Here is a 115343-nt window from a genome sequence, read left to right as displayed (position 1 = left end):
TGCGCGATGCTAAGGCACAGGCAGCTGAAATCATTGAGCAAGCCAAGAAGCGCGGTAATCAGATTGTTGAAGAGGCTGTTGAAAAAGCCCGTATCGACGCTGACCGTGTGAAGGTTCAGGCTCAGGCCGAGATCGAGCAGGAACTGAACGGTGTCAAAGATGCGCTGCGTGCCCAACTGGGTGCTCTGGCCGTCGGCGGTGCTGAGAAGATCCTGGGTGCCACAATCGATCAAAACGCGCACGCGGAGCTGGTAAACAAACTGGCTGCTGAAATTTAAGCGAGGGCGATCATGGCAGAATTGACCACGTTGGCCCGACCTTACGCTAAGGCAGCCTTCGAGCACGCCCAGGCCCACCAGCAGCTGGCCTCTTGGTCAGCCATGCTCGGCCTGGCTGCAGCAGTGTCGCAAGACGACACCATGCAGCGCGTGCTCAAGGCCCCGCGACTGACGAGCGCAGACAAGGCCGCCACGTTTATTGACGTGTGCGGCGACAAGTTTGATGTGAAAGTGCAGAACTTCATCCACGTCGTTGCCGAAAACGACCGTCTCCCGCTGTTGCCGGAGATTGCCGCTCTTTTCGACCTGTACAAGGCCGAGCAAGAGAAGTCGGTAGACGTTGAAGTGACCAGTGCTTTTGCATTGAACCAAGAACAGCAAGACAAACTCGCCAAGGTTCTCAGTGCACGACTCGACCGGGAAGTGCGCCTGCAAGTTGCGGAAGACCCATCCCTCATTGGGGGTGTTGTCATTCGCGCCGGCGACCTGGTTATCGATGGCTCGATTCGCGGCAAACTCGCGAATCTTGCCGAAGCATTGAAATCTTGAGTTTGAAGGGGCAGCAGAGCAATGCAGCAACTCAATCCTTCCGAAATAAGTGAAATTATCAAGGGCCGCATCGACAAGCTCGATGTGACCTCCCAAGCCCGTAACGAAGGCACTGTCGTCAGCGTATCTGACGGCATCGTGCGGATTCACGGTCTGGCCGACGTAATGTACGGCGAGATGATCGAGTTTCCGGGCGGCGTCTACGGTATGGCCCTCAACCTGGAGCAAGACTCCGTAGGTGCCGTTGTATTGGGCGCGTACACCAGTCTGGCTGAAGGCATGAGCGCCAAGTGCACAGGCCGCATCCTGGAAGTTCCGGTTGGTAAGGAACTGCTGGGTCGCGTAGTCGACGCACTGGGTAACCCTGTTGACGGTAAAGGTCCACTGGGCAACACCGAGACCGACGCGGTCGAGAAAGTTGCTCCAGGCGTGATCTGGCGTAAGTCGGTAGACCAGCCTGTACAGACTGGCTACAAGGCTGTCGATGCCATGATCCCAGTCGGCCGTGGCCAGCGTGAGCTGATCATCGGTGACCGTCAGATCGGTAAAACCGCTCTGGCGATCGACGCGATCATCAACCAGAAGAACAGCGGCATTTTCTGCGTCTACGTAGCCATTGGTCAGAAGCAATCGACCATCGCCAACGTGGTTCGCAAGCTGGAAGAAAACGGCGCCCTGGCCAACACGATCATCGTGGCTGCCAGTGCTTCGGAATCTCCTGCGCTGCAATTCCTGGCACCGTACTCCGGTTGCACCATGGGTGAATTCTTCCGCGACCGCGGTGAAGACGCGCTGATCGTTTATGACGATCTGTCCAAGCAAGCAGTGGCTTACCGCCAGATTTCCCTGCTGCTGCGCCGTCCACCAGGCCGTGAAGCGTACCCAGGCGACGTGTTCTATCTCCACTCCCGTCTGCTGGAGCGCGCATCCCGCGTATCCGAAGAGTACGTAGAGAAGTTCACCAACGGCGCAGTAACCGGCAAAACCGGTTCCCTGACCGCACTGCCGATCATCGAAACCCAGGCTGGCGACGTTTCCGCGTTCGTTCCGACCAACGTGATTTCCATCACCGACGGTCAGATCTTCCTGGAATCGGCCATGTTCAACTCGGGCATCCGCCCTGCAGTGAACGCCGGTGTTTCGGTATCCCGTGTGGGTGGTGCCGCTCAGACCAAGATCATCAAGAAGCTCTCCGGTGGTATCCGTACCGCTCTGGCTCAGTACCGTGAACTGGCGGCATTCGCCCAGTTCGCTTCTGACCTGGACGAAGCGACCCGTAAGCAACTTGAGCATGGTCAGCGCGTTACCGAGCTGATGAAGCAGAAGCAATACGCCCCAATGTCGATCGCTGACATGGCGTTGTCGCTGTATGCCGCTGAGCGTGGGTTCCTGACCGACGTTGAAATCGCCAAGGTCGGCAGCTTTGAACAAGCGCTGATTGCTTACTTCAACCGCGATCACGCCGAATTGATGGCGAAGATCAACGTGAAGGGTGACTTCAATGACGATATCGATGCTGGCATGAAAGCCGGTATCGAGAAGTTCAAGGCCACCCAAACCTGGTAAGCCGCAGCGGGAGCCGCAAGGCTCCCGCTTGCTAACCTGATAGGTGTTACATGGCAGGCGCAAAAGAGATTCGCAGTAAGATTGCGAGCATCAAAAGCACGCAAAAAATTACCAGCGCCATGGAAAAAGTGGCGGTCAGCAAAATGCGCAAGGCACAAATGCGCATGGCTGCTAGCCGTCCTTATGCGGAACGTATCCGCCAGGTAATTGGGCATCTGGCCAACGCCAACCCGGAATACCGCCACCCGTTCATGATCGACCGCGACGTTAAGCGTGTGGGTTATGTGGTAGTGAGCAGTGACCGTGGTTTGTGCGGTGGTTTGAATACCAACCTGTTCAAGGCCCTGGTCAAGGACATGGCGGTAAACCGCGAAAAGGGCGTCGAGATCGATCTGTGTGTTGTTGGTAGCAAGGGTGCGGCCTTTTTCCGTAACTTCGGCGGTAACGTCGTTGCAGCTATCAGCCACCTGGGTGAAGAGCCGTCGATCAATGATTTGATCGGCAGTGTGAAGGTGATGCTGGATGCGTACCTGGAAGGCCGGATTGACCGCCTCTCCGTGGTATCCAACAAGTTCATCAACACCATGACCCAGCAGCCGACCGTGGAGCAATTGATTCCACTGGTGGCGACTCCGGATCAGGAACTCAAGCACCACTGGGACTACCTCTACGAACCAGACGCCAAAGAGCTGCTTGACGGCTTGATGGTGCGCTACGTGGAGTCGCAGGTTTACCAGGCGGTGGTCGAGAACAACGCAGCTGAACAAGCGGCGCGGATGATCGCGATGAAAAACGCTACCGATAACGCCGGTGATCTGATCAGCGATTTGCAGCTGATCTACAACAAGGCGCGTCAGGCTGCGATCACCCAAGAGATCTCGGAAATCGTCGGCGGCGCTGCCGCGGTTTAACGGTTCAAATATTCAGAGGATCCAGCTATGAGTAGCGGACGTATCGTTCAAATCATCGGCGCCGTTATCGACGTGGAATTTCCACGCGACAGCGTACCGAGCATCTACAACGCGCTGAAAGTACAAGGCGCGGAAACCACCCTGGAAGTTCAGCAGCAGCTGGGCGACGGCGTGGTTCGTACCATTGCGATGGGTTCCACCGAAGGCTTGAAGCGCGGTCTGGACGTTGTCGACACTGGCGCTGCCATCTCCGTACCGGTCGGTAAAGCGACCCTGGGCCGGATCATGGACGTACTGGGCAACCCGATTGACGAAGCTGGCCCGATCGACACCGAAGAGCGCTGGGGCATTCACCGTCCAGCTCCTTCGTTCGCCGAGCAAGCTGGCGGCAACGATCTGCTGGAAACCGGCATCAAGGTTATCGACCTGGTTTGCCCGTTCGCCAAAGGCGGTAAAGTCGGTCTGTTCGGTGGTGCCGGTGTAGGCAAGACCGTAAACATGATGGAACTGATCCGTAACATCGCCATCGAGCACAGCGGTTATTCCGTGTTCGCCGGTGTGGGTGAGCGTACTCGTGAGGGTAACGACTTCTACCACGAGATGAAGGACTCCAACGTTCTGGACAAAGTGGCACTGGTTTACGGTCAGATGAACGAGCCGCCGGGTAACCGTCTGCGCGTAGCACTGACTGGCCTGACCATGGCCGAGAAGTTCCGTGACGAAGGTAACGACGTTCTGCTGTTCGTCGACAACATCTACCGTTACACCTTGGCCGGTACTGAAGTATCCGCACTGCTGGGCCGTATGCCTTCCGCAGTAGGTTACCAGCCGACCCTGGCTGAAGAGATGGGCGTTCTGCAAGAACGTATCACTTCGACCAAAGAAGGTTCGATCACCTCGATCCAAGCGGTATACGTACCTGCGGATGACTTGACTGACCCATCGCCTGCTACCACCTTCGCCCACTTGGACGCCACCGTCGTTCTGTCCCGTGACATCGCTTCCCTGGGTATCTACCCAGCGGTCGATCCACTCGACTCGACTTCGCGCCAGCTGGACCCGAACGTGATCGGCCAGGAGCACTACGACACCGCTCGCGGCGTTCAGTACGTGCTGCAGCGTTACAAAGAACTGAAGGACATCATTGCGATCCTGGGTATGGACGAGCTGTCGGAAACCGACAAGCAGTTGGTATCCCGCGCTCGTAAGATCCAGCGCTTCTTGTCGCAGCCGTTCTTCGTGGCTGAAGTCTTCACCGGTGCTTCGGGTAAATACGTTTCCCTGAAAGACACCATTGCTGGCTTCAAAGGCATCCTCAACGGTGACTACGACCACCTGCCAGAACAAGCGTTCTACATGGTCGGCGGCATCGAAGAAGCGATCGAGAAAGCCAAGAAACTGTAATCCCGGCGCCCGGCAACGGGCGCTCATCAGGTTGAGGCAATCAGATGGCTATGACAGTCCATTGCGATATCGTCAGCGCGGAAGGGGAAATCTTCTCCGGTCTGGTAGAAATGGTGATTGCACACGGCGAACTCGGTGACCTGGGTATTGCCATGGGCCACGCGCCGTTGATCACCAGCTTGAAGCCAGGTCCGATCACTCTGACCAAGCAAGGCGGGGACAAAGAGGTGTTTTACATCTCTGGTGGTTTCCTCGAGGTTCAGCCGAACATGGTCAAGGTACTTGCCGACACCGTGCAACGTGCTGGCGACCTGGATGAAGCCTCCGCTCAGGAAGCCGTCAAGGCTGCCGAGAAGGCCCTGAACGAAAAGGGCGCGGACTTCGACTACAGCGCTGCTGCTGTACGTCTGGCCGAGGCTGCAGCTCAGCTGCGCACGCTCCAGCAGTTGCGCAAGAAGTAAGCGGCCACGCCGCCATGCTTCAAGCGCGATTGATTAAAAAGGGTAGCCTCGGCTACCCTTTTTCTTTTTTAGCAAAACACTTCTCTGGTCTAAAGCCGGACCGCCCAGGATTGGTAGCCATTCATGTCTCTTGAAATCGTCATTCTCGCCGCAGGCCAGGGCACCCGCATGCGTTCGGCCCTGCCCAAGGTGCTGCACCCGGTCGCGGGCAACTCCATGCTCGGCCATGTTATCCACAGCGCCCGGCAACTCGACCCACAGCGTATTCACGTGGTCATCGGCCATGGCGCCGATGTGGTACGTGAACGCCTGGCGGCAGATGACCTGAATTTCGTTTTGCAGGACAAACAGCTCGGCACCGGCCATGCCACCGCGCAAGCCGTGCCGTTCATCAGCGCCGACACCGTGCTGATCCTCTACGGCGACGTGCCGCTGATCGAAGTGGAAACCCTGCAGCGCCTGCTCAAGCACGTAGTGCCCGGCCAGATGGGCCTGCTCACCGTTGAGCTGGATGACCCCACCGGCTATGGCCGCATCGTGCGCAATGCCGATGGCAAGGTGGCGGCTATCGTCGAGCACAAAGACGCCAGCGAAGCCCAGCGTGCAATCACTGAAGGCAACACCGGGATTCTCGCGGTGCCGGCCAACAAGCTCGCCGACTGGATGAGCCGCCTGTCCAACAACAACGCCCAGGGCGAGTACTACCTCACCGACGTGATCGAGATGGCGGTGAGCGATGGCCTGCTGGTCGCCACCGAGCAGCCCCACGACCCGATGGAAGTGCAGGGCGCCAACGACCGCAAGCAACTCGCCGAGCTTGAACGCCACTACCAACTGCGCGAAGGCCGCCGCCTGATGGCCCAAGGTGTGACCCTGCGTGACCCGGCCCGCTTCGATGTGCGCGGTGAAGTCACCGTGGGCCGTGACGTGCTGATCGACATCAACGTGATCCTCGAAGGCCGCGTGATCATTGAAGACGACGTGGTGATTGGCCCCAACTGCGTAATCAAGGACAGCACCCTGCGCAAAGGCGTGGTGGTGAAAGCCAACAGCCATATCGACGGCGCGGTGATGGGCGAGGGCAGCGATGCCGGCCCGTTTGCGCGGTTGCGTCCGGGCAGTGTGCTCGGCGCCAGGGCCCATGTGGGTAACTTCGTCGAGCTGAAAAACGCGCAAATGGGTGAGGGCGCAAAAGCCGGTCACCTGACTTACCTGGGCGATGCAGTCATTGGCGCGCGCACCAACATCGGTGCCGGCACTATTACCTGCAACTACGATGGCGCGAACAAGCACCAGACTGTGTTGGGCGAAGACGTGTTTATCGGCTCCAACAATTCATTGGTTGCCCCGGTAAAAGTAGGCAATGGCGCCACCACCGCCGCGGGTTCGACTATCAATCAGGATGTGGATAACTTGCAGCTCGGCGTGGCCCGCGCCCGCCAACGCAACATCGACGGTTGGAAACGCCCGGTCAAAATCAAAAAGACCTGAGTTATCCACAACCCCAATAGCTACACCATTCCAATGTGGGAGCGGGCTTGCTCGCGAAGACGGAGTGTCAGTCACTGAATGTGGATCTGATGCACCGCCTTCGCGAGCAAGCCCGCTCCCACATTAGGTCTATGTTGTTTTCAAAAAAGTGCACCCACTGCTTGACGATCTTCCCCCAATAGGTTTTGATTGCCTTCGTTATCTTTCGAAACGAAACTTACCATCACCATGTCGAAACGAAATACACCCCAACGACGCCACAACATCCTGACCTTGCTCAATGAACAGGGCGAAGTCAGCGTGGACGAATTGGCCAAGCGTTTCGAAACTTCGGAAGTGACCATCCGCAAGGACTTGGCCGCGCTGGAAAGCAATGGCCTGCTGCTGCGCCGCTACGGTGGCGCCATCACCATGCCCCAAGAGCTGGTGGGCGACGCCGCGCAACCCATCTCGGCCTACAAGCGTGCCATCGCGCGTGCTGCCGTGATGCGCCTGCGTGAACACGCGCGCATCATCATCGACAGCGGCAGCACCACCGCCGCCATGATCCCCGAGCTGGGCCACCAGCCCGGCCTGGTGGTGATGACCAACTCCTTGCACGTGGCCAGCGCCTTGAGCGAGCTGGAACACGAACCGGTGCTGCTCATGACCGGTGGTACCTGGGACCCGCATTCGGATTCATTCCAGGGCCAGGTCGCCGAGCAAGTGCTGCGTTCCTACGACTTTGATCAGCTGTTCATCGGCGCCGACGGCATCGATCTGCAGCGCGGCACCACCACCTTCAACGAACTGCTGGGCCTGAGCCGCGTGATGGCCGAGGTCGCCCGTGAAGTGGTGGTGATGGTCGAATCCGACAAGATCGGCCGCAAGATTCCCAACCTGGAACTGCCCTGGAGCAGCGTCCATACCCTTATTACCGATGATCGCCTGCCGCTTGAGGCCCGCGACCAGATCCAAGCCCGCGGCATTACGCTGATATGCGCGGCAATCATCTAGGAGAAAAACCATGTGTGGAATTGTAGGCGCAGTCGCTGAACGCAACGTCACCGCCATCCTGCTTGAAGGCCTCAAGCGCCTGGAATACCGTGGCTACGACAGCGCCGGTGTGGCGGTCTTCACCAATGCCGGCAAGCTGGAGCGCATGCGCCGCCCGGGCAAGGTCAGCGAGCTGGAGCAAGCGTTGCTCGGTGAGCCGCTGGTCGGCCGCCTCGGCATCGCCCACACCCGTTGGGCCACCCACGGTGCGCCATGCGAGCGCAACGCGCACCCGCACTTCTCCGGTGACTTGGCAGTGGTGCACAACGGCATCATCGAAAACCACGAAGTGCTGCGCGAACAGCTCAAAGGCCTGGGCTACGTGTTCACCTCGGACACCGACACCGAAGTCATCGCCCACCTGCTGAACCACAAGCTCAAGGACCTCGGCGACCTGACCGTCGCCCTCAAGGCCACCGTCAAGGAACTGCACGGCGCCTACGGCCTGGCCGTGGTCAGCGCCAGCCAACCCGACCGCGTGGTTGCCGCACGCAGTGGCAGCCCATTGGTGATCGGCTTGGGCCTGGGGGAAAACTTCCTCGCCTCCGACCAACTGGCGCTGCGCCAGGTCACCGACCGCTTCATGTACCTGGAAGAAGGCGATATCGCCGACATCCGTCGGGAAAGCGTGGCGATCTGGGACGTTAACGGCAATTCCGTGGAACGCGAAGCCGTGCAATACCGCGACGGTGCCGAAGCCGCCGACAAAGGCGAATTCCGCCACTTCATGCTCAAGGAAATCCACGAGCAGCCATCCGTGGTGCAACGCACTCTGGAAGGCCGCCTCAGCCAGAGCCAAGTGCTGGTTAACGCCTTCGGCCCACAAGCCGCCGAGCTGTTCGCCAAAGTACGCAACGTGCAAATCGTTGCCTGCGGCACCAGCTACCACGCCGGCATGGTTGCCCGTTATTGGCTGGAAGAACTGGCCGGCATCCCGTGCCAGGTCGAAGTCGCCAGCGAATTCCGCTACCGCAAGGTGGTGGTGCAACCCGACACCCTGTTCGTGACCATCTCCCAGTCCGGCGAAACCGCCGACACCCTGGCTGCGCTGCGCAACGCCAAAGAGCTGGGCTTCCTCGCCAGCCTGGCCATCTGCAACGTCAGCATCAGCTCGCTGGTGCGCGAATCCGACCTGACCCTGCTGACCCAGGCCGGTCGTGAAATTGGCGTGGCCTCCACCAAAGCCTTCACCACCCAGCTGGTCGGCCTGTTGCTGCTGACCCTGTCCCTGGGCCAAGTGCGCGGCACCCTCGCCGAAGGCGTCGAAGCCACGCTGGTAGAAGAATTGCGCCGCCTGCCAACCCGCCTCGGCGAAGCCCTGGCCATGGACAGCACCGTGGAAAAAGTCGCCGAACTGTTCGCCGACAAAAACCACACTCTGTTCCTCGGTCGTGGCGCGCAATACCCGGTGGCGATGGAAGGCTCGCTGAAACTCAAGGAAATCTCATACATCCACGCCGAAGCCTACCCAGCCGGTGAGCTGAAACACGGCCCACTGGCCCTGGTGGATGACGACATGCCCGTGGTCACCGTCGCGCCGAACAACGAACTGCTGGAAAAGCTCAAATCCAACCTGCAGGAAGTCCGCGCCCGTGGCGGCCAACTGATCGTATTCGCCGACGAAAAAGCCGGCATGACCAACGGCGAAGGCACCCACGTCATCAACATGCCGCACATCCACGACACCTTGTCGCCGATCCTCTACACCATCCCGTTGCAGCTGCTGTCGTATTACGTGGCCGTGCTGAAAGGGACAGACGTGGACCAGCCGCGTAACCTGGCGAAGTCGGTGACGGTGGAGTAATAGGTTTGGACTCGTAAGGCATCACTAAAAAACCCTCGGCAATCGAGGGTTTTTTATGGGCGAAGAACATATAGAAAACCGCCGAAGCAACCGGTCATCGGCGTTTATCGTTTTTGTGCGCCAATACCGCATTCACCTGTCAGGTTCCCCCTAGAATGCCTCCCTGTGGATAACTCAGCCAGGGAATGCCTTCACCATGAACATAGAACTGCTAATCGCCGGCGTCGTCGTGCTGATCATTGTCGTGGGTCTGGTCGGCTGGATGGTTGGCGTCTACAACGGCCTGGTCATGCGCCGTAACGATGTGGATAAAGCCTTCGCCAACATCGACGTATTGCTCAAGCAACGGGCCGACCAGATTCCCGACCTGATGCGCGTGGTGCAGACCGCCATGAACCATGAGAACGCGCTGTTTACCCGGCTCAGTGACGCGCGCACTCAATACCTGAATGCCAGCAGCCTCAACGACAAGGTCGACGCGTCCAACCAGCTCAATGCGGCGCTGAAATCGGTGATTGCGGTGGCGGAGAGTTACCCGGCGTTGATCTCGGGGCCGAATATGGTCGAGTTGCAGCAGGCGATCTCGGCGGTGGAAGAGCGCATTGCCGACCGGCGTGAATTTTTCAACGAATCGGTCAACCTCTACAACATCGCTATCGCGGTGTTCCCCGACCTGTTCTTTGCGCGGATGCTCGGCTATCAGCGCATTCCCTTGCTGGCCATCAGCGCCGAAGAAACCCGCTATGAAGGCGTGAAGCTCGAGGTGCCGGGGGCATGAAAACCACCCAGGCCGGCGTCGTCGCGAAGAAACCCAAGTGGAAAACAGCGCTGGCGCTGGTGTTGCTCGCGGGCTTCATCAGCTTGATTGCTTACGCGCCGAACATCTTTATCGCGCTGTTTTTCCCTGTAGGCATTTTGGTTGGCTTGCTGCTCAGCTTCGGTCCCAACTTCTATAAAACCGAACAGCGGCTGGCCACCAGCCAGATTCGTTCGCTGGCGATGGGCCTGGTGGAAGTACGCGGCAAGGTGATTGCCGACAAGACCCTGTTGTCGCCGGTGAATGGCAAGCCGTGCGTGGGCTATGTCTGGGTTGTCGAGGACGGCAAGAAAGACGACGACGGGCACTGGAGCTGGAGCCGAGTGTCTGGCGAGGCGCGCTGCAATGACTTCCGTCTGCAGGACGCCACGGGCGAAATCAGCGTGATCGCCGAAGGCATTGATCTTTTCGGCAACAAAGCTCCTGACGAATACGAGCTGTTCGGCAGCTCCAGGCGCCAAGGCGAAATTCTGCTGGTGCAGGACCTGGACGTGATGCTGATTGGCGATGACTGTGAGCGCGACGGCACACCCGCGATTGCCCAGGGCAAACAGCGCAACGCGGTGTTCGGCCTGGCGCTGACCCAGGATGTAGAAAACACTCGCGTGCTGGCGCCGCTGTGGCGCGCCGGTGGTTTCTATGCCGCCGTGGTCGGGATGATAGGCGTAGGCATCATGGCCATGACGCCTGCGCATTTCGCCCAATTGCATCTACCCGGCCCCGACACCTATCAGCAAATGGAGCCACTGGGCCCCGTGTATCGGCTGCTGGCGTGGCTGTACCGCGAAGGCGGTTTCCCGATTCCCTTCATGGCGGCGTTTGGCTTTTTCCTGACGATTATCGTGGTGATGATGGCGACCCGGCTGGTGCTGCCCAAAGGCATGCGCCTGGCGGTGGGGCGAGTGCTGGGCGCGTGGATGGGACTGGGCATGGTCATCGGCGGCGTGGTGACGTTGCTGTTGTTCGTGGCTCAGGTGGATACCTTGAAGCTGTTTCTGGTGTGGATGCTGATCCTGCTTGGCACGTTAGTGTTTTCGATCTTCGAGCAACGCACGCTGGGTGCGGCCTTCAAGCATTTTTCCAAGGATGCCGGCAAAGCCAGCCTCGGCGACGAAGACGCCTGATCAGAGAGTCGCGCAGATCAAATGTGGGAGCGGGCTTGCCCGCGAAAGCGGTGGGTCAGTCAACATCACTGTTTGCTGGGCCAACGTCTTCGCGGGAAAGCCCGCTCCCACAGGGGGGATCTGCGCTTACCCAGCCAAGTACCCTGTGATCACGGCACAAACTCCACCTTCAACCCCCGGCTCGCACTGCGCCCCTGATCATCACTGACCCGCAACCGGTATTCCCCCGACTTGCCCGGTCGCCAATTCAGCGTGGTTTGCGGCGGGCCTTGGCCGATCAAGGTCTGGTCGGCGAACCAATACAGCGTCGCCGCATCACTGGCCGCGTTGGCATTCAGCGGGATACTTTCCTGCGGCTGCGACAGGCGCAATTGATAGCTCACCTGGGTCAACGGCGAGCGAATTTGCGGCGCCTCGCTCTGGTCGCTGATGCGGTTGGGCTGGCAGTTTTTCATCACGTTGGGCGGCGTGCGCCGGGGCAGGCCAGCTGCGCGATAAAGGCGCTGCACATCACTGGGCCAGAACTCGAACACTTCTTCACGGGTGTATTGCGGGTCAAACGGCGGGCACGCGGCTTTGCCGGTGCGAGTGTCTATCAACACCGGGCGGTGCAGGTTGGACACACGAATCGGCGACACACCGGGCACGTACCAGGTCTTGCGGGTTTGCGGGCACCAGCGGTTGGGCAACTCGCCGGAAGCGGCGCACACGTCGATGCGCACCAGCCCGGCAGGCGGCTTGTCCGGTTTTATCACCACAGTGGGCAGCGCCAGCGGCAGGGCGTCGGTGATGCGAAAGAACAGCGGTGCGGCGGTCTTGGCGCCGATAAACGCAGGGTTGGGTCGGCCATCGAAGTTGCCTACCCACACCACCAGCACGTACGGGCCGACCAGACCAGCACTCCACGCATCGTGAAACCCCCACGAGGTGCCGGTTTTCCACGCGGTGCGCCAATGGCGGCCCGGCAAGCCATCCGGCCGTGGGTTGCGGCGCAGCATATCGCGCACCATAAACGTGGCTTGCGGCGTGAGCAGTTGCGGGCCGGTGGTTTGCGGCTGTTCCTGCAAATACCGTAACGGCCGCAGGTGCCCATCACCGGCCAGCATCACATACAGCCGCGCCAGTTCTTCGGGCGTCATCTCGCCACCGCCCAGGGCCAAGGCCAGGCCGTAATGGCTCTCGCCGCGCAAGCCCTGGATGCCGGCGCGTTGCAGCAAGCCGTACAGCGACGGCGACTTCACCTGGCTGGCCAGCCACACCGCCGGGATGTTGCGACTACGGATCAAGGCATCCCGCGCCGTCAGTGGCCCGATAAAACTGCCGTCGAAATTTTCCGGTTGGAAGTAGCCGAAGTTACTCGGCAAATCCTTGAGGATGCTCATCGGGTGGATCACACCCTGATCCAGCGCCAGACCATACAGAAACGGCTTGAGAGTCGACCCCGGCGAGCGCCGCGCCGTTACGCCGTTGACCTGCCCGTGAATGCTTGTGGATAAGTAATCCGCCGAGCCCACCAACGCCTTGACGCTCTGGTCGCGGCTGTCGATCAGGATCGCCGTGGCGTTTTCCACACCGGTGCTGCGCCGCTCGGCGATAAAGCCGGTGATCAGGCGTTCGAGCAGTTGCTGCAAGGGCAGGTTGAGCGTGCTGTTCAACTCGTTGCCGGGCTGGGACGCCAGCAGTTGTTCACTCAAGTGCGGCGCCAGGAAGGGGATCTGCTGGCGGTTGCGCGCTTCCAGTGGCAAGTCGAGCAAACTGTCGTTTCGCGGGTCCTGTGGATAAGTCTCGCGCCAGTCGGCCATCAAGCGCAGCCGCGCATTTTGCAGCGAGGGCCCGAAGCGCGCGCGTCGCCCCGGCTGCTGGGGAATCACCGCCAGCGCCAGCGCTTCAGACAACGACAACTGCGCCGCCGACTTGCCAAAGTAAATCCGGCTGGCCGCCTCGGCGCCTTCGATATTGCCGCCCATGGGCGCCAGGTTCAGGTAGGCCTCAAGGATGTCGTGCTTGCTGTAACGCGCTTCCAGCCACAGCGCCAAGGCCATCTGCTGCAACTTGCCTGGCACCTGGCGAGTGTTCAAATTCCACAAGCGCCGCGCCAGTTGCATGCTCAAGGTCGAACCGCCCTGGCGCTGGCCGCCGCTGTAGGTGGCCATGGCCGCGCGCAGCAGCGCCGGGGGATTGATCCCCGGGTGCCAGTAGAAATTGCGGTCTTCCTTAAGCAGCAAGGCTTCGACCAATGACGGCGACATGCGCGCAAGCGGCAGCCATAAACGGTATTGGCCGTCATCCGCCAGGGTCATGCGCAGCAGCGCACCGTCGTCGGCCAACACCACCCGCGATGAGGTCACGGCCTGTTCCAGAGGGGCATGCGGCCACAGCCGCAGCCCCGCCGCCAACACCACTGCCGCTGCCAGCAGCGGCGTCAGGCGTTTAAGGCTTGGTAATTTCAAGCTGGCCTACTTTGCCGCGCCCTTGCAGGGTGGTTTCGTACATACCTTCGGCGTAGGCCGGCGGCGTGTTGAAGGTGCCGGCGTTGGTGGCGCGCACGCGGTAGACAAAAGTGCCTACATCGCGCAATGCGGTGCCGTACAACACCACACGATCATCACGCACATCCACGTAGTCCGGCTGCCAGTTACTCAGCTCGGTCTCGCCGATCGGCGCCTGCCAGGCATCCGCTTCATCCCCGTCGGCGGTTTCCACGTACTCCGAATCGTCGCCTTCACTTTCATCGGCGCTGGCGGCTTCCGGCTCCGGCGGCAAGTTATACACAGGCTCGACGCCACCGGGCAGGAGGTCGACCACGGCCACTTGCTGCACTTGGTCGCGGTCGGTGGCGCGCAGACGCAGGCGCACCAGGAACTCATCGCCCACCGCCACTTTGCTCACCGGCTCGCCTTTGAGGTCGAGGTATTCGTGGATGATTTCCAGGCCATTGTTGATCGGCTTGAGCTTGGCGCCCTTGTCGAAACCGGCTTCGCTGAGCATGTAGAACGCGGCCGGGCCGTCGGTTTTTTCCAGCACCAGCTTTTGCGTGGCGCCCGGCACGGCGGCGCGCGGCGGCTGACCGGCCATCTCCAGCAATTGCTGCTGCTTGTCGCCCAGCCACGCGGTGGCCTTGAGGGTCATGTCGCTTTGTGCGCGCTGGCCATAGTTGTCCAGGGCGCGCAGCAGCAGCGCGGCCGACAGCGAGTTGTAGCGTTGCTCGTTAAGACGCTTGCCGAGCTTATCCAGCAAGGCGGTCGGCACATCGTCCAGCAACTCGGGGAAGTGGCGCGCCAGCAGGTGCAAGTGTTCGGCGTCGTGCACCAGCGGGTCGTAATACAGGCCGTCGCTGTCCCACTTATCCACAAGGGAGCGCCACGGGATTTTGCGGAACAGCGTATCGGCTTGGCGGTCCTGTTTGAGCAGCTTGTAGCTGGCGGCCAGGTAAGCGGCGCCCAGGTCGTTCTGCCAGGTGTCTTTGAAGTAGCTCTCGTAGCGCTCGCGAATGTCGCTCAAGGCACCACTCACCAGAATTCCCTGACGGCTCAGCAGGTAACTGGCGTAGGCACGGTTGCGCAATTCCGACAGGCCTTCGCTCGGGCCGTTGGCCAGGTCTGTCAGATACGCATTGGCGCGCACCAGCACATCTTCCGGCACCGGCAGCCCGCGTTCCTTGGCTTCGATCAGGAAGTCGGTGGCATACAGGCTGGCGTACGGCGCCACGTCCGGGTTGGCGGCCCACAGACCGAAACCACCGGCCTGGTTCTGACGCTGGCGCAACATGCGCACCGCGCTGCTGAAGGCTTGCTCGGCTTCGGGTGCAGTGCCGCCCCAGATCAACGCCGGCATGGCCTTGGACACCAATTGCTCGGTGCACGCATAGCCGTAGTCATCCAGGTAATGCTTGAGGCCGTTGGCCCATACCAGCGGCGAGGCCGCCACGCCCAATTGCACGTCGCGCAGTTGGCTGAACAGCTCGCGGGTCGGCTTAAGCTCTTTGCTGGCGCTGTCGAAACGGCCCAGGCTCAAGGCCACACGGTGCTCACTCAATGGGCGGATCGAGGTGGTTTCCGCCACTTGAATGCGCTTGCCGTCCGGCAGCACGGCGATAAAACGCAGGTCCGCCGAGCCCAGGGTTTCGCCAACCTTGATCTTGAATTCGGCGGTGCCTTCTTTGCGCGGTTGCAGTGACAAGGTGCTGCCTTTGTCGCCCTGCACGTTGAGACCGTCGCTTGTTTGCAGCTCAAACTTCACGTCCGCCGCCGCATCGAGGTTGCTGAACACCCCGGCGCTCACATTGAACACATCCCCCGGCGCGACAAAGGCCGGCACGTTCGGCGTGATCACAATCGGCCCACGCACGTCGGTGTTGGCCTCGCTCACACCGACGCTGTCGGCATCCACCGCCACAGCAAACAGGTGCAGTTTGCCGTTGAAGCTGTCCGGCACCTGGTAATGCAGCACGGTTTCACCGGCCGGCAAATCCACCAAGCCAGACCACCAGGCCACGGGCGGCTGATGTTTACGCTTGAACGGGTTGAGGTGGTTGGCCAGGGCGCCTTCCGTATCGCCACCGGGCGCTGCCCCACTGAGCAGGCGGCTGAATTCCGGCAGGATCAGGTCAAGAATCTGACTGGTGCCGACTTCCAATGCGCGCTTCTGGAAGAAGAAGCCCAACGGGTCCGGCGTCTGGTAACGCGCCACTTGCAGAATGCCTTCGTCCACCGCGTAAACCACTGCGCGGCCTGGGCGGTCGGCCGTGACCTTGATGTCCAGGGTTTGCCCCGGTTCGATCTTCGCCGGGCCTTCCACCTTCAGCGCCATGCGCCGCGCATCCAGGTTGATGCTGAACGGCACCACGCCGTAGGACAGCGGGCTCATATAAACCTCGGACGAGCCCATGTCGCGCACAAACTGCACGTTGACGTAGGCATTGCCCTCAAGGCCTGCAGGCACGCGGATATGTTGCACGCTGTTGGTGCTGTCGGCCTTGAACCATTGCTGGGTGTAGACCTTGTCACGCTCGATGGTGATCAAGCCGGCGCCGGTGTACGGTGCGCGAATGCTGATCGCAATCTCGTCACCCGTGGCATAGCTGCGTTTATCCAGGCGCAATTGCAGCTCGGCATTACGCTCCAGCGAGCGCGAGGTGTTGCCACGCCCGGCCACGCTGTAGTCGATCTGGTTGAGCAGGTTGCCGTTGGCGTCTTTGAGTTGCAGGGTGTAATCGCCCGGCGTGCCGGTGTTCAGGGTCTGCTTGGCGCCGTCTTTGGTCATCGTCAGTGGCGCGGCCGGCTGGCTGATGTTTTTGATGCGCGACTCGTACTTGTAGGTGCCGTTGGACTGTTTCACCAGCACCGACACATAACGGTGCTCGACCACCTCACTGGTCAGGCCGTCCACCGCCAGTGGCGTAAGGTCCGGCGCGACGGCCAGCCATTGCACCTGGCGTGGGGCGTCCTTGGCGACGTACGACAGCGAGTCCTGACTTTTCACACCGACCAGATAGGGCGCGGACGACACCAGCAGCGCACTTTGCGCCGCCACGTTACGGCCACCTTCAGCCTCGAACACCTGGGTCATCACCTGCAGGCGATAAGTGCTGTTGGCGAAGCGTTGCAGGTTGAGGTCGAGCACGGCCTGGCCGTTGTCGTCGACGGTGGTTTCGGCGAGGTCTTCGGTGCTGGCGTCTTCCAATGAGTCGTTGAGGCGGAAGCGGTAATCCGGGTAACGGTCGAAGGCCGCGAGCGTTGGGCTCAGGGACATTTTGGCGGTAACGCGCCGCCCGGCTGCCGGGGCGCCGAACAAGTGCATGGCGGTAACTTTGGCCACCACCTGGTCCGGTGGAATCCAGCCCAACACAGGCGTGTCATGCAGGCTCAGGCTGACCTTCATGCGGTCCGGCTCGAAGTCGCGGACCTTGAAGCTGACACTGCCGAGGTCAGTGCGGGTGTTTTTCTGGCCAATCAGCTGCAAGGTCGCGGTGTAATCGCCCGCAGGGGCGACTTCACTGCTGGGGAAATCAAAGGTTTCAAAACCGCTGGTGGACAGTTTCAGCGGCTGGCGAATCACTTCCAGGCCACGTGGGTCGGTGATTTGCAGCTCCACCGGCAGGCCTTGCAAGGCGCCTTTCCAGTTGCCGCTGCGCACGATCATGCCCAAGTGCGCGGTTTCGCCCGGGCGATACAGGCCACGGTCGGTAAACAGGTACGCGCTGAGGCGATCAATCGCGCCGTCTTCTTCCAAACCGCCTACGTCGAAGCGCGACAAATCCAGCTGCTGCGACTGACGCGCAATCGGCAGGAAGGATTGGTCGTTGCCGCGAGTGACCACATACATCAGCGGCGTTTTCTCACGGCGCAGTTCATCCAGCTTGGCGAAATGCGCGTGGCCTTCGGCATCGGTGCGGCCACTGCTGACCGGCAGCCCGTTGCGGCCGATGATGTCGACTTGCGCATCGGCCACCGGCGAACCATTGCCGATGGATTGCACGTACACATCATGGCTGCCGTCGCTGGAGCGCTTGGCGATGATGCCGAGGTCGGTGACCACGATAAAACGCAAATCGCTGGTGCTGCTGCGGTCATATTCGAACGTACGCGGGGCCGGGTCATCCTGCGGGCTCAGCTTGAGCACGAAAATGCCACGACGCCCGCCGTTGGCGGTGAGGTAATGGCTCAGGTCAACGTTGTCGTACACGGTTTTTGCCGGGTCATTGGACGACAGCGGAATATCCAGCGACTGACGCTCCACCATGCGGTCGAAGTATTCATTGCCGAAGTTTGGCCGGGCAAAGCTGCCGCTGCTCTGGTCCACCAGGTGTTGCAGCTGGTTGGGCAGCAGGCGGGCGATTTCCACGTGGGCGCCGGGCACACCACGGGCCATGAAGCCCAGGCGTTTTTCGCCATTGAGGCTGAGCAGTGCGCCGTCAGACAGGAACTGCAGCGTGCGCGGATACGCCGGCATGCTGATCAAGGAGGCTGTAGGGTTTTTCGCCAGGTAGCCGCCGATGGCTTCCAGGTTCGCAGGCACGCGCACATACAGCGCGCGGCCGGCCGGGGCCTTGAACTTGAAGGCGTGCAAGGTGTTCAGCGGCTCGACGCTGGGCACGTGGGTCAGGTTGACCTTGGTGCTGCGGGCGAGCATCGCGTCGTCGATGTCGTTGCTGGTGTAGGGGCGGGTGTCGTCTTGGGCTTTTTCCGGCAGCAGCCAGGCCTGGACCTTACCGGCGATGGTGTCATCGGCTACGGCGCTGGAGCTGCTGAACATCAGCACGGGCTCCGGCTCACCGCGCTCGTTATCCACAAAACTGACTTCGGCGCTGGTGAACGTCAGGCGATAACGACCGGGCACGGTGACTTCCGCCACCAGCGGTGCGGTGCTGGCATTGCCGCCGTCGCGGGCCTTGATGCCTTCATCGAGCTTGGCGCTGACCGGCGTGCTTTCCAGCGGCGTGGCCAGGGCGGCCGAGCGCACGTAGGCGTTGAGCTTGGTGTCGTCGAAGGTGATTTCCGGGCGGTTGGGCAGCTGCGCGTCGCGGTAGGCCAGGCCTTTGCCGAGGGTTACGGACACGCGCTTGCGTAGGTTGTCTTCATCCACCGGGTGGGAAAAATGGAAGGTCGCGACCAGTTGCTTCAGCGTCGGGTTGGACGGGTCTTGATACAGCTCGTTTTGCGCCAGGGTGGCGCGGAACGGTTGGGTGGAAAACTGGCTGCTGTATTGGCTGAGCAGTACGCCCTCGGCCAGGAGATTTTTCTTCGCCAGGTCCAACGTGTAGTGGGCGTCTACCGGCCAGTCTTTTTCCGGCACAAATAATAAAGTGCGGTCATCGGACCAGCGCCAGGCGCCTGCCACGGTGGGTTTGAGGGTGATGCCTTCGGTCACCGGTTTGCCAATCGCCGCCAACGGCGCCACGGATTCGGCAAAGCGTACCTGCAAGTTATCCACAACCGGCGGTTGCTGGGTGTAATCCGTCAGGTTTGGTTTGTGCAGCGAATAACCGACGGTGTGCGGCTGCGGCAGGTTTGAATACCAGTGCCAGCCGTAAAATCCGGCAGCGGCCAGCAACACCAGGCCCAGCACGCCGGCACCGGCCTGGCGCGGGTATGCGCGAGCCTTGCGGCCCAGGTTCCCCAGGCCATGGCCGATGGCGCGCAGCCAGAAGGGCGGTTGCCATTGGCCGAACAGGGCACTCACCACAGTGGTTAACAGGCCGAGAAAACGGCGACTGATCGCTTTCAACGAATCGAACATGGTGAGCATCCCTGGCTAAGTGCGGCGTATCTTACACGCGTCTTTGATACAAAAGATGACGTGGATACACCGCACACGCTCAGGCGTGTTGCACAAAGGTGAGGCGTACCGCAAAACCGATCAAAAGACTGCCGAATAACCATTGCTGCAGACGCTGCGCCGAGCGATTGCGTGCCAGCCAGTGGCCGATGCGTGCGCCGGCCAGGGCGTAGCAACAGTCGAAGGCAAAGCCCACACCCACCAGAATCACCCCCAGCAACGCAAACTGCGCCGCCACCGGGCCGGCATGCGGGTTGATGAACTGCGGCAGCAGCACCGAGCAGAACAACAAGGCCTTGGGGTTGAGCAGATTCGTCAGCAGGCCGCGTTGAAAGGCTGCGCGCCAGGCATGTGCTGGCGGGGCGCCGGGGGTTGCCTCAAGCGAAGGCAACATATTCGCGCGCAGACACTGCACGCCCAGCCATAACAGATAGGCCGCGCCGCCCAGGCGCACCACCTCGAACGTCCATGGCGCCACCTTGAACAACGTCGCCAGGCCCATGCCTGCCAGCGCCACATGGCAGGCCCGGGCGAGCCCCAAACCGATGGCCGTGGTCAACGCCAACGCCTTGCCTTGCCGCGCGCCGGTTTGCAGCAACAGGATCATGTCCGGCCCCGGTAGTAGATACGCGACCGAAAGGGCCACCAGAAATAACCAGAGTTCCGTCATGTTCAACCCCCTAGATTGGTTAGCCAATTCTAGGATGCAAGGACAGGGCAGGTGCTTGCGTAGTCAGCCAGAAAAGCGTCTAGTCTTGGCACTCTCTGCCACAAATCAAGCCAGTGACCCTTCACTTATGCCAAATCTCAAACTTGATGCCTTTGACCGCAAGATTCTTGAAGCCCTGCAACGCGACGGTCGCCTGAGCAATGTGCAACTGGCGGATGAGATCGGCCTGTCTGCCTCACCGTGTTTGCGCCGCGTGCGCCTGCTGGAAGAAGCCGGGGTGATTCGCGGCTACCAGGCGACGCTGGACCGCGATGAAGTGGGCTTGGGCATGATGGTGTTCGTCGGCGTGAAGGTTGAGCGGCATAACGACACCGAGGCCAATGCCTTTCGCGAAGCGGTGACCGCACTGCCCGAAGTGATCTCGGCATTTCTGGTGTCGGGCGAGTCGGATTTTCTATTGCAGGTGGTGGTGCCGGATTTGCGTGGGTATGAGCGGTTTGTCACCGGCAGCCTGTTAAAGCTACCGGGGGTGAGGGACATCCGCAGCAACTTCGCGATCCAGACCGTGAAAACCCCAGGCGCCTTGCCGCTGGGGCATTTGCCGGGCTGAGCACTTCAAAACCCCACAAAACCACTGTGGGAGCTGGCTGATCGTTCCCACGCTCCGCGTGGGAATGCCGCCGAGGACGCTCTGCGTCCACTCAGAAAGCCGTGACGCGGAGCGTCACAGGATGCATTCCCACGCAGAGCGTGGGAATGATCGTACAGCGCAAAATAACTGTGGTAGCTGGCTTGCCTGCGATGGCGGTGTATCAGTCAACAGATGGGTTGCTGACCCACCGCTATCGCAGGCAAGCCAGCTCCCACATTTTGATTTTCATCAGCCCTGAACGCGTGTTACTACGGGCTCATACATTCCAGCGAGCGGTCCACCATGACTTTGGCCATTTCCATCAGGTGTGCGGCGGCTTTGGGTGAGCCGTGCAGTGCTTCGGCACAGTGAAGCAAGTCTGAGGCATAGACCAATGCGTCTTCGAAGCTGAGTTCGGGGTGGGGGATGAAGATGGGATGCGGCGGACCGGGTTTTACTTTGCTCATTACGGTAACTCCAATGTAGGTAATTGGAGCCGACAGCCATCGCTGCTAAACAATGGGTGGCAGCTGTACGCAGGTTAGCAGGCCGGAACATTGGGAACCCGGCGCACCCGAAGGTGCCCTGCGCACAGCCACCATAAAGCGTTGGCATAAAAAAACGCCATGCTTGAGATGGCGCTTGTGCGCCCAATGTTGAACGTTCGAGCTGCTAAACCCGGTCACTGAATTGGCAGTGACGAACGCAGACTAGCCACCGAAAAGGCAGGGCACAAGCGGCTGGGATTCTCTCGGAAATGTCCTGCGAAAGAAAGAGACGCGGGAAGTAGGAGCGGCGGTTTCAGACTTTGCCGCACTCTCGAAAACACCGCAAAACAACTGTGGGAGCGGGCTTGCTCGCGAAAGCGGTGTGTCAGCCAATCTATTCAGTGACTGACCGACCGCATTCGCGAGCAAGCCCGCTCCCACATTTTGATTTTCATCTGGCTTGAGTTCTGTGGCTTCAGGTCCACCAGTAGCGAACAAGGTGGAAGAAAATCGGCGCGGCAAAACACACCGAATCCAGCCGGTCCAGCATCCCGCCGTGGCCTTCGATCATGTGGCCCCAGTCCTTCACGCCCCGGTCCCGCTTGATGGCCGACATCACAATGCCGCCAGCGAACCCGAGCAGGTTGATCAGCAACGCGATCAAGAACGACTGCCACGGGTTGAACGGCGTGGTCCACCACAGCGCCGCGCCGATCAGGGATGACAGCAGGATCCCGCCAACAAAGCCTTCGACGGTTTTTGACGGCGACAGGTTGGGGGCGATCTTGTGTTTGCCGAACAGCTTGCCGCACACGTACTGCAGCACGTCCGACAGCTGCACCACGATCACCAGGTAGGCGATCAGCAACAGGTTGCGGCCTTCGTAGCCGGGGATGTCGAGGGTCAGCAGGGCCGGTACGAAGGACACGCAAAACACCGCGATCATCAGGCCCCATTGCACCTTCGACGCACGCTCCAGGAAGTGCGTGCTGTCGCCGCCCAGAGAGGCGAGGATCGGCAGCAGCAGGAACACGTACACCGGGATAAAGATCGAGAACAGCCCATACCAGTTGGAATAGATCAGCAGGTATTGCAGCGGCAGCGCCAGGTAGAACGCGGCCACCAGCGCCGGGTAGTCGCTGCGGCGGGTCGGCGTAAGGGTCAGGAATTCGCGCAGGGCGTAGAACGACACCGCGTAGAACAGCAGGATCACCGCGCCGGTGCCGAGCCAGAAGGCGATGCCGATCACCACCACCATTACCCACCAGGCGTTGATGCGCGCGTTGAGGTTGTCGATCACCGCATTCGGCGTGCCACGGGTGCGCAGCTTGAGGATCAGGCCGATCAGCGAGGCGAGCACCAGGATGGCGCCGATGCCGCCGAACAACATCAGGGTTTGGCTATCCATGTCAGACATGCTCCGGGGCAAGGGCGAGCAGGGCGTCGCGGGTGCGGGCGAGGAAGGCGGCTTTGTCTTCGCCGTCTTCCAATTGCAGCGGCGCGCCGAAGCTGGTGGTGCACAACAATGGCAGCGGCAGTACGCGACCCTTGGGCATGACCCGGTTGAGGTTGGCGATCCACACCGGGATCAGTTCGGCCTGTGGGTAACTTTTTGCCAGGTGATACAGGCCGCTTTTGAACGGCAGCAGTCCGTCTTCGAGATTGCGCGTGCCTTCGGGGAAGATGATCAGCGAGTCGCCACCTTCCAGCGCCGCGAGCATGGGCTGCAATGGGTTATCCACAGGGTCTTTGCGTTCGCGATCAATCAGCACGCCGTTGAACACGCGGTTGATGATGTAGCGACGCAGCGCACTTTTGTTCCAGTAATCGCTGCCGGCCACCGGGCGCGTGAACTTGCGCAGGTTCTGCGGCAGCGACGCCCACACCAGCACGAAGTCGCCGTGGCTGCTGTGGTTGGCGAAATAGATGCGTTGCACCGGTACCGGCGCACAACCCAGCCACAGGCTGCGGGCGCCGGTGACGGTGCGGGCCATTGAAGTGATCAGGGTGGCAACCACGGGTTCGAACATGGGGATTCCTTATCCGGCGAAAGGTAGCCAAGGGCTGGCGAGGATCACGGCCAGGGTCAGCAGCACTTGCGCGCCCAACAACCAGGCTTGCTTGCGCAGCAGTTTGAGGGCGCCGCGACGACGTTCGGTCCACGGCCGGCCGGCTCGCTTGGCCGACTGCAGGCCAAGGCTTTGCAGGGCCTGGTCAAGGTCCGGGGTGCGGTCGGTGTCGCGGGCGAGCAGGGCGAACAGGTCGGCGTCGAAGGCGACGCGCAGCGCCCAGTACTTTTGCAGCAGCCCGAGGATAATCATCCACAGGCTGAGCAGCAGGCAGATCGGCGAAATGCTCGCCATCAGCAGTTGAGCCAGGCCGAATAACACGCCGAGCAGCGTCAGGCCTGTGGATAACTGATCCAGCGAGCGGCCGCGACGCAGCAGGCTGGCGACCACTTGGAGTTCCATATCAGCGGGCATGGGCTAAGCCCTCCAACGCTTCACGGTGAGCAGGGTGCAGGACCACATGGGCCCGCGCTGTACGAATAATAGCCAGTGCCGCATCGACCGTAGCCGCGCGCCCGCTGTGCAGCAGCCAGGCGGCGACGGCGGTAGCGCTGCGCGAGTAGCCGAGGGCGCAACACACCAGTAAAGGTCCGTTTGCGCGCAAGCGTTCAATAGCCTGCGCGGCGTGCAGGCATTCGGCGGGTGTCGGCGCGATCAGGTCCAGCACGGGGACGCATGCATACTCACGGCCCAGTGGATTAATCGGCAATTCGGCGCAGAGATCGACGATGGCCGTGAATGAACCTTGCTCACTCGTAGTGGGAATTCGCCCAAGCCAAACGTTATCCACAATCAGGTCCGGCTGTGGATGCTTGCGTGTCCACAGGCGTGAGTTGAGCCACGCCGCCGCCAGGTAGGGCGCATACAGCCAGCGCGCGGCGGGCGTCAGCGTTCCATCGGCGCGTTTCTGAAAGCCCGGCGCGCCCAGCACGAAGTAATTGGCCTTGATCAACCCCAGGGAAACCGCCGGCCACAGCAACCACAGCCACCAGCCGCCGAGAGCCAGCGCGAGAATCACCAAGGCCACCGCGCCCAGGCCGTAGCGCACGCCCAGCCGCCAGCGTTTTCGGTCCCGCGTAAGCCGCACATTCAACAGCGGGCTCGGGTGTTCCAGCGGCCACAGCCATACGCACAGCCAGCCGGCGAGCGCGCCTGTGGGTAAGTCGATAAAGTGATGTTGATAAGTGGTCAGCACCGAAATACCGATCAGCGCGAACCACCCGTGCACCACCCAGCGCCAAAAGCCTTGGGTGTGGCGCTGGTACATGACCCACAGGATCACCAGCAGCGCGATGTGCAGCGACGGCGCCTGGTTGAACGGCTTGTCGAAGCCCGCCAACACCGCAAACAGCCAGCCGAACACGCCGTCCAGCTCCGGCCGCTCGAAGGTGAAGCGCAGCGGCCAGATCAGGAAGCAGCTCACGGCAATCACTTGTGCCGTCAGCAAGCGCAGGGCGTGTTGTTTCAGTTCTTGTCGGCTGTTGGGCAGCAGCAGTGAGAAGCCGTAAAGCAGGTCGATGGACCAGTAGGGCACGATGGTCCAGGCCCAGAACGGCATATGGGTTTCCCAGCCGAACACCAGCGTGCCGACGTCGCTGCGCTGGCTGGTGACCCACGTGGCAAAGCCGTAGGTGCTGAAAAACAGCGGCGCCAACAGCAGCAGCCAGAGGACCGCTGGTTTCAATAGGCCGGGTTCGCGCATGCTCAGATCTTCTGTGCCAGAGACACAGTGAAAATGCCCCATTCGTCCACACGCTGAGTGATCTTGCGAAAGCCTGCGGCCTCGACGAGTTGATCCATTTCCGCCTGGCTGCGCCGGCGCATCACCCAGGCCTGGCCCTGGCGGTGGCTGGTCAGTGCGCGGGCGATCAGCTCCAGCTGCGGGTGCCACGGCTGGCCGGTGTAAACCAGGTAACCGCCGGGCTCCACGGCTTCGGCGAGACCGGCCAACGAGCCGCCAACCATGCCGTTGTCGGCAAACAGCTCATACAACCCGGACACCACCGCCAAGGTCGGCTTGGGCTCCAGCGCCGCCAGGTCCGCGCGATCAAACGCATCACCTTTTACGAACTGGGCGATATCCCCCAGGCCTTTTTCGCGAATCAGCGCGCCACCGTCGCGCACGTTGATGTCGCTGTAGTCGCGCAGCAGGATCGATTCCGGCAGCGGCGACACGCCCTGCAAGGCTTCCAGAATGTAGCGGCCGTGGCCCGCCGCGATGTCGACGATGCGCACTTCGCGATCATCACTGCGCAACTTGGCCATGGCCAGGCGCAGCAATTCTTCGACGTTCAGCTTGCGCTGACGAATGCCGCGCCAGCCGATAGAGTTGAGGTAGTTGGTGTCGATCATCCGCCCCAACCCGCCCTTGCCGGTAGGCTTGTTGCGGTACACGTAATCGAGGGTGCTGCCGGAGTCGAAGCCGGTGTCGAAGCCCAGTTTCACCCCGTCCGAGAGGTTCTTGCCCAGGCCCATGCTGGCGCGGGTCATGCGCCAGTACAGGTCGCGCAACGAGTTGCGCGGTAGCGGTGCAGCGAGGGATTCGGATTCGGCGCAGGTAGCGCCCAGTTTGTCGGCGTCCAGCAGCGAGGCGCGGTCCAACGGCTGGGCGAAGTTCTGCAGGATAAAGCGCTTGGCGCTGCTCACGGCCACGGCGCGGTCGCGTTCGCCGAGGGTGTCGTGGAAGAAGCCGGGCAGGATGTGCAGTTCTTTTTTCAGGCTGCCGAGGCGGTCGAAGAATTGCTGCTGGGGTTTGCGGTGCACCACGAAGTCGGAGCCGGAGATCAGCAGTTGCGTCGGCACCTGGATCGCCTGGGCATCGGCGACGACGCGGTCGGCAGCTTCGTACAGGCCGAGCAGCACATTCACCGAAATCGCCTTGGTGATCAGCGGGTCGCTGTCGTAGGACGCCACGCGCTCAGGATCATGGCTGAGGAACTTGGCCTTGACGTAACTGTTGACGAAAAAGTTGCCGCGAAACCTGCGCATCAGCGCCAGGCCCGGCCGCGCGAACGGCACGTAGAGCTTGACCTTGAACGCCGGTGAAGCGAGCACCAGCGCACGGATTTTCGGTGCGTAATCGTGCACCCACGTGGCTGCTATCACCGCGCCGACGCTCTGGGCAATCACCGCGCAGTTTTGTTCTTCGATGCCGTAGGTGTCGCCGATGTGGTCGCGGAAGGTTTGCACGTCACGGGCACTGGTGGCGAAGCTGGGGCTGTCGCCGCGCGCGCCGGGCGACTGGCCGTGGCCACGGGCGTCCCAGGCGAAGAAGTCGAACTGCGGCAGGTCGAGTTCATCGACCAAGTGGGCAATGCGCCCCGAATGCTCGTGGCCGCGATGGAACAGCAGGATCGCCTTGCGCGGCTCATCGCCAAGCGGGGCGGTGGCCGGCCAGTGCCGGTAGAAAAGCTCGACGCCATCATGGGTACTGAAGGTGTGCTCTTGCTGTTCGCGCATCGCAAATTCCTTATGCAGAAGGGGAAGTCGTTTCTTTAAGACCCTGGCGCACACGGTTGACCAAGGTGTAGGCAAGCAGGGCGGCGACCAGCCACATCACCGTGTCGACCCAGCCCGCGCCGAGCCAGCCCAGCGCCACGCCGGTGGCCAACACGCCGAGTACAAAGGCGCGATCACTCTTGCCCATCGGCCCGTCATAACGCCGCGACGCACCCACCATTGGCCCGAGCACACCGGCGTATTCGCTGAACACCGCCAGCAATGCCACCAGCAGCACCGGCGCCAGGCTCACACCAGGGATCAGTGCGAAGGGCAGGATCAGCGCGCTGTCGGCGATCACGTCGCACAGTTCATTGAGATAAGCACCCAGGCGTGACTGCTGGCCGAATTCCCGGGCGAGCATGCCGTCGATGGCATTGAGCGCCATGCGCAGGATCATCCACAGCGGGATCAGCGCAAACAGCCACAGGTATTGGGCAAAGCAGGCGATCAGCAGGCCGACCAACAGGGAAACCACGCCGGCCAGCACGGTGATCTGGTTGGCGGTGGTGCCGTTGTCGTAGAGGCGCTGCACAAGGGGGCGCAGCAGGTTTTGAAAACGCGGCTTGAGCTGATAGATCGAAATCATGGGGGATGACGCTTCCTTGTCCGTGGACCCGCGAAAAACTGTGTTGGAGTGTGCCGATTAATCCGTGCCTGCACCAGTGATGGCTCGTGTTTCTGGGGGTTTAGTCACGCTCTTGCAGGCGCCGAAGAGTAAATGTGGGAGCGGGCTTGCTCGCGAATGCGGTGGGTCAGTTACAAATGAGCTGGCTGAACCACCGCATTCGCGAGCAAGTCGAATCGTCGCACCGCCGCTCCCACAGGGGTTTTGTGTTGTTTTCGAACAAAAATTTCACGCTGCGTGTTATATCGTAACGAATTGTGTACAAGCGGGCGTTGAGCGGATGCAAGTGGATCTAGAAGCTGACGGCGCTTCGGTGGAAGGCCTGCCGCGTTTTCAGCAGGGACTGTTTCATGCCCGTCGATTGCGCCAGGCCGGCATCAGCCTGACGGCCCTGGCTGTTTGCGGTTGGGTGCTGGCGCTGTTTGTCGCCCTGTTTGCGCCGCTGTCGATCTGGCCGGTGGTGTTGATCAACTGCGCGTCGGCCTTGCTGGTGCTGGTGGCCGGGTTGCAATCGGCGTGGTGGGTCGCCGATTGGCGCGCCCAGGCGCTGGAAGCGCCGACGGCTGAAGTGATCGAACTGCCGGTTGAAGACACCGGCGGGTACACGCGCCTGCTCGGGCGTTTCGGTAGCGGCCTGCTCGCGCAGGTTGGCGCGCCGGTGCTGTGGCTGAGTGGCTGGTCGTTGCTGGCGTTGGTCAGCATCATCGAGTTCTGGAACCTGGCGTTGCCCGCCGCGCCGGTGGGGCAGTCGGCGAGTATCGGCGCTGCGCTTGGGTTGGCGTTGGCCTTTGGTTTACTGGTGTTCGAACGCCGCTTGGCGCAGGAAACGGCGGCCCAATGGCCGGAAGCCTCGCAGCTGGCGCAGTTGAGCCGGGTGGCGATTGCCTGCCTGGTGGTCAGCGCGATTTGCCTGCTGTTTGCCGGTGCGGAGTCGGTGTGGCCATTGCGCTTGGCCGTGTTGATCGGCCTGCTGCCGGGGCTGGTCGCGGTGGAGTTTTTGCTGCGGGCGCTCCTTTCACTGTTCAGCCCTCGCCAGCCACGCCTCGAACCGCGTTTGATGGCGCAGAGCTTTATCGCCGGGCTGTTGCGCTGGCCGCCCCAGCCGTTGCTGGCGTTGCAGCACGAGTTGCACAACCGCTTTGGCATCGACCTGCGCCAGATCTGGGCCTTTACCTACATGCGCCGGGCATTCCTGCCGGTGCTGCTGGTGGTGCTGGCTGTCGGTTGGGCGCTGACCGGCGTGCACGAAGTGCCCCTGCAAGGCCGTGGGATTTATGAGCGCTTCGGCAAACCGGTGGCAGTGTTCGGCCCTGGCTTGCATGCCGGGTTGCCCTGGCCGTTGGGCCGCGTCATCAACGTGGAAAACGGTGTGGTGCATGAACTGGCCACCAGCGTCAGCGAAGCTGCCGCACCGGAGCTGGCTTCTGCTGAAGGCCCGGCGCCGACGATTGCCAACCGCTTGTGGGACGCCAGCCATGTGAATGACAAGGCCCAGGTGATCGCCAGCAGCAGTGGCGACAAACAGAGCTTCCAGATCGTCAATATGGACGTGCGCTTTGTCTACCGCATCGGCCTGACGGATAAGGCCGCGCTCGCCGCCACCTATAACAGCGCCGATGTACCGACCCTGATCCGCAGCACCGCCAGCCGCATTCTGGTTCACGACTTTGCCTCGCGCACGCTGGATGAATTGCTCGGCGAGCAACGCACCCAGCTGGCCGACGAAATCGGCCGCTCGGTGCAGGCGGACCTGCAAAAACTCGACAGTGGCGTGGAAATTCTGGCCACGGTGGTGGAAGCAATTCACCCACCGGCCGGCGCCGCAAACGCTTACCACGCGGTGCAGGCGGCGCAGATTGGGGCCCAGGCGCTGATCTCCCGCGAGCGCGGCGCCGCCAGCGAACAGACCAACCAGGCCTTGCTGCAAGCCAGCACCGCCCGCGACCAGGCCTTGGCCACTGCGCGTGAAGTGCAGGCCGGCGCCCAAGCGGCCGACCTGAGGTTCAGCGCCGAACAAAAAGCCTATGCCGCTGCAGGCCAGGCCTTCGTGCTGGAACAGTACCTCGGCCAACTCAGCCAAGGCCTGGCCCACGCCAAGCTGCTTATTCTGGATCACCGCCTGGGCGCCGATGGCGCGCCGACGATCGATCTGCGTTCTTTTACTTTGCCGGCCGACCCGATGGCGCCGCGTAAAGCCGTTCAATAAGGAGTCTGTCTGTTGAGCGCTCATTCTCACGATCACGGTCATCACCACCCTCACGGCCACCACCACCATCACCACGGTGATGAACAAGCCGCTGGCCCATTTCCTTGGCGGCGCATGGCCTGGGCGGTGTTGCTGGTGCTGTTTGCCGTGGCGGCTGCCAGCCTGGTGCAGGTGCGTTCGGGCGAAGCCACGGTGATTACGCGGTTCGGCAACCCATCGCGGGTGCTGTTGGAGCCCGGCCTGGGCTGGCGCTGGCCGGCGCCGTTCGAAGCGGCGATTCCGGTGGACCTGCGTCTGCGCACCACCTCCAGCGGTTTGCAGGATGTGGGCACCCGCGACGGCCTGCGGATTATCGTGCAGGCCTATGTGGCGTGGCAGGTGCAGGGCGATGCCGACAATGTGCAGCGCTTTATGCGTGCGGTGCAGAACCAGCCGGATGAAGCGGCGCGGCAAATTCGCACCTTCGTCGGCTCGGCGCTGGAAACCACCGCGGCCAGCTTTGACCTGTCCAGTTTGATCAACACCGACGCCAGCCAAGTGCGCATCGCCGATTTCGAGGCGCAGTTGCGCCAGCAGATTGATCAACAATTGCTCACCACTTATGGCGTGCGCGTGGCGCAAGTCGGTGTCGAGCGCCTGACCTTGCCTTCGGTAACCCTCACGGCCACCGTCGACCGCATGCGCGCCGAGCGCGAAACCATCGCCACCGAACGCACCGCCGTGGGCAAGCGAGAGGCGGCGCAGATTCGCTCCGCCGCCGAACGCGATGCGCGCATCGTGCAGGCCGACGCCACGGTGAAAGCCGCCGATATCGAAGCGCAGTCGCGGGTTGAAGCGGCGCAGATTTATGGCCGCGCCTACGCCGGTAATCCGCAGCTGTACAACTTGCTGCGCTCGCTGGACACCTTGGGCACGGTGGTGACGCCGGGCACCAAAATCATCCTGCGCACCGACGCCGCGCCGTTTCGCGCGCTGGTGGACGGGCCGAAGGATGTTCAGCCATGACGATGCGTGACAGCCCGGACAGCCCGTGGATTCAGGCCGGGCGCCTGACCTTCCTGGCGCTGTACGCGGTGACCGTGTTGGCGGCGTTGGCCTGGGCATTTTCCAACGTGCGCCAGATCGACCCGCAGAACCGTGCCGTGGTGCTGCACTTCGGCGCCCTCGACCGCATTCAGAACGCCGGGCTGTTATTGGCGTGGCCGCAGCCGTTCGAGCAGGTGGTGTTGTTGCCGGCCGCCGACCGAGTGATAGAGCGTCGGGTGGAGAACCTGTTGCGCTCCGACACGGCTATCCAGGCCGACCGCGTGGCCAGTTTTGCCACGCCATTGAGCGATGCTCTGGCGGGTTCCGGTTACCTGCTGACCGGCGATGCCGGCGTGGTGCAGCTGGATGTGCGGGTGTTCTATAAGGTCACCGAGCCCTACGCGTATGTGTTGCAAGGCGAACACGTGCTGCCGGCGCTGGATCGCTTGGTGACGCGCAGCGCGGTGGCGCTGACGGCCGCGCGCGACCTGGACACGATTCTGGTGGCACGTCCTGAACTGATCGGCAGCGATAATGGCGCCGCCGAACGTCGTGAGCGGTTGCGTGGCGACTTGGTGCAAGGCATCAACAAGCGCCTGGCGGAATTGGCCTCCACCGGTTTGGGACTGGGCATTGAAGTGACCCGTGTTGACGTGCAGTCGAGCCTGCCGGGCCCGGCGGTGAATGCGTTCAATGCCGTGCTGACCGCCAGTCAGCAAGCCGATAAAGCCGTAGCGAATGCGCGTACCGACGCAGAAAAACTCACCCAGACCGCCAACCAAGAGGCTGACCGGCTGGTGCAAGTCGCCCATGCCCAGGCCAGCGAACGCCTGGCCAATGCCCAGGCGCAAACCGCCACTGTCGCCAGCTTGGCTCAGGTTAAAGACCCAGGTTTGTTGCTGCGTCTGTACCGCGAGCGGATGCCGAAGATTCTCGGCCAGGCCGGCTCCGTGACCACGGTCGATCCTAAAGACGACTCCCGCTTGATCATCCAGGGAGCCGAACAATGAGCGCGCCTATGCTGACTTCCGCCGAACAGCGCAGTGCTGCGCGGCAATTGACCTTGGCCATGTTGGCCCTGGGCTTACTGGTATTGGGCCTGGTGTGGCGCTGGCTGGCGCCGGACCAGAACGGCGTGAGCCAACTGCTGCTCGGCGTCGCGTCCTTGCTGGTCGCCGTGCCGGTGATGCGCTCGGCCTGGTACAGCCTGCGTTACCCGAGCCTGCATGGCATCACCGACCAATTGATCGCCCTGGCGATGATTGGCGCGTGGGCCACGGGCGACCTGCTGACCGCTGCGTTGCTGCCGATCATCATGATTTTCGGCCACGTGCTGGAAGAGCGCAGCGTGATTGGCTCCCAGGAAGCGATTCATGCTTTGGGCAAACTGACCCGCAGCCATGCGCGGCTGGTGCAGGCCGACGGCAGCATTGTGGAAGTGGATAACGGCACGCTGAACACCGGCGATATCGTCGAAGTGCGCGCCGGTGACCGCGTGCCCGCCGATGGCGTAGTGCTGTCGGGCCAGGCGAGCCTGGACACGGCGCCGATCACTGGCGAGTCGGTGCCGTTGGAGGCCAGCGTCGGTGTGCAGGTGTTTGGTGGCGCGATCAACCTGGATGGCTTGCTGCGCCTTGAAGTGACGCGCACGGGTCATGAATCGACCTTGGGCAAAGTCATCGCGCTGATGCAGAACGCCGAACGTTCCAAGCCGCCGATCACGCGGCTGCTGGAGCGGTATGCCGGCAGCTATATGGTGCTGGTGTTGTTGCTGGCGGCGGTGACGTGGTTTGTGACCAATGACGCCCAGGCGATGTTGGCGGTGCTGGTGGCGGCGTGCCCGTGTGCGTTGGTGCTGTCGGCACCGGCCACGGCGATTGCCGGGATTGCGGTGGCGGCGCGGCACGGGATTTTGATTCGCAGCTCGGCGTTTCTTGAGGAACTGGCCGACCTGACTTCGTTGGTGGTCGACAAGACCGGTACGCTGACGTTTGGCACGCTGCGTCTGCAATCCATCGAGACCACAGCGCCGGATCGGCAGGTGTTGCTGAACCTGGCGGCCAGCCTTGGCTCGGCCAGCAGCCACCCGGTCAGCCGCGCGTTGGCGGGCTTGGCGACGCAGGAACAGATGCTGGTGCTCACGGATATTCGCGAACGCCAGGGCTTGGGTGTTGTAGCGCGGACCGAGCAGGGCGAAGCGGCCTTGGGGCGCCCGGAGTTGTTCGAGCAATTGGGCATCGTGACCACTGAGGTGCCGAACCACGATGGTCCGATTGCCGGGCTGGCATTGAACGGGCAATTCCTCGCCTGGCTGTTGCTCGCCGACAGCGTCAAGCCGGAGGCACGCCAGGCATTGCAAGAGCTACGCGACCTGGGCCTGGGTCGCCAGTTGCTGTTGACCGGCGACCGCCAAAGCGTTGCCGACAGCCTGGCATTGGACGTGGGCATCAGCGATGTCGAAGCCCAGGCCTTACCGGAAGACAAACTCAACCGCGTGCTGGGGGAAATCGGCAGCGGTTTCCGGCCGATGGTGGTGGGCGATGGCATCAACGACTCGCTGGCGCTCAAGGCGGGCGTGGTGGGCGTGGCGATGGGCGCGGGCGGGGCGGACATCGCACTCGCGTCTGCGGACGTGGTGTTGATCGGCAGCGACCTGCGCCGCCTGGGCACCTGTGTGCGCTTGAGCCGCCAGTGCCGACACACGTTGCAGGTCAACGTGATCATCGGCTTGGGCTGGACGCTGGCCATCGTGGTGTTCGCCGCATTTGGCTGGCTGGGCGCGGCCGGCGCGATGATTGCGGCGGTATTGCATAACCTCAGCACCTTGCTGGTACTGGGCAATGCCGGGCGTTTGCTGCGCTTTCAGGAGCCGCTTTTGAAGCTCGAAGAATAATTTTCAGAAATATTTGCACACAGCTGTAACGCCGATAAGGGACCTCACTCTAGTGGTATGTCGAGACTGAACAATCCGTTTGGACCGACACCCTACCGATCATGAGGACTACAAAATGAACTTCAAATCCGCTGCTGCTGGTGCCGCTCTCGCAATGGCCGCCGCTACCATGTTTGCTGGTGTTGTGACTCAGGCTCAAGCCGCTGACACGGCCGTGCACTGCTACGGCATCAACGCCTGCAAAGGCCAGAACGACTGCAAAACCAAGGACCACGCGTGCAAAGGTCTGGGTTCTTGCAAAGGCCAGGGCTTCGTTGCCAAGCCTTCGGCTGATGCCTGCATGAAGGCTGGCGGCACCGTCGGCGAATAACCGGCAACCGAGTGCACCCGCAGCGGACGCCCCCCACCGCTGCGGACACTTTGCCCTGGAGTGAGTCATGTCCGCGTCCCTTCCAAGTCTGGGTTACGGCCTGGGTTTACGCAGTGAGTACTACCAGCAGATCCTTGAACAATCGCCGGCCGTGGATTGGTTCGAAGTGATCTCCGAGAATTATCTGGTCCAGGGCGGTAAAGCCTTGTATTACCTGGACGCGATAGCCGAGCGCTATCCCTTGGTGATGCACGGTGTGTCCCTGTCCATCGGTGGGCCGCATGCCCTCGATACCGATTACCTGAAACACATCAAACAGCTCGCCGAGCGCATTCAGCCCGCGTGGATTTCCGATCATCTGTGCTGGAGCCGCGGCAACGCACACCAGCTGCACGACTTGCTGCCGCTGCCTTACACCGAAGAAAGCCTTTACCACGTGGCCGGCCGCGTACGCCAAGTGCAGGACGTATTGCAGCGCCCGTTGGTGCTGGAAAACGTCTCCAGTTATGTGCGCTCCAAGGCCGACGAATTCACCGAGTGGGAATTTCTCAACGCCCTGGCCCACCTCACCGGGTGCCAGCTGTTGCTGGACGTTAACAACGTGTATGTCAGCTCGCGTAACCACGGGTTCGACGCCTGGACGTTTATCCGCAATCTGCCGCCCGAAAGCATCCGCCAACTGCACCTGGCCGGGCATATGGATTACGGCGACTACGTGGTCGACACCCATGACCACCCGGTATGTGACCCGGTGTGGGCGCTTTATCAACAGACGCTGGAGCTGTTGGGGCCGGTGTCGACGCTGTTGGAACGTGATGATCATTTCCCGCCGTTCGAAGAGTTGCTCACCGAGTTGAGCAAGGCCCGTGAGCTGGGCGCCAGCGCGTTGGCCAGGAGGGCGTTATGCGCCTGATCGATTGGCAGCTGGCCTTTGAACAGCATCTATTGTCCGAAAGCTCGGTGGCCAACAGTGGCTTTGCCGCCACCTTGCTGGGCGGGCCGACCCTGGACGTGGACACGGGCCTGGCGATTTATCACAACGCCTATGTCTCGCGGCTGCAGGAAGTGTTGCGCCATGACTTCAGCGCCATCTGGTATTGGTTGGGTGACGACGAATTCGCGTTACTGACAGACGCCTACGTGCGGCGCTATCCGTCGGCCCATTACAGCCTGCGTTGGTTGGGCGAGCGGTTTCCGGCATTTCTCGTTGAGCATCTGGTGGCGGAGCAGAGCACGCCGCTGGCCGAGCTGGCGCGATTGGAGTGGGCGTTTACCCTCGCCTTCGATGCGCCGCAGGGTGAGCCTTTGAGCCTCAATGACATGGCGCAACTGGCGCCTGAAGACTGGCCGGGGTTGCAGGTGAGCCTGGCGCCTTCGGTGCAGCAGGTGCTGTGCCATTTCAATAGTGTGGCGATCTGGCGCGCGAGCAAGGATGAGTCGGATTTCCCCCACAGCCACGCACTGGAACTGGCGCAGATTTGCCTGGTGTGGCGTCACCAGAATATCTGCCATTACCGCAGCCTGGAGCCTGATGAAGCCTGCGCGCTGGCAGGCATGGTCACCACCGGCTGGAACTTTTCAGAACTGTGCGCAGAGTTGGCAGTCACTACTGGAGAGGGTGCACCGCTGCAAGCGGTTACGTGGCTGAAACAGTGGATCCAAGACGGTTTGCTCGAGTTTCGAGCCCCATAGATCAGCGCTATCAAATCGATAGCCTCCTACTTTGTCTTCGGATGGTCTACCCTCACTCCAGACGTCTGAAACAAGGGGGGACTACTCATGCTCGCGCAACTTCCACCGGCCTTACAGAATCTCAAGCTACCGCTGCGTCTTCGACTCTGGGACGGCCATGAATTCAACTTGGGCCCCGAGCCCAGTGTGACCATCGTGGTGAAGGACCCCACGGTCGTCTCCAGCCTGACCCATCCAACGCTCGACTCATTGGGCGAAGCCTTCGTCGAGGGCAAATTGGAGCTGGAAGGCTCCATCACCGAAGTGATCCGGGTGTGTGACGAGCTGAGTCACGCCTTGATCGATGACGACGAGGGGAGTCGTCCGGTGCGCTCGATCCACGACAAGGCTACTGACGCAGCCGCCATTTCCTACCATTACGACCTGTCCAACGAGTTCTACCAGCTATGGCTGGATCAGGACATGGCGTACTCCTGCGGTTATTTCGAAACCGGCAGCGAATCCATCGACCAGGCTCAACAAGACAAATTCCGCCACCTGTGCCGCAAGTTGCGTTTGCAGCCGGGTGAGTATTTGCTCGACGTTGGCTGTGGTTGGGGCGGGCTGGCGCGTTTTGCCGCGCGTGAGTTCGGGGTCAAGGTGTTTGGTATCACCCTGAGCAAAGAGCAGCTCGCGCTGGCCCGCGAACGGGTCAAAGCTGAGGGCCTGGAAGGCCAGGTGGACCTGCAACTGCTCGACTACCGCGACCTGCCTCAAGACGGCCGTTTCGACAAAGTGGTGAGCGTGGGCATGTTCGAACACGTCGGCCACGCCAACCTGGCGCAGTACTGCAAAACCCTGTTTGGCGCGGTGCGTGAAGGCGGCCTGGTGATGAACCACGGCATTACCGCCAAGCACACCGACGGCCGCCCCGTGGGCCGTGGCGCCGGGGATTTTATCGAGCGGTATGTGTTCCCCAACGGCGAGCTGCCGCACCTGGCGATGATGACCGCGGAAATCAGTGAGGTCGGGCTGGAAGTGGTCGACGTCGAAAGCCTGCGCCTGCACTACGCGCGCACGCTGGACCATTGGAGCGAACGCCTGGAAGACAACCTGGAAGCGGCGGCGAAGATGGTGCCGGAGCAAGCGTTGCGCATCTGGCGGCTGTACCTGGCTGGCTGCGCGTATGCGTTTGCGCGGGGCTGGATCAACCTGCACCAGATATTGGCGGTGAAACCGCATGCCGATGGCAGTCATGAACTGCCGTGGACGCGGGAAGATATCTACCGCTGATCTTCAAAACACACTGGGGATCAAAAACTGTGGGAGCTGGCTTGCCTGCGATGGCGGTGTATCAGGACCTTATGGGTTACTGACTCACCGCTATCGCAGGCAAGCCAGCTCCCACATTTGTTTCTGTGTTGTTTGTTAGAGGATGGGTGAAATAAGCCGCGCAACCCGCATGCCCAACTGTTGCAGGCGACGCGTCTCGCGGCTTTCTTCCTGGCTGACTTCATGGGCCAACGCAAAGTCATCCAGCAGCATCTGCTCCACTTCGCTGGCGAACGCTTCATCCACCGTCAGCAACATCACTTCAAAATTCAGCCGGAACGAACGGTTGTCCATGTTCGCACTGCCGATGGCGCTGATTTCGCTGTCGACCAGCACCACTTTCTGGTGCAGGAAGCCCGGTTTATAGCGGAACACCCGCACCCCGGCGCGCACCGCTTCGATGGCGTAGAGGCTGGAGGCGGCATACACAATGCGGTGGTCGGGCCGCGACGGCAGCAGCAGGCGTACATCTACGCCACGCAGAACCGCCAGGCGCAGGGCGGAGAACACCGCCTCATCGGGCACGAAATATGGGCTGGTGATCCACACGCGTTCGGTCGCCGCGTGGATGGCCTCGACGAAAAACAGCGAGCAGGTTTCGTACGGGTCGGCCGGGCCGCTGGCGAGCAATTGGCAGAGCACGCCGTCTTCGGGGTAAGCGTCCGGCAGGATCAGCGGCGGCAGCTCGCGCGCGGCCCAGAACCAATCTTCGGCAAACGACTCCTGCAAGCACGCCACCACCGGGCCGGTAACTTGCACGTGGGTATCGCGCCACGGCGCCAGCGGTGGTTTTTTACCCAGATATTCATCGCCGACGTTATGCCCGCCGACAAACCCGGTGATGCCGTCCACCACCACGATCTTGCGGTGGTTGCGGAAGTTGACCTGGAACCGGTTAAGCCAGCCGCTGCGGGTGGCGAACGCTTTGACTTTGACCCCGGCGTCGCGCAGCGATTGCACGTAGCGGTGGGGCAGGGCGTGGCTGCCGATGCGGTCGTAGAGCACGTGAATGTCTACGCCTTCGGCAGCTTTTTCCTTCAGCAAGGCGTGCAACTGCCTCCCGAGCTCGTCGTCATGAATGATGAAAAACTGGAACAGCACCGCCGTTTTGGCGTTGCGAATCGCCTCGAAGATCGCGCTGAACGTGGCGTCGCCATTGATCAACAAGCGTACTTGATTGTTGGCCAGGCACGGCATGCGCCCCAGTTTGGGCATGGCGCGCAGCGAGCCATAGGCGCTGGAGTTGCGCGCGGCCAGGGCCTCTTCGACCCAGGGGCGCCAGTTCAGCTCGGTGATGGCGGTGTGCATTTCCTGGTTGGCCTGGCGCCGCGCCTGGATGTACGCGTCGAAGGTACTGCGGCCGAAAATCAGGTAGGGAATCAGCGTCAGGTACGGCATGAACATCAACGACAACGCCCAGGCAATCGAGCCTTGGGCCGTCCTGACCGTCAGCACCGCGTGGATCGCGGCCAGAGTCCCGAGAAAGTGCAACGTGGCAATGAAGTAGGCGAGCAGGTGCGGGCCAAAAAAATCCATGAATGACTTAACTCCAGGCAATCAAGTGCCTAACAGACCATGAACCGCAGTGAATGTCGCTATTTTATTTGCCATGCAACACTGACACCTTTGCGGCGTCTAACGCCCACAATTACCCAGGAGTTACCCGATGAATGCTCGTCTGCTCAGTTTGGCCATGGTTGTTGGATTGTCGCTGCCCGTGGCGGCTCAGGCGCAGATGCTGGCGCCGGGCTTGTGGGAATTGACCACCAGTAATATGAAAGTCGATAACCAGGACTTGCCGGACCTGTCGCTGATCCTCGGTCAGCTCAAGCAACAGATGACACCCGAACAGCGCGCCATGCTGGAAAAACAAGGCATCACCATGGCCGGCAAAGGCGTGCAGGTTTGCCTGACGCCCGCCCAAGTCGCGTCGGATTCCATTCCCCTGACCGACCCGCAGTCGGGCTGCAAACAGGAAGTGACCGACAAGACCGGCAACCAGTGGAAATTCCGTTTCAGCTGCCCGAAAGCCCAAGGCACCGGCGTTGCCACGTTCCAGAGCCAGCAGGAATTCACCACCACCGTGAACGGCACCTTCAATGCCACCGGCATCCAGCAAAAGGGCAGCCTCGACACGCACGCCCAGTGGCTGGGCAACGATTGCGGTACGGTCAAACCCCGCGCCTAACGCAAAAAGTGCAGGGGCAACCCCTGGCAGCTGTCGACCACCTGGCCGTTGTGCCACGCCAGGTGGCCGGACACCAGCGTGGTGCTGACGCTGTGGCGAAAGCTGCGCTCGGCGAAAGGCGTCCAGCCGCAGCGCGCGAGAATCGGCTGGCTGCTGACGGGTTTGCCTTCGGGCTCGGGCTTGATCAGCACCAGGTCAGCCCAATAGCCTTCGCGTAGATAGCCGCGGTCCGGGATGGCGAACAGGTCAGCGACACGGTGACTGGTTTTAGCCACCAGCGTGGTCAGCGGCAGATGCCCGTCGATCACCAACTCCAACAACGCCGGCAACGCGTGCTGCACCAGCGGCAGGCCGGAGGGCGCTTCGCGGTAGCCCAACTGTTTTTGCGCCCAGGTATGCGGCGCATGATCAGTGCCAATCACATCCAGACGGTCACTCAGCAAGGCCAGGCGCAGCGCGTCGCGGTCGGCGCAGGTCTTGATCGCCGGGTTGCATTTGATCTGGTGGCCGAGGCGGTGATAGTCGCGGTCATCGAACAGCAAGTGGTGCAGGCAGACCTCGGCGGTGATGCGTTTTTCGGCCAGGGGTTTGTCTTCGAATAAGGCCAGCTCGCGGGCGCTGGTCAGGTGCAGCACATGCAGGCGCGTGCCGTGACGCTTGGCCAGCTCCACTGCAAACGACGACGAGCGATAGCAGGCTTCGGCATCGCGAATCAGCGGATGGGCAACGGCAGGGATATTGTCGCCAAAGCGCTCACGCAGACGCTGTTCGTTGGCCAGGATGCTCGGTGTGTGTTCGCAATGAGCGAGCAGAATGGTTGGCACTTCGGCAAACAGTCGCTCCAGAATCCGTGGGTCGTCCACCAGCATGTTACCGGTTGAGGCGCCCATGAACACTTTCACCCCGGCCACTTCGCGCGGGTCGAGGGCGGCGACGGTGTCGAGGTTGTCGTTGCTCACGCCAAAGTGAAAGCCGTAGTTGGCCACCGAGTGCAACGCGGCGCGGCGCTTTTTATCGGCCAGGGCTTCCAGGTTCAAGGTGGCGGGGTGGGTATTGGGCATGTCCATGAAGCTGGTGATGCCACCGGCCACTGCCGCACGGGATTCGCTGTAGAAGCTGCCTTTGTCGGGCGCGCCGGGTTCGCGGAAATGCACCTGGTCATCGATCATGCCCGGCAGCAGCCACTGACCTTGTGCGTCAATTTCCACCGGTTCGTTGTAGCCTTCGAGGCTGGCGGCGATCTTCTCGATACGGCCATTGGCGACCAGTACATCGGCGTCAAACTCCTGGCCTTCATTCACCAGACGGGCATTGCGAATCAGCAGGCGGCTCATGGTTCAGAACTCGTTTTGCAAGGCTTTGTAGCCACGCACTAAATCGACGTTGGTGCGCGCCACGTCTTCGGAGAACTCCGAGGCGCTGATACTCACCGGCGGGAATTGCGACAGGTCAGTGTTCGGCCCGATGCGGGTGGTGGAGGGCACGTAAAAGGCGGCGGGCAGGTCGCGGCCATCCACCACCGAGTTGTGGCGCACCACGCAGCCATCGCCGACGGCGCAGTTGAACAGCACGCTGTTGAAGCCGATGAACACACGGTCGCCGACGGTGCAGGGGCCGTGGACGATGGAACGATGGGCGATGGAGGTGAACTCGCCGATGTTCACCGCCGCGCCGGATTTGGAGTGGATGACCACGCCGTCCTGAATGTTCGAGTTGGCGCCGATGGTGATCGGGTCCATGTCGCCGGTGGCATCGACTTCGTCGGCGCGGATCACGGCGTAGGGGCCGACGAATACGTTCTCGCCGATGATGACCTTGCCGCAGATGATTGCGGTTTTATCGACGTAGGCCGATTCGGCAATCACCGGCAGATCGCCGGAAGGGTTTTTGCGGATCATGCAGCAGGCTCCGTAATGACATGAACGTAGGCGCCATCGATGGCGTTGTAGAAACAGGTGGGCCGGCCGGTGTGGCAGGCCGGGCCTTGCTGGTCGACGATCAGCAGCACTGCGTCGCCGTCGCAATCGAGCCGCGCTTCGACCAACTGCTGCCAGTGGCCGGAGCTTTCACCTTTGCGCCACAACTCTTGGCGCGAGCGCGACCAGTAGCAGACTTGGCCGGTGGCCAGGGTTTCATTGAGGGCCTGGCGGTTCATCCAGGCCAGCATCAACACCTCGCCGCTGCCGTGTTGCTGGGCAATGGCGGCAATCAGGCCATCGCTGTTCCACGGCAGGGCGTCGAGCACGGGTTCGAGTGGAAAGCGGCTGCCGAGGGCAGCCCCTTCCAGGTCGAGCATGCTCAGGGTCATGGCTTGCTCAGGGCGGCGCACAGGGTGTTGAGGTTGTATTCGAACAGCCCGGTGAAGGTGCTGGCCGGGCCTTCGGCGGCGAGGGCGTCGGAGTACAAGGTGCCGCCGATTTGCGCGCCGCTTTCGTCAGCAATCTGCTTGAGCAGGCGCGAGTCCTTGATGTTTTCCATGAACACGGCTTTGACCTTGTCTTTGCGGATCTGGGTGATCAGCGCGGCGACTTCGGCGGCAGACGGTTCGCGCTCAGTCGACAGGCCTTGTGGCGCCAGGAACTGGATGCCATAGGCCTGGCCGAGGTAACCGAAGGCGTCATGGGACGTGACGATGCGACGGTTGCCCGGTGGCAGCGCGCCGAACTTGGCTTTGGCTTCGGCCAGCAAGCGGTAGATTTCTTTCAGGTAGGTTTGGCTGTTGCGTTGGTAGTCGGCTTTGTTGGCCGGGTCGGCGGCAATCAGCGCCTTGGTGATGTTGTTGACGTAGATTTCGGCGTTGGCCAGGTTATGCCAGGCGTGCGGGTCGGGGATGGTTTCGCCGTCTTCGTCCATGGTGTGGGAGATCACGCCTTTGCTGGCGGTCACCACCGTGGCCTTGGTTTCGGTGCTGGTCACCAGGCGGTCCAGCCAGGGCTCGAAGCCCAAACCGTTCTTGATGATTACCTTGGCCTTGAGCAGCGCCTTGGCGTCGTCCGGCGTGGGTTCGTAGGTGTGGGCGTCGGCGTCCGGGCCGACCATGTTGCTGATCTGGATGTGATCGCCACCGATCTGGTGGGTGATGTCATCGAGAATACTGAAGCTGGTAACCACCTGGAGTTTGTCGGCGGCCTGAGCCATCGACAACGGCAGCAGCAGGCTGAACAGCACGAGTAGAGCGCGCATCGGGAAACACCTCATTGGGATGTAAGAGAGGGCGGGCGGCGCAGCAAGCCGTGCACCGGACCGAAGACCACGGAAAGCAAATACCCGCCGCCAGCCACCAGCACGATGGCCGGGCCGCTGGGCAGTGAGTAGTAGAACGACAGCAATAAACCGAACCACACCGACAGGCATCCCAGCACCGCCGACACCGCAATCAACACCGGCAGGCGCCGGCTCCAGAACCGTGAAGCAATCGCCGGCAACATCATCAAACCCACCACCATCAACGCGCCGATGGCCTGGAAGCCGATCACCAGGTTCAGCACCACCAGCGTCAGGAACAACCCATGAGCGAGCGGGCCGAGGCGGCTGACGGTTTGCAGGAACAGCGGGTCGAGGGTGTCCAGCAACAGCGGTTTGTAGATCAGCGCCATGGCGATCAAGCTGAAGCCGGAGACCCAGAGCATGCCGGTGAGGGTGGTTTCGTCCACGGCCAGCGCAGAGCCGAACAGCAAGTGCAAAAGGTCCAGGCGCTTGCCGGCGATGCCGAGGATCAGCACACCGGCGGCGAGGGAAATGGGGTAGATGGCGGCGAGGCTGGCGTCTTCGCGCAGGCCGGTGCGGCGGGTGATCCATGCGGATAAACCGGCCATGCTCAACCCGGCGCCGAGGCCGCCGATGGTCAGCGCGGGCAGGCTGAGCCCGGCAAACCAGAAGCCCAGTGCGGCGCCGGGCAGAATGCCGTGGGCCACGGCGTCACCGATCAGGCTCATGCGCCGCAGGATCAGGAACACACCCAGCGGCGCGGTGCTGCAGGCGAGCACCAGCCCGCCGATGAGTGCGCGGCGCATGAAAACGAAGTCGAGGAAGGGCATCCACAAGTGCGCGGCGAAGTGCATCAGGCCACCTGCATGTGGGCTTGGGGACGGATCAGTTCTTTGCTGGGCCCGAACACGCAGCCGGTGCTTTTTATCTGCACCACGTTCTGGGTGTGGTGGCGCACGGACGCCAGGTCATGGCAGACGACGATCAGCGTGCGGCCTTGATCGTGCCAGGCGTGGATGTGTTTCCAGCACAGCGCCTGGCCTTCTTCGTCGAGGGCGGCGTGGGGCTCGTCGAGCAACAACACCGGCGCTTCGGCCAGGCTCATGCGCGCGAGCAGGGCGCGTTGCAGTTCGCCGCCGGACAAGGCCATCAGCGGGCGATGTTCCAGGCCGCTGAGGCACCAATCTTCAAGCACGGCTTGCAGGCGTTCGCTGCGTTGTGGCGGGGTGAGCTGGGTGCCCCAGAAACCGGCGGCGACCAACGCTTGCAGGCTGATCGGAAACTGTCTGTCGAGGTGTTGTTGCTGGGGCAGGAACGACAGGCCGCCACGGCGTGGAACATCCACACTGACCTTGCCCGCCAGCGGCTTTTGCAAGCCGGCGATCACTTTGAGCAGGCTGCTTTTGCCGGTGCCGTTGGCGCCGATAATGCCGGTGAGGCTGCCTTTTTCCAGGGTCAAATCCAGCGCCGGGGTGAGCGGTTGCCCCGGTGCACCCCAGCGCAGAGCGTTACAGGTGATCATGCAGAGTCTCTCGTCCAGCGGCTTTCAGCCACGGCATCGTGCGCGTGCAGGCTTTCGGCGTGGATCACTTTCAGGTGGAAGGCTTTGACGGCATCCGAGCGTTTCAAGGCGAGGTTGAGGCGGCGGGCGGCGTCTTCGCAGAACATCAGGTTCTGCCCGTTGGCCAGGGCGAAGGCTTGTTCGTCCGCACGTTTCACAGCGGTTTGCACGGCGGTGCCGAGGGCGGCTTCTACGTCGTCGATCAGGTTGGTGATCGGCAAAGTGGACTGGTTGGCGTCCAGCTGGATGCAGAGCTGAGCACTGCTGCGTTGGCTGTGGGGCGTGGCGACGATGCCGTTGGCGCTGCCGAGCCAGGTCAGCACGTCTTCATGCTGCAACGGCGTGTTGGTGAAATCTTCGAGAAACTGCTGCTGAATCAATTGCCTGGCGAGCGCAGCGGAGCAGGGGCAGGTTGAGGAATACGTAACGTCAATTTTTAGTTCCACGTGGAACATCTGGTTTTCCAGACGCGCTTCGATGCACACCGGGTAGCCCTTCCAGCCGGCCAATGGGCTGACCAACGCCGGGCGTTTTAGCAGCAAATCAGTGTGGATTCGCAAGTAGGCGTTCTTAGATAAACCTTCATGACTCTCAAGAAAGCGCTCAAGTAGAGTACGCAGAAGCGCAGGCGTCAGCGGCTGTTGGTCGAGCATTTCCAGGGTCAGGTACAGGCGTGACATATGAATGCCACGCGCCTCGCCGTCGTCCAGGCTGACGCCCGCATCGGCGGTGGCGGTCAGGCGTTGGCCGTCGATGAGGATCGGCAAGGCGATACCGCACATGCCTACCCAGTCGAGGGGCAAGGCTTGGCGTGAAGCCTGCGCGGCGATATCCGGCAGAGTCAGCGCATTCATGAGCAGGTCCATCGTTGGAAATAAAAAGACATGTTATATTATAACTATTGAGTCGACGATGATTTTTCTGCTCCAGCCTTTCTTCAGTCATGTCGAGCAGGGACGCTCCTCTATTTGCGGTATATGTCATGCACAGACGTCAGCTACTCAACCTGCTGCTGGTCAGCCCTCTGTTCACCTTTCCATTGGGGGCGTTCGCCACACAAATTCGCAATGCGCGCCTGTGGCGCTCCGACGACAAACTGCGGCTGGTGTTCGATCTCAGCGGCCCGGTGCAGTACAAGACCTTTTCCCTGACCTCGCCGGATCGCTTGATCATCGACTTGAGCGGCGCAGGGCTCACGGGTGACTTTTCCCAATTGGCGTTGAAGAACAGCGGCATTACCTCGATTCGCTCCGGGCATTTCGGTAAAAGTGATACGCGTATCGTGCTGGACCTGATTGCGCCGATGCAGCTCAACAGCTTCTTGTTGCCGCCGCAGGATGGCCAGGGCCATCGCTTGGTACTCGACCTGAGCAGCGCCACCCGCGCCCCGCGCCAAATCGCCGCTGAGCCGCCGCCCTTGGTGGCGCCGGTGGACAAGGCGCATCCCAAGCGCGACATCATTGTGGTGGTCGACCCCGGCCACGGCGGCAAAGACCCGGGCGCTATCGGCTCCAAGGGCCAGCGCGAGAAAGACGTGGTGTTGTCCATCGCCCAACTGTTGGCCAAACGTTTGAAGCGCGAGAAGGGCTTCGACGTGAAACTGGTGCGCAACGACGATTTCTTCGTGCCGCTGCGCAAGCGCGTGGACATTGCCCGTCAGCACAAGGCCGACATGTTCATCTCGGTGCACGCCGATGCCGCGCCCCGGCTCACGGCGTCGGGCGCCTCGGTATACGCGCTGTCGGAAGGCGGCGCGACGTCCGCCACCGCGCGTTTCATGGCGCAGCGCGAAAACGGCGCCGACCTGCTGGGCGCCACCACCTTGCTCAATCTCAAGGACAAGGACCCGATGTTGGCCGGGGTAATTCTCGACATGTCGATGAACGCCACCATCGCCTCCAGCCTGCAGCTGGGCAGCTCGGTGCTGGGCAGCCTGCAAAGCATCACCACGCTGCACCAGAAGCGTGTAGAGCAAGCGGGTTTTGCGGTACTCAAGTCACCGGACGTGCCGTCGATCCTGGTCGAGACCGGGTTTATCTCCAACACCCAGGACGCCCAGCGGCTGGTGACGGCACGGCATCAGCAGGCGGTGGCGGATGGCCTGTTCGACGGTCTGAAAAAATACTTCGAGAAGAACCCGCCGATGAACAGCTACATGGCCTGGGTTCAAGAGCAGAAGAGCGGCCAGGTTTAACAGCCGGTAACACGGCTGCACGTGAACTTGGCGCTGGCGCCACCGGAACTGGAAAACCGGTTGATGGTGGTCCAGCCCACGCGGCGCGTGTAGCCGACCCACGCCTCACCATCGGACGCCAACCCGGTAAAGAACGTCAGCTGCCCATAGCGGCTGTTGGTCTGTGCCCAGTAGCGTTTGCCGATCACCTCAAAACCGCGCAAGTAGGTGGTACTTCCCACCGTCGCCACGCTGTAGGCATTGCCCAACGGGTCTACGCAGGCCAGCAGGTTGGCGCTGCGCGTGCAGTTCGCCAACAGGCTCGGCGTTTGCGCGCAGGCCGGTCCTGCCGCTGCCAATAACAGGGCGCACACCAGGTATTTCATAGTGCTTCTCGGGATAGGGACGTGTTGAAGCATTGCGCCCTTCGTCGTGGCGAGCAAGGGGGATTGGCTTATTTGCATTGTTATACTATAACATAAAAACACAGCCTGACCCGTGAACTGCTCTCCATGACTGAACAAGACCTCCTGGCCCAACCGCCCGCCGATTACATGAATGAAGCCCAGCAAGGTTTCTTCCGCGCGCTGTTGCTGACCCAGCGCTATGAACTGCAGGGGCGCATTGATGCCGAGTTCCTGGTGTTGCGTGAGCAAGAAACCAACAGCGACCCCGCCGATGTCGGCAGTGCCGAAGAACAGCGCCAATGGCAACTGCGTCTGCTGGAGCGCGAAAAGAAGCTGCTGGACAAGATCGACGACGCGCTTGAACTGCTGGCCCGCGGCGAATACGGCTGGTGCCGTGAAACCGGCGACCCAATTGGCCTGAAACGCCTGCTGCTGCGCCCCACCGCGACCCTGAGTATCGAAGCCAAAGAACGTGAAGAGCTGCGCGAACGCCATAAACGGGCGATTTGACCGGCCACCCCTGATGAGGAATACCTGATGCCCAATCGTCTCCCCGTTACCGTGTTGTCCGGCTTTCTCGGCGCCGGCAAAAGTACGCTGCTCAACTACGTCCTGCGCAACCGCGAAAACTTGCGGGTGGCGGTGATCGTCAATGACATGAGCGAAATCAACATCGACGGCAGCGAGGTACAGCGCGACGTCACCCTCAACCGCTCCGAAGAAAAATTGGTGGAGATGAGCAACGGCTGCATCTGCTGCACCTTGCGTGAAGACTTGCTGGAAGAAGTCGGAAAGCTCGCCAAGGAAGGTCGGTTCGATTACCTGTTGATCGAATCCACCGGCATTTCCGAGCCATTGCCCGTGGCCGAAACCTTCACTTTTCGCGATGAAAACGAGCAAAGCCTGGCGGACATTGCGCGCCTGGACACCATGGTCACCGTGGTCGACGGCATGAACTTCCTGCTCGACTACCAGGCCGCCGAAAGCCTGGCCTCACGCGGCGAAACCCTGGGCGAAGAGGACGAACGCTCGATCACCGACTTGCTGATCGAGCAGATCGAGTTTGCCGACGTAATCCTGATCAGCAAAATCGACCTGATCAGCAGCCGCGAGCGCGAAGAACTGATGGCGATCCTCGAACGCCTCAACGCCCAGGCAGAAATCATCCCGATGGTCATGGGCGAAGTGCCGCTGAACAAGATCCTCAACACTGGGCGCTTCGACTTCGAACGCGCCGCCCAGGCGCCGGGCTGGTTGCAGGAACTGCGCGGAGAACATGTGCCGGAAACCGAAGAATACGGTATCGCCTCCACGGCTTACCGTGCGCGCCGCCCGTTTCATCCACAGCGTTTTTTCGACTTCATCGACCGCCCGTGGGTAAACGGCAAACTGCTGCGCTCCAAAGGCTTTTTCTGGCTGGCCAGCAAGCACCAGGATGCGGGCAGTTGGTCCCAGGCGGGCGGGCTGATGCGCCATGGTTTTGCCGGGCGCTGGTGGCGTTTTGTGCCGAAAAGCCAGTGGCCGCAGGATGAAGAAAGCGTGGCGGCGATCATGGGCAACTGGCAGCTGAGCACCGGTGACTGCCGCCAGGAACTGGTGTTTATCGGGCAAAATATCGACTTCAGCCAGATGCGCGCCGAGCTGGACGCCTGCTTGCTCACCGACGAAGAAATGGCCCTGGGCGTCGAAGGTTGGCGCCAGTTGGCTGACCCGTTTGGCCCTTGGTTCGAGCAGGTAGCCTGATGCTGGCCCCGGTTATCCCGTTGCTTCCCGTGATTCGCCAGACTCGCGGTGAAACCCCGCTGGCGCTGGCTGACATCCTTGAGGACGGTGTGAATTTGGCGGTCTGGCAGCGCCAACTGCCGCTGCACATCGCCGAATTTGGTGCCTTGCTGGTGGCGCTTGACGAGCCGCTGGCCGACTCCATGGTGATTGAACTCAACGACGAGGACGCAACACCGAACTTGCAGGGTTTGGCATCCAGTTGCCGCGATCTTGAAGGCTACGACGGCTTTGTCGCCGATGTGTCGTGGCTGGTCAGCGCGTTTGCCTGTTTGCTCGGTGCGAAGCGCATTGGTGTGCGCTTGCGGCTGCTGGACAAGGCCATGTGCCCGCGTTTTCACGTCGACCACGTGCCGGTTCGGCTGATCACCACCTACGCCGGCATCGGCAGCCAGTGGTTGCGCGAAGGCGTGATGGACCGCCGCACGCTCGGCCAGCCGGACGCCGAGCCAACCGAGCGCATCGAGCAAATCCTCTGCGGCGAAGTGGCCATGCTCAAGGGCACCAAATGGCATGGCAACGAAGCTCACGGCCTGATTCACCGCTCGCCCGCGCTCAAGACTGATGAGCGGCGCTTGATCCTGACGCTGGATTGGCTGGCATAACCGAGTAGGATCTAGCGCTCTACACGGTCTGAATGATGCCCCCGATGCTGCAGAACATTCCCACTCACGTGATTGCCGGGCCTTTGGGCGCCGGCAAGACCAGCCTGATCAAACAGCTGCTCGCCCAACGCCCGGCCAACGAGCGTTGGGCGGTGTTGATCAACGAGTTCGGGCAGATCGGCCTGGACGCGGCCTTACTCACCCAGGATGACGACGGCATTGCCCTGGGCGAGGTGGCCGGCGGCTGTTTGTGCTGTGTGAATGGCGCACCCTTCCAGGTAGGCCTGGGCCGCTTGTTGCGTAAGGCCAAGCCGGACCGGCTGTTTATCGAGCCCTCCGGCCTGGGCCACCCGGCGCAATTGCTCAAGCAACTGCGGCAGGCGCCGTGGCAAGACGTGCTGGCGGTTCAGCCGTGCGTGCTGGTGCTCGACGCCCAGGCGCTGGCAGCGGGTAAACCCTTGCCAGAGGCGCAACGTGAAACCCTGGCCAGCGCCGGGCTGCTGGTATTGAACAAGGATGAGACGCTGGATGCCGCGCAACGCCAGGCTATCGAACAGCAGTTACCCGACTGCCCGCTCTACTGGACGCGCCAGGCGAAGCTGCCGCTCGACCGGTTGCCCGGCCTGAATGCGCGAGGCCGTGCTGCTGTGGATAACTTCGATGTGCCGAAAGGCGTGGCGCAGATGCCGGCAATCTGGACCGATCCGGCCGTGCCAATCTGCCTCAGCCAGGCTCAAGAAGGTGGCTGGAGCATCGGCTGGCGCTGGCACCCAAGCCAGCAATTCGATACACCGCGCCTGCAAAACTGGCTGACACGCCTTGAGTGGCGCCGCGCCAAGCTGGTTATCCACAGCACCGCAGGCTGGGTCAGCGCCAACGCTGTGGATAACAGCCCGCTCGCCTGGCAACCCAGCGAATGGCGCCGCGATTCACGTATTGAATTGATCTTCAGCCAGCCACAGGACGTGGCTGAATTGCAAAGCGCACTCGCCGCCTGCCGTCAGTGACGGTTCTTGCTCGCGTGGTCCTGGCGCCACTGGCTTAGCTCGATCACCTCAGCGCTGGGCAGCGGCGTCTTGATCTCGAACGGGTAGGGCGCCAGCTCGATTTGCGCGCTGTGGGCGCCAAACTGGGTGATGGTCCCCGGATGGCGGGCTTCGCCGGTCACGGTGAACTCAAAGTTGTAGATGCGCGCCAGGCGCCGCCGGCCATTGGCATCCTTCACGAAACCGATGCGCTTCAACGCCACCGCGCCATCGAGCAGTTCGATATCAAGCTTGGCGCAATGCTGCTTGACCCGCTCCAGCGCCCGCTCGCGCAGGCCGTGGTTGTGCCACACCCAGGCGGCGCCGGTCGCCAGCAGCATCAACACGAAGATGTTTCCCAGGGTCAGCATGCGATGAACTCCAACAAAGTGAGAGCAGCTTAACTGTGTCGCCGGTCTGTCGTATAGGCTGTGTTTAGTCGCATACTGCGCGGCCAGAATTTCAACGGCTTTACGGAAATCTCCTGCATGAAACGCACACCTCATCTGCTTGCGATCCAGTCTCATGTGGTCTTTGGCCACGCCGGAAACAGCGCCGCTGTGTTCCCCATGCAGCGGGTCGGGGTGAACGTCTGGCCGCTGAATACGGTGCAGTTTTCCAACCACACTCAGTATGGCCAGTGGGCGGGCGAAGTGTTGGCGCCGCAGCAAATTCCGGCGCTGGTGGAAGGCATTGCCGCGATTGGTGAGCTGGGCAACTGCGATGCGGTGCTGTCCGGCTACCTCGGCAGTGCCGACCAGGGCCGTGCGATTCTGACCGGCGTGGCGCGGATCAAGGCGATCAACCCCAAGGCCCTGTACCTGTGCGACCCGGTGATGGGCCACCCGGAAAAAGGCTGCATCGTGCCGCAGGAAGTCAGCGATTTCCTGCTGGATGAGGCGGCGGCGATGGCGGATTTCCTCTGCCCCAACCAACTGGAGCTGGACAGCTTTGCCGGGCGCAAGCCGCAGTCGCTGTTCGATTGCCTGGGCATGGCCAAGGCGCTGCTGGCCCGTGGGCCGAAGGCGGTTTTGGTCAAGCACCTGGATTATCCGGGCAAGCTGCCGGATGGCTTTGAGATGTTGCTGGTCACCGCTGAAGGCAGCTGGCACCTGCGCCGCCCGCTGCTGGCGTTCCCGCGTCAGCCGGTGGGCGTGGGCGACCTGACATCGGGGCTGTTCCTGGCGCGGGTGCTGTTGGGCGACAGCCTGGTGGCGGCGTTCGAATTTACGGCGGCGGCGGTGCATGAAGTGCTGCTGGAGACCCAGGCCTGCGCCAGTTACGAGCTGGAGCTGGTGCGGGCTCAGGATCGTATCGCCCATCCGCGCGTACGCTTTGAAGCCACGCCGATCGGTCTGTAGCGACCCCGATCAAAATGTGGGAGCGGGCTTGCTCGCGAAAGCGGAGTGTCAGTCAATGCATATGTAGCTGACCCACCGTATTCGCGAGCAAGCCCGCTCCCACATTTGTTCTGTTTACAATTCGAAATTTACGGCCCGTCTGCCTTGATTTCCTGGTAGCGCTTTTCCAGCTCCTGGCGAATCTGCCGACGCTGCTGCGCCTGTACAAACCGGCGCTTGTCTTCGCTGTTCTGCGGCTGCAGCGGCGGTACGGCGGCGGGTTTGCGCTGGTCATCCACGGCCACCATGGTGAAGAAGCAGCTGTTGGTATGGCGCACCGAGCGTTCGCGGATGTTCTCGGTCACCACCTTGATGCCCACTTCCATCGAGGTGTTGCCGGTGTAGTTGACCGAAGCGAGGAAGGTCACCAGCTCGCCGACATGGATCGGCTCGCGGAAAATCACCTGGTCGACCGACAGCGTCACCACATAGCGACCGGCATAACGGCTCGCACAGGCGTAGGCCACTTCGTCGAGGTACTTAAGCAGGGTGCCGCCATGCACATTGCCTGAGAAGTTGGCCATGTCAGGGGTCATCAATACCGTCATCGACAGCTGGGCGTTTCCGGGTTCCATAGCACACTCACGGGTTGTAGGCATCGGTTGGGGAGGCACCTCTGCGGGTGCTGGAATCTTTACAGCGCTCTCCCTAACGGGACGCCGGTGGGCGGCTTGCCGTCACGCCTGCACCGATCTGTTTCCATATATTGCACCGGCTTTCTGCCGGAAGTCGCGGTGTTAACCTTCAAAAGCCCATCTCAGGGCATTTCTTACGATCAAGGCCGACTTTTCCTTCCGCTTATTGCGACCGTTCAAGGGTGCGAGTGGAAGTGGGAAAAGCGCCAGTACCCTCAAGGAGCCCCTCGCCATGCACGCCATCAGCTTTATCCAGGACTTGGCCGTGATCATGTTGGTGGCAGGGGTTGTCACCATCCTGTTTCACCGCCTCAAGCAGCCGGTGGTGCTGGGGTACATCGTCGCCGGCTTCATCATCGGCCCCCACACCCCACCGTTCGGTTTGATTCACGACGAAGACACCATCAAAACCCTCGCCGAGCTGGGGGTGATCTTCCTGATGTTCTGCCTGGGCCTGGAATTCAGCCTGCGTAAGCTGTTCAAGGTCGGCGCCACAGCGTTTATCGCAGCGTTCCTGGAAATCATCCTGATGATCTGGATCGGCTACGAAATCGGCCGCTGGTTCGACTGGAATACCATGGACTCGCTGTTCCTCGGTGCAATCCTGGCGATCTCCTCGACCACCATCATCGTCAAGGCGCTCAACGACCTGAAGATGAAAAACCAGCGCTTCGCCCAGCTGATCTTTGGCGTGCTGATCGTCGAGGACATCCTCGGTATCGGCATCATCGCCTTGCTGTCGAGCATTGCCGTCAGCGGCACGGTCAGCTCCGGCGAGGTGTTCTCCACCGTTGGCAAGCTCTCGCTGTTCATGATCGTCGCGCTGGTCATCGGCATTTTGCTGGTGCCGCGCCTGCTGGCCTATGTGGCCAAGTTCGAAAGCAATGAAATGCTGCTGATCACCGTGTTGGGCCTGTGTTTCGGCTTCTGCCTGCTGGTGGTCAAGCTGGAGTACAGCATGGTGCTGGGCGCGTTCCTGATCGGCGCGATCATGGCCGAATCCCGTCAGTTGATTAAGATCGAGCGCCTGATCGAACCCGTTCGCGATATGTTCAGCGCAATCTTCTTTGTGGCGATTGGCCTGATGATCGACCCACAAATCCTGCTGCAGTACGCCTGGCCGATTGCGGTGATTACCGTGGCGGTGGTGCTGGGCAAGATGTTGTCCTGCGGCCTGGGGGCATTCATTGCCGGCAACGATGGCCGCACCTCGCTGCGCGTGGGCATGGGGCTGTCACAGATTGGCGAATTTTCCTTCATCATCGCCGCATTGGGCATGACTTTGCAGGTGACCAGCGACTTCCTCTACCCGGTGGCCGTGGCGGTGTCGGCGATCACCACGTTGCTCACGCCGTACCTGATTCGTGGCGCTGACCCGTTGTCGTTGAAGATTGCGGCAGTGATGCCCAAGCGCATGAGCCGGGTGTTCGGCATGTATGGCGAGTGGCTACGCAGTATTCAGCCGCAAGGTGAGGGCGCAATGCTGGCGTCGATGATTCGCAAGATCATCCTGCAAGTGGGCGTAAACCTGGCGTTGGTGGTGGCGATTTTCTTTGCCGGCAGCTTCTTTGCGGCACGCATCGGCGGGTATCTGGAAGGTTGGATCAGTGACCCAAGCTGGCAGAAGGCGTTGATCTGGGGCGGGGCGTTGCTGTTGTCGCTGCCGTTTCTGATTGCGGCGTACCGCAAGCTCAAGGCGCTGTCGATGTTGCTGGCGGAGATGAGCGTGAAGCCGGAAATGGCAGGGCGGCATACCCAGCGCGTGCGGCGCGTGATTGCGGAGTTGATCCCCATTCTTTCGCTGCTGGTGATCTTCCTGCTACTGGCAGCCTTGTCGGCCAGTATTCTGCCGACCAACAAGTTGCTGGTATTGATTGCCGTGGTGGCAGCGGCTGTAGCGGCCGTGCTCTGGCGGTGGTTCATCCGCGTGCATACGCGGATGCAGGTCGCCTTGCTGGAGACCCTGGATAACCATAAAGACACGCCGGAGCATTAAGGACAACTATGGCAGGCGAGCTTGTTGTGGCGAGCGAGCTTGCTCGCGTTGGGCTGCGCAGCAGCCCTGAAGATCTCAAGATCGCCCCATCCGAAAGAACGCGTTGCCTGGATAGGGGCCGCTTCGCAGCCCAGCGGGAGCAAGCTCCCTCGCCACTAAAAGCCCTTGCAATCAGCTTTCCAGCCAGACGTCCCGCGCCCAGTGCCACACCGATTCCCAGGTTTCTTCGGTGACCAGTTCTTCTTCGCCGGACCACAGCACCACGGTGCCGTCTTCTTCGACGCAGTAGTAGTCGTCGCCGTCCTGGCAGATCGGGATCATGCTGCGGTCAACACCGGCGTCCCAGGCGTTGGCGGCCACATCCGGCAGGTAGGTGTGGGACTGCGGGTCGGTGACGGTCACCGGCTCCAGGCTGCCATACACCACGTCGCTGACGGTCAGCAGGAATTCGCGGAAGACAAACGGAATGTCGATGAACAGTTGTTCCTCGATTTCCACGATCTGGTCTTCGTCAGGCAGTTCCAGAGGAACCGGGACCGGTTCGTTGGCTTCACGCAATTGTTCGATGATTTCTTCCACGGCCGGGATCCTCTTGCTAGTTGGCGCGGTTAATAGGGCGTTTTATACAGTAGCTCGCTATAAGTGCAACCGCGAAATAGAAAACCCCGGAACATGTCCGGGGTTTTTATTACCAAGTGCTCAAGCGTGCGGTTATCAGCCGTTCTGGCGGATACCGGCGACCAGCCAAGGCTGGTTGTCGCCCTGGGCGCGCTCCATGTTCCAGCTTTCGCTGAACACTTCGCCCTGGTCGAAACGCGAGGTCTTCGACACGCCGCTGAAGGTCAGGGTGGCGATGGTCTTGTCGGCGCGATCATCCACACCTTCCAGCTGTACGCGCAGGTCGTCGATGTAGGTCGACTGGAAGCCGTCGCCCAGATCGGCGCGTTCGCGCTTGAGGAAGTCCAGCAGTTGCGGGGTCACGAACTCGGCGATCTTGTCCATTTCGTTGGCGTCCCAGTGCTGCTGCAGGGACTGGAAGTGGCTGCGGGCGGCTTCGACGAAACGCTCTTCGTTGAACCAGGCCGGTGCGTTGATCACCGGACGAGCGGCGGCAGGTGCAGCCGAACCCCCAAAGATCGAACCCATGGCTGGTTTTTGCTCGAACACTTCACGCTGCATCGGCGCGCCGGCTGGAGCCATGTGCTCCTGCTGCTTGCGGCGACGGGCGGCGATAAAGCGGAAGATCAAGAAGGCGATGACCGCCATGATCAGGATGTCGAAGATCTGCATGCCCTGGAAGCCGCCGCCCATGAACATGGAAGCGAGCAGGCCACCGGCGGCGATACCGGCCAGAGGGCCCAACCAGCGCGAAGCACCGCCAGCTTTGGCAGCAGCGCCAGCCGCACCGGCTGCGCCTGCGGTAGCCGCAGCACCGCCGGCACCGGCGGATGGAGCCATTTGGCTGGTCTGGTGAGTCGGTGCCGAGCCCATGCTTTTGCCGCCACCAAAGCGCTTGGCGTTGGCGTCGAGGCTCATCGTCAGGCCGATGCACAACGCCATGGCGATGCTAAGAAAACGTTTCATAAAGGGAATTCCCATTTGTGGATTGCACGCGCGCCATGTTGCACAGGTGTCGTGACACTGGCTAGCGGCAGAGTGTTTCGGGCTTTTGCGTAAGACCGATTCCGAATGGTCTGTAGGACTAATTACAGATATTGGCCCGCACTCGGTGAAATACAAGGGCGTGAGCATCGAAAAAGCGGGACGCAGAGCGTCCTGGGCGGCGTTCCCACGCGGAGCGTGGGAACGATCAGATCAGATAGCTTCGAGCTTCGCGTAACCCATCATCAGCCACTTGCTGCCTTCGGCGAAATTCACCTGTACCCGCGCCTGGGCACCGGCACCTTCGAAGTTGAGGATCACGCCTTCGCCGAACACCGAATGCCGGACCTGCTGGCCAAGGCTGAACTGGGTTTCCGGAATCTCGGAACCGGCAAACAGGTTGCTGGCGCTCTGCTGCTGGCCGCCGCCGAACGGGCGGCTGACGCTGTTGGACAGGCGCACTTCCTGGATCAGCCCCTTCGGCACTTCACGTACGAAGCGCGACACCTTGTTGTAGGTCTCGCTGCCGTACAGGCGTCGGGTCTCGGCGTAGGTCATCACCAGGTTCTGCATGGCGCGGGTGATGCCCACGTAGGCCAGGCGGCGTTCTTCTTCAAGGCGGCCGGGTTCTTCCAGGCTCATCTTGTGCGGGAACAGGCCTTCTTCCATGCCCACCAGGAAAACATACGGAAACTCCAGGCCCTTGGCGCTGTGCAAGGTCATCAGCTGGATGCTGTCTTCATGCTCATCGGCCTGGGTATCGCCGGCTTCCAGCGAGGCGTGGCCCAGAAAGGCGGCGAGCGGCGTCAGCTCTTCATCTTCTTCGGTGTTTTCGAACGCACGGGCGGCGCTGACCAGTTCCTCAAGGTTTTCTACCCGGGCCTGGCCTTTCTCGCCTTTTTCCGCTTCGTGATAGGCAATCAGGCCGGACTGTTCGATCACGGTCTGGGTCATCAAGTGCAGAGGCATTTCCGCGCACTTGGCCGCGAGGTTCTCGATCAGCTCGACAAACACACCCAGCGCACCGGCCGCGCGACCGGTCAGGCCTTTATTGGCGATCAGCAAGCGCATGGCTTCCCACATCGACACATCGGCGTGACGCGCATGGTCGCGGATGGCCTCGACGGTTTTCTCGCCGATGCCGCGCGCCGGAATATTGATCACCCGTTCCAGCGCTGCGTCGTTGCCTCGGCCTTCCAGCAAGCGCAGATAAGCCATGGCGTTCTTGATTTCGGCACGCTCGAAGAAGCGCTGGCCGCCATAAATGCGGTACGGAATGCGCTCGCGCAGCAAGGCTTCTTCCAGCACCCGCGATTGGGCGTTTGAACGGTACAGAATCGCGATATCGCTGCGAGCCAGGCCGGTTTTCAGCGCGCTTTCGATGGTTTCCACCACGTAGCGCGCTTCATCGTGCTCGTTGAACGCGGCGTACAGGTTGATCGCTTCGCCTTCGCCGCCATCGGTCCACAGCTCTTTGCCCATGCGCCCGGTGTTGTTGGCGATCAAGGCGTTGGCGGCCTTGAGGATGCCGGCGGTGGAGCGGTAGTTCTGCTCCAGGCGGATGGTGATCGCGTCCGGGAAGTCGTCGGAGTACTGGTAAATGTTCTCGATTTTCGCGCCACGCCAGCCGTAGATCGACTGGTCGTCGTCGCCCACCACCATCAGGCTGTCGCCACCCTTGGCCAGCAAACGCAGCCAGGCGTACTGCACGGCATTGGTGTCCTGGAACTCGTCCACCAGGATGTGCCGGAAGCGCTTCTGGTAATGGGCCAGCAAGCCTGGGTTGTCACGCCACAGGTCGAGGGCACGCAGCAGCAGCTCGGAGAAGTCGATGACCCCGGCGCGCACGCACGCGGCCTCGTAGGCTTCATAGATGCTGCGCATGGTGGCCAGGAACAAATCGCCACTGGCCTGGATATGTTGCGGGCGCAGGCCTTCGTCTTTCTGGCCGTTGATAAACCATTGCGCCTGGCGGGCGGGCCAGCGCTGTTCATCCAGGCCCAGCTCGCGAATCACCCGCTTGACCAGGCGTTGCTGGTCATCGCTGTCGAGGATCTGGAAAGTCTGGCTCAGCCCCGCTTCCTGCCAGTGCGCCCGCAACAGGCGGTGCGCCAGGCCGTGGAAGGTGCCCACCCACATGCCGGCCGGGCTGATGCCCATCAACTGCTCGATGCGGTGGCGCATCTCGGCAGCGGCCTTGTTGGTGAAGGTCACCGACAGGATGGAATGCGGGGACGCGTTTTCAACCTGGATCAACCAGGCGATACGGTGCACCAGCACTCGGGTTTTACCGGAGCCAGCACCGGCCAGGACCAACTGACGGCCAACGGGGGCTGCTACGGCCTGGCGTTGGGCATCGTTGAGGGAGTTCAGCAAAAGGGAGAGATCATCGCGCATCGGCGCATTCTAGGGTGCGCGGCAGAGTGGGGCAAATCCCAATGCCGGGTGGTCGCCGCAAAACAGTGACTGCGCTTCGGGCCTTGGAAACATTCTGTTGTGAGTGATGACCGGTTGGTCATGCCTCGCAGCCCGCGCAGCGTCTCACTCAAGCTGTCTGGCCCCGAGGTTTGCGGCTGATTTTCGCGCGGTTTTTATGACGTGGAGCAGTTTGGCCCAAGCGCTTGCTTGTGTATGCTCCGTCCACGTTTCGGGCTCACCATTATAAGAACACTGCCTATGACCCTCAGTCCCGACCTGTTCGGCCCCTCGGCGGCGCCCGCACAAGTCATTCGTAAATATTACGCAACCGAGATGGCGGTCGAACGCACGCGTCTGCTGTATCAAGGTTCATTGCTGCCGACCTTATTGATGCTGGTTAACGGCCTGGTCTGCGCCTGGTTGTTGTGGAACCCCAAGCAATATGTGTTGGACAGCATCTGGCTGGTCTGGCTGCTGGCCCTGGTGGCGCTGCGTGTGATCCAAGTGGCGGCCTTTGATTCGGCCATGCCCAGCCGCCAGGCCCAGCCGATCTGGCGGCGCATGTTCATGCTCGGTTCGGCGGTCAGCGGCCTGACCCTGGCCACCGCCGCCATCGCCTTGGTGCCGGCAGACAGCTTCATGCAGCAAGCCTGGGTGTTCGGCCTGATCGGCGCCGCAACGCTGTCGGCCAGCGTCGCCTACGCGGTGAGCCTGCCCGCGTTCCTGTCCTTTGCCGTGCCCTGCCTGGTGCCGGCCATCCTTTATCTGTTTTGGAATGGCACCGCGCAGCAACAAGGCTGGGGCGTGCTTGGCGTGATCCTGCTGGCCTCGTTGAGCCTGGTGGCGTGGCAGGTCAACCGCCTGATCCAGCGCGGGCTCTTGCGGCGCTTTCAGAACCAGGCGCTGATCGAGCATCTGCAGCAGGCGCAACAGCGCAGCGAACAGCTGAATCAGGAGTTGGTCCGCGAAGTCGAGCAGCGCCGCCAGATCGAGCAGGAACTGCGCGAAGCCCAGATCGGCTTGCAGGATCGCGTGGCGCAACGCAGCCAGGAACTGGACGCTGCCAGCCTGGCCCTGAATAAAAGCGAAGCGCGCCTGGCCATGGCCCTGCAAGCCAGCGAATTGGGGTTGTGGGACTGGAACCTGCAAACCGATGAAGTCCACCACACCCAGCTTAAAGAACTGTTCGGCCTCGAGCCCGAATACGTCACGGCGATGCTCAGCCACCTCAAGCCGCGCCTGCACCCCGACGACTTGCCGCTGCTCAAGCGCGCGCTGGTGGAGCACCTCAAAGGCCGCAGCGAGGACTACCAGGTTGAATACCGCGTGCGCCACGGCGACGGCCATTGGGTCTGGATCGAAGACCGTGGCCGCGCCGTGGAACGTACGCCCAACGGTCGCGTCACGCGCATGCTCGGCACCCGCCGCGATATCAGCGCCAGCAAGGCCCTGGAAGAACAACAGCGCCTGGCGTCGACCGTATTTGAGGCCGCCAGTGAAGGCATCGTCATTCTTGATCCGAACTACGCGCTGATCGCCGTCAACCAGGCCTTCAGCCGCGTCACCGGCTTTGAAATCGACGACATGCTCGGCCGCAATGTCGTCGAACTGCCCAGCAGCCGCGACGCCCGCCGCCATTTCCCGGTGATCCGCCAAGCGCTGCTGACCCACGGCACCTGGCAGGGTGAGTTAGTGGAGACGCGCAAGAACGGCGAGCTGTACCCGCAATGGCTGCAACTGAACGTAGTACGTGATGCTCGGGGAAATGTCAGTCATATCGTCGGCTTCTTCGCCGATCTGTCGGCCCGGCGTGAATCCGAAGAGCGCATGCGCTACCTCACGCACTATGACGAGCTGACCGGCCTTGCCAACCGTTCACTGTTCCGCGAACGCCTGCGCGAAGCCCATGCACGCGTGCGCCAGGGCGGGCGCAGCCTGGCGCTGCTGCATATCAACCTGGACCGCTTCAAATTGCTCAATGACAGCCTGGGCCATGAAGTGGCCGACCAGCTGTTGCAGAAAATGTCGCGCCGGCTGATCAACGCGTTGCCCGAGGCCGATACGATTGCGCGCTTGTCCGGGGATGAGTTCGCCGTGCTGTTCGACGCCTACGGCAACCTGTCGAGCCTGGCGCGTGTGGCCACGCGGCTGCTCGCCAAGCTGCGCGTGCCGGTGACGGTGGAAGGGCATGAACTGGTGGTCAGCGCCTCAATGGGTGTCAGCCTGCTGCCGGACAATGCGCGGGAAATTTCCGCGCTGGTCAGTCAATCGAACATGGCCATGCAACACGCCAAGCACTTGGGCGGCAATAACTTCCAGTTCTACACCGACAGCCTGCAAGCCAGCACGCTTGAGCGGTTGCAGTTGGAGAACCACCTGCGCAAAGCCATCGACGAGCGCCAGCTGGCGGTGTTCTACCAACCGAAACTGTGCCTGGCCACCGGCAAGCTGAACGCCGCCGAGGCACTGATTCGCTGGGAGCACCCGCAGTGGGGCATGGTGCCGCCGGGCGACTTTATCGGCCTAGCCGAAGAAACCGGCTTGATCGTGCCGTTGGGTGAATTTGTGCTGCGCCAAGCCTGCTGGCAAGCGTGCGAATGGCAGCGCCAAGGGTTGGCGCCGATTCGGGTGTCGGTGAACCTGTCGGTGCATCAGCTGCGCCAGGGCAAGCTGGTCAGCCTGGTGCGCCAGGTGCTCGAAGAAACCGGCCTGGACCCGCAATACCTCGAACTGGAACTGACGGAAAGCCAATTGCTCGACAGCGTCGAGCACATCATCGCCACCTTCCAGCAACTGCGCGACCTGGGCGTGAAGCTGGCCATCGACGACTTTGGCACGGGCTACTCGTCGCTGAGCTACCTCAAGCGCATTCCCGTGGACTACGTAAAAATCGATCAGACGTTTATTCGCGGCCTGGGCCAGGGTCGCGAGGACGCAGCCATTACCCGGGCCATTATCGCCATGGCCCATGGGCTGGCGCTCAAGGTGGTGGCCGAAGGCGTGGAAGATCAGCAGCAACTGGATTTCCTGCGCGCCGAACGCTGCGATGAGGTGCAGGGCTACCTGATCAGCCGGCCGATGGAGGCCGAAGGGCTGGCAGAATTGTTACGCAAAAATGCAGACTTTCCTTAAAGACAGCCAGGCCGCCCGTGTGGCTACATGGCGGCCGCCCGCTGATTCAAAGGGCATCAGGGCGATTTAGTGATGCATCGGACGGGCAAAACGGCAATTCTTGTAGTATAACTACAAACTTGCTACATCTCTGGCACCTGCCAATAACAAGAGTCCTGCCCTTTGAACCTGTTGCAACATATCGCCCAGTCGCGCCACCTGTTACGCAAATCGGAACTCAAGGTTGCCGATCACGTGCTGCTTGACCCTGCGGCCGTGATGCACAGTTCCATGGCCGACCTGGCCCACAGCGTGGGCATCAGTGAGCCGACCATCGTGCGCTTCTGCCGCGCCATTGGTTGCTCCGGGTTCCAGGACTTGAAACTCAAGCTGGCCCAGAGCCTGGCTGCGGGTGCGAGCTTCGGCCAGTTTGCGATTCACGAAGACGACTCCGTCGCCGACTACAGCCTGAAAATCTTCGATACCACCTTGCACACCCTCATGGAAGTGCGCGAGAAACTCGACCCGGTCGAGTTGCAAAAGGCCGTGACCGCCATGTCCCAGGCCCAGCGTGTGGAGTTTTACGGCTTCGGTGCTTCGGGCGCCGTTGCCGCCGACGCCCAGCACAAGTTCTTCCGCCTGCTGCTCACCGCAGCGGCCTACAGCGACCCGCACATGCAGGCGATGTCGGCGGTGACGTTGAAGCCGACTGACGTGGCGATCTGCATTTCCCAGTCCGGCCGCTCCAAAGACCTGCTGATCACCGCCAACCTGGTGCGTGAAAGCGGCGCGACGCTGATTACCCTGTGCCCAAGCCAGACGCCGTTGGCGGAACTGTCCACGGTCAACCTGGCGATCGACGTGCACGAAGACACCGAAATCTACACGCCGCTGACCTCACGTATCGCCCACCTGGTGGTGATCGACGTGCTGGCGATGGGCGTGGCCATGGCGCGCGGCCCGAGCCTGGTCAACCACCTCAAGAGCGTGAAGCGCAGCTTGCGCAGCCTGCGTCTCTCGCCAAAATCGGTCAAAGCCCTCGACGACTGATTCAAGGTCGCACTTGATCGCTCCCACGCTCCGCGTGGGAGTGTCTCTTGCGACGCTCTGCGTCGCGGGACGCAGAGCGTCCTAAGCTGCATTCCCACGCAGAGCGTGGGAACGGTCATCCCGCAATATTCATCGTCCTGTAACCCTCGCGCCGCCAAACCGTCATGCCCCGCACCCATCCTGAACTCCCCGTACTCGCATTGGGAGACTCAACATGGCCCGGCAATACGAAGACAGCAGCAGCGTCAAAACCCGTCGTCAGCAAGAAGACCAGCGCCGCATGGCGTTCCGTCGCGCAATCGAAGATCGCTGTGAGGAGCGCCAATTGCTCCAGAGCATCACGGACTACCCGGAACTCCACTGGCAGGCACCCTTGGCTGCCCAGCGAAACGCTCAGCCAACGCGCTGATCTGCACCCGCTCGCTGCGGATAAAGCCCAGGAACGCATGGGCCACCGGTGACAGGCGCTTGGCCTTGGCCTGCACCAGGCACCAACTGCGGTACAGCGGCAGCTCGTCCACCGGCAGCTCCTTGAGCCCGCCGGTGGCCAGTTCCAGGTTGACCGCGTGGCGCGTCAGCAAGGCCACGCCCAACCCCGCGCTCACACACTCGCGCTGCGCCTCGGCCGATGCCACTTCCACCGTCTGGGTGAAGTGCACGCGCTTCTCCTTGAAGTACTCCTCGCAGGCCAGCCGCGTGCCGGAACCCGGCTCGCGCAGCAGCAATGTGTAAGGTTCCAGGTCCTGCAGGCGCAGCGGCCCCTGCAGGCTCAGCGGATGCTCGGGCGGCGCCACCGCAACAATCGGGTTATTCAGAAACGGCAGGAATTCCAGGCCCATGTCCTGCGGCACCATCGACATGATCACCAAGTCATCACGGTTGTCCGAAAGCCTTCGAATCACCTGGGCGCGGTTGACCACTGTCAGGTGCAACTGCACTTCGGGGTGCTGGCGCTTGAACGCGGCGAACAGGTGCGGCACGAAGTACTTGGCGCTGGATTCGATGGCCAGCTTCAACTGGCCCTGCAGCGAGCCCTGCATGTCCGACAGCTGCATATCGAGGTTTTCCAGGCGCCCGAAAATATCCCGACTGGCCCGTTGCAAGGCTTCGGCCGCTTCGGTCATGTAGAGCTTTTTGCCGACGTAATCGAACAGCGGCTGGCCGATCAGCTCTTCCAACTGACGAATTTGTAGGCTGACCGCTGGTTGCGTGAGGGACATTTCCTCGGCGGCGCGGCTGTAGGAACGCAAATCACAGACTTCATTGAAAATCTGCAACTGACGCAATGTCATACGCATCAATGACTTACGCATTGTTTAAAGCCTTATTCCCGCCACCGTGACGCCAACTATAAGTCTTTACTTATACACAACCCAATAATTATTGATTTTTGTTAATCCTTCGGTGCGCATAGTGTGTGTCTCGCGACTGTCATGAAACATTTGGTCACGCGCCGACCCAGCTCCAATGGGTCGTAGAACGCAGCAATCGGCTCAAGGGAATTTCCAAGTGATAAAAAAGATCCTGATCGCCAACCGTGGTGAAATTGCCGTACGAATCGTGCGTGCCTGCGCCGAGATGGGCATTCGCTCGGTCGCGGTGTACTCGGACGCCGACCGCCACGCGTTGCACGTCAAACGTGCCGACGAAGCCCATAGCATTGGCGCCGAGCCCCTGGCCGGCTACCTGAACCCGCGCAAGCTGGTGAACCTGGCCGTGGAAACCGGCTGTGATGCGCTGCACCCCGGTTACGGTTTCCTGTCGGAAAACGCCGAGCTGGCAGACATCTGCGCTGAACGTGGGATCAAATTCATCGGCCCCTCGGCAGAAGTCATTCGCCGCATGGGCGACAAGACCGAAGCGCGCCGCAGCATGATCAAGGCCGGTGTGCCGGTCACGCCGGGCACCGAAGGCAACGTCGCCGACATCCATGAAGCCCTCACCGAAGGCGACCGCATTGGTTACCCGGTGATGCTCAAGGCCACCTCCGGTGGTGGCGGTCGCGGTATCCGCCGTTGCAACAGCCGTGAAGAACTCGAACAAGCCTTCCCCCGTGTGATTTCCGAGGCCACCAAGGCCTTCGGTTCGGCGGAAGTGTTCCTGGAAAAATGCATCGTCAATCCCAAGCACATCGAGGCGCAGATCCTCGGTGACAGCTTCGGCAACGTGGTGCACCTGTTCGAGCGTGATTGCTCGATCCAGCGGCGTAACCAGAAGCTCATCGAAATCGCGCCAAGCCCGCAACTGACGCCTGAACAGCGCGCCTACATCGGCGACCTGTCGGTGCGCGCGGCCAAGGCCGTAGGCTACGAGAACGCCGGCACCGTGGAGTTCCTGCTCGCCGAGGGCGAGGTGTACTTCATGGAAATGAACACCCGGGTGCAGGTGGAACACACCATCACCGAAGAAATCACCGGCATCGACATCGTGCGTGAGCAGATCCGCATCGCGTCGGGCCTGCCGCTGTCGGTGAAACAGGAAGACATTCAGCACCGTGGTTTCGCGTTGCAGTTCCGTATCAACGCCGAAGACCCGAAAAACAACTTCCTGCCAAGTTTCGGCAAGATTACCCGTTACTACGCGCCCGGCGGCCCCGGCGTGCGCACCGACACGGCGATCTACACCGGCTACACCATCCCGCCGTTCTACGACTCCATGTGCCTGAAGCTGGTGGTGTGGGCGTTGACCTGGGAAGAAGCCATGGACCGCGGCCTGCGTGCCCTGGACGACATGCGCCTGCAAGGCGTGAAGACCACCGCCGCCTACTACCAGGAAATCCTGCGCAACCCGGAATTCCGCAGCGGCCAGTTCAACACCAGTTTTGTGGAAAGCCACCCTGAGCTGACCAACTACTCGATCAAGCGCAAACCCGAAGAGCTGGCCCTGGCCATCGCCGCCGCCATCGCCGCCCACGCAGGCCTGTGAGGAACATTCCAATGACTAAAAAGATCTTCGTAACCGACACCATCCTGCGCGACGCCCACCAATCGTTGCTGGCGACCCGCATGCGCACCGACGACATGCTGCCGATCTGCGACAAGCTCGACAAAGTCGGCTACTGGTCGCTGGAAGTCTGGGGCGGCGCGACCTTCGACGCCTGCGTACGCTTCCTCAAAGAAGACCCGTGGGAGCGCCTGCGCAAACTGCGCGCCGCGTTGCCTAACACGCGCCTGCAAATGCTGCTGCGCGGCCAGAACCTGCTGGGCTACCGCCACTACAGCGACGACGTGGTCAAAGCCTTCGTCGCCAAGGCTGCCGTGAATGGCATCGACGTGTTCCGCATCTTCGACGCCATGAACGACGTGCGTAACCTGCGCGTGGCCATCGAAGCGGTGAAAGCGGCCGGCAAACATGCCCAGGGCACCATCGCCTACACCACCAGCCCGGTGCACACCATCGAGGCATTCGTGGCCCAGGCCAAGCAAATGGAAGCCATGGGTTGCGACTCGGTCGCCATCAAAGACATGGCCGGCCTGCTGACGCCGTACGCCACCGGCGAACTGGTCAAGGCGCTCAAAGCCGAGCAAAGCCTGCCGATCTTTATTCACTCGCATGACACCGCCGGCTTGGCCGCCATGTGCCAACTCAAAGCCATCGAAAACGGTGCCGACCACATCGACACCGCGATCTCCAGCTTCGCCTGGGGCACCAGCCACCCAGGCACCGAGTCGATGGTCGCGGCCCTTAAAGGCAGCGAATTCGACACTGGCCTCAGCCTGGAACTGCTGCAGGAAATCGGCCTGTACTTCTACGCCGTGCGCAAGAAGTACCACCAGTTCGAAAGCGAATTCACCGCCGTCGACACCCGCGTACAAGTCAACCAGGTGCCGGGCGGGATGATTTCCAACCTGGCCAACCAGTTGAAAGAGCAGGGCGCACTCAACCGCATGGGCGAAGTGCTGGCAGAGATCCCACGGGTGCGTGAAGACCTCGGCTTCCCGCCGCTGGTTACCCCGACTTCGCAAATCGTCGGCACCCAGGCGTTCTTCAACGTGCTGGCCGGCGAGCGCTACAAAACCATCACCAACGAAGTGAAGCTCTACCTGCAAGGCGGCTACGGCAAGGCACCGGGCACGGTGAACGAGAAACTGCGCCGCCAGGCCATCGGCAGTGAAGAGGTGATCGACCATCGCCCAGCCGACCTGCTCAAGCCGGAAATGACCAAGCTGCGCGGCGAAATCGGCGCGCTGGCCAAGTCCGAAGAAGACGTGCTGACTTACGCCATGTTCCCGGACATCGGCCGCAAGTTCCTCGAAGAACGTGACGCCGGCACCCTGGCGCCGGAAGTGCTGTTGCCAATCCCTGAAGCAGGCGGCGTGGCGCGTGCCGGTGGTGAAGGCGTGCCGACCGAGTTCGTCATCGACGTGCACGGCGAAAGCTACCGCGTGGATATCACCGGTGTTGGCGTCAAGGCCGAAGGCAAGCGTCACTTCTACCTGTCCATCGATGGCATGCCGGAAGAAGTGGTGTTCGAACCGCTCAACGAGTTTGTCAGCAGCGGCGGCAGCAAGCGCAAGCATGCGACCGAGCCGGGCCATGTCAGCACGGCGATGCCGGGCAATATCGTCGACGTGCTGGTCAAGGAAGGCGACGTGGTCAAGGCCGGCCAAGCCGTGCTGATTACCGAAGCGATGAAGATGGAAACCGAAGTGCAGGCGTCCATTGCCGGCAAGGTAACCGCTGTTCATGTGGCCAAGGGCGACCGGGTCAACCCTGGCGAAATCCTGATTGAAATCGAAGGCTGATACAGCCTTCGACACTACCGCTTAATCCTCGGGGGGGCAGGTGCCCCCCTTTTTTTTCGCCTGCGTTTTTCCATTTGGCCGGGTTAAAAACTCATCCGCCACTGGCCCATCAAGCCCTGGTTGCGGCTATGCGTGCCGACTTGGGCACTGTAGGTCAGGCCGAGGGTATGCTCAGTAGACAAGGCGAGGTCCAGACCGCCTTGCACGTCCAGACTATTACGGTCCAGCGAAGTGCCGGTGATGGTGAAGCCTTCAATGTACCCCGGCGCCGCGCGATAGGATTGGCGGACTTGGCTGCCGACCTCACCGTAGAGGTGTTTCCAGCTTGTGCTCACGTGGGGTGTGAGGCTCATTCGGTTGTCGAACCGGTACACAGAGGCCAGGCGCAGGCCAACGGTGCTGCTCAGGTTTTGTTGGGTTTGTGAACCGACGTTCAACGCGGCCACGCCACCTGTTTCCTTGAAACTGTCGCGGTGGTAACGCTGAAAGCCGAGGCCGGCAAAGGGTTCTACCTGCACATCCTCGCTACCCAATTGATAACCCAGCTCGGAAAACACGGTTTGGCTTTGAGCGTTGTAACTGCCCTTGAGCTGCTCCGTGTACTCAAGCAGGTTGACGCCGCGCTTGTTCTGCCCGGCATGGCTGCTGTAAATCGCCCCCATACGCAGGGCCAGCGGGCCGTCCTGGCGCACGGCGTAACCGCCCAGGTGCCAGCTGTCGAGTTCGGCTGAGAAGCGTTGGGCATCAAATTGGCTGGTGGATTTTGCGCCCATCACACCGATGCGCCAGGCGTGATCCAGTGACCAGTCGGCGCCCAGCATCAGGCCTTTGGTGCCATATTTCAGCCCGTCGCTGCCGCCTTGCTTGTCGAGCTTGCCGTTGTCGCCCAGGCCCTGCACCCAGAAGTGGCCATCGCTATCGGTCGGCAGTGTGCGCAGGGTTGAGAGCAGTTGCTGGCTGACTTTCCCGGCGGCGGCGGAGGTTGCACTCGCCAAGTTGGCATTTTGACTCCCGGCCAATTGTTCGAGTGCTGCGCCTATCCCTCCGGGCCGGTCGGCCAGGTCTTCACCGAATTTTTCCAGCTCCGTGGTCTCGCCTGCGGTCAATGCACCGGTTTCCAGCAGGCGATTCAGCGCGGGTTCAAGCACGTGGGCGACCTGCCGCCCATTGTGCGTGGTGGCCTGCCGGATGAGGTAACCGTCAAGGCTGGGAGCGCGCTCTGGGGGGGTGTAAAACCAGTCATCGTTAAGTTCGGGAAGGGGGTCGAATACAAAGGGTGTGATAGGAATATCACCTCGCGCCTGCGCGCATTCAATGCTGAAGGCGCTCATCGCAAGGGCCATGACAAGTGCAAGTCTGTGATGTGTAAAGGGCATGTAATCCCAACCTCTGGTGAATGAGGCCGGGAATTTAGCGAGATGGCGGGGTGATAACTGTCAGGTCATCGACCCCTGGTTTGCGGGAGTTGTCTCTAGTACGGCGCGATTAAAAACTCATCTGCCATTGCCCTGTCAGCGCGTGGTTGCGGCTGTTACTGCCCAGTTCACCGGTGTAGCCCAGGCCCAGGGTGTGGCGGGCCGACAAGCCTACCTCCAGCCCGGCTTCGAGTAGCAGGCTGTTGCGGTCCAGTGCGCTGCCTTCGACGTTGAAGGCCGTGCCGCCCGCCAGGAAAGCCTGGCGCGTGTTGCTGTCGACATCGCCGTAGGTGTGCTTCCAGCCTGCGCTCACGCGTGGCGTGAGGCTGATGCCGTTGTCCAGTTGGCTCAGGTGCGCCAGGCGCAAACCGAAGGTGCTGCTGAAGTTGTCTTGGGTCTGGCCGTCGACATGCAGCGCGGCGGCGCCGCCTTTTTCGTTGTAGCTGTCACGCTGATAGCGCTGGTAGCCCAGGTTGGCGAACGGCTCGGCACTCAAGCGACCACTGCCCATGGCGTAGCCCAGTTCGGCGAAGGCTTGTTGGCTGTTGGCGTCATAGTCGCCTTTGGGGCGGTCGCTGAAACCGTTGAAGGCCACCGTGCGTTTGCTCTCGCCCTGGTGCCCGCTGTAGGCCGCACCCAGGCGTACGGCCAGTGGCCCGCTCTGGCGCATCGCATACACGCCAGCGTGCCAGCTGTCGACGCTGCCGTCGACGCCGGTGGTGTCCAGGTCGGTCTTCGAGTAGCCGCCCAGCACGCCCACGCGCCAGTCGCTGTCGAGTGCCCAATCGGCGCCCAGCACGCTGCCCTTGGTGCGTTGGGTCAGGCCATTGCTGCCGTGCTCGCCATCGAGCTTGCCGTAGCTGCCAATGCCTTGCAGCCACAGACGGCCACGGGCGTTCGGGTCGTTGAGGTTGCGCGCTTGCGACGGCACGCCGGTGGCGGCGAGTACCGGCGTGTCTTGTTGATCAAGCCCGACCAGCAAGCCCGCACCGCCACCGAGTTGATGCATCGCCGCGAGCATGCTGCTGCCCACCTGGGCACTGGCACCCAGCGTGGCGCCGGTGAGGTTGGCGGTGCTGCTGCCGGCCAGTTGCTCGATGGCCGCGCCCGCGCTGGCGTTGGTGGTGTTGAGCAAAGCGTTATACAGCGGATTGTTTGTGCCCAGGCCCGCCAGGCTGTTGGCCGCACTGACGCCGTTGCCGGTGCTGGCGAACTGGTTGAAGGCAATGTCATTGCGGGTGTACGTCAGGCCGACTTGGGTGGGGCTGTAATCCAGGGTCGGGGTCAGGAATGCATAGTCGCTGGTGACCTTGCCGAAGGTGCCGTTGATGCTGGCGGCTTGCAGCACGGTGTAATGGCTTTGCCACGGGTACGTGCCTTCGCCGGGGTTGATCGCCAGGGTGGCGCCATTCAGGTTGGCGGTGCCGCCGACTTTAATCGGAGCGCTGCTGCCATCGGCGTTGACGCCGTAGGCCAGGGTCGAGCCGCTGCCCATGGTCAGGTCGCGCGTGATGGTCGCAGTGCCCAAGGCCGTATTGGTCTGCAGGGTGCCGTTGACCACCAGGCTGCCTACCGAGCCGCCACCGGCGTAAATGCCACCGGCATCGACGGTCAGGTTACCGGCGATACCGCCCTGGTTGATCAGCTTGGCGCCGCTGAAAATCTCGCCGCCATCGCTGAAATCACCGTTGCCGGTGAGGGTCCAGGTGCCTTGCTTCACGTCCAGCCATTCGAAGTTGCGGCTGTCACCGAAACTGCCGCCGGCGGCATCGTCCATGCTCAGCCGGTCATAGCCGGCGCCGCCGTCCACCACGCCGACAAAGCGGCTGCCGCCCAGCAGTACCAGCGTGTCATCGCCGCCGCCCAAGTCCAGGGCCAAGCCGTTGCTGCCGCTGATGGTGCCGCCGTTGATAACGGTGTCGGCGAAGTTGCCGACGAACTTCACCCCAAAGCCGTTCAGGCCCTGGAGGGTGCCGTGGTTTTCCAGGGTGGTGGCCGCGAGGCCAGGGCCGTCACTGCCGTCGTCCACCAGGATCGCATTGTTGGCACCGCTGACCAGCGCGCCGTGGGCGTTGTACACATAGCCGCCGCCCAAGGCGATGCCTTCGCTGCCGTTGGCAAAGCCATTCTTGTCGACGCCACCGGCGCCGATGCCCTGGATAATCCCGTAGTTTTCGATATGCGCGATTTTGTCGATGTCCACGCCGTCGCCGTCGCCATCCGGCTGCAGCCCGGAGAAGGCGCCGGTGATGGTGCCGTGGTTGATCACCGTGCCGTCGCCGTCAGAGCCAAAGCCCGAACCGTTGCGGCCTATCACCGTGCCGTAGTTGGTCAGCGTGGCGCCCAGGTCGGTGGTGATGCCGTGGCGCCCGCCGGAAATAAGGCCGTAGTTGGTCACTGTCACGCCGGTGGCGGAGTCGATATCGACGCCGTCGAATTTGTCATCGCGCGAGAAGGTGTCGCCGGTCGAGATCTCTCCATAGTTGGTGATGCTGGCGTTGGCGCCGGTCTTCATGCCGTCGCTGGCGTCGCCGCGAATCAACCCACCGGCGCGGTTGATGATCGTGGTGGTGACGTTGTTGCTGCGGATTGCATCCAGGTCCAAGCCTTGGCCGGTGGCCGAGCGAATGGTGCCGCTGTTGTCGATCAACAAGCTGCCGCTGGCAAAGTTGCTGTTGATGCGCAGCGCGTCGTTGGCGCCCTGAATCACGCCGCCGGCGAGGTTGTAGATGCTGTAATTGCGCGCCCCGGTGATCGTCCCCGAGCTGTCGATACCGCGCCCGCCGCTGGAGACCAGCTTACCCGCGTTAGTAATCACCACACCCGCGCCGCTGGTGCCGTCCTTGAGCGTCACCGCCACGCCGGGCGTGGTAATGCTGCCTGGCGCCGAGGTGGTCAACGAATCACTGCCGGTCAGGGTTTGCCCGGTGGTGGTCGGTGTGTCGATCTGCACGGTTTGGGTGGGCGCAGGCGCCGCTTCAGCGAGACCGCTGGCCAATAAAGTGATGGCGAGGGCGAGGCGTTGGGGCGACGGGGGCATGGCGGACGACCTTGTTATGAAAACGAGTCGACCTGTATAGCGGAGGGGGATTGCAGGAATGTGTCGGGAGTGTGACATGTACTGTATCTGCATTTTATTGCGTAAACAGTTCTAGAATTTTTCATTATATGCATTTTATTGCAGTTTTAATGGATGCGTGGTGGCTGTATCTGCACTATATTGCAATCAGTTAGCACTTTTTAGCTGGATGGACGCATTAAATTGCAGGTAGAAGCCATGGTCAGCCTGACGCTGCAAATCTACACCCAAGGGAAGTGGCAGGACGCCATGCTCCTGACTTTTGATAAGCCGCAACTGGGGTTCGAAAGCCAGTGCAGTTTTGGTTATGACCAGCGCTATCTGGTGGATCACCTAGATGAGTTGGCGACTCCCTTCGCCACCTCCGTGAGCACCCGGTTTCCTCTGCAATGGGAGGGCGGCAGAACCCAGAATGCTCCCGCTTTTGTGCTCGACATCGCACCGGCCGGTGCCGCTAAACGTTTTTTGATGGCGCGTATTGGCCGGGAAAAACCGGATGACCTCGGTGCAGACCTTTTTCTGCTGATGCGAAGTACGCCCGCCCCGATTGGCCATATGCGGATCAAAGAGTCGATTGAGGCCTTGGACAGTCAGCCCGCCATCGGGTTTGAGCGTTATGAAGTCATCCAGCGAGATAATCGTTTCCTCGAATATGCCTATGAACAAGGCGCGGCTATCGGCGGGGCCACGGGCGCGGGCGGGGAGGCGCCGAAGCTGTTGCTGACGGAAAATCAGGACGGGTTGTTGTTCCCGGATGCGGTGCTCGATGACGAGCAGGTCAAGCAGCATTGGTTTGTGAAGTTTGCGCGCAATAAGGGCACGCAGATGGATCAGGACATTCTGCGCAGCGAATACCACTACTACAAAGCCTTGCAGACCTTGGGTATTGATACGGTGGCTGAGTCAGGGCTGTCCCTGGAGGAGGCGAGAAAGCCCAGTGTGTGGATGCAGCGTTTTGATCGATGCGTCACTGCGCAGGGGGTCGAGCGCTATGCCGTAGAGTCGATTTACTCGCTGGCAGGTGTCACTAAGCCCGGCAGTGCCATGGCGCATCGCGAGGTGGTGGAACTGCTGGTCGGCTTGTGGCGAGAGGCGGGTCAATCCAAAGAAGTGCCAGCATTGGTCGCTGAGTACCTGAAGCGCGATCTGTTGAACAAAATTCTCGGTAACTCAGACAACCATGGTCGTAACACTTCGATCATTCGCGAAGCGAACGCCTTGCGTCTTGCCCCCATTTACGATTTGGCGCCGATGGTGATGGACGACGAAGGCATCACGCGCACCACCAAATGGCCAAGGGAACTGGAACGGGCAGGCGAGGTGGACTGGCGGGGTGTGTGTGACTTGCTGGGTGATTTTGTCGACAGCCAACAACTGTTCGACGGCCTGAGAGCTGCAGCGCAACAGTTATCTGCGTTGCCAGACATCCTCAGTGCCAGCGGTCTGCCCGCCGTGACGATGAACCATCCAGGCATTGCCTTGAAAAATCTGCCGCAGCGCCTGAAAGAGTGGGGGTTGAAATGAGCCTGACCGTTGAAGAACGAACCCTGCTGATTGAAAGCATTCAGGATGCCTTGGCCGATGGCACGCTGGACATCGCCGAAGCAGTACGCCGCTTACGCACTGAAGTCACAGGCCTGCATCAAAGCCAGTTTGCCAAGATGTGCAAAATCTCTGTGCGCACCTTGGTGCATATTGAACATGGCGAGGGGAATCAGACGCTGAAATCGCTGAATGCGGTGTTCAAGCCGTTTGGGTTGAAAATGGGCGTGGTGAAGGTTCGCAGAAGTTTGTAGGAAAAGGAGTTATCTGCGTTTATCGTCTCCTTGGGCGTTTGTATCCCTTCATGGCTCACCTATAGTTCAGCCGTCGCCGAATTATCGGTGACCGACTTTAGCCGGTCGGGAAAAAATGATGCACAAGCGCCCGTTCAGACGTGGCGCTTTTTGTTGCCTGGCAGTTTTGTCTATGGCGGCTGTGCGCGGGACACCTTCGGGTGTGCCGGGTTTTTCATTTTTCCCGGTCGGCTAACCCTCGTACAGCTGCCACCCAATTTGTTTAGCCGCAATGGGTGGTCGTTTTCATTTAAATAAATGAGATAGAGCCATGCCTACCTACACCCCGCTAGACAGCAATATCAGCTGCAATCCCGTTTTCTTCATCAATGACGACGTCGAAGCCTGTGAGTTGTTCGAAACCGCCACTCAGCGCATTCAGGCTGCCCGCGATCTGCTCAATAGCGTCACCTGTTTAAGTACCGAATTGGCCGAAGGCGCTGACTTGCAACATGTCGCCTCGGCAGCGCATCTGTTGTTGCAGGATGGGTGCGATGCCTTAAAGGCGTTGGGCTGGAAGGTGGGTAAAGGCGGCTGAGTACACAGCTTGGAATCGCCGAAAATCTAATGTGGGAGCGGGCTTGCTCGCGAATGCGGTAGTTCAGTCAACACATGCTGTGACTGATACACCGCTTTCGCGAGCAAGCCCGCTCCCACATTTGTTTTGTGTTGCGAGTAAGCGTCAGCCTCGGCACTCGGCCAGTGTTTTCAGCTGACCGGAACCACTCTGGTTCGACTCCGACAGCCACGCTTCAAACCCTGCCCCAACCGTAGGCCATTCCGAGTCCAGGATTGAGTACCACGCGGTATCGCGGTTCTGCCCCTTGACCACCATGTGCTGGCGGAACACGCCTTCAAAGCTGAAGCCCAAACGCTCCGCCGCGTACTTGGAGCGGGCGTTGCCGTTGTTGCACTTCCATTCCAGGCGGCGGTAGCCCTGCTCAAACGCGTACTTGGCCAGCAGGTACACGGCCTCGGTGCTTTTCGGCGAGCGCTGCATCGGTGCGCCGAAGGTGACGTGGCCGATTTCGATACGGCCCTGGGCCGGGACGATGGACATCAGGCTGAGGATGCCCTGCACGTCGCCGCTTTGGCGGTCGATCACGCTGAAGAAATACGGGTCGCTGTGCTGGGCATGGTTGTTGAGCCAGGCATCAAACGCGGCGCGTTCGGCAAACGGGCCGTAGGGCAAATAGTCCCAGAGCTTCGGGTCGGCGCCGGGGCCTTCGAGGGCTTGCCACAGGCCGTCGCCATGGCGCGCCGGGTCGAGTTTTTCCAGGCGGATAAAGCGCCCTTCGAGCCGTTCAACGGTGGGCGCCGGGACGCCTTTCCAGTCGGCGAGTGAGATAGGCATGCTGCGCTCCTTAAAGACCTTTGCGAAATTGAATGAAACCAGGGCGTTCGGCGATACGTTCATAGAGTTGAATCGCGGTGGCGTTGGTCTCGTGGGTCAACCAATGCACCTTGCAGCAGCCGTCGGCCTTGGCGGTGGCGTAGACGAATTCGATCAGCTTGCGGCCCACACCGGTGCCGCGTTGGGCCGGGTCCACCAGCAGGTCCTGCAAGTAGCAGGAGTTTTCGATGCTCCAGTTGGAGCGGTGGTAGATGAAGTTGACCATGCCCACGGCTTTGCCGTCCTGCCAGGCCAGTGCCGAGTGGGTCGGCTCGTTGGCGTCGATCAGGCGTTGCCAGGTGCTCTGGCTCACGGCGTCCGGCAACTCGGTGTTGTAGAACGCCAAGTACGCCTGCCACAGCGGCAGCCAGGCGGCGTGGTCGGCGGCGGTGACGGGGCGGATGTCGATCGGGCTCATTCTGAAGCTCCTTGGGGAATAAAGCGCGCGAGGGTCTGGTCGCGCACATCGATGCTGGCGGCCAGGCCTTCGCGCACGCCGGCAATGTCGGCTTGGCTGCGGTTCTGGCTGAGTTTGCGTTTGCCGATCATTCGATCAATGGGCAAGGCGAAGCCGACGATGGCCTTGAGCATGCCGTCAATGTAGTCGGCTGGGGCGTCGCTGACTTTCCACGGCTGGGCACGGTTGCCTTCGTGGCGGTCGGTGAGTGCCGTGACCACAGCAAGCAGGCGCTCGGCGTCGGTAAATACCTCGGCGTTGCCGTAGGCATGCACCGCGATATAGTTCCAGGTCGGCACCACTTTGCCGTGCTCGGCTTTTGCCGGGTAAAACGCCGGGCTGATGTAGGCCTCGGCACCGGCAAAAATCACCATCGCGTCGCTGCCATTTTGGAGGTCGTGCCACTGTGGGTTGGCTTTGGCCAGGTGCCCGTAAAGCGTGCCGTTCGGGCCTTCGTCGGGGTTGAGCAACAGGGGCAAGTGGCTGGCTTGCAGGCCTTGCTCACCAAAGGTCACCAACTGCGCCAGGCGAGTGTGCTGGATCAGTTGCTGCAGTTCGGGCAAATCGTCGAGGGCAAAGGCGCGAGGTGTGTACATGGAAATATTCCTTGGCGAATGCCTGCATCCTAGGCAGGCTAATGGTTCGTTGTAAGAGCCATCTGGCACCAATTTCATAGGTCCAATATGCCGCCGATTTCGCCGCCGCTGTCATTTAACCCTGCTGGTATTGAGCTGGATCGCCGCCAGGGGCTGACACGCCAACTGTACGAGGCTCTGCGCCAGCGGGTACTGGACGGGCGACTGGTCAGCGGCACGCGATTGCCCGCAACCCGTGACTTGGCGGCGGCGTTGTCGATCTCCCGTAACAGTGTGGTGCGCGCCTACGATCAGCTGTACGCGGAGGGGTTTATCGAGAGCCGGGTCGGCGATGGCACTTATGTAGCCCAATTGCCTACACCGAAAAAACTATCCACAAAAGTATCCACAGGGTTTTCAACAGGCTTATCCCCAGCCTTATCCACAAAATGGCAGAAACTGCCGGAAGATCTGGACAGTGAAGTTATCCACAGCGCGGGCGTGGAGCGGGTAAAAAACAACCACCTGTCTCTGCCGCCATCGGGGCCGCCACGGGCGTTTCGTGTGGGTGTGCCGGCGTTCGATCTCTTTCCCTTTGAGGTGTGGGCCAAGCTGAATGGGGCATTCTGGCGCAAGCCGGACCTCGAGCAGCTGTGTTACGGCGACCCGGCAGGCGATGCTCGCCTGCGCGGTTTGATTGCCGCTTACCTGCGCAGCTCGCGGGGCATGCAGTGCACGGCTGAACAAATAGTGATCACCAGTGGTGCGCAACAGGCAATCAGCCTTTGTGCACAGTTGCTGGTGGAGCCCGGCGACGCAGTGGCGGTGGAGAATCCCGGCTATCGCGCGGCGGGCCATGCGTTTGCCCTGGCCGGCGGGCGCTTGCAGGGCGTGCCGGTGGATGCCGAAGGCATTGATTGCCAGGTACTCAATACCCTTGGTGATTGCCGGGTAGCGTACGTCACGCCTTCTCACCAGTACCCGCTCGGTGTGGTGATGAGCCTGGCGCGGCGTCTGGAATTACTGGCCTGGGCCGAGCGCACAGGCGGCTGGATCATCGAGGACGACTACGACGGCGAATACCGCTACAGCGGCGCGCCCCTGTCGCCCTTGGCGGCGCTGGACCGCAGCGGGCGAGTGCTGTACGTCGGCACCTTCGGCAAGGTGGCGTTCCCGGCGTTGCGCCTGGGTTACCTGGTATTGCCACCGGGCTTGGTGGACGCCTTTACCCGGCGCCGCGCCGTGGACATGCGCCACTCCGAAGTCAGCACCCAGGCGGTGATGGCCGAGTTTATGGCGGCCGGGCATTTCCAGCGCCACATCCGACGCATGCGCCGCGCCGCCTTGAGCCGACGTAACGCCCTGCTGGCGGATTGGCCTGACGACTTGCCTGGCGTTGGCGCCCTGCCCAGCGTGGCGGCCGGGTTGCACCTGACCGTGCGCGTGGAAAACCTGGCCCGCGAGCAACAGTTGCTGGCGCAGGCGCACGCGGCCGGCGTCGAGGTGAACGGCTTGAGCAGCTATTGGCTGCCTGGCTCTGCAACCCCCGCCGACCAACGCGCCGGCCTGGTACTGGGCTTCGCCGCTGTGCCGGAAGCGGCCATCGCCCAGGCGCTGGCGCGGCTACGCCAGGCATGGGGCGCTGGCCATGCGTGAAGGCGCCTGCCGGGTTAAGTCCCCGACTTGATCTTGGTCCACGCTCGCGTCCGCGCCCGCTCGGCATCACGTCCCAGTGGCTTGAGGGTGTAGAGCGTGTTCATGGCGGCTTCGGTCGGGTACAGGTTGGGGTTATTGCGAATCGCCGGGTCGACCTGTTCGGTGGCGTCCTTGTTTGGGTTGGGGTAGCCGACAAAGTCACTGATTGGCGCAATCACCTGGGGTTGCAGCAGGTAGTTGATGAAGGTGTAGGCGTCCTGCGGGTTTTGCGCGCCTTTGGGAATGGCGAGCATGTCGAACCAGATCGGCGCGCCTTCTTTGGGCAGGCGCATGTCCACGGTCACACCGTTTTTTGCCTCTTTGGCGCGGTTGGCGGCCTGGGAGAAACTGCCGGAATAACCCACGGCCACGCAGATGTCACCGTTGGCAATATCGGCCATGTATTTGGACGAGTGGAAGTAGGTGATGTACGGGCGGATCTTCATCAGCAACGCTTCGGCTTTTTCATAATCCTTGGGGTTGCTGCTGTTGGGGTCCAGGCCCAGGTGTTGCAAGGCCAGCGGCAGGATCTCCGAGGGTGAATCCAGCAGGGCCACGCCGCATTGCTTGAGCTTGCTGATGTTCTCTTCCTTGAAGATCAGGTCCCAACTGTCCACTGGCGCGTTATCGCCCAGCGCCGCCTTGACCTTGGCCGGGTTGAAGCCGATGAGAATGGTGCCGTACATGTAGGGCACGGCGAATTTATTGCCGGGGTCGTTGGCTTCGATCAGCTTCATCAGCTTGGGGTCGAGGTGGTTCCAGTTCGGCAACTGGCTGCGGTCCAGCGGCTGGAATACCCCGGCTTCGATCTGCTTGGCCAGGAACACATTGGAGGGCACCACCACGTCATAGCCGGAGTTGCCGGTGAGCAGCTTGGCTTCCAGGGCCTCGTTGGTGTCGAAGATGTCGTACACCAATTTGATCTTCGGGTTCTGGGCCTTGAAGTCTTCAAGCGCCTTGGGCGTGATGTAGTCGAACCAGTTGTAGACCTTCAATGGTTTCTCTTCGGCATGGGCCGCGCCGCTGAGAACGGCTGCACAGAGGACGAGTGACTTGAGCATGTTCATTGGGCGGACTCCTCAAAACCTTCGAGCACGTTGACGGCGTTGATGCCGATTTCTTCCACGGCGTAGCCGCCTTCCATCACGAACAACGTGGGCTTGCCCAGGCGGGCGATGCGCGCGCCCATCGCCAGGTAGTCGGGGCTGTCGAGTTTGAACTGTGAAATAGGGTCGTCCTTGAACGTGTCCACGCCCAACGACACTACGATGACCTCGGCGTCGTAGCGCTCGATCTCTCGGCAGGCTTGCTCCAGTGCTGCGCTCCAACGTTCCCAGCCGGAACCGGCCGGCAGTGGATAATTGAAGTTAAAACCTGTTCCTGCGCCTTCTCCCAGCTCATCGGCGTAGCCCAGGAAGAACGGAAACTCCGCCTCCGGGTGGCCATGGATCGAGGTGAAAAGCACGTCGCTGCGCGCATAAAAAATCGACTGCGTGCCGTTGCCGTGGTGGTAATCCACATCGAGGATCGCGACCTTTTTACGGCCTTGGTCGAGAAACGCCTGGGCGGCAATCGCGGCGTTGTTGAGGTAGCAATAACCGCCCATCAAATCGCTGGCGGCGTGATGCCCCGGCGGGCGACACAGGGCAAAGGCGGCGTTGGCACCTTGCGCGATGGCCTGCTGTGCGGTGAGCGCCACTTGTGCTGCGCTGTACGCTGCTTGCCAAGTGCCGGCGGTAATCGGTGCGCCGCCGTCAAAGCTGTAGTAACCCAACTGGCCGTGCAGGCTGGTGGGGATGACCCGGCGCAGGGTTCGGGCGGGCCAGGTGTAAGGCAGCAGGTCGCCGTCCTGGCCGAACTCGGTCCAGCGCTCCCAGGCACCTTTGAAGAAATCGAGGTAGTCGTGGCTGTGGATGCGTTGCAGCGGCGCCAGGCCAAAGTCCTGCGGCGCCTGCACCGGGCCCAGTTCGCGGTCTTTGACGCGTTGCAGCACATGATCGGCGCGCGACGGCATTTCGAAGCAGGGCATCAATTGCCCGTCCATCAATTCGCAACGGCCGTGATGCAGGTGGTGATCGTCCGAGTAGATCGTCAGCATTTGTTGTTCTCCGCAGGCTGTATCAGTGGATGCAGTCTTGCGGCGGGCCGTGTTTATGAGAACGGCAGGAGCGGCCAAAAGGGGATAAATACGGCCAAATTGTCTGTCCGAAATTCGCCCCTCAATGGGGCATCACGGGCGAAATTGGCTCGGTGCCACGCCACTCCAGCGCACAAACGCGTGCCTGAAACTGGCGGTTTCGCTGAACCCCAGCGCCTCGGCTATCTGGTAAATCGGCCACTGCCCTTGTGTCAGCAGTTGCTTGGCACGCTCGAAGCGCAGCTCGTCCAGCAGCTCCTGATAGCTGCTGCCCAGGTCATGCAGGTGGCGGCGCAGGGTGCGCGCCGAGCAGTTCATCTGCTCAGCCAAGCCGTCCAGGCCGGGCGCGGCATTGAGTTGGGTGGTGAGCAGTTGGCGAATCCGGCCCAGCCAGGCCTGGCGCCCGGTGAACTCCAGGTTCTGTTTGCGGCAGCGTTCGGCCATGGCCTGGTGCGTAATGGCGTCTGCCAGGGGCAAAGGCTGGTCGAGCCAGCGCTTGTCGAAGGCGAAGGCATTGGCGGTGGCCTGAAACTGCAACGGGCAGGGGAAGCGTTCCGTGTAGCGCGCGAGGTAATCCGGTGCGTCATGTTCAAAGCGCGCCGCGAGCAGCGGCAGGGGCTGGCCGAGCAGGTCATCGCAGATCACTTTCAGCGATGCCAGGCACAGTTCGACGTTGAATACTTCCAGGCTCGCATTTTCCCGGTAGTCGCTCGCGGTGAACCAGATGCGCTCGCCGTCCGCCTCAAGGCTCAGCTCGAAGAGTGTTCCCAATAGCGCCGGATACCGCAGCGCCAGGCGCAAAGCGTCACCGAAGGTGGCACTGGTGAGCAGGGCGTAACCGAGCATGCCGTAGGCCGAGACGTGCATCTGGCGGCCCAGTTCCAGGCCGACATCCCGGCGCAGGGCCACCGCGTTGGCGCACACGCGCATTTCCTGATTGGTGGTGATGCGCGTGTCGGCGCGGTTCAGGTCTGCCGCACAGATACCGCTGCCGGCCAGCAGCGCCTCAAATGGCAACCCCTCGGCCTTGAAGGTGCTGAGCACCAGGGAGACCGCGTTGAGGGTGGTCAGGTGTGAATGCAGCATGGTCGCTCCAGCCTGGGTTTGTCAGGCTGGAGCAAGTTATGTGCCGCTGCCGGGCACGCCCGTCAATCGCGCTCTGGGCGGAAAAACAAGCGCTTGGCCTGCGTCAGGCTGATGGTACTGCGATAGAACGCCACCCGTTGCTGTGCAGTGAGCCCTCGCACACTGTCCGCTGCTTTGCCGCGCGCGTGCTCCTGCGGGGTTTTCAAGCGCGCGGATAGAAATCTATCGGCCGGTGCGTCTGCGGTTGAGTAATGGAAGTGGGCATACCAGAGCGGCGTTTGCGTGGCCACATCGGTAAGGGTGTACTCGTCCAGATAGTCCTTGATCTCGCTTTTAAGGCGGCGTCGCTTGACGGTTTTTTTGAAGGTGATGAGTTTGTGATTCTTGAGCCATTCAACACCGGAAATGATCGGTGGCTGTTGCTTGATGATCTTCTGCACCTGCTGGTTGGACTGCAGGTAAAGCGCTTGCGCGGCGTCGTAGAGTTGTTTGCCGAGCGCCACCGCAGAGGGTTGCCGGCTTTCCGTGGCGTTGTCTTGGGTCAGTGCTTCTTCGATGGCCCTGTTGGCCTGCTCCAGCAGCTGGGCATGTTGGTGAAGCATGTACTCGATGCCGATGGCGGTACGCGAGGCTTTGTTGATTTGCTCATCGGCGCGCGTCTGGAAGGCAGGCAGTTGGTCCAGTAACGTTTGGCCGTTGAGCATGCTGTTGGCGACCGTGGGAACAACCGGTGAGGGCGGCGTACTGGCAGGCTTTATGTGTTCGGCCCAGACGCCTGGGGATTTTTGATGAAAGGTGGCGATGACTTTGTGGGTCAGCGGTGACTTGATGTCGACAAACTCGGTTTCGAGCCCCACAGGGGTCAAGCGTGGCTCGCCAATCAGTACACCGTTGAAGCGCGTATGGATGAACTTCTTCACCGGCCGTGGTGGGGACGGCGGCGGTGTGGGCCGGATGCGGCGGCGTTCTTGCTCATTGTGCAACGGCGCCAGTTCAGCGCTGGCCCGATCGGCGAACTCACGGAGCAATGCACGCAGGCGCTCAATGGGTGGGGTGAGCGAGTGTTCGGTGTAGTCCTGAGGGAAATCCTGCAGGCGCTCATCAATGAACTGAAACTGCTCGACCAGGCTGCTCAAGGTTTCAATGCGTTCATCCAAGCGTGATTCGCTGCGCTCCTGAAGGGTATCGCGCAGGGTCTGCACGGCAATGTCTGCACGGTCGACAATCTCGCTGATCAGGGTCCAGGCGCCAGGCTCGGTCGCGAAGGATTGCGGCGCCAGGCATAGATGTCGCGCCAGCGTCACTTGCAAGGCCCGCAGGTCGTCGCTGGAATAGCCGGGCAGCCGAGGCTGGTTGAGCTGGATCATGCGCAAGCCCTCCCGGGCAAGGTCGCGTAACTCGGTGAAGCGCGATTGTGCGTAATCCAGGCGCATGATCATGGCGTTGCTCATGTCAGTCACTGACTGCGCGTCTGTGGCACGGGTCGCCGGGGTTGAGGTCGCGGGAGATTCGAGCTGTTCGAGCACGGTTTTGAGTGCGGGGTTGAACGTGGTTTGCAGCTCCCTGATACCGGCCTCATTGAGTTCCAGTTGCGCCTTCAAATAGCTCAGCGCTTTTTGCTGGAAGTCCGTTACGGGGGTGAAAACGTTCAGGGTCATCAGCTGTTGCCGGGCCTCTTCGTAGTCCGAGCTGTGGCTGTCGAGTTTGTTCATGTAAGCCTGGCGTTTGAACTTGGCCTGGGTCGAAGTGCCGGGCGTTGCGGTCATGGCCTGGTGGGCCTGTCGCAGGTCGCTTTGTACATTTTTCTTGGCGTTTTCGAAGGCCGCCAATTTCTCGCGCAGTTCGGATGACTTCAGCGTCGCCTGCTCCAGGGCGCTTTTCTGTTTGCCCTTGCGGCCGCCGCCGTGCAGGCGCAGCCGGGTGTCGATAAACCAGTTGCCCCTGGCGTTGTGAAGCAGGGGCGGGCCCTTACGGTCGGGTTGTTTGGCGTCGACAATGACGAACGTCTCGTCGCCTTCCAGCGTCACTTCAAACCAGCGTGCGCCCACTTGGGCGTAGTAATTCTGCTCGCGCTTGTACAGGTGTTGGTAGACGCCTTCCTCGGTGATGACCGCGGGAAGGTCAGTGGGCTTTTCGATGGCGAAACTGTCCAGCAGGGTCGCCAGGCTGCCGGAGGTGCGCGTGATCGCGCCGCTGGTGTTCAGTGGCAAGTCGTGCCCGGTGGGCGCGTAGTCTGTGGTGCGCGTCGGCAATTGCTCTACAGTCACCGCCGTTTTCGCGGGAAGGCGTGGGGCTTCAGGCTCGACCTTTGAAGGGGATGTGCCGGGGTGAGCGCGCGTGGCGACATGCAAGGTGATGGCCATGCCCAGGTTGAGCAGCACGTCGGTGAGCGCCGACCATTGCGCCTGTTGCTCGCCGTGCTCATGTGCCTCGACCCATGTTTGTACTTGATCGACGATCTGCCAGATCCAGGCCCCGGTGCCGGCGATACGGCCCATAAAGGGCAGGGCGGCATTGAAGATCAGCCAGCCGGCTTGCTTGAGTGTGGCCCAGCGGTTTTCGGCGTTGGAGACCGATTGGCGGTCTGCCAGCTCGACCAGCGCCTTGGCGTTGGCTTCAAACAACGTGGAAAACAGGTTGCCGTTGAGCGCTTGCTGGCCAAGGCTCATGGGGCCGCTGTAGGTCCAGAGTTTGTCAGGTTCCACCAGAAAGTCGGCCACGGTCCAGGGTGAGGGCAGGTCACTGGGGAAAACGTAGTTGGTGTAGTCGCCGCGCACCGAGTCGGGCAGCCAGGCGACCACCGAATCACGCAATGCGTGGGACTGCGCGATGGCATATAACAGGTTCGCCTGTGACGGGTACTGAAGCAGCACCGGGTCGAACAGCGGGCGATACAACAGGCAAGGGCCGGCGTCGGCATTTTGCGGGCCGATGATGTACATGTTGCTTACCACGTCCTGGCCGTTGGACTGCCGGCGCTTGGGCACGAAAGCCAGATGCCTCATGACAATGGCTTGGCCGTCGACAAAACGGTCACTGATTTCGGCTTGCATCACGGCCGCCACATAGCGGTAGCCGCGTTCGTCGATCCCGGCCTCGTTACGCACCTTGCACTGCAACGCCAGCAACGGCAGTTGGATACGCAAGTGTTGGGTGTACAAGGTTCTGCGCCGCAACGACTCGTCCGGGTCGTCGATCAACTTGCTGCGAATGAGCGCCGGGTAAGTGGTGCCGATATCGACGTGCGTGATGAGCGTTTTCACGTAGTCCACAGTCAGCCACGCGGGCAGGGCCTTGCGCGCCTGCAACTGCAGGGTCTGGTTGCCGACAGGCAGCGCGATCAGGTTTTGCAGGGCCAGGTCGGCCAGGCTGAAGGTGCTGCTTTCGACCTGACCCGGCAACGGGAACGTGCCCCAGACAACCTGTTTTTGCACCGTGATGGTCAGGGTCTCCAACGCCAGCTCTGCGGCGTCGGGATGGTCCTTGATGATCTGCGTCTTGAGCCTGTCCTGGGCGTACTGCCGGATCGAGGGGATATCGTCCTGGTAGGTTTTGCCCGCGTTGCGGCTGTTCAGTGCGGCCAGGTCCTTGAGGTGCCGTACATAAAACGCCCGGTCCGCGGTAGACGCCTGGTCGAGCCAGTCCGGCAATGCTTGCTGATACCACACAAGATCAGGACCCTTGGGGGACACCAGTCCGGCCTGCTCCGCCAATGCGCTCAAGGGCGTCTCGCTCGGCGCGGTGGGCGTGCCAGGGGCGAGGCGGGTGAGGGCGTCGATTTGCAGCGTGACCAGGGTGCAGGCCAGGTTCTGGAAAAAATCCCCGGCCGGCTCATACAGGCGCCATTGCAAGCGTTCATAGGGCGGTGGTCGGTACAACAAGGTCGTCAGGTACTCACCCAGCTGTTCCTGGGTGGTGAACTTTTTATAGCCGTCGAACGAGTGGCTGAGGATGACGGTTTTGCCTTTGGACTGCCCGAGCAGCACGGCGATAAATATCTGGTGGGTGTGGCTGACCTTGCCGTCGCTGAGCAGATCAACGTCAACCAGGCACGCCTGGCGCTGGCGTGTGTCGCCGCTCTGGCGATCTGCCGGGTCGGGCGAGTGATACAGGCTGCGGGCCAACTTACAGTCGTCCTCGGTCCAGCCGTCCACCTCTTGCACGTTCCAGGCGTTGCGCAGGGTATTGGCCAGTTCGTGCCATTGCGGGCCGCCACCTTTGCTGCTGTTCCAGAAATCCACCACCTGTTCCTTGAATGCCTGGAACAGCACTGGCGCCAGGATATTGATGGTGTTGGCGATTTGCACAATACGCACCGGCAGGTGAACCGCAGGCTCAGCCAAGGGGAGCTGGGTGAGAAAGTGCTCGCCCTCTATGCACAAGGTCGGCACTTTCAGGATGGCCTGCCTGGCCAAGAGGGTGCTGAGGGTCCAATAGCGTGCGGGGTTTGACGTGATCGTGTTGTCGACGAGCTCCCAGGTCGGCCTGCCCATCATTGTGGTATGAGGGTCGATATGCAGGTCGGGATACTGTTCGTTTAGCGCTTCGCGCAGCAGTTCGCAGGCAGCCTCGGTTATCGACGGGCCGACGCACAGTTGGGTGATCAGTTTAAGCGTGAGCGCTTCGGATGTTGCAGCCTGCGGGGTAGCGCTTGGAGTAGTCATGGTGCATCCCTGTCTTGCCGATGGATGGGAACAACCCGAGGCATACGCTCGGGGTTCCCATGCTAGAAACCGGCAAGTCAGGAAGGGGGGTACTTATCTAGGACGTGGTTCCGTACCCAGGTCCAGCTCCACCAGGCGGCGGATTTCGTCAGTGGCAAGGCCTGCTCCGATCAAGGCGTGGAGTTTGCCGAACGCCGCCTCGCGGGTCATGCCGCCACCGGACAGCACGCCCACGCCGCGCAAACGGCTGCCGGCTTCGTACACATCCAGTTCGACGCCGCCTTCATGGCATTGGGTGATCGCCACCACCACTACCCCGCTATCCCGTGCGCGCTGCAAGCCTTCGAGAAACGCCGGGTTGTCGCTGGGGCCCGTGCCACTGCCAAAGCATTCGAGGATCAGCGCCTGGATGCCGCTGTCGATCAACGCGTCCAGTTGCCCGGCTGCGATGCCCGGCACCAGCGGCAACACGCCGACGTTGGCCAGCGCTTTGGGCTGGCGGTAATCCAGGGCGGCAGGCAGTGTCCCGGCCTTGGCCATGTCGGCGTTGCGTTGCAGTGCGGCGAAAGGATGGCGGCCAAAGCTGCGAATTTTCGCGCAACGGGTCGGCGCCATCAGCGCGCCGTGGAAGAACAACTGCACGCCCGGTGCCAGGCCTTCGCCCAACGCCGCCAGGGCGCCGCTGACGTTTTCCCAGGCATCGCTGTCGGGCACGCCGGCAGGCAACATCGAACCGGTAAACAGCACCGGCGCCCGCAGGCCCAGCAGTTGGAAGCTCATCGCCGCCGCGCTGTAGGCCAGGGTGTCGGTGCCATGCAGGATCAGCACGGCATCGCAGCCTTCATCCACCGCCTCGATCACCGCGACGCGCAGGCGCTGCCAGTAGGCCGGGGTCATGTTGGCGCTGTCGATCAGCGGCGCCATTTCCCGGAAGCGCCAAGCGGGGACTGGCTGGTTGGCAAGCTGTTCGCGCATGCGCGCTTCGAAACCTGAAGCGGGCGCCAGGCCGTTAGCGCTGGCCTGCATGCCGATAGTGCCGCCGGTGTAGAGCACCATTACGTTATTAGCGGTTTGCATAAAATCTCCTGAACGAAAAACGCCGCCGGGCCCAGAGCATGCCCAAGGCCGGGCGGCGTGTCATCTATCTAGGCTGCCTACGCTTAGCGTTGCGCTTGAGCGTTCAGATCAGCCGTGGCTTGAGCGGTTGGCTCAGGCTTCACGGGGTTCGCAGGCCAAGCCTTGCGATCCAGGTCCAGGTCAGGGAACTGGCTGGAGTCGAACACCGGCGTCTTGATGCCCGCCGCGCGCTGGTTGTCGTAGTCGTTCAGGATGCGCATGGCGATCTTGAACAGGAACGCCAGGGCGAACAGGTTGACGAACGCGAGCAGGGTCATGGTGATGTCGGCGAAGGCGAACACGGTGCTCAGGTTCTCGATGGAACCCCAGAAAATCAGCACCAGCACCAGCGCGCGGTAGCCCATCAGCACCTTGCGATTGTCGCCCACGATGAAGCGCAGGTTGCTCTCGCCGAGGTAGTAGTTGTACATGATCGAGGTGAACACGAACAACGCCAGCGCCACCGAGATGAACATCCGGCCCCAGTCGCCGACTACCGCCGCCAGGGAGTTCTGGGTCAGGGCAATGCCGTCGCCTTCAAAGCCTGGGGTGTAGAAACCGGAGAGCAGGATCAGCAACGCGGTGCAGGTGCAGATCACGAAGGTGTCGAGGAACACGCTGAACGCCTGAACCACGCCTTGGGCGATCGGGTGTTCTACCGAGGCCACGGCTGCCACGTTAGGCGCACTGCCCAAACCGGCTTCGTTGGCGAACACGCCGCGCTTCACACCCATGATGATCGCGCTGCCCACCAGGCCACCGAAGGCTTGGTCGAGGCCGAAGGCGCTCTTGACGATGGTCGCGAGCATGGCCGGCACGTGGTCGAATTGCAGCACGATCACGTAGAGGGTCACGGCGATGTAGACCAGCGTCTTGACCGGCACCAGCAGGTCGGCAATCGAGGCGATCCGCTTGATCCCGCCGATAAATACCAGGCCCAGCAATACCGCCAGCGCCAGGCCGGTGTAGGTGGTGTCCAGGCCGAACGCGTTGTTCAGCGAGTGGGTCACAGCGTGGGCTTGCAGGCCGTTGAAGGCGAAACCGAAGGTCACCAGCAACAGGAACGCCATGACCATACCCAGCCAGCGTTTTTGCAGGCCGTGCTGAATGTAGTAGGCCGGGCCGCCGCGGTAGGTGCCCTCAGCGTCGGTGCGCTTGTACAGCTGGCCGAGAGAACACTCGATAAAGCTCGAAGACATGCCCACCAGCGCGGTGACCCACATCCAGAACACGGCACCGGGGCCACCCAGGGTCACAGCAATGCCGACACCGGCGATGTTACCGGCACCCACGCGGCCGGCCAGGCTGAGCATCAGCGCCTGGAACGAGCTGAGCTGGCCGGAGCTGCTCTTCAGGCTGTCTTTAAACACCGAGAACATGTGGAAAAAGTGACGCAGTTGAACGAAACGCGAGCGGATCGTGAAATAACCGCCGAGCCCGACAATGAGCACGATCAGTACTTTCCCTGAGAGGAAGTCGTTGATGACTTCGAGCATGGAGTGTTCCTCGCTGATTTTTCTAATGGCAAACGCAGGACGGTCCGACGCATCGTCTAGCACCAGGCAGTGCACGACGCTTCGACCCCAATCCTTTTGCGGGTGTTGTTATTCATGCGCTTTCGCGTTGTATCCGGGCCTCGTTACCGACGGCCGCAGACGCGAAGAGGGGCGGCACTATACCTAGGCGAGCGTGATCCGTCTGCACGGGGCGATTAAAGGTTTCAGCCAAGCTGTTGCAGGCAAGGAGGGTTTGTGGGGCGATATTGGAGTTTTTATGGGCTTCATTTCACAACCTTGAGGCAAAAAAAAGGGCCTGAAGAACGAGCCTTCAGGCCCTCAAAAGGTGAGAGGTGTCTAGTCCCTCAACCTGGTGAGCGGTGCAACAAACGTTAGGCCTTCAACGGGACCAAACGTGGGGCAATCATGTTTTCGGGGCGCAGGATGTCGTCGAGCATGGCGTCGTCGAGCAAGCCTTCTTCGCGCACCAGTTCCAGCACGCCGCGGCCGCTTTCAAGGGCGATACGCGCAATGCGGGTGGCGTTTTCATAGCCGATGTACGGGTTCAGCGCGGTCACCAGGCCGATGGAATGCTCCACCAGTTCGCGGCAACGCGCTTCGTTGGCGGTGATGCCGACGATGCAATGCTCGCGCAGCATGTCCATGGCGCGTTGCAGCAGGCGGATCGAGTCGAAGATCTTGAACGCGATCAGCGGCTCCATCACGTTCAGCTGCAGTTGGCCGCCTTCGGCTGCCATGGTCAGGGCCAAATCGTTGCCGATAACCTGGAATGCAACCTGGTTGACGGCTTCCGGGATCACCGGGTTGACCTTGCCGGGCATGATCGAGCTGCCTGGCTGGCGTGCCGGCAGGTTGATCTCGTTGATGCCGGTGCGTGGGCCGCTGGACAGCAGGCGCAGGTCGTTGCAGATCTTCGACAGCTTCACCGCGGTACGCTTGAGCATGCCGGAGAACAGCACGAAGGCGCCCATGTCGGAAGTCGCTTCGATCAGGTCAGCGGCCGGCACCAGCGGCTGACCGCTGATCAGCGCCAGGCGCTGTACGGCCAGGGCCTGGTAGCGCGGGTCGGCGTTGATGCCGGTGCCGATGGCGGTGCCGCCCAGGTTCACTTCGGTCAGCAGCTCTGGCGCCAGGGTTTTCAGGCGGGCCAGGTCTTCACCGAGGGTGGTGGCGAAAGCGCGGAATTCCTGGCCGAGGGTCATCGGCACAGCGTCTTGCAACTGGGTGCGGCCCATTTTCAGCACGTGGCTGAATTCGACGCCTTTGGCGGCGAATGCCTGAATCAGGCTGTCGAGGCTGGCCAGCAGCGCGTCATGGCCCAGCAGCAGACCCAGGCGGATCGCGGTTGGGTAGGCGTCGTTGGTCGACTGCGCCATGTTCACGTCGTTGTTAGGGTGCAGGTACTGATACTCGCCCTTGTTGTGGCCCATGGCCTCCAACGCGATGTTGGCGATGACTTCGTTGGCATTCATGTTGGTTGAAGTGCCGGCGCCGCCTTGAATCATGTCCACCACGAACTCTTCGTGGAAATCGCCGCGGATCAGACGGGCACAGGCTTCGCTGATGGCAGCGTGCTTGGCTTCGCTGAGCTGGCCCAACTCGCGGTTGGCGTCAGCGGCCGCTTGCTTGACCATTGCCAGGCCGACCACCAATTTCGGGTAATGCGAAATCGGAACGCCCGAGAGGCGGAAGTTATTCACCGCTCGCAGGGTCTGGATGCCGTAATACGCTTGAGCAGGTACTTCGAGTACGCCAAGCAGGTCTTTTTCTGTGCGGAATGATGCAGCGGAGGACATGACGGAAATCATCTCGATATGGACCCGGAACTGGCCGGAACGCTGCGAATGCTAGGCTTGTAGGAGTTTTTGGGCCAATGCTGTTAAACACTGGCCTATGCACAAACGGCATAATGTAGGTGTGACCCGGTTATCATGGCGGGCGTGTGTGCCAAAATGGTGCGTACCCGTGGGAGGAAGTGATGAACCTAGAGAGCAAATGGCTGGAAGACTTCAGCGCCTTGGCGGCAACTCGCAGTTTTTCCCAGGCGGCGGAGCGACGCTTTGTCACCCAGCCGGCGTTCAGTCGTCGTATCCGCAGCCTGGAAGCCGCGCTCGGCCTGACGCTGGTCAATCGCTCGCGCACGCCGGTTGAGTTGACGGCGGCGGGGCAGTTGTTCCTGGTGACTGCGCGCACGGTGGTCGAGCAACTCGGTGAAGTCTTGCGCCATTTGCATCACCTGGAAGGCGGTCAGGGCGAAGTCATGCAAGTGGCGGCGGCGCACTCGCTGGCATTGGGCTTCTTCCCACGCTGGATCGCGCAACTGCGCAATGAGGGCCTGAACATCGCCACGCGGCTGGTTGCCACCAACGTCGGTGACGCCGTGCACGCTTTGCGCGAAGGCGGTTGCGATCTGATGCTGGCGTTCTACGACCCGGACGCGGCGATGCAGATGGACCCGGAGATCTTCCCGTCGCTGCACCTGGGCAATACCGAAATGCTCCCGGTGTGCGCAGCCGATGCCGAAGGCAAGCCACTGTTTGGCCTGGAGGGTGAGGGCAGCGTGCCTTTGCTGGCCTACAGCGCCGGTGCATTTCTCGGACGCTCGGTGAACCTGCTGCTGCGTCAGCGCGCCCTGCGTTTCACCACCATTTATGAAACAGCCATGGCTGACAGCCTCAAGAGCATGGCCCTGGAAGGCCTGGGCATTGCCTGGGTGCCGCATTTGAGCGTGCGGGCGGAGTTGGCGCGGGGTGAGCTGGTGGTGTGCGGCGGCCCGCAGTGGCATGTGCCGCTGGAGATTCGCCTGTACCGCTGCGCCCTGGTGCGCAAGGCCAACGTACGGTTGTTGTGGCGCAAGCTGGAAGGCGGGGCGGCGCAGAATACCTGAGCCCACACAGATCAAATGTGGGAGCGGGCTTGCTCGCGAAAGCGTCGTGTCAGGCAACCCATATGTGGCTGATACACCGCCTTCGCGAGCAAGCCCGCTCCCACATTAGTTTCGCGGTGTTTTCGCTGACCTGAAAGTCAATAAAACCGCTGGTTTGCGCCACTGGACAGATGGTCATTCCAGGGGCTGTTTATCTCAATTATTACGGTATACTGCGCGGCCTTCGGCCGGTCCAAACCGGCCTAATTTCGTACAACAAGCCACGCCGGATTTCCCGCGTGGCTTGTTGTTTTTTGACGCGCCTGCGGGCGCCCAGAGAGAAGAGGCACGACGATGAGTGCATTGGTTGGCGTGATCATGGGCTCCAAGTCCGATTGGTCCACCCTTAGCCACACCGCCGATATGCTGGAAAAACTCGGCATTCCCTACGAAGTGAAAGTGGTCTCCGCCCACCGCACTCCGGATTTGCTGTTCCAGTATGCCGATGAAGCAGAATCCCGTGGCATCGAGGTGATCATCGCCGGTGCCGGCGGTGCGGCGCACCTGCCAGGCATGTGTGCAGCCAAGACTCACCTGCCAGTGCTTGGCGTACCGGTGCAGTCGTCGATGCTCTCGGGCGTGGATTCGCTGTTGTCCATCGTGCAGATGCCGGCCGGTATTCCGGTGGCTACCCTGGCGATTGGCAAGGCCGGCGCGATCAACGCTGCCTTGCTGTCCGCCAGCATCCTGGGCGCCAAGCACCCGCAGTTTCACGCGGTGCTGAAAAAATTCCGTGCTGAGCAGACAGACAGCGTGCTGGACAATCCAGACCCACGTATCGCCTGAGGTTGTTGATTGATGAAAATCGGTGTAATCGGTGGCGGCCAGCTGGGCCGCATGCTGGCCCTGGCGGGAACCCCGCTGGGGATGAACTTCGCTTTCCTGGACCCGGCGCCGGACGCTTGCGCGGCAGCCCTGGGTGAGCATCTGCGCGCTGACTACAGCGACCCGGATCATCTGCGCCAACTGGCCGATGAAGTCGACCTGGTGACCTTCGAATTCGAAAGCGTCCCGGCCGAAACCGTGGCCTTCCTGTCGCAGTTCGTGCCGGTGTACCCGAGCGCCGAAGCCTTGCGCATCGCTCGCGACCGCTGGTTCGAAAAGAGCATGTTCAAAGACCTGGGCATCCCGACGCCGGCTTTCGCCGACATCCAGTCCCAGGCGGATCTGGACGCCGCCGTTGCCAGCATCGGCCTGCCGGCTGTGCTGAAAACCCGCACCCTGGGTTACGACGGCAAGGGCCAGAAAGTCCTGCGCACCGCTGCTGACGTAGTCGGCACCTTCGCCGAGCTGGGCAGCGTCGCCTGCTTGCTGGAAGGCTTCGTGCCGTTCACCGGTGAAGTGTCGTTGATCGCCGTGCGTGCCCGCGATGGCGAAACCCGCTTCTACCCGTTGGTGCACAACACCCACGACAGCGGCATTCTCAAGCTGTCCGTGGCCAGCACCGACCACCCGCTGCAGGCCCTGGCCGAAGACTATTCCAGCCGTGTGCTCAAGCAGCTGGATTACGTCGGCGTGATGGCGTTCGAGTTCTTTGAAGTCGACGGTGGCCTCAAGGCCAACGAAATCGCGCCGCGTGTGCACAACTCCGGGCACTGGACCACCGAAGGCGCCGAGTGCAGCCAGTTCGAAAACCACCTGCGGGCGGTGGCGGGCTTGCCGTTGGGCTCCACGGCCAAGGTCGGCGAGAGCGCCATGCTTAACTTCATCGGTGTGGTGCCGCCGGTTGAGCGCGTGATCGCGATTGATGATTGCCACCTGCATCACTACGGCAAGGCCTTCAAGGCCGGGCGCAAGGTGGGTCACGCCAACCTGCGCTGCAAAGACCGTGCGACGCTGCAAGCGCAGATCCTCAAGGTCGAAGCGCTGATCGCCGAGCAATAACCCTGGAGTCGGCGGGAACCATCTGTTGCCGCCGTCTCTCTGATTGCAGGATGGCAAAGCCTGACTAGGCTTTGTCATGACTCACATTCAATCAGAGGGAAATGCCATGGGTATCATCGGAACCATTTTTATCGGCTTGATCGTCGGCCTGCTGGCGCGTTTCCTCAAGCCTGGCGACGACAGCATGGGCTGGATCATGACCATCCTGCTGGGTATCGCAGGTTCCCTGGTCGCCACCTACGGTGGTCAGGCCCTGGGCATCTACCAGGCGGGTCAGGGCGCGGGCTTTATCGGTGCGCTGATCGGCGCCATCGTGCTGTTGGTGATCTACGGCCTGCTGCGTAAAAAGTAATTAAGCGACAAAGCCCTCTGCGCTGCGCAGGCGCAGAGGGCTAGAATGCTCGCCACCTGTACTTGCCGAGCCTCACCATGCGCCGTCTTCTGTTGACTCTCCTCTTGCTGGGCTCTGGCCTGGCGCACGCCGGCGAACTGCCGGAAACCGACTGGCTCGACCTGATGCCGCTGTCGGACCAGAAAGCCCTCGAAGCCATGCCCGAGATCGACCACAACTCCCCCGAAGCCCAAGGCACGTTCACCGACAAAGGTGGCCTGAAGCAAAGCAAAGGCTTGCCGGCGGTGATGTATTCGACCAAGACCGTGGCCGCCATGAACGGCAAGAACATCCGTATCGGCGGCTACCCGGTGCCGCTGGAAACCGACGCCAAGGGCCGCAGTACGCTGTTCTTCCTGGTGCCGTACCCAGGCGCCTGCATCCACGTGCCGCCACCGCCGCCGAACCAGTTGGTGCTGGTACGTTATCCCAAGGGGCTGAAGCTGGACGATATCTACACGCCGCTGTGGGTCACGGGCACTTTGAAGGTGGAGAAGGTTAATAACGATTTGGCGGATGCGGCGTACGCGCTGGATGCGGGGAAAGTGCGGGCGGTCAAAGAGTCCGATCTTTAATTTGCCGCAGAACCCAATGTGGGAGCGGGCTTGCTCGCGAATGCAGGGTGTCAGTCAGCGCATATGTGGCTGACACACCGTATTCGCGAGCAAGCCCGCTCCCACATTTTTGATTGGGTTTACAAGGCGAGAGGGGTGATGCTTACGCCAAGCGTATGGCTTTCACCGGGCGCCAAGCTCACCACATCATCCAGCACATTCGCCGTCTCGATACACAGCATGCCCTGCCAGCCATCATCGGCCATGTCGTCGAGCGCCTTGGCGCGTTCGGTCCACGGGTTCCAGATCACCGTGGAGTTCGAGCCTTGGCTGGTGAGCTGGAGGCGGCGCTGCCAGTCTTTGTCGACAATGCTCAGCTGCGACGGCGTATCCAGGTAAATACGGTCGGTCTCGGCAATAAAATGCAGCAGCCCGGCTTGCTGCTTGCTGTTCCAGCCATCGGCCGTGTCGACATACGCCAGCCCGTCCAGGCCTTCGACCTGAACGTTGCGCACATCGCTCACGGCGAAATAAGTGTGCAGCGCCTGGCTCAGGGTCACGGTATGGTCGCCACGGTTATGGCTGGTCAGGCGGATATGCAGTTGATCGTCCAACAGCAGGCTCAGCTTCAGGTCGACCTGATGCGGCCAGCCGGGAAAACCGCCCGCCGGCACTGGCAGTACCAGGTCGACGCGCAATGCATCGCCTTCAAGTTCGGTCCCGGCCAGTTCCCACAGTGCGGTGCGCACAAAACCATGGGCACCGGCAGGCTGATCGCTCTGGCGCATGGCCTTGACGCTCTGCGGGTTGCGGTCGAACACGCCAAACCACGGCCAGCACACCGGCACGCCGGTCCGAATGCCTTTGCCCTGTTTGAATAAGGCCTCAGGGTTCTGCCAGATCACCGGCTGCTCGCCCTGGCGCTGGTAACTGAAAATGTGCGCGCCCTGTTGGGCCACCAGCACTTGCGCGCCGTTGTGGCGAATGCGCCAGCAGTCCAGCTCGTCGATTTTCATGCTTTCAACGTGGGGCGTAGGCATAGCAGTGCTCTCAAATGGCAGGCAATGGGGCAATTGACCGTCAAAACCCGGCGATGTTTAACGCGCGCGCGATGGAACCGAGCGCGTACGGCCGCTGCCATCGATGGCCACGAACACAAATACTGCCTCGGTTACCTTGCGCCATTCGCTGGACAGCGGGTCGTCGCTCCACACTTCGACCATCATCTGAATCGAGCTGCGGCCGATTTCCAGGGCCTGGGTGTAGAAGGACAACTGTGCGCCGACCGCGACCGGCACCAGGAACGCCATGCGATCGATGGCCACGGTGGCGACACGCCCACCCGCGACTTTGCTCGCCATGGCCGTGCCGGCCAGGTCCATCTGCGCGACCAGCCAGCCGCCGAAAATATCGCCAAAACCGTTGGTTTCGCGCGGGAGTGCGGTAATTTGCAGGGCGAGATCGCCTTGCGGGATAGGATCTTCTTGTTCGAGTTCGATCATGCCGAGGGTGCCTCTGACCCGTGACGCTTCATGGGTATTTCAAGTGGATAGCCGTCTTCTGGAAAAACGTTTCAGCACCAACATACACCGCTCGATGCGTTTCTCGTAAGGCGAACTAAAGGGAAACTCTGCCAAATCGGCTGGATGGCACCCAACGACGGTTTGGCACAGCAGCCCCTCAAGACAGCGGGTTTGGCGCTTGCACGGGCCGAGTATATCGAGACGCTGGCGCCGCGACGACCTCCCGGCGCTCATTTGGTCGGCAAATCACGGCTGTAATGCGGCTTTTTCCTGCAACTGTGCTTCTGATGGCTAATAAAGGGAAAAAACGGGGAATAACGCGCGCCTGCAAAGTGTTATTCGGTGGACGCTGTGCTTTTTCAAGCGATTTGCTATCTTGCCAGACCCGCCGCAAGTCCCGGGCTTGCCGTCATTACTATAAGAGAAGCCTTGCCATGTCCTCCGTGCCCGCAAGCAGTGCGCAACCGTCGCGCCCGCTGACCCGCAACGACTACAAAACCCTGTCGCTGTCTGCCTTGGGCGGGGCGCTGGAGTTCTACGACTTCATCATCTTCGTGTTTTTCGCCACCGTGGTCGGGAAACTGTTCTTCCCCGTCGACATGCCGGAATGGCTGCGCATGATGCAGACCTTCGGCATCTTCGCCGCCGGCTACCTGGCACGCCCGCTGGGCGGCATCATCATGGCGCACTTCGGTGACCTGCTGGGCCGCAAGAAGATGTTCACCTTGAGCATCTTCATGATGGCCGTGCCGACCTTGATCATGGGCTTGCTGCCGACTTACGCGCAGATCGGCCTGTGGGCGCCGCTCCTGCTGCTGTTGATGCGCGTGATTCAGGGCGCGGCGATTGGCGGCGAAGTACCGGGCGCCTGGGTGTTTGTCTCCGAACACGTGCCGCCGCGCCACATCGGCTACGCCTGCGGCACCCTGACCAGCGGCCTCACCGCCGGCATCCTGCTCGGCTCGCTGGTGGCCACCGCCATCAACACTCTTTACAGCCCGGAGCAGGTGTCGGATTACGCCTGGCGAATCCCGTTCCTGCTGGGCGGCGTGTTCGGTCTGCTCTCGGTGTACCTGCGCCGCTGGCTGCATGAAACGCCGATCTTCGCCGAAATGCAGCAGCGCAAAACCTTGGCCGCCGAGCTGCCATTGCGCGCGGTATTGCGCGACCACCGTGGCGCCATCGTGCTGTCGATGCTGCTGACCTGGCTGCTGTCGGCCGGTGTCGTGGTGGTCATCCTGATGACCCCGACCGTGCTGCAAACCGTCTACCACTTCAGCCCGACCGTGGCGCTGCAGGCCAACAGCCTGGCGATTGTCACGCTGAGCCTAGGCTGCATCGCCTCCGGCGCCTTGGCCGACCGTTTTGGCGCAGGCCGCGTGTTGGTCATCGGTTGCTTGCTGCTGTTGGCGACGTCGTGGACGCTGTATCACAGCCTGCTTGATCACCCGAACTGGCTCTTTCCGCTGTACACCCTGACCGGCCTGTTCGTCGGTGTGATCGGTGTGGTGCCGTACGTGATGGTGAAGGCTTTCCCGCCGGTGGTGCGTTTCAGCGGGTTGTCGTTCTCGTATAACGTCGCCTACGCCGTGTTTGGTGGTTTGACGCCGCTGGCGGTGTCGCTGCTGATGAAGGAAAGCCCGATGGGCCCTGCTTACTATGTCGCCGTGCTGTGCGTAATGGGGACGTTGGTGGGTGGGTACCTGTGGAAGCGCGGTCGCTAAGAGATTGTTCCCACGCTCTGCGTGGGAACGCCGCCTGGGACGCTCCGCGTCCCTGCGCTCAGTCCTACACAACGATGTAGGAATGGTCATAGATTACAGAGTATTTCTGAAACACCGCTTCAAGCGCCTCAACCTCCTCGCAAGCCCCGTATTTATTGATCTTTCCCCTACCTGTCAGGTTTTTCACAAATACTGGCCTTTCATCTAATTGTCATATTCCAGACATAGAGTGTTCACACGGCCTACCGATACTTGGCCCCGATCCAACTATCCCTATCTGCTAGGAGCAAGGCATGAAACTGAAACGTTTGATGGCGGCAATGACTTTTGTCGCTGCTGGCGTTGCCACCGCTAACGCGGTAGCCGCTGGTGTTGACCCGGCAATTCCGGCTTACGCCAAGACCACCGGTGTATCGGGCAACCTGTCCAGCGTTGGTTCCGACACCCTGGCTAACCTGATGACCCTGTGGGCTGAGTCCTATAAAAAGGAATACCCGAACGTCAACATCCAGATTCAGGCTGCCGGCTCCGCTACTGCACCGCCTGCGCTGACTGAAGGCACCTCCAACCTGGGCCCGATGAGCCGCAAAATGAAGGACACCGAACTGGCGGCCTTCGAGCAGAAGTACGGCTACAAGCCAACCGCAATCCCGGTTGCCGTGGATGCCCTGGCGGTGTTCGTGCACAAGGACAACCCGATCCAGCACCTGACCATGGAACAAGTCGACGCGATCTTCTCCTCGACTCGCCTGTGCGGTGCTAAAGCCGACGTTAAAACCTGGGGCGACCTGGGTGTGACCGGTGACCTGGCCAACAAGCCGGTGCAACTGTTCGGTCGTAACTCGGTATCCGGCACCTACGGCTACTTCAAAGAAGAAGCCCTGTGCAAAGGCGACTACAAACCAAACGTGAACGAACAACCTGGCTCGGCTTCGGTCGTGCAGTCGATCAGCTCTTCGCTGAACGGCATCGGTTACTCGGGCATCGGCTACAAAACCGCTAGCGTGAAGACCGTGGCCCTGGCCAAGAAAGGCAGCACTGACTTCATCGAAGACAGCGAAGAAAACGCCCTGAACGGCAAATACCCGCTGTCGCGCTTCCTCTACGTGTACGTCAACAAGGCCCCGAACAAGCCTCTGGCTCCGCTGGAAGCTGAGTTCGTGAAGCTGGTTCTGTCCAAACAGGGCCAGGAAGTGGTCGTCAAAGACGGCTACATCCCACTGCCAGCCAAAGTCGCCGCCAAGGCCCTGGCTGACCTGGGTCTGAAAGAAGGCAACTAAGCCTGTAATACCGGGTGTAGATGCATGCTTTTCTGTGGGAGCGGGCTTGCCCGCGATGCTGGCGACGCGGTTTAGTGTTGAGACCGTATTGATGCCATCGCGGGCAAGCCCGCTCCCACACTAACCCTCTACACCCCTAATTTTTTAATCCGCTGCCAGCTCTGCTCCGCGGCGGATTTCTTGCGTCACTGCATTGTCATCTTTCTGTCATACAGGATCGCTAGGGTGTGCGCATGAATGATCTGGCCAATTCCACCATGACGACGACTTCTCCCCCCAAGCGCATTGATTTCAATACGCCTGAGCTGCAACGCAAGCGCCGCATCCGCGCGCTCAAAGATCGCCTGACCCGTTGGTACGTGCTGGTCGGCGGCCTCGCCGTCCTCGGCGCCATCACCCTGATTTTCTTCTTTCTTGCCTACGTCGTCGCGCCTTTGTTCCAAGGTGCCTCGCTGACCAAGGAAGACGCGCTGACGCCCGCCTGGATCCAGGATGCCGGCAAGCCGTTGATGATCTCCCTCGAAGAACAGAACCAGGTTGCCATGCGGGTTTCCGACAAGGGCCAGGCGCTGTTCTTCAATGTGGACACCGGTGCCGAGCTCAAGCGTGTCGACTTGCCGCTGCCGGCCGGTGCCAGCGTTGCCTCCATCGGTGAAGATCAACCGGGCAGCCCGCTGGTGGTGCTCGGTCTGTCGAATGGCCAGTCCCTGGTGTTCCGCCACACCTATAAGGTGTCCTACCCGGACGGCAAGAAAACCATCACCCCTGCGGTTGAATACCCTTACGGCGAAACGCCCATCGTGCTCGATGACGCCGGTCGCCCGCTGGAGCACGTAGCGCTCAACGCTACCGACTCCTCGCTGGTGTTGGCCGGCTCCAGTGGTTCGCACCTGAACGTGCTGTCGATCAGCCGTGAAGAAAACATGATGACCGAGGAAGTCACCACCGAGCAGAAGCGTATTGAACTGCCGCAAATGACCGAACCGGTAAAAGCGATTTTCGTTGATCCGCGCCAGCAGTGGCTGTACGTGATCAGCGGTCGCGCCCAAGCCGATGTTTTCAGCCTGCGCGACAACAGCCTTAACGGTCGCTACAAACTGCTTGAAGACGGCAACGCCGAAATCACTGCCAGCACCCAGCTGGTCGGCGGTATCTCGTTGATCGTCGGTAACTCCAAGGGCGGCCTGGCCCAGTGGTTCATGGCCCGTGACCCGGATGGCGAGCAGCGCCTGAAACAGATCCGCACCTTCCAGATGGGCACCACGCCGATCGTGGAAATCACTGCTGAAGAGCGTCGTAAAGGCTTTACCGCGCTCGACGCTTCCGGCAAGTTCGGCGTGTTCCACAGCACCGCCCACCGCACGCTGCTGGTGGACCCGGTGGTTGATGGCACGGGCATTTTCGGCATGTCGCCACGCGCCAACCGTGTGATCGTCGAAGCTGGCGGCAAGCTGCAACCGCTGCTGCTCGACAACCCGCACCCGGAAGTTTCGTGGAGCGCGTTGTGGAGCAAGGTCTGGTACGAAAACTACGACGAGCCTAAATACGTCTGGCAATCGACCGCCGCCAACACCGACTTCGAGCCCAAGATGAGCCTGGCGCCGCTGACCTTCGGTACATTGAAGGCTGCGTTCTACGCCATGCTGCTGGCCGCACCGCTGGCAGTTGCCGCCGCGATCTACACCGCTTACTTCATGGCCCCGAGCCTGCGCCGCAAGGTCAAGCCGGTGATCGAGTTGATGGAAGCGATGCCGACGGTGATCCTCGGTTTCTTCGCCGGCCTGTTCCTGGCGCCGTATGTAGAAGGGCATTTGCCGGGGATTTTCAGCCTGCTGATGCTGCTGCCGATTGGCATTCTGGTGGCCGGTTTTGTCTTCAGCCGCCTGCCTGAGTCGATCCGCCTGCGCGTTCCCGATGGCTGGGAAAGCGCGATCCTGATCCCGGTGATCCTGTTTGTGGGCTGGCTCTCGCTGTACATGAGCCCGTACCTGGAAACCTGGTTCTTCGGCGGCGACATGCGCATGTGGATCTCCCACGACCTGGGCATCACCTACGACCAGCGCAACGCTCTGGTAGTCGGCCTGGCCATGGGTTTCGCGGTGATCCCGAACATCTACTCCATCGCCGAAGACGCCGTGTTCAGCGTGCCGCGCGGCCTGACCCTGGGCTCCCTGGCCCTGGGCGCCACGCCGTGGCAGACCATGACCCGCGTGGTGATCCTGACCGCCAGCCCGGGGATTTTCTCGGCGCTGATGATCGGCATGGGCCGCGCGGTCGGCGAAACCATGATCGTGCTGATGGCCACCGGTAACACCCCGGTGATGGAGATGAACCTGTTCGAAGGCCTGCGCACCCTGGCAGCCAACGTCGCGGTGGAAATGCCCGAGTCGGAAGTCGGCGGCAGCCACTACCGCGTGCTGTTCCTCTCGGCGCTGGTGCTGCTGCTGTTCACCTTCATCATGAACACCCTCGCCGAGCTGATTCGTCAGCGTCTGCGCAAGAAATACTCGTCGCTTTAAGAAAGGTAGAAGTCTGTGAAACAGAACTCCCTGAATGGATGGTTCAAGAGCGGCGCCCCCGGCGTCTGGATCAGCGGTGGCGCGGTGTCCATCGCGGTCATCATGACCATTGGTTTGCTGGCCGTGATTGCCGTGCGTGGTCTGGGCCACTTCTGGCCGGCCGACCTGATCCAGGCCAACTACAACGTGCCGGGCCAGGAAAACCATATCGTCATCGGCGAAGTGGTGCAGAAGGAAGAAGTACCGCGCGAGCGCCTGAAAAGCGCCGGCTTGCCGGTGCCCGACCAGGGCCCGGAATTCATGACCCGCGAGCTGATCAAGGTCGGCAACCGCGACCTGAACGGCAACGACTTCACCTGGATCGTCGGCGAGTGGCTCAAGGACCAGACCAAGCCTGCGAACCTGATGGCCATCGAGCGGCGTGAGTGGGGCAATTTCTACGGCACCCTGGTCAACGTCAAGCAGGACGGCAAGGTCATCGCCGAAGGCGAGGCCGCGTGGCCGGAGCTGCAAGCCCGCGTCGACCGCGTGAACAAGCTGGCTGCCCAGCTCAAGAGCCTGGAAAAAACCGACATCGGCGCGATCAACGCCGGCCTCGAACGCATCCGCCTGCACGGTCGCAAGCTGGAGCTGGAAGGCAAGCTCGACGCCACTGCTCAAGCTGATATGGACAGTGGCCGCGCCGAACTGAATGCCCGTTACCAGGACATCGAAGCGCGCCTGGCCGACTTGCACGCCCAGTTCAACCGTGACGCCCTGACCGCCCGCGACGCCAACGGCAAGGAAGTCGAAATCGGCATCGGCAAAGTGGTGCACGCCTACCAGCCGAACGCCATGGGCACGCTGACCAAGGTCGGTTTCTACTTCAGCAAGGTTTGGGAATTCCTTAGCGACGACCCGCGTGAAGCCAACACTGAAGGCGGGATTTTCCCGGCGATCTTCGGCACCGTGATGATGACCCTGATCATGGCGATGATCGTGACGCCGTTCGGCGTGCTGGCGGCGGTGTACCTGCGTGAATACGCCAAGCAGAACGCCCTGACGCGCATCATCCGCATCGCGGTGAACAACCTGGCGGGCGTACCGGCCATTGTCTACGGCGTGTTCGGCCTGGGCTTCTTCGTGTATGTACTGGGTGGTTCGGTTGACCGCCTGTTCTTCGCCGAAGCCCTGCCGGCACCGACGTTCGGCACGCCGGGCCTGCTGTGGGCCTCGCTGACCCTGGCGCTGCTGGCGGTGCCGGTGGTGATTGTGGCGACCGAAGAAGGCCTGGCGCGGATTCCTCGCACCGTGCGCGAAGGTTCCCTGGCACTCGGCGCGACCAAGGCGGAAACGCTGTGGAAGATCGTGTTGCCGATGGCCAGCCCGGCGATGATGACCGGCATGATCCTCGCCGTGGCCCGCGCCGCCGGTGAAGTGGCGCCGCTGATGCTGGTAGGTGTGGTGAAGCTGGCGCCGTCGCTGCCGCTGGATGGCAACTACCCGTACTTGCACCTGGACCAGAAGATCATGCACTTGGGCTTCCATATTTATGACGTCGGCTTCCAGAGCCCCAACGTCGAAGCTGCACGGCCATTGGTGTACGCCACTGCCTTGCTGCTGGTGCTGGTGATCGCCACGCTGAACTTGTCAGCGGTATGGATTCGTAACCACCTGCGCGAGAAATACAAGGCGCTGGACAGCTAATTGAAGTGAACGCGGACTAAATGTGGGAGCGGGCTTGCTCGCGAATGCGGTGTATCAGAAACACTTGGGCTGGCTGACACACCGCATTCGCGAGCAAGCCCGCTCCCACACTAACCGCGCCAGACACAGATTTGAGGTAAACCGCCAGGCCCAATCATGGGGCCATCGGTTCAATGAAACGAATTGGTAGCACAGGGAGCATCCCATGCAGCACGAAACCCACACCCACGGCATCAACATGTCGGCCCTGGGGCGCGACAAGCAGAGCCTGAGCCTGGCCCAGGAAACCGTGGCCATCGAAGTGCCGGGCCTTAGCCTGTACTACGGTGAAAAGCAGGCGCTGTTCGACGTCAGCATGAACATCCCGAAACAGCGCGTGACCGCCTTCATCGGCCCGTCCGGCTGCGGTAAGTCCACGTTGCTGCGCACCTTCAACCGCATGAACGACCTGGTCGACGGTTGCCGCGTAGAAGGTGCGATCAACCTCTACGGCACCAATATCTACCGCAAGGGCGAAGACGTGGCCGAGCTGCGTCGCCGTGTAGGCATGGTGTTCCAGAAGCCCAACCCGTTCCCCAAGACCATCTACGAAAACGTGGTCTACGGCCTGCGCATCCAGGGCATCAACAAAAAACGCATCCTCGACGAAGCCGTTGAGTGGGCCCTCAAAGGCGCGGCACTGTGGGATGAGGTCAAAGACCGCCTGCATGACTCGGCACTCGGCCTGTCCGGCGGCCAGCAGCAACGTCTGGTGATCGCCCGTACCATCGCCGTGGAGCCGGAAGTGCTGCTGCTCGACGAACCGTGCTCGGCTCTCGACCCGATCTCGACGCTGAAAGTCGAAGAGCTGATCTACGAGCTCAAATCCAAGTTCACCATCGTCATCGTGACCCACAACATGCAACAGGCGGCTCGGGTTTCCGACTACACCGCGTTCATGTACATGGGCAAACTGGTGGAATTCGGCGACACCGATACCCTGTTCACCAATCCGGCGAAGAAGCAGACCGAAGACTACATCACCGGTCGTTACGGCTAGAACGCGGTGGTTCTGATTGCACTGAATGCTGCGGTTCTCCGCACCTTACCGGACGTTCCAAGGACGCCAACATGATTAGCAAAGAAGGCCTTACCCATCACATCTCCGCGCAGTTCAACGCCGAGCTTGAGGAAGTGCGCAGCCACCTCCTGGCGATGGGCGGGCTGGTGGAGAAGCAAGTCAACGACGCCGTCACCGCGCTGATCGAGGCCGACTCGGGCCTGGCCCAGCAAGTGCGTGAAATCGATGACCAGATCAACCAGATGGAACGCAACATCGACGAAGAATGCCTGCGCATTCTGGCACGTCGCCAGCCGGCGGCCTCCGACTTGCGTTTGATCATCAGCATTTCCAAGTCGGTGATCGACCTGGAGCGCATTGGCGACGAAGCCACCAAGATCGCGCGCCGCGCCATCCAGCTGTGCGAAGAAGGCGAAGCGCCGCGTGGTTATGTGGAAGTGCGCCACATCGGCGACCAGGTGCGCAACATGGTGCGCGATGCGCTGGACGCCTTTGCCCGCTTCGACGCTGAGTTGGCGCTGTCGGTGGCGCAGTACGACAAGACCATCGACCGCGAATACAAAACCGCGCTGCGCGAGCTGGCCACCTACATGATGGAAGACCCACGCTCTATCTCGCGGGTCTTGAACATTATCTGGGTTCTGCGTTCGCTGGAGCGTATCGGCGACCACGCGCGCAATATCTCCGAGCTGGTCATTTACCTGGTGCGCGGCACCGACGTACGGCACATGGGCCTCAAGCGCATGAAAGCCGAAGTTGAAGGCACAGCCGATCAAATCCCTAATGTTCCGGGCGTACCTGACGATAAGTAAGTTGCCCGAGAAATTAACGCCCGGCCATTGGTCGGGCGTTTTCGTTTGCGGCATCTGAATTTTTTGCGCAGCAGGAGCAATAAAGTCCTTCTGTGACCAGCGAGTTTTGGCAAAATGCCATCAGTCAGGCGTTTTGCGTGCCGAAGTTTTTATAGGATGAAGGGTCGATGAGTAAAGTCAGTGTGTTGGTGGTGGATGACGCCTCGTTTATCCGCGACCTGGTGAAGAAGTGCCTGCGTAACTACTTCCCCGGGATCAAGATTGAAGATGCGGTGAACGGCAAAAAGGCGCAATCCATCCTGATGCGCGAGACCTTCGACCTGGTGCTGTGTGACTGGGAAATGCCCGAAATGTCAGGCCTGGAACTGCTGACCTGGTGCCGTGAACAGCCGCACCTGAAGGCCATGCCGTTCGTGATGGTGACCAGCCGTGGCGACAAGGAAAACGTGGTCCAGGCGATCCAGGCCGGGGTTTCCGGCTACGTCAGCAAGCCATTCACCAACGAGCAGTTGCTGAACAAGGTCAAGCAGGCCCTGCACAAGATTGGCCGCCTTGACGCCCTGATCGCCAGCGCACCGACAAAAATGAACTCAGCCTTCGGCAACGATTCCCTGAGCGCCCTGACCGGCGGCAAGCCTGAAGCCGTCAAACCGGCACCAGTGGCGGCCGCGCCAAGCAAAGGCTTGCTCAACAGCCCGCCCGTGCAGGCAGCGCCGGCCGCCTCGCCGGCGGGTGGTCGTGGCCAGGGCCAACTGCGCCTGTCCAGCGGCACCCAGCAGTGCGTGATCAAGGCGCTGAGCATCAAGGAGGCGCTGCTGGTAGTGCGTCGCGGTGAAGTCCTGCCCCAAGTGCTGGAAAGCGCGGTGCTGGACCTTGAGCAAGGCGACAACGCCGAAGTCGCGCGCCTCAACGGCTACCTGCACGCCATCGTCGCCTACGAGCCCAAGCCCGACAGCGACTGGCTGCAATTGACCTTCCGGTTCATCGACCAGGACGCTCAGAAGCTCGACTACATCTCCCGCCTGATCGCACGCGGCACGGCGCAAAAGCACTTTGTGCCGGGTGCGTGATCTACACAGCGCCCCATAACCAATGTGGGAGCGGGCTTGCTCGCGAAGGCGGTGTATCAGTCAACATCTTCGGTGACTGACACTCTGCTTTCGCGAGCAAGCCCGCTCCCACATTTTGATCTTCTTTGTTTAGCCGAAGGCTTTGTTGATCAATCCAGCAACAACACCTTGGCCAACACGATCTTCGGCCCTTTCATCTTCTTGATGATGATGCGCAAGCCTTCAACTTCCAGCACTTCTTCCTCTTCCGGCACGCGTTTGAGGGTGTCGTAGATCAGCCCGGCCAGGGTTTCGGCTTCGATGTGGTCCAGGTCGACGCCCAGCAGGCGTTCCACCTTGAACAGCGGCGTGTCGCCACGCACCAGCAGTTTGCCCGGCTGGTAGGCGAGGATGCCGCGTTCGGCCTTGCGGTGTTCGTCCTGGATATCGCCGACCAGCACTTCCAGCACGTCTTCCATGGTCAGGTAGCCGATGATCTTGCCATCGGCTTCCTCCACCAGGGCGAAGTGCGCGCCGCCTTTGCGGAACTGCTCCAGCAGTTGCGACAGCGGCATGTGCCGCGACACGCGCTCCAGCGGGCGGGTCAGCTCGGCCAGGTTGAACGACTCGGGGATGTGGTCCAGCGCCGCCAGTTCCAGCAGCAGGTCCTTGATGTGCAGCAGGCCGACAAACTCGTTGCGCACCGCGTCATACACCGGGTAGCGGCTGAATTTGTGGCGGCGGAACAGCGCGAGGATTTCTTTGAGCGGGGCGTTGAAGTCCAGGGTTACCAGGTCTTCGCGGGAGTTGGCCCAGTCGACCACTTCCAGCTCGCCCATTTCCACGGCGGAGGCGAGTACGCGCATGCCTTGGTCGCTCGGGTCCTGGCCACGGCTGGAGTGCAGGATCAGCTTGAGTTCTTCACGGCTGTAATGGTGCTCATGGTGCGGGCCAGGCTCGCCTTGGCCGGCAATACGCAAGATGGCGTTGGCGCTGGCGTTGAGCAGGTAGATCGCCGGGTACATCGCCCAGTAGAACAGGTACAGCGGCACCGCCGTCCACAGCGACAGCAGCTCGGGTTTGCGGATGGCCCAGGATTTAGGCGCCAATTCACCGACCACGATGTGCAGGTAGGAAATCACGAAGAAGGCGGCAAAGAACGACACGCCCTTGATCACTTCCGGTGATTGCACGCCCACGGCGCCCAGCAACGGCTCAAGGATGTGCGCAAACGCCGGCTCACCGACCCAACCCAGGCCCAGGGAGGCGAGGGTGATACCCAGCTGACAGGCCGACAGGTAGGCGTCGAGCTGGCTGTGCACGGTGCGCAGGATCTGCCCACGCCAGCCGTTCTTGTGGGCGATGGCCTCGACCCGCGTGGCGCGCAGTTTGACCATGGCAAATTCCGCCGCAACGAAGAAACCGTTGAGCAGTACCAGGATCAGTGCAAAAAGAATCATGCCGAAGTCGGCGAAGAGCGTAGCGAGGGTGATACCAGGGGAAGGGTCCATGATGGGGTTTTGCAGGTTCCGTGTGTTCAATAAGGGGTGACAGAAGGGCCTGAAAGGCAGGCGCAAGTCGGCCAATGTAGCGGCTGACGGGGCGCTTGCCTAGTGCCCGCTGCCGGGTGGGGCCTGGAATACGCTCGTCAACACGCTGCATGTCCAATGTGGGAGCGGGCTTGCTCGCGAATGCGCTGGGTCAGTCAACACATTCATAGCTGACCCACCGCCTTCGCGAGCAAGCCCGCTCCCACACTTAATCCGGTGTTGTTTTCGGGTTATTCATCTGTGCCGATCACCCGCGAGCGGGTCATTTGCACAGGCGGAAAGTGGCAGGTAAACGTGCTGCCATGCCCCAGCACGCTGCTGATTTCCAGCCGTGCGCGATGGCGCAACAGCACATGCTTGACGATGGCCAGGCCCAGCCCGGTGCCGCCGGTGTTGGAGTTGCGGCTGGAGTCGACGCGGTAGAAGCGCTCGGTCAGGCGCGGGAGGTGCTTGGCGTCGATGCCGATGCCGGAGTCCTGCACGCTCAGGTGCGCCCCGTGTTCATCGGCCCACCAGCGGATGCGGATATTGCCCTTGTCCTGGGTGTACTTCACCGCGTTGAACACCAGGTTGGAAAACGCACTGCGCAACTCGCCTTCGCTGCCTTTGAGCAGCACCAGCGGGTCGGCTTCCAGGGTGATCTGTTGCCCGCGCTCGCCGGAAAGCGCCTGGGCGTCGTTCTTGATGGTCTGCAACAGGCTCTGCACCGCCACCGGATGGTTATCCGACGGGTAATCGGTGGCTTCAAGTTTGGCCAGCAACAGCAGGTCGTTGAGCAGGGTTTGCATGCGCGAACCTTGCTGCTGCATCTGCTGCAGGGCACGGCTCCAGCGCGGGTTGATCTCGTCGACATTGTCCAGCAGCGTCTCCAGGTAGCCGCAGATCACCGTCAACGGTGTGCGCAGCTCGTGGGAGACGTTGGCGACGAAGTCTTTGCGCATCTGTTCCAACTGGTGGATGCGGGTCACGTCGCGCACCAGCATCAGGTGCTCGTTGTTGCCGTAGCGCGTCAGGTACAGCTGAATGCGCACGCGGTCGTTGGTGGGCGAGGGGATTTCCAGTGCTTCTTCGTAGTTCTCCTGTTCGAAGTACTCCTTGAAGCGCGGGTGGCGCACCAGGTTAGTGACTGGCTGGCCGCTGTCCTGGGGCGTCTTGAGGCCCAGCAGGGTCTCGGCGGCGCGGTTCCACCATTCCAGGTTGCCGTCGCTGTCGAGCATGATCACCGCGTCTTTGAGCGCGGCAGTGGATTCCTGTACGCGGTCGATCACCGCTTGCAAGCGCCCGCGTACACGTTGGTCGCGGCGTTGCAGGTGGTAGATGCTGTCGAACACCTCGCCCCACAGGCCGTAACCGTCGGGTGGCGCTTCATCGGGTTTGTGCTGGCGCAGCCATTCATGCAGGCGCAGCAGCTGTTTGAGCGTCCAGCCCAAATACAGGCCGATACCAACGGCCAGGCTCCAGCCGTATTGGCCGCTGACCAAACCCACCACCAGGCAGCCGGTGATCAACAGCAGCATGTGGCGGATCAGGGTGCCATGCCAGTTCTGGTTCACTTAAACATGCGTCCTTGTCAGCTGTTAAGGAAAGGGAAGGGCTGGCTCAGCCTTTGGTGGAAAAGCGGTAGCCGGTGCCGCGCACGGTTTGTACCAGATTCTCGTAGGCATCGCCCAAGGCTTTGCGCAGGCGGCGTATGTGCACGTCAACCGTGCGCTCTTCCACGTACACGTTGCCGCCCCACACTTGGTCGAGCAACTGGCCGCGGGTGTAGGCGCGTTCCTGGTGAGTCATGAAGAATTGCAGCAGGCGGTATTCAGTCGGGCCCATCTCGGCCGGCTTGCCGTCGATGGTCACGCGGTGGCTGATTGGGTCCAGAATCAGGCCGTCGACTTCGATCGGGGCTTCGCCATCAGTCGGCCCGGCGCGGCGCAGTACGGCTTTCAGACGAGCGACCAGCTCACGTGGGGAAAATGGCTTGGTGATGTAGTCATCGGCGCCGACTTCCAAGCCCTGGATCTTGTTGTCCTCTTCGCCCTTGGCGGTGAGCATGATGATCGGGATGTCCCCGGTCAGCTCATCGCGCTTGAGGCGGCGGGCCAGTTCGATGCCGGAGGTGCCGGGCAGCATCCAGTCCAGCAGGATCAGGTCCGGCTTGCGGTCGACGATAATGGCATGGGCCTGCTGGGAGTTCTCCGCCTCCAGGCAGTCATAGCCGGCCATTTCCAACGCAACGGCGATCATCTCGCGAATGGGCGCTTCGTCGTCAACGATCAGAATGCTCCTGCCAACCATGCTCAAAATCCTCTTGTCATTTAACTGTCTTGCGCCGCATTAGATAACGGAATTATTGCAGTCGTGTGACAGTAATTTAGTCGCTTGGGCAATTAACGGCACTCTGAACTACCCTTTGGGTCCGAATCCTGACAACCACAAAAGGAAGGTTCCTATGACTAACTGCAATGTTTCCTGGAAAGCCCTGCTGGTAACGGCCGCGTTGACGCTGCCGACACTGGCATTTGCCGCCGACCCGGCAATGACCAAAGACGGCATGTTGGTGGACCACAAGGGCATGACGCTCTACACCTTCGCCAAGGACGCCGATGGCAAATCCATGTGCAACGATAAGTGCGCCACCAACTGGCCGCCGTTGATGGCTGAATCCACCGACAAGCCGATGGGCAAGTGGACCGTCATCACCCGTGATGATCAAAAAAGCCAATGGGCCTACAGCGGCAAGCCGCTTTACACCTTCGTCATGGACAAAAAGGCCGGTGACATGACCGGTGAAGGCAAAATGGACGGGGCCTGGAAAGTCGCCAAGCCTTGACTCTGCGGCGCCATTGAAACCATCGCGGGCAAGCCCGCTCCCACACTTGGAATGCGGCCCAAATGTGGGAGCGGGCTTGCCCGCGATGGCGTCAGCACTGAATTACCGAAACCCGTAATCCGCCACAATCCCGACAAAAATCGCCAACCCCGCCCAGTGGTTGTGCAAAAACGCCTTGAAGCATTTCATCCGATCCTTGTCCCGGGTGTACCAGAACTCCCAGGCAAAACAGCCTGCCGCCGCCAGCAGCCCCAGGTGAAACCAGCCGCCCAGCTCAAACCGCAGGCCCGCCAACCACAGGCACACCAGCGACAACCCTTGCAGGGTGAGGATGATCACGCGGTCTGCATCGCCAAACAAAATAGCCGTGGATTTCACCCCGATCTTCAAGTCGTCATCGCGGTCGGTCATGGCGTAATACGTGTCGTAGCCCACCGTCCAGAGCAAGTTGGCGATGTACAGCAGCCACGCCGTGGCAGGCAGGTGGCCGGTCTCGGCGGTGAACGCCATGGGCATGCCCCAGGAAAATGCCGCGCCCAGCACCACCTGCGGGTAATAGGTGTAGCGCTTCATGAACGGGTAGCTCGCCGCCAGCGCCAGGCCGCCGAGCGACAGCAGGATGGTGGTGGCATTGGTCAGCAGCACCAACAGGAAGCTGATGCCCATCAGCACCGCAAAAAACACCAGCGCCTCTTTCGAGCTGATCTTGCCGCTCACCAACGGGCGTTGCTCGGTGCGTTTCACATGGCCGTCGACTTTGCGGTCGGCCCAGTCATTGATCACGCAGCCGCCGGCGCGGGTCAGCACCACGCCCAGCACGAAAATCACGATGTTGATAAAAGAAGGCGAGCCTTTGCCGGCGATCCACAGCGCCCACAGCGTCGGCCACAACAGCAGGTAGATGCCGATGGGCTTGTCCATGCGGGTCAGCTGAATGAAATCCCAGGCCCTGGGGTTCAGGTGGTTCAGGGATTTGAGCAGACGTTGATACATCAGCAGTTCTCCGGGTGTTCGTGCACCGCTTGCCACAGGCTCGGCAGGAAGATTTCCGCCACCAGCACGCTCAGTGACCCGCGATCAAAACGCGAGCGGCGGGCCCACAGGCCGTCGGCCTGGTCCGCAGACGGCAGCCATTGCCTTGGGTAGTGGCACACCTCGATGGCCTGGCGGGTGAAGGCGCGGTCGCAGAACAGCAGCTCGCCCAATGATCGGCTGCCCAGCTCATCCATGTGCAAGCCGTCGCCCTGCAAGGCACTGCGCGCCGCCACGCTGCGCGCAAATACCCACGGCTGGCCGTGCCCACGCAAATACACTTCGCGCACCCAACCGACAGTTGCCGGGTCCAGACCCAGCGCGGCGCATTCATCGTCACGCAATGGTTGCCAGCCTTCGAACAACGGCGTCACGCTGAAACCGTCGTTGGACAGCCACGTGAGCCGGCGCGTCAGCGAGCCTTCGTCGAACAGCCAGTTGAGGGTCAAAGGCGCGGGCAGGGGGCTCAGAAGGCTCTGGGTCAGCCATTGGCAAGCATCGGGAAAGTCGATTGAGTGCGGCACGGTGAGTCAGTATCGGCAGCAAAAGAGGCGGCGAGCTTACCATGGCGCCCCGGACTTTTGCCGGGCTGAACCGGCCCCATGCGTCGATCACGCTTGCATCTGCCGGCCCCGATCAGTACAAAACGCCCTGAGCCGCACGGCAATGTTGATCTATCGACCGTCGGCCAAGATGCCTGGACCCTGAGGAAGCAAGTAATGAAGAAGTGGCAATGTGTAGTCTGCGGCCTGATCTATGACGAAAAAGACGGCTGGCCGGATGACGGTATCGCGCCGGGTACTCTGTGGCAGGACGTTCCGGAAGACTGGCTGTGCCCGGATTGCGGCGTGGGCAAAATGGATTTCGAAATGATCGAAATCGGCTAATTCGAAGTTTAAGAACCGTACTACAAGGAGAAAGGAATGAACGCACCTGTCGTGATCATCGGCACAGGATTGGCCGGTTACAACGTGGCCCGGGAATTTCGCAAGCTCGACAGCGAGACGCCATTGCTGCTGATCACCGCAGATGACGGGCGCTCCTACTCCAAGCCCATGCTCTCCACCGGCTTTGGCAAGAACAAGGACGCCGACGGCCTGAGCATGGCCGAACCGGGCGCCATGGCCGAGCAACTCAAGGCCGAAGTGCGCACCCACACGCGCATCAGCGGCATCGACCCGGGCCATAAGCGCCTGTGGATCGGCGAAGAAGCGGTGGCTTATCGCGACCTGATCCTGGCCTGGGGCGCAGAGACTGTGCGTGTTCCGGTCGAAGGCGACGCGGCTGAACTGATTTTCCCGATCAACGACCTCGAAGATTACGCACGCTTTCGTGCCGCTGCGGCCGGCAAGCGCCGCGTGCTGTTGCTCGGCGCCGGCCTGATCGGCTGTGAGTTTGCCAACGACCTGATCCTTGGCGGCTATGAAATCGACCTGGTGGCGCCGTGCGAGCAAGTCATGCCGACCCTGCTGCACCCGGCAGCCGCCGCAGCGGTGCAAGCCGGGCTGGAAGGCCTCGGCGCGCGCTTCCACCTCGGCCCGGTGCTCAACCGCCTGCAGCGTACGGCTGACGGCCTGGAAGCGCACCTGTCGGACGGTGAAGTGATCCACTGCGACCTGGTTGTCTCGGCCATCGGCCTGCGCCCGCGCGTGGACCTCGCCGCGGCCGCAGGCCTGCAGATCAACCGAGGGATTATGGTGGACCGCCACCTCAAGACCTCCCACGCCAACATCTACGCCCTGGGCGATTGCGCCGAGGTCGATGGCTTGAACCTGCTGTACGTCATGCCATTGATGAGCTGCGCCCGCGCCCTGGCCCAGACCCTGGCCGGCAACGCCACGGCGGTCAGCTACGGGCCGATGCCGATCACCGTGAAAACCCCGATCTGCCCGCTGGTGGTCTCGCCACCGCCACGCGGCACCGAAGGCGTATGGAGCGTCGAAGGGCAGGGCGCCGACATCAAGGCCTTGTGCCGCGACGCCAGCGGCCGCCTGCTGGGTTATGCGCTGACCGGCAGCGCCGTGATGGAAAAACTGGCCCTGAACAAGGAACTCCCGCCGTTACTGGCGTAAATACTGGTCGTTCTGTCGGAATCAGCACGTTCTTACCGCCAGAAAGGTCGCCGCGAGACTGGCGGAGCGTGCGAGGGCATGCCATCCTCACTCCCGTCTGCCGCAGAGTAGAGCCTGCGGCGCCTTGGGCGCTGCTCCACAAGAGAGCAGCACGGACATAACAACAAAAAACCGTCAAAGAGGCTTCACTTATGCGTAAACCAGAACTCGCAGCCGCCATTGCTGAAAAAGCAGATCTCACCAAAGAACAGGCCAACCGCGTACTCAACGCCGTTCTCGAAGAAATCACCGGCGCCCTGCACCGCAAGGACAGCGTCACCCTGGTTGGCTTCGGCACCTTCCTGCAGCGCCACCGTGGCGCCCGCACCGGCAAAAACCCGCAAACCGGTGAGCCGGTAAAAATCAAGGCCAGCAACACCGTTGCGTTCAAGCCGGGCAAGTTTCTCAAAGACAGCGTCAACCCGTAATCGCGGGACCGTCTGAAGGGAGGCGGGTTGGTAAGAAAATGGGCACGCCGACTGGGTTGGGTGCCCATTTTTTGTGGGGACTAGTTCGCCATCAACTTAAAAGTCGTAAACCCAAAGCTCAGTGAATACGTAGTCGAGGTCGAAATGATCGGTCAAAGAATCGAAGTCATCGTATTCTTCCGGCAAAGAGAGGCCTATGCCGCTGATATTGTCTATTTGCACGAACCCGGACCAAGCCATTTGCGTTTTGGAGAGCTTTAGAACATCGGCGACCGTCATTCCCGGCCAGAGTTTACTTTCATAATTACCCTTGAATGCAGCATTGCAAGAGATGGCAGAAATGGTGCCATCGGCGCCGTGGTAAGCCGTAATTAATCCATCGTTGATCGTGAGAGAGTTGGGGCCGTTATGGATTTTGTATCTGCTTGATAAGCGTGCCTGAACCTGGGAAATATTTTCGCCGATGGTTATTCCACCGATCGAAGTTTTCGGGACTATTGCATTAGTTAAATCCATAGCGACCTCTATTTCGGGGCATTCATTAACGTGCCGTCTACAAAAACTGGGTTGTCGAAGATTTTTTCGTATTTTACAAAGTCCTTAGGGGCTATGCGCCCTTGGACTTCCCCATTGCGGTAGACCTTCCAGTAGCTTGATTGGTGGACACCACCACCCGGGTGGTAGTCCAGGACGTCCTTGTTTCCAGATTTTGTCGTCCTAGTGAATTGAGTGTGCTGAGTTTTGTTCGTGCCTACGTTTGTGATGTTTTTCGTATAGCCTTTTTTCAGCAGTGACGCTTCAACTTGCTCAGGGGTTTTACCGGAAAGCTTGCTTACCCATCTTTTAGAAATGTTTTGCCTTTTATTGAAGGCTTTTGTGCAAGTTAATCCGAGTGGGTCTATCCACTCGAATGGATTTTTTGCATAGGTGTAAAGATTAATACCGCCGTATAGGCCGACCGGATCCGGCGTAGTAAACCGCCCCACATCCGGATCATAAAACCTGAACGTATTAAAATGCAGCCCCGTCTCCCGGTCCAGATATTGCCCCTGAAACTGCAGGTTCTGCTCTTCAAGAAAATACGCTTCGCGCGCTTCCTCCTGTGTGCTCCCCCACACTCTGTAGGTCGCGCGCCAAACATCATGACCATCGGCTTCGGTCAGTTGCTCCGGCAAGCCATTGAGATCGTTATGGTAATGGCGGATTTTCTGCAACGGTCCTATCCCGTCGACGCGGGCAAGGGGCTCGTAGTTGTAGTCCTGATAAATATATAGGCTGGTCTGGCTGTGTCTGTGTTCCTGCAATAACCGCAACCCAACCCAGATGAACCGCGTCACACCCAGTGGATGACCATCGCTGCCAAGTTCCGTTTTTTCAATTCGCCGACCAAGCGGATCGTAGGTCATCCTGACTACGCTGCCGTTTTCATTGCGCACTTGCACCAGCCGGCTTTCGGCATCGTAGGCAAACCGCTGCAAACCCCGCGCGGCACTGCGCTTTTCAATCATTCGCCCAAGAGCGTCGTACTTTTAACGTTTGTCTTGATACGTGAGCAGCCGGTTATGTCGTACCAGGCCGCCTTGGCCTGGGCCGTCGAGCAAATTGGCAGCGGCATCGTAGGCATAGGTTTCGCTGTGCCCCATCTGATGGCTGACGAGGATTCGTCCCGTACTGTCGTAACCCAAGTGCTCTTGGCGGTCAGTGCGGCGACGTCCGATCAGATTATCGCTGGGGTCATAGCTGTAATCGGTCTCGACCAACGGCGGCAACTGCCACGGCTGGTCGATAGTGCGGCGCTGACGCGAGCGAACCCGTCCACTGCGATCAGTAGAGGCGGTTCAGCCAGTGGCCGTCCGGCAGCTGGGTCTGATCAGGTGGCCGAGTTCGTTGTAGTGATGTTGCAGGTTGCCGGCGGCA

General features: G+C 61.3%; 98 protein-coding genes and 1 pseudogene (2 of these 99 only partly in view). 53 read left to right on the top strand and 46 right to left on the bottom strand.

The window, feature by feature from the left end; genetic code table 11:
* The 11 genes from HX783_RS09855 to HX783_RS09805 all read left to right on the top strand — a co-directional run.
* On the top strand, positions 1-278 hold the 3' portion of the coding sequence (locus HX783_RS09855) for a F0F1 ATP synthase subunit B (protein WP_083355998.1). 193 nt of this gene lie to the left of the window's left edge; only the last 278 of its 471 coding nucleotides appear in the window; the start codon falls outside the window, past its left edge; its stop codon occupies positions 276-278.
* Between the two features lie 12 nt (positions 279-290).
* Positions 291-827, top strand: coding sequence for a F0F1 ATP synthase subunit delta (locus HX783_RS09850; RefSeq protein WP_057439298.1), 537 nt, complete (start codon positions 291-293; stop codon positions 825-827).
* 21 nt (positions 828-848) lie between these two features.
* Positions 849-2393 (top strand): F0F1 ATP synthase subunit alpha, encoded by a 1545-nt coding sequence (gene atpA, locus HX783_RS09845; protein WP_003177064.1) that lies wholly within the window; start codon positions 849-851, stop codon positions 2391-2393.
* 50 nt (positions 2394-2443) lie between these two features.
* Positions 2444-3304, top strand: coding sequence for a F0F1 ATP synthase subunit gamma (atpG, locus tag HX783_RS09840; protein WP_159961255.1), 861 nt, complete (start codon positions 2444-2446; stop codon positions 3302-3304).
* A 27-nt stretch (positions 3305-3331) separates the two neighbouring features.
* Positions 3332-4708, top strand: coding sequence for a F0F1 ATP synthase subunit beta (atpD, locus tag HX783_RS09835; RefSeq protein ID WP_015886645.1), 1377 nt, complete (start codon positions 3332-3334; stop codon positions 4706-4708).
* Positions 4709-4752: 44 nt separating this feature from the next.
* Positions 4753-5169 carry a F0F1 ATP synthase subunit epsilon gene (locus HX783_RS09830; protein WP_159961253.1) on the top strand — a complete coding sequence of 139 codons (417 nt, stop codon included), beginning with the start codon at positions 4753-4755 and terminating at the stop codon, positions 5167-5169.
* Between the two features lie 123 nt (positions 5170-5292).
* Positions 5293-6660, top strand: a complete 1368-nt coding sequence (glmU, locus tag HX783_RS09825; RefSeq protein ID WP_177016769.1) for a bifunctional UDP-N-acetylglucosamine diphosphorylase/glucosamine-1-phosphate N-acetyltransferase GlmU — start codon at positions 5293-5295, stop codon at positions 6658-6660.
* Between the two features lie 228 nt (positions 6661-6888).
* Positions 6889-7656: a DeoR/GlpR family DNA-binding transcription regulator gene (locus tag HX783_RS09820; RefSeq protein WP_106575964.1), complete on the top strand. Its 768-nt coding sequence runs from the start codon at positions 6889-6891 to the stop codon at positions 7654-7656.
* Positions 7657-7666: 10 nt separating this feature from the next.
* Complete coding sequence (gene glmS, locus HX783_RS09815) at positions 7667-9499, top strand: glutamine--fructose-6-phosphate transaminase (isomerizing) (RefSeq protein WP_159961249.1); 1833 nt, start codon at positions 7667-7669, stop codon at positions 9497-9499.
* A gap of 196 nt (positions 9500-9695) precedes the next feature.
* Positions 9696-10277, top strand: coding sequence for a LemA family protein (locus tag HX783_RS09810; RefSeq protein WP_177016768.1), 582 nt, complete (start codon positions 9696-9698; stop codon positions 10275-10277).
* A complete protein-coding gene (locus HX783_RS09805; RefSeq protein WP_177016767.1) occupies positions 10274-11440 on the top strand; it encodes a hypothetical protein in 1167 nt (388 codons plus the stop codon). The genes HX783_RS09810 and HX783_RS09805 overlap by 4 nt, the downstream gene beginning before the upstream one ends.
* 149 nt (positions 11441-11589) lie before the next feature.
* On the opposite strand, the gene pbpC is transcribed toward HX783_RS09805, so the two are convergent.
* From pbpC to HX783_RS09790, 3 genes are all read right to left on the bottom strand, one after another.
* Positions 11590-13890: a penicillin-binding protein 1C gene (gene pbpC, locus HX783_RS09800; protein ID WP_177016766.1), complete on the bottom strand. Its 2301-nt coding sequence runs from the start codon at positions 13888-13890 to the stop codon at positions 11590-11592.
* Positions 13871-19678 carry an MG2 domain-containing protein gene (locus tag HX783_RS09795; RefSeq protein ID WP_177016765.1) on the bottom strand — a complete coding sequence of 1936 codons (5808 nt, stop codon included), beginning with the start codon at positions 19676-19678 and terminating at the stop codon, positions 13871-13873. Before HX783_RS09795 ends, pbpC begins: the two co-directional genes overlap by 20 nt.
* Positions 19679-19757: 79 nt before the next feature.
* A complete protein-coding gene (locus tag HX783_RS09790; protein WP_177016764.1) occupies positions 19758-20387 on the bottom strand; it encodes a LysE family translocator in 630 nt (209 codons plus the stop codon).
* Positions 20388-20514: 127 nt separating this feature from the next.
* Here HX783_RS09790 and HX783_RS09785 point away from each other — a divergent pair, with 127 nt between their 5' ends.
* The gene (locus HX783_RS09785) at positions 20515-20997 is read left to right on the top strand and encodes an Lrp/AsnC family transcriptional regulator (protein WP_016978705.1); all 483 of its coding nucleotides are present in this window, start codon (positions 20515-20517) and stop codon (positions 20995-20997) included.
* 290 nt (positions 20998-21287) lie between these two features.
* On the opposite strand, the gene HX783_RS09780 is transcribed toward HX783_RS09785, so the two are convergent.
* The 7 genes from HX783_RS09780 to HX783_RS09750 all read right to left on the bottom strand — a co-directional run bounded on the left by HX783_RS09780 (position 21288) and on the right by HX783_RS09750 (position 27662).
* Positions 21288-21485, bottom strand: a complete 198-nt coding sequence (locus HX783_RS09780; protein WP_177016763.1) for a DUF3077 domain-containing protein — start codon at positions 21483-21485, stop codon at positions 21288-21290.
* A gap of 496 nt (positions 21486-21981) precedes the next feature.
* Positions 21982-22914, bottom strand: a complete 933-nt coding sequence (locus HX783_RS09775; protein WP_177016762.1) for a phosphatidate cytidylyltransferase — start codon at positions 22912-22914, stop codon at positions 21982-21984.
* Position 22915: 1 nt separating this feature from the next.
* Positions 22916-23536: a 1-acyl-sn-glycerol-3-phosphate acyltransferase gene (locus HX783_RS09770; protein ID WP_159961216.1), complete on the bottom strand. Its 621-nt coding sequence runs from the start codon at positions 23534-23536 to the stop codon at positions 22916-22918.
* Between the two features lie 9 nt (positions 23537-23545).
* Positions 23546-23989 carry a hypothetical protein gene (locus HX783_RS09765; RefSeq protein WP_159961214.1) on the bottom strand — a complete coding sequence of 148 codons (444 nt, stop codon included), beginning with the start codon at positions 23987-23989 and terminating at the stop codon, positions 23546-23548.
* The gene (locus HX783_RS09760) at positions 23979-25277 is read right to left on the bottom strand and encodes a phosphatase PAP2/dual specificity phosphatase family protein (RefSeq protein WP_177016761.1); all 1299 of its coding nucleotides are present in this window, start codon (positions 25275-25277) and stop codon (positions 23979-23981) included. Before HX783_RS09760 ends, HX783_RS09765 begins: the two co-directional genes overlap by 11 nt.
* A 2-nt stretch (positions 25278-25279) precedes the next feature.
* A complete protein-coding gene (locus HX783_RS09755; RefSeq protein WP_177016760.1) occupies positions 25280-27034 on the bottom strand; it encodes a bifunctional alpha/beta hydrolase/class I SAM-dependent methyltransferase in 1755 nt (584 codons plus the stop codon).
* Between the two features lie 10 nt (positions 27035-27044).
* Positions 27045-27662: a CDP-alcohol phosphatidyltransferase family protein gene (locus HX783_RS09750; RefSeq protein WP_177016759.1), complete on the bottom strand. Its 618-nt coding sequence runs from the start codon at positions 27660-27662 to the stop codon at positions 27045-27047.
* Positions 27663-27981: 319 nt separating this feature from the next.
* Here HX783_RS09750 and hflK (HX783_RS09745) point away from each other — a divergent pair, with 319 nt between their 5' ends.
* The 8 genes from hflK (HX783_RS09745) (at position 27982) to cfaB (ending at position 37160) form a co-directional block, all read left to right on the top strand.
* On the top strand, positions 27982-29907 hold the full coding sequence (gene hflK, locus HX783_RS09745; protein WP_177016758.1) for a protease modulator HflK: 1926 nt from the start codon (positions 27982-27984) through the stop codon (positions 29905-29907).
* A gap of 9 nt (positions 29908-29916) precedes the next feature.
* Positions 29917-30912: a protease modulator HflC gene (gene hflC, locus HX783_RS09740; protein WP_371317670.1), complete on the top strand. Its 996-nt coding sequence runs from the start codon at positions 29917-29919 to the stop codon at positions 30910-30912.
* Complete coding sequence (gene hflK, locus HX783_RS09735) at positions 30909-31943, top strand: protease modulator HflK (protein WP_177016757.1); 1035 nt, start codon at positions 30909-30911, stop codon at positions 31941-31943. The genes hflC and hflK (HX783_RS09735) overlap by 4 nt, the downstream gene beginning before the upstream one ends.
* Positions 31940-33826, top strand: coding sequence for a cation-translocating P-type ATPase (locus HX783_RS09730; protein ID WP_177016756.1), 1887 nt, complete (start codon positions 31940-31942; stop codon positions 33824-33826). The genes hflK (HX783_RS09735) and HX783_RS09730 overlap by 4 nt, the downstream gene beginning before the upstream one ends.
* Positions 33827-33941: 115 nt before the next feature.
* Entirely contained in the window at positions 33942-34196 is a 255-nt protein-coding gene (locus tag HX783_RS09725; protein ID WP_177016755.1) for a hypothetical protein, read from the top strand.
* 67 nt (positions 34197-34263) lie between these two features.
* Positions 34264-35109 carry a DUF692 domain-containing protein gene (locus tag HX783_RS09720; protein WP_159961196.1) on the top strand — a complete coding sequence of 282 codons (846 nt, stop codon included), beginning with the start codon at positions 34264-34266 and terminating at the stop codon, positions 35107-35109.
* Positions 35100-35888 (top strand): DNA-binding domain-containing protein, encoded by a 789-nt coding sequence (locus HX783_RS09715; protein WP_177016754.1) that lies wholly within the window; start codon positions 35100-35102, stop codon positions 35886-35888. Before HX783_RS09720 ends, HX783_RS09715 begins: the two co-directional genes overlap by 10 nt.
* A gap of 87 nt (positions 35889-35975) precedes the next feature.
* The gene (gene cfaB / locus HX783_RS09710) at positions 35976-37160 is read left to right on the top strand and encodes a C17 cyclopropane fatty acid synthase CfaB (protein ID WP_177016753.1); all 1185 of its coding nucleotides are present in this window, start codon (positions 35976-35978) and stop codon (positions 37158-37160) included.
* Between the two features lie 135 nt (positions 37161-37295).
* Here the strand turns inward: cfaB and cls are convergent, their stop codons facing one another.
* A complete protein-coding gene (gene cls, locus HX783_RS09705; protein ID WP_177016752.1) occupies positions 37296-38735 on the bottom strand; it encodes a cardiolipin synthase in 1440 nt (479 codons plus the stop codon).
* A 130-nt stretch (positions 38736-38865) separates the two neighbouring features.
* Between cls and HX783_RS09700 the strand changes: the two genes are divergently transcribed.
* A complete protein-coding gene (locus HX783_RS09700) occupies positions 38866-39387 on the top strand; it encodes a DUF3617 domain-containing protein (protein WP_159961188.1) in 522 nt (173 codons plus the stop codon).
* Here HX783_RS09700 and HX783_RS09695 read toward each other — a convergent pair.
* From HX783_RS09695 to folE2, 7 genes are read right to left on the bottom strand one after another with little or no spacing between them, the layout of a single operon-like run.
* Entirely contained in the window at positions 39384-40721 is a 1338-nt protein-coding gene (locus tag HX783_RS09695; RefSeq protein WP_177016751.1) for a dihydroorotase, read from the bottom strand. The genes HX783_RS09700 and HX783_RS09695 overlap by 4 nt on opposite strands.
* Positions 40722-40724: 3 nt before the next feature.
* Positions 40725-41285 carry a DapH/DapD/GlmU-related protein gene (locus HX783_RS09690; RefSeq protein ID WP_177016750.1) on the bottom strand — a complete coding sequence of 187 codons (561 nt, stop codon included), beginning with the start codon at positions 41283-41285 and terminating at the stop codon, positions 40725-40727.
* Entirely contained in the window at positions 41282-41695 is a 414-nt protein-coding gene (gene hisI / locus HX783_RS09685) for a phosphoribosyl-AMP cyclohydrolase (protein WP_177016749.1), read from the bottom strand. The genes HX783_RS09690 and hisI overlap by 4 nt, the downstream gene beginning before the upstream one ends.
* On the bottom strand, positions 41692-42570 hold the full coding sequence (locus HX783_RS09680) for a metal ABC transporter substrate-binding protein (protein WP_177016748.1): 879 nt from the start codon (positions 42568-42570) through the stop codon (positions 41692-41694). The genes hisI and HX783_RS09680 overlap by 4 nt, the downstream gene beginning before the upstream one ends.
* 11 nt (positions 42571-42581) lie before the next feature.
* Positions 42582-43448: a metal ABC transporter permease gene (locus tag HX783_RS09675; RefSeq protein WP_159961178.1), complete on the bottom strand. Its 867-nt coding sequence runs from the start codon at positions 43446-43448 to the stop codon at positions 42582-42584.
* Positions 43448-44116, bottom strand: coding sequence for a metal ABC transporter ATP-binding protein (locus tag HX783_RS09670; protein WP_177016747.1), 669 nt, complete (start codon positions 44114-44116; stop codon positions 43448-43450). The genes HX783_RS09675 and HX783_RS09670 overlap by 1 nt, the downstream gene beginning before the upstream one ends.
* Positions 44113-45009, bottom strand: coding sequence for a GTP cyclohydrolase FolE2 (gene folE2 / locus HX783_RS09665; RefSeq protein ID WP_177016746.1), 897 nt, complete (start codon positions 45007-45009; stop codon positions 44113-44115). The genes HX783_RS09670 and folE2 overlap by 4 nt, the downstream gene beginning before the upstream one ends.
* A 128-nt stretch (positions 45010-45137) precedes the next feature.
* On the opposite strand from folE2, the gene HX783_RS09660 reads away from it, so the two are divergent.
* Positions 45138-46349 (top strand): N-acetylmuramoyl-L-alanine amidase, encoded by a 1212-nt coding sequence (locus HX783_RS09660; protein ID WP_177016745.1) that lies wholly within the window; start codon positions 45138-45140, stop codon positions 46347-46349.
* On the opposite strand, the gene HX783_RS09655 is transcribed toward HX783_RS09660, so the two are convergent.
* Positions 46346-46714, bottom strand: coding sequence for a glutamine synthetase (locus HX783_RS09655; RefSeq protein ID WP_159961170.1), 369 nt, complete (start codon positions 46712-46714; stop codon positions 46346-46348). The genes HX783_RS09660 and HX783_RS09655 overlap by 4 nt on opposite strands.
* Positions 46715-46840: 126 nt before the next feature.
* Between HX783_RS09655 and dksA the strand changes: the two genes are divergently transcribed.
* From dksA to HX783_RS09635, 4 genes are read left to right on the top strand one after another with little or no spacing between them, the layout of a single operon-like run.
* Positions 46841-47245, top strand: coding sequence for an RNA polymerase-binding protein DksA (gene dksA, locus HX783_RS09650; RefSeq protein WP_177016744.1), 405 nt, complete (start codon positions 46841-46843; stop codon positions 47243-47245).
* A 27-nt stretch (positions 47246-47272) separates the two neighbouring features.
* Positions 47273-48478 (top strand): zinc metallochaperone GTPase ZigA, encoded by a 1206-nt coding sequence (gene zigA / locus HX783_RS09645; protein ID WP_177016743.1) that lies wholly within the window; start codon positions 47273-47275, stop codon positions 48476-48478.
* On the top strand, positions 48478-49122 hold the full coding sequence (locus HX783_RS09640) for a DUF1826 domain-containing protein (protein ID WP_177016742.1): 645 nt from the start codon (positions 48478-48480) through the stop codon (positions 49120-49122). The genes zigA and HX783_RS09640 overlap by 1 nt, the downstream gene beginning before the upstream one ends.
* Positions 49123-49166: 44 nt before the next feature.
* Positions 49167-50129 (top strand): GTP-binding protein, encoded by a 963-nt coding sequence (locus HX783_RS09635; protein WP_177016741.1) that lies wholly within the window; start codon positions 49167-49169, stop codon positions 50127-50129.
* Here HX783_RS09635 and HX783_RS09630 read toward each other — a convergent pair.
* Complete coding sequence (locus HX783_RS09630; RefSeq protein WP_083356039.1) at positions 50123-50518, bottom strand: DUF3301 domain-containing protein; 396 nt, start codon at positions 50516-50518, stop codon at positions 50123-50125. The genes HX783_RS09635 and HX783_RS09630 overlap by 7 nt on opposite strands.
* A gap of 117 nt (positions 50519-50635) precedes the next feature.
* Here HX783_RS09630 and pdxY point away from each other — a divergent pair, with 117 nt between their 5' ends.
* Positions 50636-51508: a pyridoxal kinase PdxY gene (gene pdxY, locus HX783_RS09625; protein ID WP_177016740.1), complete on the top strand. Its 873-nt coding sequence runs from the start codon at positions 50636-50638 to the stop codon at positions 51506-51508.
* Positions 51509-51636: 128 nt separating this feature from the next.
* Here the strand turns inward: pdxY and HX783_RS09620 are convergent, their stop codons facing one another.
* Positions 51637-52122 carry an acyl-CoA thioesterase gene (locus HX783_RS09620; protein ID WP_003213461.1) on the bottom strand — a complete coding sequence of 162 codons (486 nt, stop codon included), beginning with the start codon at positions 52120-52122 and terminating at the stop codon, positions 51637-51639.
* 292 nt (positions 52123-52414) lie between these two features.
* Between HX783_RS09620 and HX783_RS09615 the strand changes: the two genes are divergently transcribed.
* Complete coding sequence (locus HX783_RS09615) at positions 52415-54178, top strand: cation:proton antiporter (protein ID WP_177016739.1); 1764 nt, start codon at positions 52415-52417, stop codon at positions 54176-54178.
* 171 nt (positions 54179-54349) lie between these two features.
* Here HX783_RS09615 and HX783_RS09610 read toward each other — a convergent pair whose 3' ends face one another.
* The 3 genes from HX783_RS09610 to uvrD form a co-directional block, all read right to left on the bottom strand.
* Positions 54350-54757 carry an SMI1/KNR4 family protein gene (locus HX783_RS09610; RefSeq protein WP_017135771.1) on the bottom strand — a complete coding sequence of 136 codons (408 nt, stop codon included), beginning with the start codon at positions 54755-54757 and terminating at the stop codon, positions 54350-54352.
* Between the two features lie 135 nt (positions 54758-54892).
* A complete protein-coding gene (locus HX783_RS09605) occupies positions 54893-55762 on the bottom strand; it encodes a Tim44 domain-containing protein (RefSeq protein ID WP_177016738.1) in 870 nt (289 codons plus the stop codon).
* A 231-nt stretch (positions 55763-55993) separates the two neighbouring features.
* Positions 55994-58177, bottom strand: coding sequence for a DNA helicase II (uvrD, locus tag HX783_RS09600; protein WP_159961155.1), 2184 nt, complete (start codon positions 58175-58177; stop codon positions 55994-55996).
* A gap of 279 nt (positions 58178-58456) precedes the next feature.
* Between uvrD and HX783_RS09595 the strand changes: the two genes are divergently transcribed.
* The 3 genes from HX783_RS09595 to HX783_RS29935 all read left to right on the top strand — a co-directional run bounded on the left by HX783_RS09595 (position 58457) and on the right by HX783_RS29935 (position 62768).
* Positions 58457-61330, top strand: a complete 2874-nt coding sequence (locus HX783_RS09595; RefSeq protein ID WP_177016737.1) for an EAL domain-containing protein — start codon at positions 58457-58459, stop codon at positions 61328-61330.
* Between the two features lie 162 nt (positions 61331-61492).
* Positions 61493-62359: a transcriptional regulator HexR gene (gene hexR, locus HX783_RS09590; protein ID WP_010168370.1), complete on the top strand. Its 867-nt coding sequence runs from the start codon at positions 61493-61495 to the stop codon at positions 62357-62359.
* 214 nt (positions 62360-62573) lie between these two features.
* Positions 62574-62768 carry a PA3496 family putative envelope integrity protein gene (locus tag HX783_RS29935; RefSeq protein ID WP_232109179.1) on the top strand — a complete coding sequence of 65 codons (195 nt, stop codon included), beginning with the start codon at positions 62574-62576 and terminating at the stop codon, positions 62766-62768.
* Here the strand turns inward: HX783_RS29935 and HX783_RS09585 are convergent.
* Complete coding sequence (locus HX783_RS09585) at positions 62698-63672, bottom strand: LysR family transcriptional regulator (protein WP_177016736.1); 975 nt, start codon at positions 63670-63672, stop codon at positions 62698-62700. The two genes, HX783_RS29935 and HX783_RS09585, sit on opposite strands and share 71 nt — an antisense overlap.
* Positions 63673-63868: 196 nt before the next feature.
* Between HX783_RS09585 and HX783_RS09580 the strand changes: the two genes are divergently transcribed.
* Complete coding sequence (locus HX783_RS09580; protein WP_003195732.1) at positions 63869-65284, top strand: acetyl-CoA carboxylase biotin carboxylase subunit; 1416 nt, start codon at positions 63869-63871, stop codon at positions 65282-65284.
* Between the two features lie 11 nt (positions 65285-65295).
* A complete protein-coding gene (oadA, locus tag HX783_RS09575; RefSeq protein ID WP_177016735.1) occupies positions 65296-67104 on the top strand; it encodes a sodium-extruding oxaloacetate decarboxylase subunit alpha in 1809 nt (602 codons plus the stop codon).
* Positions 67105-67187: 83 nt separating this feature from the next.
* Here the strand turns inward: oadA and HX783_RS09570 are convergent, their stop codons facing one another.
* Both HX783_RS09570 and HX783_RS09565 read right to left on the bottom strand, forming a co-directional pair.
* Complete coding sequence (locus HX783_RS09570; protein WP_177016734.1) at positions 67188-68480, bottom strand: autotransporter domain-containing protein; 1293 nt, start codon at positions 68478-68480, stop codon at positions 67188-67190.
* Between the two features lie 109 nt (positions 68481-68589).
* Positions 68590-71559 carry an autotransporter domain-containing protein gene (locus HX783_RS09565; RefSeq protein WP_177016733.1) on the bottom strand — a complete coding sequence of 990 codons (2970 nt, stop codon included), beginning with the start codon at positions 71557-71559 and terminating at the stop codon, positions 68590-68592.
* Positions 71560-71796: 237 nt separating this feature from the next.
* On the opposite strand from HX783_RS09565, the gene HX783_RS09560 reads away from it, so the two are divergent.
* From HX783_RS09560 to HX783_RS09550, 3 genes are all read left to right on the top strand, one after another.
* Positions 71797-73122 carry a type II toxin-antitoxin system HipA family toxin gene (locus tag HX783_RS09560; RefSeq protein ID WP_177016732.1) on the top strand — a complete coding sequence of 442 codons (1326 nt, stop codon included), beginning with the start codon at positions 71797-71799 and terminating at the stop codon, positions 73120-73122.
* Positions 73119-73394, top strand: coding sequence for a helix-turn-helix domain-containing protein (locus tag HX783_RS09555; RefSeq protein ID WP_177016731.1), 276 nt, complete (start codon positions 73119-73121; stop codon positions 73392-73394). Before HX783_RS09560 ends, HX783_RS09555 begins: the two co-directional genes overlap by 4 nt.
* A gap of 310 nt (positions 73395-73704) precedes the next feature.
* Positions 73705-73971: a hypothetical protein gene (locus HX783_RS09550; RefSeq protein ID WP_177016730.1), complete on the top strand. Its 267-nt coding sequence runs from the start codon at positions 73705-73707 to the stop codon at positions 73969-73971.
* 144 nt (positions 73972-74115) lie between these two features.
* Here the strand turns inward: HX783_RS09550 and HX783_RS09545 are convergent, their stop codons facing one another.
* From HX783_RS09545 to HX783_RS09535, 3 genes are read right to left on the bottom strand one after another with little or no spacing between them, the layout of a single operon-like run.
* The gene (locus HX783_RS09545) at positions 74116-74787 is read right to left on the bottom strand and encodes a GNAT family N-acetyltransferase (protein WP_159961143.1); all 672 of its coding nucleotides are present in this window, start codon (positions 74785-74787) and stop codon (positions 74116-74118) included.
* 10 nt (positions 74788-74797) lie between these two features.
* Positions 74798-75244, bottom strand: coding sequence for a GNAT family N-acetyltransferase (locus tag HX783_RS09540; protein ID WP_177016729.1), 447 nt, complete (start codon positions 75242-75244; stop codon positions 74798-74800).
* The gene (locus HX783_RS09535) at positions 75241-75879 is read right to left on the bottom strand and encodes an FMN-binding negative transcriptional regulator (protein WP_177016728.1); all 639 of its coding nucleotides are present in this window, start codon (positions 75877-75879) and stop codon (positions 75241-75243) included. The genes HX783_RS09540 and HX783_RS09535 overlap by 4 nt, the downstream gene beginning before the upstream one ends.
* An 87-nt stretch (positions 75880-75966) precedes the next feature.
* Here HX783_RS09535 and HX783_RS09530 point away from each other — a divergent pair, with 87 nt between their 5' ends.
* Complete coding sequence (locus HX783_RS09530) at positions 75967-77514, top strand: PLP-dependent aminotransferase family protein (RefSeq protein WP_177016727.1); 1548 nt, start codon at positions 75967-75969, stop codon at positions 77512-77514.
* Between the two features lie 14 nt (positions 77515-77528).
* On the opposite strand, the gene HX783_RS09525 is transcribed toward HX783_RS09530, so the two are convergent.
* The 7 genes from HX783_RS09525 to aspA all read right to left on the bottom strand — a co-directional run bounded on the left by HX783_RS09525 (position 77529) and on the right by aspA (position 89869).
* Positions 77529-78620, bottom strand: coding sequence for a polyamine ABC transporter substrate-binding protein (locus tag HX783_RS09525; RefSeq protein WP_177016726.1), 1092 nt, complete (start codon positions 78618-78620; stop codon positions 77529-77531).
* Positions 78617-79651, bottom strand: a complete 1035-nt coding sequence (locus tag HX783_RS09520; protein WP_177016725.1) for a histone deacetylase family protein — start codon at positions 79649-79651, stop codon at positions 78617-78619. The genes HX783_RS09525 and HX783_RS09520 overlap by 4 nt, the downstream gene beginning before the upstream one ends.
* A gap of 132 nt (positions 79652-79783) precedes the next feature.
* The gene (locus HX783_RS09515; protein ID WP_177016724.1) at positions 79784-80776 is read right to left on the bottom strand and encodes an AraC family transcriptional regulator; all 993 of its coding nucleotides are present in this window, start codon (positions 80774-80776) and stop codon (positions 79784-79786) included.
* A 62-nt stretch (positions 80777-80838) separates the two neighbouring features.
* Positions 80839-85440: a DUF6543 domain-containing protein gene (locus HX783_RS09510; protein WP_177016723.1), complete on the bottom strand. Its 4602-nt coding sequence runs from the start codon at positions 85438-85440 to the stop codon at positions 80839-80841.
* 93 nt (positions 85441-85533) lie between these two features.
* The gene (locus tag HX783_RS09505; protein ID WP_177016722.1) at positions 85534-86517 is read right to left on the bottom strand and encodes an asparaginase; all 984 of its coding nucleotides are present in this window, start codon (positions 86515-86517) and stop codon (positions 85534-85536) included.
* A gap of 83 nt (positions 86518-86600) precedes the next feature.
* Positions 86601-88052, bottom strand: a complete 1452-nt coding sequence (locus tag HX783_RS09500) for a sodium:alanine symporter family protein (RefSeq protein ID WP_177016721.1) — start codon at positions 88050-88052, stop codon at positions 86601-86603.
* Between the two features lie 392 nt (positions 88053-88444).
* Positions 88445-89869 (bottom strand): aspartate ammonia-lyase, encoded by a 1425-nt coding sequence (aspA, locus tag HX783_RS09495; RefSeq protein WP_053258714.1) that lies wholly within the window; start codon positions 89867-89869, stop codon positions 88445-88447.
* A gap of 182 nt (positions 89870-90051) precedes the next feature.
* Between aspA and HX783_RS09490 the strand changes: the two genes are divergently transcribed.
* From HX783_RS09490 to HX783_RS09470, 5 genes are all read left to right on the top strand, one after another.
* On the top strand, positions 90052-90960 hold the full coding sequence (locus HX783_RS09490; RefSeq protein ID WP_177016720.1) for a LysR substrate-binding domain-containing protein: 909 nt from the start codon (positions 90052-90054) through the stop codon (positions 90958-90960).
* A 333-nt stretch (positions 90961-91293) separates the two neighbouring features.
* Positions 91294-91785: a 5-(carboxyamino)imidazole ribonucleotide mutase gene (gene purE / locus HX783_RS09485; RefSeq protein WP_003195648.1), complete on the top strand. Its 492-nt coding sequence runs from the start codon at positions 91294-91296 to the stop codon at positions 91783-91785.
* 12 nt (positions 91786-91797) lie between these two features.
* On the top strand, positions 91798-92883 hold the full coding sequence (locus tag HX783_RS09480) for a 5-(carboxyamino)imidazole ribonucleotide synthase (RefSeq protein ID WP_083356067.1): 1086 nt from the start codon (positions 91798-91800) through the stop codon (positions 92881-92883).
* Positions 92884-92989: 106 nt separating this feature from the next.
* Positions 92990-93235, top strand: coding sequence for a GlsB/YeaQ/YmgE family stress response membrane protein (locus tag HX783_RS09475; RefSeq protein WP_010168336.1), 246 nt, complete (start codon positions 92990-92992; stop codon positions 93233-93235).
* Positions 93236-93312: 77 nt separating this feature from the next.
* On the top strand, positions 93313-93849 hold the full coding sequence (locus HX783_RS09470; RefSeq protein WP_106575906.1) for a DUF3299 domain-containing protein: 537 nt from the start codon (positions 93313-93315) through the stop codon (positions 93847-93849).
* A 119-nt stretch (positions 93850-93968) separates the two neighbouring features.
* Here the strand turns inward: HX783_RS09470 and HX783_RS09465 are convergent, their stop codons facing one another.
* Together HX783_RS09465 and HX783_RS09460 are read right to left on the bottom strand one after the other, a co-directional pair.
* Complete coding sequence (locus HX783_RS09465) at positions 93969-94868, bottom strand: D-hexose-6-phosphate mutarotase (RefSeq protein WP_177016719.1); 900 nt, start codon at positions 94866-94868, stop codon at positions 93969-93971.
* 57 nt (positions 94869-94925) lie between these two features.
* On the bottom strand, positions 94926-95330 hold the full coding sequence (locus tag HX783_RS09460) for an acyl-CoA thioesterase (RefSeq protein ID WP_003176975.1): 405 nt from the start codon (positions 95328-95330) through the stop codon (positions 94926-94928).
* A gap of 455 nt (positions 95331-95785) precedes the next feature.
* Between HX783_RS09460 and HX783_RS09455 the strand changes: the two genes are divergently transcribed.
* The 7 genes from HX783_RS09455 (at position 95786) to HX783_RS09425 (ending at position 105502) form a co-directional block, all read left to right on the top strand.
* Positions 95786-97075: an MFS transporter gene (locus tag HX783_RS09455; protein ID WP_159961121.1), complete on the top strand. Its 1290-nt coding sequence runs from the start codon at positions 95786-95788 to the stop codon at positions 97073-97075.
* 293 nt (positions 97076-97368) lie between these two features.
* Complete coding sequence (locus HX783_RS09450) at positions 97369-98355, top strand: phosphate ABC transporter substrate-binding protein PstS (protein ID WP_106575903.1); 987 nt, start codon at positions 97369-97371, stop codon at positions 98353-98355.
* 485 nt (positions 98356-98840) lie between these two features.
* Positions 98841-100874, top strand: a complete 2034-nt coding sequence (locus tag HX783_RS09445; protein WP_177016838.1) for an ABC transporter permease subunit — start codon at positions 98841-98843, stop codon at positions 100872-100874.
* 15 nt (positions 100875-100889) lie between these two features.
* Positions 100890-102560 (top strand): phosphate ABC transporter permease PstA, encoded by a 1671-nt coding sequence (gene pstA, locus HX783_RS09440; RefSeq protein WP_177016718.1) that lies wholly within the window; start codon positions 100890-100892, stop codon positions 102558-102560.
* A 205-nt stretch (positions 102561-102765) separates the two neighbouring features.
* Positions 102766-103599 carry a phosphate ABC transporter ATP-binding protein PstB gene (gene pstB / locus HX783_RS09435; RefSeq protein WP_017135801.1) on the top strand — a complete coding sequence of 278 codons (834 nt, stop codon included), beginning with the start codon at positions 102766-102768 and terminating at the stop codon, positions 103597-103599.
* A gap of 71 nt (positions 103600-103670) precedes the next feature.
* On the top strand, positions 103671-104432 hold the full coding sequence (gene phoU, locus HX783_RS09430; RefSeq protein WP_159961118.1) for a phosphate signaling complex protein PhoU: 762 nt from the start codon (positions 103671-103673) through the stop codon (positions 104430-104432).
* Between the two features lie 167 nt (positions 104433-104599).
* Entirely contained in the window at positions 104600-105502 is a 903-nt protein-coding gene (locus HX783_RS09425) for a response regulator (RefSeq protein ID WP_159961117.1), read from the top strand.
* 149 nt (positions 105503-105651) lie between these two features.
* Here HX783_RS09425 and HX783_RS09420 read toward each other — a convergent pair whose 3' ends face one another.
* The 3 genes from HX783_RS09420 to phoB form a co-directional block, all read right to left on the bottom strand.
* On the bottom strand, positions 105652-106992 hold the full coding sequence (locus tag HX783_RS09420; protein WP_053258701.1) for a hemolysin family protein: 1341 nt from the start codon (positions 106990-106992) through the stop codon (positions 105652-105654).
* Positions 106993-107261: 269 nt separating this feature from the next.
* On the bottom strand, positions 107262-108548 hold the full coding sequence (phoR, locus tag HX783_RS09415) for a phosphate regulon sensor histidine kinase PhoR (protein ID WP_218175199.1): 1287 nt from the start codon (positions 108546-108548) through the stop codon (positions 107262-107264).
* Between the two features lie 82 nt (positions 108549-108630).
* On the bottom strand, positions 108631-109320 hold the full coding sequence (gene phoB / locus HX783_RS09410) for a phosphate regulon transcriptional regulator PhoB (RefSeq protein WP_003195617.1): 690 nt from the start codon (positions 109318-109320) through the stop codon (positions 108631-108633).
* Between the two features lie 154 nt (positions 109321-109474).
* On the opposite strand from phoB, the gene HX783_RS09405 reads away from it, so the two are divergent.
* The gene (locus HX783_RS09405; protein ID WP_159961105.1) at positions 109475-109855 is read left to right on the top strand and encodes a hypothetical protein; all 381 of its coding nucleotides are present in this window, start codon (positions 109475-109477) and stop codon (positions 109853-109855) included.
* A gap of 102 nt (positions 109856-109957) precedes the next feature.
* Here HX783_RS09405 and ubiA read toward each other — a convergent pair whose 3' ends face one another.
* Positions 109958-110848, bottom strand: coding sequence for a 4-hydroxybenzoate octaprenyltransferase (ubiA, locus tag HX783_RS09400; RefSeq protein WP_159961103.1), 891 nt, complete (start codon positions 110846-110848; stop codon positions 109958-109960).
* Complete coding sequence (locus HX783_RS09395; RefSeq protein ID WP_159961092.1) at positions 110848-111411, bottom strand: chorismate lyase; 564 nt, start codon at positions 111409-111411, stop codon at positions 110848-110850. Before HX783_RS09395 ends, ubiA begins: the two co-directional genes overlap by 1 nt.
* A 195-nt stretch (positions 111412-111606) precedes the next feature.
* Between HX783_RS09395 and HX783_RS09390 the strand changes: the two genes are divergently transcribed.
* From HX783_RS09390 to HX783_RS09380, 3 genes are all read left to right on the top strand, one after another.
* A complete protein-coding gene (locus HX783_RS09390) occupies positions 111607-111774 on the top strand; it encodes a rubredoxin (protein WP_003213373.1) in 168 nt (55 codons plus the stop codon).
* A 36-nt stretch (positions 111775-111810) separates the two neighbouring features.
* Positions 111811-112959: an NAD(P)/FAD-dependent oxidoreductase gene (locus HX783_RS09385; RefSeq protein WP_177016717.1), complete on the top strand. Its 1149-nt coding sequence runs from the start codon at positions 111811-111813 to the stop codon at positions 112957-112959.
* A 191-nt stretch (positions 112960-113150) separates the two neighbouring features.
* The gene (locus HX783_RS09380; protein WP_003177201.1) at positions 113151-113426 is read left to right on the top strand and encodes an HU family DNA-binding protein; all 276 of its coding nucleotides are present in this window, start codon (positions 113151-113153) and stop codon (positions 113424-113426) included.
* Positions 113427-113522: 96 nt separating this feature from the next.
* Here HX783_RS09380 and HX783_RS09375 read toward each other — a convergent pair whose 3' ends face one another.
* Positions 113523-113942: a hypothetical protein gene (locus tag HX783_RS09375; RefSeq protein ID WP_177016716.1), complete on the bottom strand. Its 420-nt coding sequence runs from the start codon at positions 113940-113942 to the stop codon at positions 113523-113525.
* Between the two features lie 8 nt (positions 113943-113950).
* Positions 113951-115343: pseudogene (locus tag HX783_RS09370) on the bottom strand (RHS repeat-associated core domain-containing protein); its annotated part runs 74 nt beyond the window's last position; the annotation flags it as partial.

The organism is Pseudomonas sp. D2002 (assembly GCF_013385735.1).
Lineage (GTDB): Bacteria > Pseudomonadota > Gammaproteobacteria > Pseudomonadales > Pseudomonadaceae > Aquipseudomonas.
Note: the sequence above shows the minus strand (reverse complement) of the source record. Positions and strands in the feature narration are given on the sequence as shown.

Bases quoted from the DNA above. Each gene is read 5' to 3' on its own strand.
- HX783_RS09585 (WP_177016736.1), bottom strand. From the start codon at position 63,672: ATGCGTAAGTCATTGATGCGTATGACATTGCGTCAGTTGCAGATTTTC.
- HX783_RS09540 (WP_177016729.1), bottom strand. From the start codon at position 75,244: ATGAGCCCGATCGACATCCGCCCCGTCACCGCCGCCGACCACGCCGCC.
- glmU (WP_177016769.1), top strand. From the start codon at position 5,293: ATGTCTCTTGAAATCGTCATTCTCGCCGCAGGCCAGGGCACCCGCATG.
- HX783_RS09570 (WP_177016734.1), bottom strand. From the start codon at position 68,480: ATGCCCTTTACACATCACAGACTTGCACTTGTCATGGCCCTTGCGATG.
- phoU (WP_159961118.1), top strand. From the start codon at position 103,671: ATGATTAGCAAAGAAGGCCTTACCCATCACATCTCCGCGCAGTTCAAC.
- HX783_RS09605 (WP_177016738.1), bottom strand. From the start codon at position 55,762: ATGAAACGTTTTCTTAGCATCGCCATGGCGTTGTGCATCGGCCTGACG.
- HX783_RS09510 (WP_177016723.1), bottom strand. From the start codon at position 85,440: ATGACTACTCCAAGCGCTACCCCGCAGGCTGCAACATCCGAAGCGCTC.
- HX783_RS09725 (WP_177016755.1), top strand. From the start codon at position 33,942: ATGAACTTCAAATCCGCTGCTGCTGGTGCCGCTCTCGCAATGGCCGCC.
- HX783_RS09750 (WP_177016759.1), bottom strand. From the start codon at position 27,662: ATGATTTCGATCTATCAGCTCAAGCCGCGTTTTCAAAACCTGCTGCGC.
- HX783_RS09630 (WP_083356039.1), bottom strand. From the start codon at position 50,518: ATGCTGACCCTGGGAAACATCTTCGTGTTGATGCTGCTGGCGACCGGC.
- HX783_RS09765 (WP_159961214.1), bottom strand. From the start codon at position 23,989: ATGCCCGCTGATATGGAACTCCAAGTGGTCGCCAGCCTGCTGCGTCGC.
- hflK (WP_177016758.1), top strand. From the start codon at position 27,982: ATGCAAGTGGATCTAGAAGCTGACGGCGCTTCGGTGGAAGGCCTGCCG.
- dksA (WP_177016744.1), top strand. From the start codon at position 46,841: ATGACTGAACAAGACCTCCTGGCCCAACCGCCCGCCGATTACATGAAT.
- HX783_RS09700 (WP_159961188.1), top strand. From the start codon at position 38,866: ATGAATGCTCGTCTGCTCAGTTTGGCCATGGTTGTTGGATTGTCGCTG.
- ubiA (WP_159961103.1), bottom strand. From the start codon at position 110,848: ATGTATCAACGTCTGCTCAAATCCCTGAACCACCTGAACCCCAGGGCC.
- pstB (WP_017135801.1), top strand. From the start codon at position 102,766: ATGCAGCACGAAACCCACACCCACGGCATCAACATGTCGGCCCTGGGG.
- HX783_RS09515 (WP_177016724.1), bottom strand. From the start codon at position 80,776: ATGCTGCATTCACACCTGACCACCCTCAACGCGGTCTCCCTGGTGCTC.
- HX783_RS09675 (WP_159961178.1), bottom strand. From the start codon at position 43,448: ATGCACTTCGCCGCGCACTTGTGGATGCCCTTCCTCGACTTCGTTTTC.
- atpA (WP_003177064.1), top strand. From the start codon at position 849: ATGCAGCAACTCAATCCTTCCGAAATAAGTGAAATTATCAAGGGCCGC.
- HX783_RS09780 (WP_177016763.1), bottom strand. From the start codon at position 21,485: ATGAGCAAAGTAAAACCCGGTCCGCCGCATCCCATCTTCATCCCCCAC.
- HX783_RS09680 (WP_177016748.1), bottom strand. From the start codon at position 42,570: ATGCGCGCTCTACTCGTGCTGTTCAGCCTGCTGCTGCCGTTGTCGATG.
- HX783_RS09660 (WP_177016745.1), top strand. From the start codon at position 45,138: ATGCACAGACGTCAGCTACTCAACCTGCTGCTGGTCAGCCCTCTGTTC.
- cfaB (WP_177016753.1), top strand. From the start codon at position 35,976: ATGCTCGCGCAACTTCCACCGGCCTTACAGAATCTCAAGCTACCGCTG.
- HX783_RS09520 (WP_177016725.1), bottom strand. From the start codon at position 79,651: ATGCTGACGATCTACTCGGACGATCACCACCTGCATCACGGCCGTTGC.
- HX783_RS09385 (WP_177016717.1), top strand. From the start codon at position 111,811: ATGAACGCACCTGTCGTGATCATCGGCACAGGATTGGCCGGTTACAAC.
- hisI (WP_177016749.1), bottom strand. From the start codon at position 41,695: ATGACCCTGAGCATGCTCGACCTGGAAGGGGCTGCCCTCGGCAGCCGC.
- HX783_RS09550 (WP_177016730.1), top strand. From the start codon at position 73,705: ATGCCTACCTACACCCCGCTAGACAGCAATATCAGCTGCAATCCCGTT.
- HX783_RS09695 (WP_177016751.1), bottom strand. From the start codon at position 40,721: ATGAGCCGCCTGCTGATTCGCAATGCCCGTCTGGTGAATGAAGGCCAG.
- atpG (WP_159961255.1), top strand. From the start codon at position 2,444: ATGGCAGGCGCAAAAGAGATTCGCAGTAAGATTGCGAGCATCAAAAGC.
- HX783_RS09785 (WP_016978705.1), top strand. From the start codon at position 20,515: ATGCCAAATCTCAAACTTGATGCCTTTGACCGCAAGATTCTTGAAGCC.
- HX783_RS09560 (WP_177016732.1), top strand. From the start codon at position 71,797: ATGGTCAGCCTGACGCTGCAAATCTACACCCAAGGGAAGTGGCAGGAC.
- HX783_RS09810 (WP_177016768.1), top strand. From the start codon at position 9,696: ATGAACATAGAACTGCTAATCGCCGGCGTCGTCGTGCTGATCATTGTC.
- HX783_RS09375 (WP_177016716.1), bottom strand. From the start codon at position 113,942: ATGGATTTAACTAATGCAATAGTCCCGAAAACTTCGATCGGTGGAATA.
- HX783_RS09805 (WP_177016767.1), top strand. From the start codon at position 10,274: ATGAAAACCACCCAGGCCGGCGTCGTCGCGAAGAAACCCAAGTGGAAA.
- purE (WP_003195648.1), top strand. From the start codon at position 91,294: ATGAGTGCATTGGTTGGCGTGATCATGGGCTCCAAGTCCGATTGGTCC.
- HX783_RS09475 (WP_010168336.1), top strand. From the start codon at position 92,990: ATGGGTATCATCGGAACCATTTTTATCGGCTTGATCGTCGGCCTGCTG.
- HX783_RS09505 (WP_177016722.1), bottom strand. From the start codon at position 86,517: ATGCAAACCGCTAATAACGTAATGGTGCTCTACACCGGCGGCACTATC.
- HX783_RS09500 (WP_177016721.1), bottom strand. From the start codon at position 88,052: ATGCTCGAAGTCATCAACGACTTCCTCTCAGGGAAAGTACTGATCGTG.
- oadA (WP_177016735.1), top strand. From the start codon at position 65,296: ATGACTAAAAAGATCTTCGTAACCGACACCATCCTGCGCGACGCCCAC.
- phoR (WP_218175199.1), bottom strand. From the start codon at position 108,548: ATGCTGCTGTTGATCACCGGCTGCCTGGTGGTGGGTTTGGTCAGCGGC.
- HX783_RS09425 (WP_159961117.1), top strand. From the start codon at position 104,600: ATGAGTAAAGTCAGTGTGTTGGTGGTGGATGACGCCTCGTTTATCCGC.
- HX783_RS09470 (WP_106575906.1), top strand. From the start codon at position 93,313: ATGCGCCGTCTTCTGTTGACTCTCCTCTTGCTGGGCTCTGGCCTGGCG.
- HX783_RS09615 (WP_177016739.1), top strand. From the start codon at position 52,415: ATGCACGCCATCAGCTTTATCCAGGACTTGGCCGTGATCATGTTGGTG.
- hflK (WP_177016757.1), top strand. From the start codon at position 30,909: ATGACGATGCGTGACAGCCCGGACAGCCCGTGGATTCAGGCCGGGCGC.
- HX783_RS09655 (WP_159961170.1), bottom strand. From the start codon at position 46,714: ATGAAATACCTGGTGTGCGCCCTGTTATTGGCAGCGGCAGGACCGGCC.
- HX783_RS09405 (WP_159961105.1), top strand. From the start codon at position 109,475: ATGACTAACTGCAATGTTTCCTGGAAAGCCCTGCTGGTAACGGCCGCG.
- HX783_RS09795 (WP_177016765.1), bottom strand. From the start codon at position 19,678: ATGTTCGATTCGTTGAAAGCGATCAGTCGCCGTTTTCTCGGCCTGTTA.
- pdxY (WP_177016740.1), top strand. From the start codon at position 50,636: ATGAAACGCACACCTCATCTGCTTGCGATCCAGTCTCATGTGGTCTTT.
- HX783_RS09545 (WP_159961143.1), bottom strand. From the start codon at position 74,787: ATGCCTATCTCACTCGCCGACTGGAAAGGCGTCCCGGCGCCCACCGTT.
- HX783_RS09620 (WP_003213461.1), bottom strand. From the start codon at position 52,122: ATGGAACCCGGAAACGCCCAGCTGTCGATGACGGTATTGATGACCCCT.
- zigA (WP_177016743.1), top strand. From the start codon at position 47,273: ATGCCCAATCGTCTCCCCGTTACCGTGTTGTCCGGCTTTCTCGGCGCC.
- folE2 (WP_177016746.1), bottom strand. From the start codon at position 45,009: ATGAATGCGCTGACTCTGCCGGATATCGCCGCGCAGGCTTCACGCCAA.
- HX783_RS29935 (WP_232109179.1), top strand. From the start codon at position 62,574: ATGGCCCGGCAATACGAAGACAGCAGCAGCGTCAAAACCCGTCGTCAG.
- HX783_RS09760 (WP_177016761.1), bottom strand. From the start codon at position 25,277: ATGCGCGAACCCGGCCTATTGAAACCAGCGGTCCTCTGGCTGCTGCTG.
- HX783_RS09850 (WP_057439298.1), top strand. From the start codon at position 291: ATGGCAGAATTGACCACGTTGGCCCGACCTTACGCTAAGGCAGCCTTC.
- HX783_RS09595 (WP_177016737.1), top strand. From the start codon at position 58,457: ATGACCCTCAGTCCCGACCTGTTCGGCCCCTCGGCGGCGCCCGCACAA.
- HX783_RS09830 (WP_159961253.1), top strand. From the start codon at position 4,753: ATGGCTATGACAGTCCATTGCGATATCGTCAGCGCGGAAGGGGAAATC.
- HX783_RS09690 (WP_177016750.1), bottom strand. From the start codon at position 41,285: ATGATCCGCAAAAACCCTTCCGGCGATCTGCCGGTGATTGCCGAATCG.
- HX783_RS09720 (WP_159961196.1), top strand. From the start codon at position 34,264: ATGTCCGCGTCCCTTCCAAGTCTGGGTTACGGCCTGGGTTTACGCAGT.
- HX783_RS09715 (WP_177016754.1), top strand. From the start codon at position 35,100: ATGCGCCTGATCGATTGGCAGCTGGCCTTTGAACAGCATCTATTGTCC.
- HX783_RS09775 (WP_177016762.1), bottom strand. From the start codon at position 22,914: ATGGATAGCCAAACCCTGATGTTGTTCGGCGGCATCGGCGCCATCCTG.
- HX783_RS09535 (WP_177016728.1), bottom strand. From the start codon at position 75,879: ATGTACACACCTCGCGCCTTTGCCCTCGACGATTTGCCCGAACTGCAG.
- HX783_RS09670 (WP_177016747.1), bottom strand. From the start codon at position 44,116: ATGATCACCTGTAACGCTCTGCGCTGGGGTGCACCGGGGCAACCGCTC.
- cls (WP_177016752.1), bottom strand. From the start codon at position 38,735: ATGGATTTTTTTGGCCCGCACCTGCTCGCCTACTTCATTGCCACGTTG.
- HX783_RS09465 (WP_177016719.1), bottom strand. From the start codon at position 94,868: ATGCCTACGCCCCACGTTGAAAGCATGAAAATCGACGAGCTGGACTGC.
- HX783_RS09565 (WP_177016733.1), bottom strand. From the start codon at position 71,559: ATGCCCCCGTCGCCCCAACGCCTCGCCCTCGCCATCACTTTATTGGCC.
- HX783_RS09820 (WP_106575964.1), top strand. From the start codon at position 6,889: ATGTCGAAACGAAATACACCCCAACGACGCCACAACATCCTGACCTTG.
- HX783_RS09420 (WP_053258701.1), bottom strand. From the start codon at position 106,992: ATGGACCCTTCCCCTGGTATCACCCTCGCTACGCTCTTCGCCGACTTC.
- glmS (WP_159961249.1), top strand. From the start codon at position 7,667: ATGTGTGGAATTGTAGGCGCAGTCGCTGAACGCAACGTCACCGCCATC.
- HX783_RS09525 (WP_177016726.1), bottom strand. From the start codon at position 78,620: ATGAACATGCTCAAGTCACTCGTCCTCTGTGCAGCCGTTCTCAGCGGC.
- HX783_RS09790 (WP_177016764.1), bottom strand. From the start codon at position 20,387: ATGACGGAACTCTGGTTATTTCTGGTGGCCCTTTCGGTCGCGTATCTA.
- atpD (WP_015886645.1), top strand. From the start codon at position 3,332: ATGAGTAGCGGACGTATCGTTCAAATCATCGGCGCCGTTATCGACGTG.
- HX783_RS09640 (WP_177016742.1), top strand. From the start codon at position 48,478: ATGCTGGCCCCGGTTATCCCGTTGCTTCCCGTGATTCGCCAGACTCGC.
- uvrD (WP_159961155.1), bottom strand. From the start codon at position 58,177: ATGCGCGATGATCTCTCCCTTTTGCTGAACTCCCTCAACGATGCCCAA.
- HX783_RS09635 (WP_177016741.1), top strand. From the start codon at position 49,167: ATGCTGCAGAACATTCCCACTCACGTGATTGCCGGGCCTTTGGGCGCC.
- HX783_RS09450 (WP_106575903.1), top strand. From the start codon at position 97,369: ATGAAACTGAAACGTTTGATGGCGGCAATGACTTTTGTCGCTGCTGGC.
- aspA (WP_053258714.1), bottom strand. From the start codon at position 89,869: ATGTCCTCCGCTGCATCATTCCGCACAGAAAAAGACCTGCTTGGCGTA.
- HX783_RS09730 (WP_177016756.1), top strand. From the start codon at position 31,940: ATGAGCGCGCCTATGCTGACTTCCGCCGAACAGCGCAGTGCTGCGCGG.
- HX783_RS09455 (WP_159961121.1), top strand. From the start codon at position 95,786: ATGTCCTCCGTGCCCGCAAGCAGTGCGCAACCGTCGCGCCCGCTGACC.
- HX783_RS09770 (WP_159961216.1), bottom strand. From the start codon at position 23,536: ATGTTCGAACCCGTGGTTGCCACCCTGATCACTTCAATGGCCCGCACC.
- HX783_RS09530 (WP_177016727.1), top strand. From the start codon at position 75,967: ATGCCGCCGATTTCGCCGCCGCTGTCATTTAACCCTGCTGGTATTGAG.
- HX783_RS09555 (WP_177016731.1), top strand. From the start codon at position 73,119: ATGAGCCTGACCGTTGAAGAACGAACCCTGCTGATTGAAAGCATTCAG.
- HX783_RS09390 (WP_003213373.1), top strand. From the start codon at position 111,607: ATGAAGAAGTGGCAATGTGTAGTCTGCGGCCTGATCTATGACGAAAAA.
- HX783_RS09380 (WP_003177201.1), top strand. From the start codon at position 113,151: ATGCGTAAACCAGAACTCGCAGCCGCCATTGCTGAAAAAGCAGATCTC.
- HX783_RS09755 (WP_177016760.1), bottom strand. From the start codon at position 27,034: ATGCGCGAACAGCAAGAGCACACCTTCAGTACCCATGATGGCGTCGAG.
- HX783_RS09460 (WP_003176975.1), bottom strand. From the start codon at position 95,330: ATGATCGAACTCGAACAAGAAGATCCTATCCCGCAAGGCGATCTCGCC.
- HX783_RS09490 (WP_177016720.1), top strand. From the start codon at position 90,052: ATGAACCTAGAGAGCAAATGGCTGGAAGACTTCAGCGCCTTGGCGGCA.
- phoB (WP_003195617.1), bottom strand. From the start codon at position 109,320: ATGGTTGGCAGGAGCATTCTGATCGTTGACGACGAAGCGCCCATTCGC.
- HX783_RS09480 (WP_083356067.1), top strand. From the start codon at position 91,798: ATGAAAATCGGTGTAATCGGTGGCGGCCAGCTGGGCCGCATGCTGGCC.